The sequence below is a fragment of the Pseudomonas sp. PSE14 genome, assembly GCF_029203285.1.
In the GTDB taxonomy this organism is placed as follows: domain Bacteria; phylum Pseudomonadota; class Gammaproteobacteria; order Pseudomonadales; family Pseudomonadaceae; genus Pseudomonas.
In genome coordinates this window covers 5885595-5977163 of sequence record NZ_CP115669.1, presented here as the reverse complement: position 1 = coordinate 5977163, position 91569 = coordinate 5885595, and the positions used below count along the sequence as shown (strand labels likewise).

Here is a 91569-nt window from a genome sequence, read left to right as displayed (position 1 = left end):
GGATATCCCCCAAAAGAAGTCGCAAAGCGAAACAGGCCGCTATTGTAGCCCCGCCGGACCAACTTATCCACATGAGAAACACGCTTGGACACAAGCAAAATCAAGGTGTTAATGATTTCGCCAGTGGTCGGATAATAACGCCATGAGCCTTGTGGATAACAACTGAATGAGGCAGGGGATGGCTCTGGTGATCGTCCTGTGGAAAAAATCCCTGTGGAAAAATCAGCCATCCATACCCAGCTTTCCAACCGTTGCCGCACAGGCCACCCACCCATTCCGGACAGGGTTATCATTCGGCCAATCCGTGCAGTACCACTGCCTCCATGAAGTTATGCACAGGGCAGGGCATCCCTAAACATAATCATCGCTTCAATCTTTAAAAAAGAGATTTCCTCCCTTTCTATTCATATTTGTATCCGCCGCTGGTTGGAAATTGACCTGACCGCGCGATTTGACTAGAATCGCCGGTCTCTTTAAACGGGGTCACTGCGACCTCAAGTCGTCAACCCAGGTACCGAATCATGAAACGTACTTTCCAACCCAGCACCCTCAAGCGCGCTCGCGTCCACGGTTTCCGCGCTCGCATGGCCACCAAGAACGGTCGTCAGGTTCTGTCGCGTCGTCGCGCCAAGGGCCGTAAGCGTCTGACCGTCTGATTTGTCCGACACAGGTGGTGAGTCAAGGCTTCGACCGGGATAAACGTCTACTGACAGCCCGGCAATTCACAGCGGTCTTCGACTCCCCCACCTCCAAGGTTCCCGGCAAGCACATCCTGCTGCTGGCGCGCGAAAACGGTCTCGATCACCCCCGCCTCGGCCTGGTGATCGGCAAGAAGAACGTCAAGCTCGCCGTCGAGCGTAACCGCCTCAAACGCCTTCTCCGCGAATCCTTCCGCCACAACCAGCAAAGGCTGGCCGGCCTGGATATCGTGGTCATCGCGCGCAAGGGCCTCGGCGATCTGGAGAATGAAGAGCTGCACCAGCAGTTCGGCAAGCTCTGGAAGCGCCTGTTGCGCAATCGGCCCAGCCCGGAACCTACGACAGAATCTCCGGGAGTGGCCGACAGTTCCCATGCGTAGACTGGCGCTTCTACTGATCCAGTTTTACCGCTACGCCATCAGTCCCATGATGGGCAGGCACTGTCGTTTCTATCCCAGCTGTTCCTGCTACGCGCAGGAAGCCATCGAAACCCATGGCTTCCTGCGTGGTGGCTGGCTGGCCGCTCGTCGCCTCGGCCACTGCCACCCCTGGCACCCCGGTGGCTATGATCCGGTACCGCCAGCCCCATCCAAGACCGCCCCTTCCTCGACGGCCGAGTAATCATGGACATCAAACGTTCAATCCTATTCGTCGCCCTGGCAATCGTGTCCTACGCGCTGGTCCTCCAGTGGAACAAGGACTACGGCCAGCCCGAACTGCCAGCGCAGACCGCGACCTTCAACCAGAACGAAGGCCTGCCGGATACCTCCGTGCCTGCCGGCAGCGCGGCCAGCAACGCCGACGTACCGACCGCCCAGAATGCCCAGGCAAGCCTGCCCACCGAGCAGAAGCCGGCGGCCGTCAGCGACCAGCTGATCCGCGTGAAGACCGACGTTCTGGACCTGGCCATCGATCCGCGCGGTGGCGATGTGGTGAAACTGGGCCTGACCCAGTACCCGCTGCGCCAGGATCGCCCGGATGTACCCTTCCCGCTGTTCGAGCGTGACCAGCAGCGCACCTACCTGGCCCAGAGCGGCCTGACCGGTGCCAATGGTCCGGATGCCGCTGCCAGTGGCCGCCCGCTCTATGCTTCGGCCAAGCCGGTGTACGAACTGGCTGACGGTCAGGACCAGATGGTCGTCGACCTGACTTATGCACAGGATGGCGTCAACTACATCAAGCGCTTCACCTTCCACCGCGGCCTGAAAGGCGACTGCACCGAGAAGGAAAAGGCCCAGAAGAAGCTCGAGTGCATCAACCCCAATGCCTATCAGGTCGGCGTGAGCTACCTGATCGACAACCAGAGCGGCAAGCCCTGGAGCGCTTCCCTGTTCGCCCAGCTCAAGCGTGACGCCAGCGCCGATCCGTCCTCCACCACCGCCACCGGCGTGTCGACCTACCTCGGCGCCGCGGTCTGGACCCCTGAAAAGCCCTACGTGAAAGTGTCCATGAAGGACATGGACAAGGAGCAGTTCAAGGAATCCGTCCAGGGTGGCTGGGTCGCCTGGCTGCAACACTACTTCGTCACCGCCTGGGTACCCGCCAAGGGCGACACCCACAATGTGATGACCCGCAAGGACGCCCAGGGCAACTACATCGTCGGCTTCACCGGCCCGAACATCACCGTCGCGCCGGGCGCCAAGGGCGAAACCAGCATGACCCTGTATGCCGGTCCCAAGCTGCAAGCCTACCTGGGCGATCTGTCCAAGGGCCTGGAACTGACCGTCGACTACGGTCCGCTGTGGTTCATCGCCCAGCCGATCTTCTGGCTGCTGCAACATATCCACAACCTGGTGGGTAACTGGGGCTGGTCGATCATCCTGCTGACCATCGTCATCAAGATGGCCTTCTTCCCGCTGTCCGCCGCCAGCTACCGTTCCATGGCGCGCATGCGTGCCGTATCGCCGAAGATGCAGGCTCTCAAGGAGCAGCACGGTGACGATCGCCAGAAGATGTCCCAGGCGATGATGGAGCTGTACAAGAAGGAGAAGATCAATCCGCTGGGCGGCTGCCTGCCGATCCTGGTGCAGATGCCGGTCTTCCTGTCCCTCTACTGGGTACTGCTGGAAAGCGTCGAGATGCGCCAGGCCCCGTGGCTGGGCTGGATCGTCGACCTGTCGGTGAAGGATCCGTTCTTCATCCTGCCGATCATCATGGGCGCCACCATGCTGGTTCAGCAGATGCTCAACCCGACGCCGCCGGACCCCATGCAGGCCAAGGTCATGAAGCTGATGCCGATCATCTTCACCTTCTTCTTCCTGTGGTTCCCGGCCGGTCTGGTGCTGTACTGGGTTGTGAACAACTGCCTGTCCATCGCACAGCAGTGGTACATTACCCGTCAGATCGAGGGTGCGGCGAAAAAGGCCTCCGCCTGATCGCCCCTCCCGACGATTGCCAAAACGCCCCCTCGTGGGGCGTTTTGCTATGTGGATAGTTTTGCCCAGCGTCCTCTTTGTCCTGAGAAAGCCACGAGACCGCCGACATGAATGCAGCCCGTGAAACCATCGCCGCCGTCGCCACCGCTCAGGGCCGTGGCGGGGTCGGCATCGTCCGCGTCTCCGGCCCCCGTGCCCGCGCCATGGCCATCACCCTCAGCGGTCGCGAGCCACAGCCTCGCTACGCTCACTACGGGCCATTCCACGCCGACGACGGCGACGTCATCGACGAGGGCTTGCTGCTGTTCTTCCCCGGGCCGAACTCCTTCACCGGCGAAGACGTACTGGAACTGCAGGGCCACGGCGGCCCGGTGGTGATGGACATGCTGCTGCAGCGCTGCCTGGAACTGGGCGCTCGCCAGGCGCGCCCGGGCGAGTTCAGCGAACGCGCCTTCCTCAACGACAAGCTCGACCTGGCCCAGGCCGAAGCCATCGCCGACCTGATCGAGGCCAGCTCGGCCCAGGCTGCGCGCAACGCCGTGCGCTCGCTGCAAGGCGAATTCTCCCGTCGTGTGCACCATCTCACCGACCAGTTGATCCAGCTGCGCATGTATGTCGAGGCAGCCATCGACTTCCCGGAAGAAGAGATCGACTTCCTCGCCGATGGCCACGTCCTCTCCCAACTGGATGCGGTACGCGCCGAACTGGCCGCCGTGTTGCGCGAAGCCGGCCAGGGCGCGCTGCTGCGCGACGGGATGACCGTGGTCATCGCCGGGCGTCCCAATGCCGGCAAATCGAGCCTGCTGAACGCCCTGGCGGGCCGCGAAGCGGCCATCGTCACCGATATCGCCGGTACCACTCGCGACGTCCTGCGCGAACATATCCACATCGATGGCATGCCGCTGCACATCATCGATACCGCGGGCCTGCGCAGCACCGATGACCATGTGGAAAAGATCGGTGTGGAACGCGCCCTGAAGGCCATCAACGAGGCCGATCGCGTGCTCCTGGTGGTGGATTCCACAGCCCCGGAGGCCAGCGATCCCTTCGCCCTCTGGCCGGAGTTCCTCGACAGCCGGCCCGATCCGGCCCATGTCACCCTGATCCGCAACAAGGCGGATTTATCCACAGAGACGATCGGACTGGAAGAAAGCACCGACGGTCACGTCACCCTCACCCTCTCCGCGCGCTCCGGCAATGGCCTGGATCTGCTGCGCGAGCACCTGAAGGCCTGCATGGGCTTCGAACAGACCGCCGAAAGCAGCTTCAGCGCCCGCCGACGCCATCTGGAAGCCCTGCGCCAGGCTGGTGACAGCCTCGAGCACGGCCGCGCCCAGCTCACCCTGAGCGGCGCCGGCGAACTCCTGGCCGAGGATCTGCGTCAGGCCCAGCAAGCCCTGGGCGAAATCACTGGCGCCTTCACACCGGATGATCTGCTGGGTCGCATCTTCTCCAGCTTCTGCATCGGCAAGTAATCCACAGAACCGCTTTTCTTCAACGGTGACGGAGCCATTCCGTCACCGCGCCCGCTCCTGCGCGCTGATTTATCAGATGAACCTCTATCCACAACCGAATTAACGACAGAACCAGCGCCGTTACTAGCTTCCAGGCCTAAAAAAACGTATTTCACAGGCCTCCGTGAACCCTGTGGAAAACTCACGTACAGCCACGTTGACAACACCTGTCGCAAGCCGTGGATAAATCCACCTGTTGATAACAGATCACTTAATCCACAGGCTGAAAACCGGAGATCCCCTGCCACCTGACAGCATCGACACAGGGTTGTTATGCCGTGAAACACAAACGGCACAAGGGCTCAAGGTGGTTATCCACAGAAATCGGCTTCACCATACATAAACACAAGCTCTAAAAAGATTTAAAAAAGTTCCTCTCTTTTATTTTCTATAGAAGCCCACAGCACCGATTGGCTATTTTTTGTTCAGGTGCCTTCAATCGAGAGCCCTTAACCCCTATACTGTCCGGCTCTCTTATTTCTCCTTGATCAACAGGCACGAGGTGCGTGGTGGATTTCCCTTCCCGTTTTGACGTGATCGTGATCGGCGGCGGCCATGCCGGCACTGAGGCCGCACTCGCGGCTGCACGCATGGGCGTGAAGACGCTGCTGCTCACCCACAATGTGGAAACCCTTGGCCAGATGAGCTGCAACCCCGCCATCGGTGGGATCGGCAAGAGCCATCTGGTGAAGGAGATCGATGCGCTGGGCGGTGCCATGGCACTGGCCACCGATAAAGGCGGCATCCAGTTCCGCGTTCTGAACAGCCGCAAAGGCCCAGCAGTGCGCGCCACCCGTGCACAAGCCGACCGCATCCTCTACAAGGCCGCGGTACGCGAAATCCTGGAGAACCAACCCAACCTGTGGATATTCCAGCAGTCCTGCGACGACCTGATCGTCGAGCAGGACCAGGTGCGCGGCGTGGTGACCCAGATGGGTCTGAAATTCCATGCGGATAACGTCGTACTCACCGCCGGTACTTTCCTCGGCGGACTTATCCACATCGGTCTGCAGAATTACTCCGGCGGTCGCGCCGGCGATCCGCCGTCGATCGCTCTGGCCAAGCGCCTGCGCGAACTGCCGCTGCGCGTCGGTCGCCTGAAAACCGGTACTCCGCCGCGCATCGACGGCCGCAGTGTCGATTTCAGCGTGATGACCGAGCAGCCGGGCGATACGCCCATCCCGGTGATGTCCTTCCTCGGTTCCAAGGAAATGCACCCGCGCCAGGTCAGCTGCTGGATCACCCACACCAACGCGCGGACCCATGAGATCATCGCGTCCAACCTCGATCGCTCGCCCATGTATTCCGGCGTGATCGAAGGTGTCGGCCCGCGCTACTGCCCGTCGATCGAAGACAAGATCCACCGCTTCGCCGACAAGGACAGCCATCAGGTCTTCCTCGAACCGGAAGGCCTGACCACCCATGAGCTGTACCCGAACGGCATCTCCACCTCGCTGCCCTTCGACGTGCAGCTGGATATCGTTCGCTCGATCCGTGGGATGGAGAATGCGCACATCGTGCGTCCCGGCTACGCCATCGAGTACGACTACTTCGATCCGCGCGACCTGAAATACAGCCTGGAAACCAAGGTCATCGGCGGTCTGTTCTTCGCCGGCCAGATCAACGGCACCACCGGCTACGAAGAAGCCGGCGCCCAGGGCCTGCTCGCCGGCACCAACGCCGCGCTGCGTTCGCAGGGCCGTGACAGCTGGTGCCCGCGTCGCGACGAGGCCTACATCGGCGTACTGGTCGACGACCTGATCACCCTCGGCACCCAGGAGCCGTACCGCATGTTCACTTCGCGCGCCGAGTACCGGCTGATCCTGCGCGAAGACAACGCCGACCTGCGCCTCACCGAGAAGGGCCGCGAGCTGGGCCTGATCGACGACGAGCGCTGGGCGGTCTTCGAAGCCAAGCGCGAAGGCATCGAGCAGGAAGAACAGCGGCTGAAGAGCACCTGGGTTCGTCCGAACACTCCTCAGGGCGATGCCATCGCCGAGCGTTTCGGCACGCCGCTGGCGCACGAGTACAACCTGCTCAACCTGCTGGCCCGTCCGGAAATCGACTACGTCAGCCTGGCCGAAGTGACCGGCGCCGGTGCGGAAGACCCGCAAGTCGCCGAACAGGTGGAGATCCGCACCAAGTACGCGGGCTACATCGACCGTCAGCAGGAAGAGATCGCTCGCCTGCGCGCCAGTGAAGACACCCAGCTGCCTGTGGATATCGATTACCAGACCATTTCCGGTCTCTCCAAGGAGATCCAGCTCAAGCTGGGTAACGCCCGTCCGGAAACCCTCGGTCAAGCCGGCCGCATCCCGGGTGTGACCCCGGCGGCCATCTCCCTGTTGCTGATCCACCTGAAGAAGCGCTCGTCCGGCCGTCAGCTGGAGCAGAGCGCCTGATGTCCCTGGTCACTGCCCGCCACGCCGACGAACTCGCGCGTGGCATTGAAACACTCGGCCTGAACATCGACGCCGCCACCCAACAGCGCCTTCTCGACTACCTGGCCCTGCTGGCCAAGTGGAACAAGGCCTACAACCTCACCGCCGTGCGCGATGTGGATGAAATGGTCTCGCGCCACCTGCTCGACAGCCTGAGCATCGTCGCTCGGTTCGAAGCTGCCGGTGGCGAACGCTGGCTGGACGTCGGCAGTGGCGGCGGCATGCCCGGTATTCCGCTGGCCATCCTGTTCCCCGGCAAGTCGCTGACACTGCTGGACAGCAACGGCAAGAAGACCCGCTTCCTCACCCAGGTGAAGCTGGAACTGAAACTGGACAACCTCCAGGTTATCCACAGCCGGGTGGAAGCCTTCCAACCCGAACTGCCGTTCAACGGCATCGTCTCCCGGGCGTTCAGCAGCCTCGAAGACTTCACCAACTGGACGCGCCACCTCGGCGACGCCCACACCAATTGGCTGGCCATGAAAGGCGTCCACCCCAGCGAAGAGCTTGCGGCACTCCCGGAAGATTTCCGGGTCGAAGCCGAACACGCTCTGGCGGTGCCGGGTTGCCAAGGCCAGCGCCATCTGCTGATACTGCGCCGCATTGCATGACGGGGAGTGGGGGAAACCATGGCTAAGGTATTCGCGATCGCCAACCAGAAAGGCGGCGTCGGCAAGACCACGACCTGTATCAATCTCGCCGCATCGCTGGTTGCCACCAAGCGACGCGTGCTGATGATCGACCTCGATCCACAGGGCAATGCCACCACCGGCAGCGGTGTGGATAAGTTGTCCCTGGATCATTCCATCTACGACGTGCTGACCGGCGAGTGCGACCTGGCCCAGGCCATGCAGTTCTCCGAGCACGGCGGCTACCAGCTGCTGCCCGCCAACCGCGACCTCACTGCCGCGGAAGTGGTGCTGCTGGAGATGGACATGAAAGAGCACCGCCTGCGCCAGGCGTTGGCTCCCATTCGCGAGAACTACGATTTCATCCTCATCGACTGCCCGCCGTCGCTGTCGATGCTGACCGTCAACGCCCTGTCCGCCTCGGACGGCGTGATCATTCCGATGCAGTGTGAGTACTACGCGCTGGAAGGCCTGACCGACCTGATGAACAGCATCCAGCGCATTGCCGAGCGGCTGAACCCGGCGCTGAAGATCGAGGGCCTGCTGCGTACCATGTACGACCCGCGCATCAGCCTGACCAACGACGTCAGCGCGCAGCTGCAGGAACACTTCGGCGACAAGCTCTACACCACCGTGATCCCGCGCAACGTGCGACTGGCCGAGGCACCCAGCTTCGGCATGCCGGCGCTGGTCTACGACAAGCAATCCCGCGGTGCCCTCGCCTACCTGGCGCTGGCCGGCGAGCTGGTGCGCCGCCAGCGCTCCGCCCGCACCACCGCCACCGCCTAAAGATTAAGGAACCCGCATGGCCGCCAAGAAACGAGGTCTCGGACGCGGGCTGGATGCCCTGCTCAGTGGCTCCAGCGCCGCTACCCTGCAGGAAGAAGCCGTTCAGGTCGACAACAAGGAACTCCAGCACCTGCCGCTGGACCTGATCCAGCGCGGCAAATACCAGCCGCGCCGCGATATGGACCCGCAGGCCCTGGAAGAACTCGCCCAGTCCATCAAGGCCCAGGGCGTGATGCAGCCCATCGTGGTGCGCCCCATCGACAAGGGCCGCTACGAGATCATCGCCGGCGAGCGTCGCTGGCGTGCCAGCCAGCAGGCCGGCCTGGACAAGATCCCGGCCATGGTCCGCGAAGTGCCGGACGAAGCCGCCATCGCCATGGCGCTGATCGAGAACATCCAGCGCGAGGACCTCAACCCCATCGAGGAAGCCGCCGCGCTGCAACGCCTGCAGCAGGAATTCCAGCTGACCCAGCAGCAGGTCGCCGACGCCGTCGGCAAATCCCGCGTGACCGTGGCCAACCTCCTGCGCCTGATCGCCCTGCCGGACGAGATCAAGACCCTGCTGTCCCATGGCGACCTGGAAATGGGCCATGCCCGTGCCCTGCTCGGATTGCCCGAGAATCGGCAGGTCGAAGGTGCGCGACATGTTGTCGCACGCGGCCTCACCGTGCGCCAGACCGAAGCCCTGGTGCGCCAGTGGCTCAATGCCCCCGCGGAACCTGTCAAACCGGTCAAGAGCGATCCGGACATCAGCCGCCTGGAACAGCGCCTGGCTGAGCGCCTGGGCGCTCCGGTGCAGATTCGTCACGGGCAGAAGGGCAAGGGACAGTTGGTGATTCGCTACAACTCCCTCGACGAATTGCAGGGCGTCCTCGCCCACATCCGCTGACGCCAGCGACTATGTAGGGGTCGTCGGAAATCACTACCTGACGGTTGAACGGGTATGCGGCGCCCCCTATACTCTGCGCGCAATTTTGTCGGCACAAAGTATGCCAAGTTGTTGATTTGCGAAGCCGACGCCAGAGGACTGTGAGACAGATGGAACCCCGCAAGCCCAATCGCCTGCCCTTCCATCGCCAACCGGCTTTTCGCCTGTTGCTCGTCCAACTGGTGGTGCTGCTTATCGGTGCAGCGGCCCTGTGGTTTGCCCAGGGATCGGTCGCAGGCTATTCCGGCCTGCTGGGTGGCCTGATTGCGTGGTTGCCGAATCTGTACTTTGCTCGCAAGGCGTTCCGCTACAGCGGCGCCCGTTCAGCCCAGCTGATAGTCCGGTCCTTTTATGCCGGCGAGGCGGGAAAACTGATTCTGACGGCAGTGCTCTTCGCACTGACGTTCGCAGGTGTGAAGCCTTTGGCGCCACTGGCGCTGTTCGGCATCTACCTGCTGACCCTGGTGGTCAGCTGGTTTGCACCCCTGCTGATGCGAAACACATTTACAAGACCTTAGAGCGATTGAGGCAAACATGGCAGCAGAAAGCGCTTCGGGTTACATCCAGCACCACTTGCAGAACCTGACCTTCGGTCGTCTGCAGGACGGTTCCTGGGGGTTCGCCCACACCGCCGAACAAGCCAAGGAAATGGGCTTCTGGGCATTCCACGTTGATACCCTGGGTTGGTCCGTATTCCTCGGCCTGGTATTCATCTTCCTTTTCCGCATGGCGGCCAAGAAGGCTACCAGCGGTCAACCTGGCGGCCTGCAGAACTTCGTCGAAGTTCTGGTCGAGTTCGTCGACGGCAGCGTGAAGGACACCTTCCACGGCCGTAACCCGCTGATCGCACCCCTGGCGCTCACCGTGTTCGTCTGGATCTTCCTGATGAACCTGATCGACCTGGTGCCCGTGGACTTCCTGCCGCTGGCGGCTCAGGCGGTCACCGGCAACGAACACCTGTTCTTCCGCGCCGTATCCACCACCGACCCGAATGCCACCTTCGGCATGTCGATCGCGGTGTTCGCGCTGATCATCTTCTACAGCATCAAGGTCAAGGGCATCGGCGGCTTCCTCGGCGAACTGACCCTGCACCCGTTCCACAGCAGCAACATCGTGGTTCAGATCATCCTGATCCCGGTGAACTTCCTGCTCGAGTTCGTGACCCTGATCGCCAAGCCGGTATCCCTGGCACTGCGTCTGTTCGGCAACATGTACGCCGGCGAGCTGATCTTCATCCTGATCGCCGTGATGTTCGGTACCGGCATCCTCTGGCTGGGCGGCATGGGTGTCGTGCTGAACTGGGCGTGGGCCGTGTTCCACATCCTGATCATCACCCTGCAGGCGTTCATCTTCATGATGCTGACCATCGTCTACCTGTCGATGGCCCACGAAGACAGCCACTGATCAAAAGATTCTGTACGCCCTCTCCCCTTGCGGGAGGGGGTGAAAGAAGAGTTTCACCACCTTAACTTGCTTCACCTTTAACCAACACGACAAAAAGTCGGGAGGAAAAATGGAAACTGTAGTTGGACTCACTGCTATCGCCGTTGCTCTGCTGATCGGTCTGGGCGCTCTGGGTACCGCCATCGGCTTCGGCCTGCTGGGCGGCAAGTTCCTGGAAGGCGCTGCTCGCCAGCCGGAAATGGTTCCGATGCTGCAGGTGAAAATGTTCATCGTCGCCGGTCTGCTCGACGCCGTGACCATGATCGGTGTTGGTATCGCTCTGTTCTTCACCTTCGCTAACCCGTTCATCGCTCAGGTTGCCCAGTAATTTCCGCAGTGCGGAAATCTGTGACTGAACAACGAACGAGCGAGGTATTGGCGTGAACATTAATGCAACTCTGATCGGCCAGGCCATCGCGTTCGCCATCTTCGTCATCTTCTGCATGAAGTTCGTATGGCCGCCGGTCATCGCGGCTCTGCACGAGCGTCAGAAGAAGATCGCCGACGGCCTGGACGCTGCCAACCGCGCGGCTCGTGACCTGGAACTGGCCCACGAGAAAGCGGGTCAGCAACTGCGCGAAGCCAAGGCTCAGGCAGCCGAAATCATCGAGCAGGCGAAGAAGAGCGCTAACCAGATCGTTGACGAAGCCCGTGATCAGGCCCGTGCCGAAGGTGATCGCATGATTGCCCAGGCCAAGGCCCAGATCGAGCAGGAACTCAACAGCGTCAAGGACGCCCTGCGTGCCCAAGTGGGTGCCCTGGCCGTCTCCGGCGCCGAGAAGATCCTGGGTGCTTCGATCGATGCCAACGCGCAAAAGCAGCTGGTTGATCAACTGGCCGCCGAGATCTAAGCAGAGGGCGATATGGCAGAACTGACCACATTGGCTCGTCCTTACGCGAAGGCGGCTTTCGAGTACGCCCAGGCTCATCAGCAATTGGCCGATTGGTCTGCTGCTCTGGGTGTGCTGGCTGCAGTGTCGCAGGACGACACCGTGCGCCAGCTGCTCAAAGAGCCTCAGCTGACCGCCGCAGCCAAGGCTGACGCGCTGATCGACGTGTGTGGCGACAAGCTCAATGCTCCGGCCCAGAACTTCGTCCGGACTGTGGCTGAAAACAAGCGGCTCGACCTGCTGCCGACCATCTTCGAGATGTTCGAGCAACTCAAGGCCGAGCAGGAAAAGCTGGTCGAGGTCGAGGTCACCAGTGCCTTCGCCCTGGACCAGGAACAGCAGGACAAACTCGCCAAGGCTCTCAGCGCCCGGCTCAGTCGCGAAGTGCGACTTCATGCGTCGGAAGACGCGAGCCTGATCGGCGGCGTGGTGATCCGCGCCGGTGACTTGGTAATCGATGGCTCGGTGCGCGGCAAGCTCGCGAAACTGGCCGAAGCGTTGAAATCTTGAGTTTGAAGGGGCAGCGGCATGCAGCAACTCAATCCTTCCGAAATTAGTGAAATCATCAAGGGGCGCATCGAGAAACTCGACGTCGCCTCGCAAGCGCGCAACGAAGGCACCATCGTCAGTGTTTCCGATGGCATCGTGCGCATCTTCGGTCTGGCCGACGTCATGTACGGCGAAATGATCGAATTCCCGGGCGGCGTCTACGGTATGGCGCTGAACCTGGAGCAAGACTCCGTTGGTGCTGTGGTACTGGGTGAATACCAGGACCTCAAAGAAGGCATGAATGCCAAGTGCACCGGCCGCATCCTGGAAGTACCGGTTGGTCCGGAACTGCTGGGTCGCGTTGTCGACGCACTGGGCAACCCGATCGATGGCAAAGGCCCGATCGATGCCAAGCTGACCGACGCCGTCGAGAAAGTGGCACCGGGCGTGATCTGGCGTAAGTCGGTAGACCAGCCGGTTCAGACCGGTTACAAGTCGGTCGACGCCATGATCCCGGTAGGCCGTGGCCAGCGCGAGCTGATCATCGGTGACCGTCAGATCGGTAAGACCGCCCTGGCCGTCGACGCCATCATCAACCAGAAAGACAGCGGCATCCGCTGCGTATACGTTGCCATCGGTCAGAAGCAATCGACCATCGCCAACGTCGTTCGCAAGCTGGAAGAAAACGGTGCCCTGGCCAACACCATCGTGGTCGTTGCCAGCGCCTCCGAATCCGCTGCTCTGCAGTACCTGGCGCCGTACTCCGGCTGCACCATGGGCGAATACTTCCGCGACCGCGGTGAAGACGCCCTGATCGTGTACGATGACCTGTCCAAGCAGGCCGTTGCCTACCGCCAGATCTCCCTGCTGCTGCGCCGTCCGCCGGGCCGTGAAGCCTACCCGGGCGACGTGTTCTATCTCCACAGCCGTCTGCTGGAGCGCGCTTCCCGCGTTTCCGAAGAGTACGTCGAGAAGTTCACCAACGGCGAAGTGAAAGGCAAGACCGGTTCCCTGACCGCCCTGCCGATCATCGAAACCCAGGCTGGTGACGTTTCCGCGTTCGTTCCGACCAACGTGATCTCCATCACCGACGGTCAGATCTTCCTGGAAACCTCCATGTTCAACTCGGGTATCCGTCCGGCCGTCAACGCCGGTATCTCGGTATCCCGTGTGGGTGGCGCGGCTCAGACCAAGATCATCAAGAAGCTGTCCGGCGGTATCCGTACCGCGCTGGCCCAGTACCGTGAACTGGCGGCCTTCGCCCAGTTCGCTTCGGACCTGGACGACGCGACCCGCAAGCAGCTTGAGCATGGTCAGCGCGTTACCGAGCTGATGAAGCAGAAGCAGTACGCGCCGATGTCCATCGCCGAGATGTCGCTGTCCCTGTACGCCGCCGAACGTGGCTTCCTGCAGGACGTCGAGATCGCCAAAGTAGGCGCCTTCGAACAGGCGTTGATCGCTTACTTCCAGCGCGAGCACGCCGCTCTGCTGGCGAAGATCAACGAGAAGGGTGACTTCAACGACGAAATCGACGCAGGCATTAAAGCCGGCATCGAGAAGTTCAAGGCCACCCAAACCTGGTAAGCCGCAGCGGGGGTCGGTAACGGCCCCCGCCTGCTAACCCGATAGGTGTGAAATGGCAGGCGCAAAAGAGATTCGCAGCAAGATTGCGAGCATCAAAAGCACGCAAAAAATCACCAATGCCATGGAAAAGGTGGCGGTGAGCAAAATGCGCAAGGCACAACTGCGCATGGCGGCCGGCCGTCCCTACGCGGAGCGCATTCGCCAGGTGATCGGCCATCTGGCCAACGCCAACCCCGAGTACCGTCATCCGTTCATGGTCGAGCGTGAAGTCAAGCGCGTCGGCTACATCGTGGTGAGCTCCGACCGTGGTCTGGCCGGCGGCCTGAACATCAACCTGTTCAAGGCGCTCGTCAAGGACATGGCAGCCCAGCGCGATCGTGGCGCGGAGATCGACCTCTGCGTGATCGGTGCCAAGGGTGCATCCTTCTTCAAGAACTATGGCGGCAACGTGGTTGCAGCCATCAGTCACCTGGGCGAAGAGCCGTCGATCAACGATCTGATCGGCAGCGTCAAGGTCATGCTGGATGCCTACCTGGAAGGGCGTATCGATCGCCTGTACGTGGTTTCCAACAAGTTCGTCAACACCATGACCCAGAAGCCGACCGTGGAGCAGATGATTCCGCTGGTGGCCGAGGACAATGCAGACCTGAAACACCACTGGGACTACCTCTACGAGCCCGACGCCAAGGCCCTCCTCGATGGCCTGCTGGTGCGCTACGTGGAATCCCAGGTGTATCAGGCGGTGGTTGAGAACAACGCCTGTGAGCAGGCGGCCCGGATGATTGCAATGAAGAACGCTACCGACAACGCCGGTGATCTGATCAGCGAACTCCAGCTGGTCTACAACAAGGCGCGTCAGGCGGCGATCACCCAGGAAATCTCGGAAATCGTCGGCGGCGCTGCCGCGGTGTAAGAACAGGTTCAAAATTCAGAGGAACCAGACATGAGTAGCGGACGTATCGTTCAAATCATCGGCGCCGTGATCGACGTGGAATTCCCGCGCGATGCCGTGCCGAGCATCTACGAGGCCCTGAAGGTTCAGGGCGTCGAAACCACCCTCGAAGTTCAGCAGCAGCTGGGCGACGGCGTGGTTCGTTCCATTGCAATGGGTTCCACCGAAGGCCTCAAGCGTGGCCTGAACGTGGAAAGCACCGGCGCAGCCATCTCCGTACCGGTCGGTAAAGCGACCCTGGGCCGGATCATGGACGTACTGGGCAACCCGATCGACGAAGCCGGTCCCATCGGCGAAGAAGAGCGTTGGGGTATCCACCGCGAAGCTCCCTCCTATGCCGATCAGGCTGGCGGCAACGAGCTGCTGGAAACCGGCATCAAGGTAATCGACCTGGTCTGCCCGTTCGCCAAGGGTGGTAAGGTCGGTCTGTTCGGTGGCGCCGGTGTAGGCAAGACCGTAAACATGATGGAGCTGATCCGTAACATCGCCATCGAGCACAGCGGTTATTCCGTGTTCGCTGGTGTGGGCGAGCGTACCCGTGAGGGCAACGACTTCTACCACGAGATGAAGGACTCCAACGTTCTGGACAAAGTGGCCCTGGTATACGGCCAGATGAACGAGCCGCCGGGTAACCGTCTGCGCGTTGCACTGACCGGCCTGACCATGGCCGAGAAGTTCCGTGACGAAGGTCGTGACGTACTGCTGTTCATCGACAACATCTACCGTTACACCCTCGCCGGTACCGAAGTGTCCGCACTGCTGGGCCGTATGCCGTCCGCAGTAGGTTATCAGCCGACCCTGGCCGAAGAGATGGGCGTTCTGCAGGAGCGCATCACCTCCACCAAGCAAGGCTCGATCACCTCGATCCAGGCCGTATACGTTCCCGCGGACGACCTGACCGACCCGAGCCCGGCGACCACCTTCGCCCACCTTGACGCTACCGTGGTACTGTCCCGTGACATCGCCTCGCTGGGTATCTACCCGGCCGTGGACCCGCTGGACTCCACCTCCCGTCAGCTGGACCCGCTGGTCATCGGCCAGGATCACTACGACACCGCTCGTGGCGTGCAGTACATCCTGCAGCGCTACAAGGAGCTGAAGGACATCATCGCGATCCTCGGCATGGACGAACTGTCCGAGTCCGACAAGCTGCTGGTGGCTCGTGCTCGTAAGATCCAGCGCTTCCTGTCCCAGCCGTTCTTCGTGGCAGAAGTCTTCACCGGTTCCCCGGGCAAGTACGTCTCCCTGAAGGACACCATCGCTGGCTTCAAAGGCATCCTCAACGGTGACTACGACCACCTGCCCGAGCAGGCGTTCTACATGGTCGGCGGCATCGAAGAAGCCATCGAGAAAGCGAAGAAGCTGTAATCCGTGCGCCCGGAAACGGGCGCTTACGTGAGGCAAGGGTATGGCTATTACAGTCCACTGCGACATCGTCAGCGCCGAAGCGGAGATCTTCTCCGGTCTGGTCGAGCTGGTCGTTGCGCACGGCTCCCTGGGTGATCTGGGTATCGCTCCGGGCCACGCGCCGCTGATCACCGAGCTCAAGCCGGGTCCGATCCGCCTGGTGAAGCAGGGTGGCGAGCAGGAGGTGTACTACATCTCCGGCGGCTTCCTCGAAGTACAGCCGAACATGGTCAAGGTTCTCGCCGACACCGTGATTCGCGCAGGCGACCTCGACGAAGCGGCTGCCCAGACCGCACTGAAGGAAGCTGAGAAGGCTCTGCACAGCAAAGGTGCCGAGTTCGACTACAGCTCCGCCGCAGCCCGCCTGGCCGAAGCCGCAGCGCAACTGCGCACGGTCCAGCAGGTTCGCAAGAAGTTCGGCGGCTGAGCCGCGCGAAGCTCCTCGGGGCTTCAGCGACAAATTGGAAAAGGGTAGCCTTGGCTACCCTTTTTCTTTTTCTACACCCGGGGTTTCCCCGCTCACCAGGACGGTCTGTCATTCATGTCCCTCGAAATCGTCATTCTCGCCGCTGGCCAGGGCACGCGCATGCGTTCGGCCCTGCCGAAAGTCCTCCACCCGGTCGCTGGCAAGCCGATGCTCGGCCATGTGATCGATACCGCGCGCACGCTCAATCCTTCCCGCATCCACGTGGTGATCGGGCACGGTGCGGAGCTGGTGCGTGAACGCCTGCAGGCGGACGACCTGAATTTCGTGATCCAGGAGCAGCAGCTCGGCACCGGCCATGCGGTGGCCCAGGCCGCGCCGTTCCTGAGTGCGGACAAGGTGCTGATCCTCTACGGCGACGTGCCGCTGATCGAGCAGCCGACCCTGGAGCGCCTGATGGCCCAGGCCAATGCCGAACAGCTGGCACTGCTGACCGTCGAACTGGATGACCCGACCGGCTACGGCCGCATCATCCGTGACGCTGCTGGCGAGGTTCAGGCCATCGTCGAGCAGAAGGACGCGTCCCCCGAGCAGCGCGCCATCCGCGAAGGCAACACCGGCATCCTCGCCGTGCCGCGCGAGCGCCTGGCCGGCTGGCTGTCGCGCCTGTCCAATTCCAACGCCCAGGGCGAGTACTACCTGACTGACGTGATCGCCATGGCCGTGGCCGATGGCCTGCGCGTCGCCACTGCGCAGCCCCAGGCGGCCATGGAAGTCCAGGGCGCCAACGATCGCCTGCAGCTCTCCGAGTTGGAACGCTTCTTCCAGCAGCGCGTGGCGCGTCGACTGATGGCCCAGGGCGTGACCCTGATCGATCCGGCACGCTTCGACGTGCGTGGCGAGGTCAGCGTCGGCCGCGACGTGCAGATCGACATCAACGTGATCCTCGAAGGCTTGGTGGAAATCGAGGACAACGTACAGATCGGTCCGAACTGCTACATCAAGGACAGCACCCTGCGCCGTGGCGCCATCATCAAGGCCAACTCGCACCTGGAAGGCGCCCACGTCGGTCCGGACAGCGATGTCGGCCCGTTCGCCCGCCTGCGTCCGGGCAGCGTGCTGGAGCGCCAGGTGCATGTGGGTAACTTTGTCGAGCTGAAGAACGCCCACCTGCAGGACGGCGTGAAGGTCGGCCACCTGACCTACCTGGGCGACAGTGAAGTCGGTGCGCGCACCAACATCGGCGCCGGCACCATCACCTGCAACTACGACGGCGCCAACAAATGGCGCACTACCATCGGCGAAGACGTCTTCATCGGCTCCAACAACTCCCTGGTCGCGCCTGTGGATATCGGCTCCGGCGCCACGACTGGCGCGGGTTCTACCGTTACCGCAGAGGTTCCGGCCGGCACCCTGGCGGTCGGTCGCGCCAAGCAGCGCGTGATCGATGGCTGGAAGCGTCCGGAAAAGATCAAGAAGCCCTGACGTCACCTCATTCCGCCTGTGGGTAAGTCTTTATTCACAGGTGGGGCTACGCTATTTCGTTATCCACAGACGTTTTCCTCACCCGTGCTGCCGCTCGGGTAGGGGCGTCTTTCCTGCCGGAGTTTCTCGATCATGCTCGGCGTCGCCGTCCTGATCTTTCTGATCACCGACCCGTTCGGCAACATCGCGGTGTTCCTTGCCGCACTGAAATCCGTCCCGGCCGAACGCCGGCTCAAGGTCGCCCTGCGCGAACTGCTGCTCGCGCTTGGCCTGCTGCTGATCTTCCTGACCCTTGGCGAGCACATCCTCACCGGCCTGGGGCTGTCGAAGGAGGCCACCGGGATCGCTGGCGGCATCATTCTCTTCGTGGTCGCCATGCGCCTGATCTTCCCGACCCCGCAGGGTGTGCTGGGCGACATGCCCGACAGCGAACCGCTGCTGGTGCCGCTGGCCACCCCCGCCGTGGCCGGCCCGTCAGCGCTGGCCATGCTGATCACCCTGCGCACCACCTACACCGGCCCGTTGTGGGAGTTGTACCTGGCGGTGATTCTCGCCTGGGCGGCGACGGCGCTGATCCTACTGCAGGCCTCGTTCCTGCAGCGCTTCCTCGGCCCTCGCGGGCTGACCGCCGTGGAGCGCCTGGCCGGCATGTTGCTGATCATGCTCAGCGTGAACATGCTCCTGCAGAACCTGCGCAGCGTCCTGCACATTGCAGCGTGAGTGAGCCCATGACCCTTCGCATCCCCTGTCTCGCCCTGTCCGCCTTGCTGCTAGCCGGCTGCGCCGAGCAGGGGCTGCAGATCGATCGCTCGCATGTCTCGCGCAACCAGGACAGCCGCGTCCAGTACATCATCATCCACTACACGTCGGAGAACCTGTCGCGTTCGCTGAAGGTCCTGACGCAGGGTGAGGTCAGCGCGCATTACCTGATCGGCGACCAGCCGCCGACCATCTACGAGCTGGTGGACGAGAACCGCCGTGCCTGGCACGCCGGGCAGAGCGAATGGCAGGGCCGCACCTGGCTGAACTCCACGTCGATCGGCATCGAACTGGTCAATCCCGGCTATCGTGAAACCCCCAATGGCAAGATCTGGTATCCCTACCCGGACGGGCAGATCGATGCACTGATCGCCCTGCTCAAGGACATCAGCAAGCGCCAGGGCATCACCCCGGAACACATCCTCGGCCACAGCGACATCGCCCCGCAGCGCAAGGTCGATCCGGGCCCGCTGTTCCCCTGGAAGAAGCTCGCCGATGCCGGCCTGATCCCCTGGCCGAAGCCGGGCGAGATTGCCCGCCGCCTGGGTGAGCTGAACGGCCAGTTGCCCGCCCCGGGGTGGTTCCAGCAACAGTTGGCGCGCCATGGCTACGCGGTGCCGCTCGACGGGGTGCTGGATGAGGAAACTCGCAACGTGATTGCCGCCTTCCAGATGCGCTTCCGCCCGGACCGTTTCGACGGCGAGCCGGACCTGGAAACCGCAGCGCTGTTGCTGGCCGTGCCGACCAGTTAAACCGGCAGCAGCAGGTAGAAGCGCGAGCCTTTGCCCGGCTGCGAGTGCAGCAGGATGCGCCCGCCGTGCAGTTGGACGATCTCCTTGCACAGGGCCAGGCCGAGGCCGGCGCCGCCTTTCTTGCGCCCAACCTGGACGAAGGGCTCGAAGATGCGGCTCTGCTGGCTGAAGGGAATCCCGTCGCCGTTGTCCTCCACGGCTATTGCCACTCGTTCATCGTGACAGCGGGCCTGCAGCCGGATGACGCCACCCTCGTGGGTGTGACGCAGGGCGTTGCTGATCAGGTTATCGATGACCCGTTCGATCTGCAGGCGGTCGAGGTTGATCGGCGGCAGGTCGGCGGCGGTTTCCAGCTGGATGTCGATGAGCTGATTGTGTGCCTGACCCTCGAAGCGTTGCCTGGCCTGCGCGAGGATGTCGGTGATGTCGCAGGGCTGCAGGTCGAGTTTCTGCGTGCCGCTCTGGTACCGGGAGAAATTCAGCAGATCGCCGATCAGCAGCACCAGCCGCCGCATCTCCTCATCGACCGTGGTGATCAGATCGTGCTCGCGGGAGTCTTTGGGAAAGGCCAGACGCTCGGAAAGCAGGCCGAAGGCCATGTGCATGCCGGTCACCGGCGTGCGCAGCTCATGGGAGGCGCGCAGCACGAAGTCGTTGCGCACCCGCTCGAAGGCGCGTTGCTCGGTGACATCCCGCAGCACCATCACCGCGCCGATATTGCGTCCATCGTCGTGGGTGACCGGTGACATGCCCCAGGTCAGTAGCCGCTGTTCCCCATTGACCTCCACCACCAGGTCCCGGGGCGTTTCCTCCAGCAGGTTGCCTGCCAGAACTCGCTGGGTGGCCTGGGACAGCTCCGGGCTATCCAGCAGCGTGCCCAGGTCCTGTCCATGGGGATCGCTCCGGGAGAACAACTGGCGGCTGGCGACCGGGTTGGCGTGCTCGATGCGGCCGTCTCGATCGAGGATCACCAGGCCGTCGTCGATGCTGTCGAGCACGGCTTGCAGGCGCCGGCGCCCGTAGCCGATGGCTTCGGTGTTGGTCTCCCGGTACAGGCGCAGGGCCTCCGCCATCAGACCGAAGCGGCGGCTCAGGGCGGCCAGCTCATCCACCGGGGAAATCGGCAGGGTCAGGTCGAAGTCACCCTGTCCGATCTTGTCCGCCGCCTTGGCCAGTGCGCCGATGGGGGCGCCGAAGCGGCGGGCGATGCTGTGGGCGGTAATGAAGCCGATCAGCAGTATGGCCACGCCCACCAGCCCGAGCAGCCCACTGATCAGTAGCGTCCGCGTGCGCGCATCGCTTTCCTGGGTGTCGATGTTGCGCATGGCGAACTCATGCAGCGCGAGCAACTGCTGACGAAGTCCGTCCAGGTTGCGGCTGAGGTCGCTGTCGGCCAGCAGTTCGGGGCGTCCGGGCCCCGGGTTGTCCGTGGCTGCGACGAATTGCCGGTGGGCGCCGGCTATCTGCTGCAACAGCTGCCGTTCCGTGTCGCTGGAAGCCTGCTGCTGGCCTCGCGCCAGGGCATTGCGGAAGGACTGGCGGGCGGTCTCCAGGCGCTGGGTGTCGGGTTCCGTGTTGAGAACCTGGACCAGCTCGTCGCCCAGGGCCTGGCGCAACTGCTGGCTGACCTCGATGGTGTCGAAATTGCGCTGGATGAGTTCCGCCTGCTCGCGACCGGTGAGCACCACGCTGAACAGCCCCAGCAGCAGTCCCAGCAGGGCCACCGTCATGAGCGCCGAGATGCTCAGGAAGAGCTGGGTGCGCAACGTCAGCGACAGGGGCAGTTTCACAGGCTGTATTGCTTGCGCTTGCGGTAAAGCGTGGAGGCGTCGATGCCCAGGGTCTTGGCGGCCTGATCGAGGGTTGCGCTGGAGGCCATCACCGCGGCGATGTGGGCTTTTTCCAGCTCCTCCAGGCTGAGCGATTCGCCGATGCGTGGTGTGGCGTTTGTCGAATGCTCGCTGGGTGCCAGGTGTTCGATACCGATCAGCTCCTGATTGCAGATAATGCTCGCACGTTCGATAACGTTTCTCAGCTCACGGACATTGCCGGGCCAGCCGTAGCGGCGTAGCAGGTCACGGGCCTCATCGGTGAAGCCGCGGGCCGGGCGGCCGTAATCCTTGACGAAGCGGGCGAGGAAGCGCTCGGCAAGGTTCAGGATATCTTCGGCGCGTTCGCGCAAGGGTGGCAGGTTCAGCACGATGACGTTCAGCCGGTACAGCAGGTCTTCGCGGAAGCTGCCCTGGGCGACCATGCCGGCCAGATCGCGGTTGGTCGCTGCAAGGATGCGTACGTCGGCGGTGCGCGTCACCGGGTCGCCCACCCGCTCGTACTCCTTGTCCTGGATGAAGCGCAGCAGCTTGGGTTGCAGGTTCAGGGGGAAGTCGCCGATCTCGTCGAGGAACAGGGTGCCGCCGTCGGCTTGGCTGATGCGTCCAAGGGTGTTCTCGGTGGCGCCGGTGAATGCGCCGCGGCTGTGTCCGAACAGTTCGCTTTCGGTCAGCTCGGCGCTCAGCGATGGGCAGTTGATGGTCACGCAGGGTTTTTTCGCCCGCTTGCTCCAGCCATGGATGGCCCGCGCCAGTTCGCCCTTGCCGGAGCCGGACTCGCCAAGGATGAGGATGTTGGCGTCGGTGGCGGCCACCTGGCGGGCGGTTTCCAGGACCGCAGCCATGGCCGGGCTCTGCGATTCGAGCACGTCGCCCTGCTTGCGCATCTCGCCTTCCAGCGCCTCGATACGTGCCGTGAGCTGGTGGACCTCCAACTGCTTGGCGGCGGCCAGGCGCAACTGATCGGGACTGCAGGGTTTCACCAGGTAGTCGGCGGCGCCGCCCTGCATGGCGTTTACCGCGCTGTCCACGGCGGAATGGGCGGTGATGATGACGACGCGCATCCAGGGGGCTTGCACGCGCATCTGGGCGAGCACGTCCAGGCCGTTGTCCTCGCCCAGGCGCAGATCGAGGAAGCACAGGTCGAAAACCTGTCGTTGCAGCAGCGTGTCGGCCTGGGCGGCGCTGCTGGCGGTCGCCACGCTATAGCCTTCATCTTCCAGGCAATAGCGGAACGAGCGCAGGATGGAAGGCTCGTCATCGACCAGAAGGATGCGGCCTTGTTGCTCAGGCGGAGCGTCCATTCAGGGTGATCCTCATTATTTGTCTTAGGTTATTTCTTAGTCCCGGAAATTTCGTGCAAGTTGCAAAGGCTCTTTCCAGAGCATCGGGCAGGGTGCAAGGACAGAGTTATCCACACGGTAGGTAATGCGTTGAAATAAAAGGACTTATCAACAGGATGGCACTGGCATGGGCATTTTGCTGTCTCTACTGGCAGTACAGAAAAACGCCAAGGAGCGCACCATGCCCACCCCGAAGCTGCTTGTCCTGGCCCTCGGCAGCGTGCTGCTGGCCACTCAGCCGTTGGTCGGCCAGGCCGAGGAATCCACCCTTACCGAACAGTTGGCCGAGGCGCGCCAGGAGGGATCGATCTGGACCGCCATCAACCTCAACCGCGACCTGAAGCCCTTCAAGCTCAGCGTGGATGTGGAAAAGGGCCGTGCCGTGCTGGGCGGCAAGGTTGCCAGCGATGAACAGCGCGAACTGGCGGCGCAGGTCGCCATGAGCGTCGAAGGCATCACCTCTGTGGATAACCGCATTACCGTCGATCCGGCGCTCGCCAGCGGCGAGGCGCCGCGCAGCGATGCGGTACAGCGCTGGGACGATGCGGCGCTGGCCGCCCGGGTCAAAGCCAAGCTGCTGTTGGACAAGCCTGCTGAAGGTCTGGATATCAAGGTCTCCAGCAAGGCCGGTGCGGTCACCCTGGAGGGTACGGTGCCCAGCGAGGAAGCCAGTCAGCAGGCTTCCCACCTTGCCGCACAGACCGAAGGCGTCGCCTCTGTGGATAACCGCTTGAAGGTGGTGCCGGAAGGTTCGTCGACCAAGAAGCTGGAAGACTCTGTGAACGATGCCCAGGCCGCGGTCAGCGATGCCTGGATCACCAGCCAGATCAAGGCTGACGTGCTGGCGCGCCATGCGTTGAGCGGGCTTTCCATTGGCGTGTCGACCCGTGATGGTGTGGTCAGCCTCAGTGGCGTGGTGCCCAGCAATGCCGAGCGCCAGCAACTGATCGACACCGCGCGCAAGACCCGCGGCGTTCATGAAGTGGACGCCAGTGCCTTGAAGGTGGCCGGCCAGACCACCGGTCTGTATCGACCGCCCCTGGACGACATTCACGCGTGAGCCGTACCCGATGAGTGATCGCAGCCAGGCCTTCACCGGGCGGTTGCAAAATGCATGGTGAAAGCCTGGCAATCGTGCAGGATGCGGGCGGAAAAGTCCTGCTTAAGTGACCCAACGCATTGTTTTAAAAGGATAAAAAAGACAGCAACAGCCTGGCATGTGGCGTGCAGACTCCCAAGGAAATCAGATCATGCGGCCGGCAATGGCAAGGAGGCTCGCAACGGCCAGGAGAGTCGGGATGAATAGCCACGAAACACGTGTCGATGTCTGGAGCCGGGTCCTGCTGGCCATCGCCCTGCTGCTTTTGCTGATCCACCAGACGCAACTGATGTCGCCACTCTCGGGCTATCCCCGCGTATTTATCCCCAGCGCTTATAGCGTGCTACCGGCTGCCCCGCGTTATCCACAGCCCCTTCCGGCCAGGGATAACTTCGACCGGCAGTGGAGCGCGAAACCCCAGGAGTCGCAGGCGGCATCCCCGCGTCGCGGGGGGTGGGTGTTCTGAATCCACGGCCGGCTGGCCTGAACCTCGGGAGCGGGGTCATCCACGCGGCTACTCCGGCAGCGGCGCCGAATCGACCACGAGATAGAGGAGAAATCCCATGCTCAGTTGGGCTCTGACATTCCTGATCATCGCCATCATCGCCGGCGTGCTTGGTTTCGGCGGAATTGCGGGCGCTGCGACCAGCATTGCCAAGATCCTGTTCGTACTGTTCCTGGTGCTGTTCGTCGCGTCGTTCATCGTCGGGCGCTGGCGAGGCTGACGCCATTTCTATACTGATGACGAGCACGGTGATGGATTTCATCCACAAGCTGCTGATCGGTCTCCTGCTGCTGGCCGGCGTCGGGGCCCAGGCCCTGGCGTTGGGGCCGGACAGGATCACCGGGCAGCGGGTCGACCAACTGATGGCTTCCGATCAACAGTACCGGCAGACCTGGCACTCCGTGGTGCGCAACGAAGATCAGTTGCCCGGCTGGGTAACGAATCTCACCGGCACCTCGATGCCGATGCACTCGGTCGACCAGCCGGGCGGCAAGTACCTGGTAGGCGAACTGTGCGAGGCCTACGACTGCACCAGGCACCGGCTCTATGTCGCCTTCACCTGGGATAAACAGAAGGCCTATGCCCTCTACGTGACCGTGCCCGAAGGGTTGCCGCCGGACCAGGCGCCGAGCCGGCACGCCCGCCTGCGCTGGCTGGGCAAACCCGATGACGCGGTGAAAAGCATTCTGGATGAGGAGCTCAGGAGTGATCCGAGCTGGTTCTGATTGCGCGTGGCCGACGGCCTGCGCATGACCAGGGGGCCGGGATGTTCGGGGTGATTCAGGCCCTGAGCGACTCTGGGGTACAGGGGGTACCTCCGCAACGGCGGACCAGGTCAGGGTAAAAGGCTGCGGCGGAGCCGGAGTGGGGAGGAGACATCGTCCTCACCTCGGTTCCGCGGAGCCGGACCGGTTACGGCTTGAAGTTGGCGGCGTCGCGCGCCCAGCCGTCGAGCACGGGTTTCAGGTCGTTGAGCGTCAGCTGCGTGCTGGAGTTCTCCAGCGCCTCGCCAGCGCCTTTGCGCACCACCTTGGCCACCGGCTTGCTGGTGGCGCCGTCCAGCGCTTCCATCTCCACATAGACCTCGGTTGCCTGGTCCCGCGTGCCGATGGCGGTGGTGGTGGCCGCGACCACCAGGGCGATCGGGATCACTTCGTAGGCGTGCAGCCCTTCGGTGGAAACGTTCACGCCGGTGATCGCGGTCTTCAGCACCAGGGTGTCGCGGTCGGCCTGCTGCACCACTCGGTAACGGCTGCTCAGCTGCCGCTCGATCTGCTGCTTCAGGTAGTCGGGAATGGCGTTCAGAGTCGTCTGGTCGACGTTCTCAGTTGGCTTGGGCTGCGGGAAGTACACCGGCCGCTCCACCAGCACCGAGCTGTAGTTGCTCAGTTTCAGATTCGGGTCCACCCAGCGCAGCACTGGTTGTCCGCTGGGCGAGGTCGCGGGTTTGAGCTGGGAGTAGTCGTCGAGGAAGCCGGAATACTGCGAGGCATCCGGCTTCTGGCTGGAACAACCGGCCAGTGCCAGGGCGCCGGCCAACAGCAGGGTGGGTACTACCGAGAGTCGCGTCATAGAGAGTCCTGTATCTGAAGGTTCACCGCGTCGTTCACAGACTTGGCTGGCATGCTTGCGGCGGCGAAGAGTAGCCGCGCTCCGCTTCGAACCAGCACGAACTTACTGATACCGATCAATCCGATGTGACCGGGAAGCGTCCTACAATGCCTCGCCGATTCCCGTCGGCTGATTCAGCTCTATAAACCAGCACCGCAGCAACGAAGAGCGGATTCCGGCGACTTATCCACAGCGCCCGCGATCCTGCCAGCCCTGCGGTCCAATGGCCTCATTCCTTGGCCATGGCCTTCCGTGACGGTCCTTCGATGTGACCGTACATCCGGTAACTGGAACACCGGGTGTCTCGATTCCGGACGGCTCATCCGTTCAACTCGCGCCATTGACGGCATGAATGCAAACAAGCCTAGCCGGCTTTGCAGACCGCTGCGTGACAGGCGTTGAGGAACCTGGTTCATGCAATAAATCAAGGGCCGAAAGACCTGGAACCAAGGTTTCAAGTGCTTTTTCCTATGCCGATTGTGCATAGGGTAGGCGCCTCCGGCATTAGACGAGGGCGTGGGGCATAGGAATCATGCGCCCCTTTTTCGCTTGCCGTCGGCACCCCGATGGCCAAGCGGAACCCCGACTTCCACAAGAATCAAGGGTGACTCACTATGGGCAAAGCCAAGCTCAGCCTCGCCTGGCAGATCCTCATCGGCCTGGTACTCGGAATTGCACTGGGCGCCGCGCTCAACCACTTCAGCGCGGACAAGGCCTGGTGGATCAGCAACATCCTCCAGCCGGCGGGCGACATCTTCATCCGCCTGATCAAGATGATCGTCGTACCAATCGTGATCTCCTCGCTCATCGTCGGCATTGCCGGCATGGGGGACGCGAAGAAACTCGGTCGGATCGGCCTGAAGACCATCATCTACTTCGAAATCATCACCACGGTCGCCATCGTGGTCGGCCTGCTGCTGGCGAATGTGTTCCAGCCGGGCGCCGGCATCGACATGAGCACCCTGGGCACTGTGGATATCTCCCAGTACGCGCAGACCGCCAAGGAAGTCGAGCACCACCATGCGTTCATCGAGACCATCCTCAACCTGATCCCGTCCAACATCTTCGCGGCCATGGCCCGTGGCGAGATGCTGCCGATCATCTTCTTCTCGGTGATGTTCGGCCTGGGCCTGTCCTCGCTGCCGGCGCCGACCCGCGAGCCGCTGGTGAAGATGTTCCAGGGTGTGGCCGAGGCGATGTTCCGCGTCACCCACATGATCATGCGCTACGCCCCTATTGGCGTGTTCGCGCTGATCGCCGTGACCGTGGCCAACTTCGGTTTTGCCTCGCTGCTGCCGCTGGCCAAGCTGGTAGTGCTGGTGTACTTCGCCATCGCCTTCTTCGCCTTCATGGTGCTAGGCCTGGCCGCGCGCCTGTTCGGCTTCTCCATCATCAAGCTGATGCGCATCTTCAAGGATGAGCTGATCCTGGCGTACTCCACCGCCAGCTCCGAGACCGTGCTGCCGCGCATCATCGAAAAGATGGAAGCCTACGGCGCGCCCAAGGCGGTGAGCAGCTTCGTGGTGCCCACCGGCTACTCCTTCAACCTCGATGGCTCGACCCTGTACCAGAGCATCGCGGCTATCTTCATCGCCCAGCTCTACGGCATCGACCTGTCCATCGGCCAGCAGCTGATGCTGGTGCTGACCCTGATGGTCACCTCCAAGGGCATCGCCGGCGTGCCGGGCGTTTCCTTCGTGGTGCTGCTGGCGACCCTGGGCAGCGTGGGCATTCCGCTGGAAGGCCTGGCCTTCATCGCCGGTGTCGACCGCATCATGGACATGGCGCGCACCGCGCTGAACGTGATCGGCAACGCCCTGGCCGTACTGGTGATCTCCAAGTGGGAAGGCGTGTACGACGCGCAGAAGGGCGCCCGTTACTGGGAAGCCATGCAGAACGGCCGCGTGGAGCAACTGCTGGACGGCAAGGAAACTGCCGCCACCCGTTGAAGGCGATGGCCTACGTAGGGCGTACAACCCTTCGTGGTTGTACGCCGATACTCCCAAGGCCCCGGCATTGTCCGGGGCCTTGTCATTTCTGGCGCCGGGTGTGCCCGTGCCGCTATCATCCGGGCCATTCCAAGGGGGACTCTCCATGCTCAACGGCCTGTGGCTGGGCTTTTTCATCGTCGCGGCGGTTACCGCGCTTTCCCGCTGGCTGCTCGGAGGCGAGGCGACCGTCTTTGCCGCCATGGTGGAAAGCCTGTTCGCCATGGCCAAGCTGTCGGTGGACGTGATGGTGTTGCTGTTCGGCACCCTGACCCTCTGGCTCGGCTTCCTGCGCATCGCCGAGAAGGCCGGCCTGGTGGAGAAACTGGCAGTCCTGCTTGGCCCGCTGTTCCGGCGTCTGATGCCGGAAGTGCCCGCCGGCCACCCGGCCATCGGCCTGATCACCCTGAACTTCGCCGCCAACGGCCTGGGCCTGGACAACGCCGCCACGCCCATCGGCTTGAAGGCCATGAAAGCGCTGCAGGAACTGAACCCGAGCAGCACCACCGCGAGCAATGCGCAGATCCTCTTCCTGGTGCTCAACGCATCCTCGCTGACCCTGCTGCCAGTGACCATCTTCATGTACCGCGCCCAGCAGGGCGCCGCCGACCCGACCCTGGTGTTCCTGCCGATCCTCCTGGCCACCAGCGCCTCCACGCTGGTAGGCCTGCTGAGCGTGTCGCTGATGCAGCGCCTGCGCCTGTGGGACCCGGTGGTGTTGGCCTACCTGATCCCGGGCGCGCTGGCGCTGGGCGCCTTCATGGCCTTGCTCGCCGGCCTGTCCGCCACCGCGCTGGCGCAGCTGTCCTCATTGCTGGGCAACGTGACCCTGTTCGGCATCATCATGCTGTTCCTCGTCGTCGGCTGGCTGAAGAAGGTGCCGGTGTACGAAGCCTTCGTCGAAGGCGCGAAGGAAGGCTTCGACGTCGCCAAGAGCCTGCTGCCCTACCTGGTGGCGATGCTTTGCGCAGTCGGCGTGCTGCGGGCGTCCGGCGCGCTGGAAATGGCCCTGGACGGCATCCGTTGGGCAGTCGAAGGCCTTGGGTGGGACACCCGCTTCGTCGACGCGCTGCCCACTGCGCTGGTCAAGCCGTTCTCCGGCAGCGCGGCACGGGCCATGCTGCTGGAAACCATGCAGTCTCACGGCGTGGATAGCTTCCCCGCGCTGGTGGCCGCCACCGTGCAGGGCAGTACCGAAACCACCTTCTACGTGCTGGCCGTCTACTTCGGCGCCGTAGGTATCCAGCGTGCCCGTCATGCCGTGGGCTGCGCGCTGGCGGCGGACCTCGCCGGGGTGCTGGCGTCCATTGGTGTGTGCTACTGGTTCTTCGCCTGATGCGACTTCCGGACGCAGCCATGCTGCCAGGAAATATGACGCCTGCTTTTTGTCATTGATGGCACATTGCCGTATCATCGCCGCGTGACTCTGGTATCACAGCGTTTTCGACCAGGGCCGCTGGAAGACCGAAGGGATGCGGTGCACGTGGCAACAGGATGCCAGGCTGTCTTCATTTCCCCTGTGTGATCGTTCGTTCCCCGAATCGTCCCGCCGCTGCGCGGAGACGCCAGGCGGGGACCGCCCCTGATCGATTCCCTGGTCATACCCGCCGGTTCTGGCACGGATTCAATTCGTCCAATTGACCGAACAGGGGAATCCCTCATGAACAAACTGCTTCAGGCATCCATGCTGGGCCTGGCGATTTCCGGCGCCCTGCTGTCCGGCGGGTGCGCCACGGAAAGCTCCCGCGCCATGCCGGTGGAACAGGTGGAAAGCGTCAGCCGTCCCTATTCCGGCCCGCGCGCGCCGATCGCCGTCGGCAAGTTCGACAACCGCTCCAGCTACATGCGCGGTGTGTTCTCCGATGGCGTCGATCGCCTTGGCGGCCAGGCCAAGACCATCCTCATCACTCACCTGCAGCAGACCAACCGCTTCAACGTGCTGGACCGCGACAACATGAGCGAGATCCAGCAGGAAGCCGCCATCAAGGGCCAGGCCCAACGCCTGAAGGGCGCCGATTACGTGGTCACGGGTGACGTCACTGAATTCGGCCGCAAGGAAGTCGGCGATCGCCAGCTGTTCGGCATCCTCGGCCGCGGAAAGACCCAGGTGGCGTACGCCAAGGTCGCGCTGAACATCGTCGATATCTCGACTTCCGAGGTGGTGTATTCCAGCCAGGGCGCCGGCGAGTACGCGCTCTCCAACCGCGAAATCATCGGTTTCGGTGGCACCGCGAGTTACGACTCCACCCTCAACGGCAAGGTACTCGACCTGGCCATGCGCGAGGCGGTCAACCGCCTGGTCAGCGCGGTGGAAAGCGGAGCCTGGACGCCCAGCAAACACTGAATCCTGAACTGCAAGGAGCAATGCAAAGATGACGGAAGTGATGAGCACATCGCGTGTGCTGCGTGGCCTGGGCCTGTTCGCGGCGCTGCTGCTGGCCGGCTGCCAGACGCAAAAGCCGCTGTACCAGTGGGAAAGCTACCAGCCGCAGGTCCACGAATACCTCACCGGCGAGTCGAAGGAGGCGCAGCTGGAGGCGCTGGAGCGCGACCTGCAGAAGATCAAGGCTGACAACGGCGCCGTTCCGCCGGGCTATCACGCCCAGCTCGGCCTGCTCTACCTCAGCCTGGGCAAGGACGATCAGATGATGCAGCAGTTCCAGACGGAGAAGGCGCTGTTCCCCGAGTCGGCGACCTACATGGATTTCCTGATGAAGAACGCCCGGGGAGGCAAGTGAGATGAAGCATGCGATCAAGGTTCTCGCCGGTCTGTTCGCCCTGGCCCTGCTCGCGGGTTGTGCACCGCAGAAGACCGTGGACTACTCCGCCTTCAAGCAGAGCCGCCCGAAGTCGATCCTGGTGCTGCCGCCGCTCAACGAGTCGCCGGACGTGAAGGCTTCCTATGGCATGCTTTCGCAGATCACCTACCCGCTGGCCGAGGCGGGTTACTACGTGCTGCCGGTGGCCCTTGTGGATGAAACCTTCCGCCAGAACGGCGTGAGCACTCCCGCTGACATCCACCAGTTGCCCGCCGGCAAGCTGCGCGAAATCTTCGGCGCCGATGCCGCGCTCTACGTCACCGTCACCGAGTACGGCACCAGCTACATGGTGCTGAGCAGCGCAAGCATCGTCACCGCGAGCGCCCGCCTGGTCGACCTGCGTTCCGGAACCACCCTCTGGACCGGTACCGCCACCGCTTCCAGCGAGGAGGGCAGCCAGAACAGCGGCGGCCTGGTCGGCATGCTGATCAGCGCCGCGGTGAAGCAGATCATCTCCAGCGCCCAGGACGACGCCAGCTACCCGGTAGCCGGCATCACCGGTGCCCGCCTGTTGTCCGCCGGACGCAACGGGGGGCTGCTGTACGGTCCACGCTCGCCCAAGTACGGTACCGACTGACTGGAGGTGGCCGGCCACACCGGTGGTCGGCCACCTGCTAAAAGTTTTCTCTCGAAATCCTGTCAAGCAATTGCGCGATATCCAGAAGATTTCCGACGAGATGTCGCGAAGCTTTCACAAAGCTTTCAAGGCCAGTAAATTCGGGCCTTTCAGCCATTTTTAGATTGTCTTCTGGCTGGTTATACACATAGGGTTACAAATAAGTCATCGGATCGCTGCCTGCCTGGCGCCCGGACGATGACCGTCGATTTCCTTTGTGGAGATCCCCCGTGTGTCAGCCTGAGTGATGCCCTTATGGCCTCGAACAATGCCAAAGCCAAAGCCGTCTTCCGTGTAGTAAGCGGCAACTTTCTCGAGATGTACGACTTCATGGTGTATGGCTTCTATGCCACCGCCATCGCCAAGACCTTCTTCCCCGGCGACGACCCCTTCGCCTCCCTGATGCTTTCGCTGGCGACCTTTGGTGCCGGCTTCCTGATGCGGCCGCTGGGCGCCATCTTCCTCGGCGCCTACATCGATCGTCACGGCCGCCGCCAGGGCCTGATCATCACCCTCGGCCTGATGGCCATGGGTACGCTGCTGATCGCCTTCGTGCCCGGCTATGCAACCCTGGGGGCCGCGGCGCCGTTGCTAGTGCTGCTGGGCCGCCTGCTGCAGGGCTTTTCCGCCGGCGTCGAACTGGGCGGGGTCTCGGTGTATCTGGCGGAAATCGCCACGCCGGGCAAACGCGGCTTCTTTGTCAGTTGGCAGTCGGCCAGCCAGCAGGTCGCCGTGGTGTTCGCAGGCCTGCTCGGGGTACTGCTCAACCACTGGCTGAGCCCGCAGGACATGGGCGAATGGGGCTGGCGCGTACCGTTCTTCGTTGGCTGCCTGATCGTCCCGGCGTTGTTCATCATCCGCCGCTCCCTGGAGGAGACCCCCGAGTTCCAGAAGCGCAAGCACCATCCGAGCCTCTCCGAAGTACTGCGCTCCATCGGCCAGAACTTCGGCCTGGTGCTGGCCGGCACCGCCATGGTGGTGATGACCACCGTGTCTTTCTACCTGATCACCGCCTACACCCCGACCTTCGGCAAGAACGAGCTGCATCTGTCGGACTTCGACAGTCTGCTGGTGACCATGTGCGTAGGCCTGTCCAACTTCATCTGGCTGCCGGTGATGGGCGCGCTGTCCGACCGCATCGGCCGCAAGCCCTTGCTGCTGGCGGCCAGTGTGCTGGCGCTGGTCACGGCTTATCCGATGCTGTCCTGGCTGGTGGCCAATCCGAGTTTCTCGCGCCTGCTGGAGGTGGAGCTGTGGCTGTCCTTCCTCTACGGCAGCTACAACGGCGCCATGGTGGTGGCGCTCACCGAGGTGATGCCGGCGGACGTGCGCACCACCGGTTTCTCCCTGGCCTACAGCCTGGCCACCGCCACCTTCGGCGGCTTCACCCCGGCCATCTGCACCTGGCTTATCCACACCCTGGACAACCAGGCGGCGCCGGGTCTCTGGCTCAGCGGTGCGGCGACGCTCGGCCTGCTCGCCACCCTGGTGCTGTTCCGCAAGGGCGCCCGCGTGCGGGAAGGCTCACTGGCGGCCGTCGGCAACTGACGCCGCTGCGGCGTTCTGCCTCACGGCTGATCCGGACGGGCTTGATTCAAGTCAGGCTCGTCCGGGCGCGGAGGGAGAAGGATAGGGTCATCCCAATCCCTCTTCGCCAGCGGAGACCGCGTCATGATGACCCACAGCAACCCTGCGGAGCTTGCAGCCCTCGCGGCTGTAGGTACCGATCACTGGATAGAAACCCTCGACGACGGCAGCCATGTGCTGATCCGCCCGCTGCGTTCGGAAGACCGTGAGCGCGAGCGCCTGTTCCTCGAGCGCCTGTCTCCCATGACCCGCAAATTCCGCTTCCACGGCGAAGTGAAGATCGACGACAAGCTGCTCGATCAACTGATGGACGTGGACTACCAGACGACCATGGCTTTCATTGCCTTGACCCATGTGGATGGTGAACTGCGTGAAGTCGGCATCAGCCGGTACGCGGCTGTGGATAACCAACAGTGTGAATGCGCGGTGACCGTTGCCGACGACTTCAAGCAACTGGGCCTTGGCCTCGCATTGATGCGCCACCTGATCGATGTGGCCAAGCGCAACGGCTTCCACCAGATGTATTCGATCGACTCATCGATGGATCGCGACATGCGCGACATGGCCCGCGAGCTGGGCTTCCGCGCCCAACCCGATCCGGACGACGCCTGCCAGGTGATTCGCCGCCTGGCCCTGTAACGCCTCTACTCCGGCGGGGCATCAGCCTCGCCGGCGCCACAGCAGCAGTCCCAGCAGCACCGCGACCAGCAGCGCGGCCCCGGCGGCCAGCGGATAGACCGCATCGTCGTCCAGCAGCGGCTTCTCGATGCGCAGGTAGCCGTCATCCTTGAACAGCTGCTGTGCCAGCTCGTTCATCTGTTGCAGGCTGACCTTCGCCAGGCGCTTGTCCTCGTCGGGGAAGTGACCGTCGTCGAAGTCCGCCAGCGCACCCCAGTAATAGTCCGCCAGCGTCGCGTTACCCGGCGTACTCCAGGCCAGCTGAGCCCGTGCCACGCGCTGGATGCGGCTGAAACGCGCCGGGTCCAGGCCGTCGTGGCGAATCTTCTCCACCACCTCGTGCAACGCCTTGAGCGTGGCGTCCTGATCGTCACGCTCGATGTCGGCGTTCAGGCTGAGGAATCCCTGGTTGGCCCAGGCACTGCGTTCGCTCCAGGGGCCATATGACAGCTCGCGGCGTACCCGTAGCTCGGTATAGAGCACGTCGTTCAGGTATGCCTGCAGAAGGTCCAGGGAGGCGCCTTCGACATCGCCCGGCTCGGGGAATATCCAGTGCAGCACCGCGCTCTCGCCAAACAGGCTGGTGGTCAGCGTGCGCTGGCGTTCGGCTGTCCCTTTCATCACCGGCAGCTCGCGACGTTCCGGCGTGTCGTGATCGACCAACGCGCCATAGCTGTGGCCCAGGTACACCGGCAGGCGCGGATCGAGGTCACCGACGATGATCAGTGTCATGTTGCTCGGCACGTACCAGTCCTTGCGCAACTGGTCCAGCTGGCCCTGGCTCAGGTGCCCGACCGGTGCTCGCTCGGCGCAGGCCAGCCCCAGTTCCACGGCGAGCTGTTCCTGGCCGGCGCGGCTGACGTTCTGGTGGTCGAGCCAGCGCTGCAGGTGCGAATAGTGGCCGCCGTCCTCGCGCACCAGCACCTGCTTGGCGGAGGCGACCTTCTGCGCGTCCAGTTGGGTACGGGTGATGGCTTCCAGCAGCAGGTCGAGCACCTGGCGCTGGGTGGCGGCCGGCGACTCGACCACGAAGGCGGTATCGCCTTCACTGGTATAGGCGTTCCACTGGCCGCCCAGGGCCTGCATGCGGGCTTCCAGGTCGGCTTCGTCACCGCCGTCCAGGCCGCTGAAGAACAGGTGCTCCATCAGGTGCGGCAACTGGCGGTCCTGGCAGGAGAAGTCGCTGAAGCCGACGCCGACGATCAGCCGGATGGAGACGTGGCCCTTCTCGCGGGTGGGCTTGAACAGCACGCCCATGCCGTTTGCCAACTGGTACGCCTCCACCGTCTGGCGCTGATCGGCATGCGACCAGCCAGCAAGCAGCAGGGATAGCAGGGGGAAAAACAACCAGCGCATGAGCACAAAGCCTGGGGGAGCCAGAACGCAAAGCGACGAGGATAGCGGATTGGCCGGCGTGAACCTACCCGTAGTCCGCTCTACGGTCGGCGCCTTGCATCATCGCCCATGGCTTCTATCGTCACTGTGGGGGCACGACGCGGATTCACCCTCCGGCGACGGCGGACATGCCTTCGCCGTGGATGTAGAGATTCGGAGGCTTCATGCGTGTCCTGATTACCGGTGCGGCCGGGTTCCTTGGCCAGAGCCTGCTCAGCGACCTGGCGGTGCAGCATCTTGACTGGACCCTGATCGCCGCCGATGTTCGCTGCCTGAGTCTGCAGGGGCTGCGCCCGAACATCGAGCCGCTTCAGCTGGACATCAGCGTGCCTTCCAAGGTGCGGCACTGCATGGAAAAGTGGCGCCCCGAGGCCATCGTGCACCTCGCCGCGGTGATCAATCCCCCACGCGAAATGACCCAGTCGCAGCTCCACGCCATCGAGGTCGGCGGCACCAAGACACTGATCGAAGCCGCCTGCGAGGCCGGCGTGCAGCAACTGATCGTCACCAGTTCCGGGGCTGCATATGGCTATCACCCCGACAATGCCGAACTGATCGACGAAAGCCAGCCATTGCGGATCCATCCGCGTTTCCTTCATGTCCGCCACAAGCAGGAAATAGAGCGGTTTCTGGAGGACATGCGGCAGCGTTATCCACAGCTCAAGCAACTCATCCTGAGGCCCGGCACCATCCTCGGCCGACGTGTGCATAACCCGCTCATCGAACTGTTCGGCCAGCGCAAGCTCCTGGGCGTCACCGGCCATCCCAGCCGTTTCGTGTTCGTCTGGGACCAGGATGTGGTGAACGTCATCCGCCAGGGGCTGGAGCAGGGCAGCGAGGGTATCTACAACCTGGCGGGCGACGGTGCGCTGTCCCTGCGCGAGATCGCCGAACTGCTCGGCAAGCCTTACCGGGCCTGGCCGGCTCCGCTGCTGCGCGCCGGACTGGGCCTGCTCAAGCCGCTGGGGCTGTCGACCTATGGCCCGGAACAGGTGGACTTCCTGCGTTACCGTCCGGTGCTGGACAACCGGCGGCTCAAGGAGGAGTTCGGCTACCAGCCGCGCTACTCCAGCCGGGAGGCGTTCCTGGCGTTCCTCGAGGCCCGCGGGATGAACGGCTGACAGCTCAGCCTGTTGATAACCTGTAGAAAAACCTGTGGAAAGCCAGCTTCGACAAGGTTCCGGGGTTGCCAGGCTTCAGCTGCCCGAGTGGCGGCGGCGCTGACGGTATTCCCCCGGTGTCAGGCCCGTCCAATGGCGGAAGGCGCGGAAGAACACGCTGGGTTCGGAATAGCCGAGCAGCGCGGCGATATCGGTGGCCGGCAGGTTGTCTTCGCTGAGATAGCGCTCCGCCAGTTGCCGCCGGGTGTCGGCCAGCAGCTGTTGATAACTGCTGCCTTCCTCTGCCAGGCGTCGTTGCAGGGTGCGCTCGCTCAGGCCCAGAACGTTGGCCAGGGCCGCGCGGCCGGGTTCGCCGCGGGTGAGCTGTTCGCCGAGCAGCGCGACTACCCGGCCGCTGACACTGGCGCTGGGCAGGCGCGCCAGCAGTCCTTCGGCATGCTGGCGCAGCAGGTCGCGCAGTGGCGCATTGGCCTGCGGCAGGGCGACACCAACCATCGCCTTGGGCAAGCCCAGGGCATAGTCCTGGGCCTCGAAGTGCAGCGGGCAGGCAAAGGCCTTCGCATAGTCGTCGAGGTGCTCCGGCTGGCGGTGCATGAAGCGGCAGCCGGCGAGCTGCAGGCCTGGCAGCAGCGCCTTGAGCTGGCGCGCCCAGAAGCTCAACAGGGCCAGTGCGCGTGGACGGGTGGCGGACTGCTCGGGATTGAGCGGACGGTAGGCGACCCAGATGCTCTCGGGCTGTACCTCGATCGTCACCTGGCCGCCTTCTCCGACCAGACGCTGGTAGCGCAGCGCCGACTCCAGGGCTTCGCCCAGCGTCGTGCTGCTTTGCAACAGATAACCCAGGGCGCTGAAGGAGGCCGGCGACAGCGCACGGCCCACGGCCAGACCGGGCTCGGGGTTGGGCAGACGGGTCTGGATCGCGTCCCAGAGCCGTTCCTGATGTGGGAAGTCGATGCGCGCGTCGGGATCGCCGAGCTGAGCCTCCTGCAGGCCGCTTGCGGTGAGCAGCGCATCGCGGTCGAGGCCCAGGCGGGCCGCGGCCAACAGCACGGCCTGGGTCAGGCTTGCGCTGACCGAGGGTGTGCGGAGTGTTTGAGAGCTTTCGTCCATGGCGGGGGATTCTGCCCTAACCCTGGGCCCTGGGTAACCTGTGTTGTGCGCGGTTTCGCGCGGCGCTGCCGAGCGCCCCGCGAAACGGTCCGGCCGTCGTCCGATTCAACTTGCCGCGCGCGAGCCGGGTGCCGGGGGTTGCTGCGCCTGCTCGACCTCATGCTCGACGAAGTCCTCGGCTGCTCTGGCGTCGCCGACGCTGGCGTCCGGGTTGTCCAGCACAGCATAGGCGATGGCGCAGAACAGCGAGTTCAGGCGCTTCATGTCGCTGATCAGGTCCAGGTGCAGCGAACTGGTCTCGATGCTCTGCACCACCTGCTGGCGCAGGCGGTCGACGTGCGCGTGGGCGTAATGGCGCTCCTGCAGGCGGAAGCGCTGCTTGGCGCGGCGCAGGCGCCGGGCGCCTTCCTGGTCGCCATTGAGGAACACCGACAGGGACAGGCGCAGGTTGCTGAGCAATTGCCCGTGCAGCACGGTGATCTCCTCCAGGCCGTTGTCGGAGAACGAGCGGCTGCGCGAAGTCTTCTTGTCCTGCACGGCGCCGAGCATGTGCTCGATGATGTCGCCGGCCTGTTCCAGGTTGATCGCCAGTTCGATGATCTCCGCCCAGCGGCGGCTGTCGCGCTCGCCCAGATCCTCGCGGGGCATGCGCGCCAGGTACAGCTTGATCGCGGTGTAGAGCGCGTCGACGTCGTCATCCTGCTTGCGGATTTGCTTGGCGAGCAGCGGATCGCCGCTGTGGATAACCTGCATCAGGTGATTCAGCATCTGCTCGACGATATCGCCCATGCGCAGGGTCTCGCGCACCGCGTTGACCAGCGCCAGGCTCGGTGTGTCCAGCGCCGCCGGGTCGAGGTGGCGGGGGCGCACGGTGTCTTCGGGGGACTGCCGGTCCGGCATCAGGCGCGTGCACAGCTGCGCCATCTGCTCGGTGAGCGGCAGGCACGCCAGGCAGCGGGTGGCGTTGTAGAGCACATGGAAGGCGATCACCAGTTCCTGGGTGCGGAACGGCCAATCGTCCATCCACACCGCCACCGGCCCGACCAGGGGCAGCACCAGCAGGCAGCCGGCGAACTTGAATAACAGGCTGCCCAGGGCCACGCGCCGACCGGCGGCATTCTGCGAGGCCGAACTGATCAGGGCGAGGATGCCGCTGCCGAGGTTGGCGCCGACCACCAGGCACAGCGCCACTTTCAGCGAGATCACCTTGGAGGTGGCCAGCGTCGCGGCGAGCAGCACGGCGGCCAGGCTGGAATAGGAAATCATGGCGAACAGCGCGCCGGTCAGGGCGTCGAGCATCACATCGCCGGTCAGGCTGGAGAACAACACCTTCACGCCCTTGGCCTGGGTCATCGGCTCGGCGGCGGCGACGATCAGCTGCAGCGCCAGGATGATCAGCCCCAGGCCGATGAACACCCGGCCGAGCTGGCCGGCGCGGGTCTGCTTGCGGCTGAGGAAGAGGATCACCCCGAAGAAGATCAACAGTGGCGAGAGCCATGACAGGTCCAGCGTCAGCACCCGCGCCATCAGTGCCGTGCCGACGTCGGCGCCGAGCATGATGGCCAGGGCGGGCGCCAGCGCCATCAGGCCAGTGGCGACGAAGGAAGTGGCCAGCAGCGCGGTGGCGTTGCTGCTTTGCACCAGGGCCGTCACGCCGATGCCGGCGGCGAAGGCCAGCGGCCGCTTCTGTACGCTGTTGCTCAGCACGCGCCGCAGATGGGTGCCGTAAACCCTGAGAATGCCGGTGCGGACGATATGGGTACCCCACACCAACAGGGCGACGGCGGAGAGTAGATCGAGCAGTTTGAGCATGTCGGGCCCCCTCACGCTTTCCGGGGCCGCTGACCTCAACAGCCCCTGACGACCTCGCCCGCAATCCGATAGCGCGGAAGGCCGATAAGGACACGGCAGCGTTCAGGCGTTGTCATCCAATTGTCTTGGGTAGACCCGTGTTTTTCCCTGAGGGTTCGCCAAATGCCTGATTCGCTGGGGTTCCTGTGCTTGAGTAAAGCTGATCCGGCGCCATCGTGCGGGCGGATATTGCAGCGAAATGCGGCGCCGGGCCTGACCTGGAACAGTCGGCCCGCCGGCCCTGTGGATAAAATCCCCGGGCACACGAATGCGTCGGGTATTGGGTCGGCGGCTGAACCATCCACCAGCAAGGAGTATGCATGCGAGGTATTCGAGAGATCGCCCGGCGGGGTGGCCTGATCGCAATGATGCTGGCGCTGGGCGCCTGCAGTAGCCTGTTCGGCCTGCGCGATCCGCTGCGGGTCGACCTGGTCGGACTGGAACCCGTTGCCGGGCAGGGCATGGAGGCGCGTTTCATGGTGAAGCTGCGGGTGCAGAACCCCAACGACGACGCCATCGACTACAACGGTATCGCCCTGGACCTGGCGGTGAACGGCCAGCCGCTGGCCAGCGGGGTGAGCGACGCCAGCGGCCAGGTGCCGCGCTTTGGCGAAAAGGTGATCAGCGTGCCGGTGAGCTTTTCGGCGTTTTCTGCCATCCGTCAGGCCTGGGGCCTGTCCGGCGGGCCGCCGCGCGAGGGTATGCCCTACGAGATCAACGGCAAGCTGGCCGGCGGGCTGTTCGGTACGGTGCGCTTCAACGACAAGGGCGTGCTGAATTGGCCGGTGCCCAAGGTACAACGCTGAGGCGGTTGTGGATAACCCTGCCTACAGGCTGTTCCAGCGTTGCGCCAGGCCAAGCAGGTGGACCAGGCCGAAACCCAGGCAGACCAGCGAGCTCCAGATCAGGAACGGGGTGGAACGGGAGCGGGCGACCGTCAGCAGGGGCAGGATCGCCAGGCCCCGCAGCAGGTAGATGCCGGTGATCAGGCAGAGCCCGCTGCGCAGCAGGGGCAGCGGGGCGATGAGTCCGGCGCCGGACAGCGCGTAGAGAGACCAGAGCGCGAGTATCGAAGCGATGCCGATGGTAATCAGGGTGGGGCGCAGATGGCCGGCTTCCGCCGCCCGCGCCATTCGTTCACCGGCGCCGAAGAAGCGGTACCACGGGGCACCGCCGAAGATGATCGCCACATGCAGCAGCGCCGCCAGGGCGCTCAGGGTGGCGCCGACCAGTAATGCCTTGTTGATACCCTCTTCCATGAACCCATTCTCCCAGTGCGGCGTGCTTGCCGCACCGGGAGCATAGTCCGGTGCCGACTGCTTCCAGTCGTGACCGGTTGTCGCAGTGGAATTACTGGCCCGGAATATCCTTGCGCAGCTTCACCGGCTCCCGGTCCTTCTTCCCGCGCGCGGTGCGCATGCGGATGTTCAGGGCTTCCACCGCCAGCGAGAAGGCCATGGCGAAGTAGACGTAACCCTTCGGCACGTGGACTTCGAAGGCCTCGGCGATCAGCACGGTGCCGACCACGATGAGGAAGGACAGCGCCAGCATCTTCAGCGACGGGTGCTTGTCGATGAAGTCGCTGATGGCGCCGGCCGCCAGCATCATCACCAGCACGGCCACGACGATCGCGGCGATCATCACCGGCACGTTGGACACCATGCCCACCGCGGTGATCACCGAGTCCAGCGAGAACACGATGTCGATGATGGCGATCTGGATGATGGTGCCGATGAAGCCGCCCATCATGCTCTTGGGCTCGCCTTCGGTTTCGTCCTCGCCTTCCAGGCCGTGGTAGATCTCGGAGCTGCTTTTCCACAGGAGGAACAGGCCGCCGAAGAACAGGATCAGGTCGCGCCCGGAAATGCCCTGGCCGAACACCTGGAACAGGTCGGCGGTCAGGCGCATCACCCAGGTGATCGACAACAGCAGCAGGATGCGCGTGACCATCGCCAGCGCCAGCCCGAAGAAGCGCGTGCGCGGCTGCATGTGCTTGGGCATGCGGCCGACCAGGATGGAAATCATGATGATGTTGTCGATGCCCAGGACGATCTCCAGGGCAGTCAGGGTGAAGAACGCAATCCAGATTTCAGGGCTGGTCAGCCATTCCATTTATGGTCACTCGAAGTCAGTCATTGAACTGTTCATTGATTGAACAGAGGGAACAAGCCCAGCAGCAGGGCGGCGGCAAGGATCGCCAGGCACACCAGCACGGCCCATTTCAGGGTGAAGCGCTGATGGTCGCCGAAGTCCACCTTGGCCAGGCCCACCAGCAGGTACGTCGACGGCACCAGTGGGCTGAGCAGGTGTACCGGCTGGCCGACGATGGAGGCGCGGGCCATTTCCACCGGGGTGATGCCGTACTGCGCGGCGGCCTGGGAGAGTACCGGGAGCACGCCGTAGTAGAAAGCGTCATTCGACATGAAGAAGGTGAACGGCATGCTCACCAGCGCCGTGATGGTCGCCAGATACGGCCCAAGTGACGGAGGGATCACCGCCAGCAGGCTCTTCGACATGGCTTCGACCATGCCTGTTCCGGAAAGGATCCCGGTGAAGACCCCGGCGGCGAAGATCAGCGAAACCACCGCCAGGACGTTCTCGGCGTGGGCGCCGATACGCTTCTTCTGCTCAAGGATGCAGGGATAGTTCACGATCATCGCGATACCGAAGGCGATCATGAACAGCACCGGCATCGGCAGCAGCCCGGCGATCAGGGTGCCCATCAGCGCCACCGTGAGTGCGCCGTTGAACCACAGCAGCTTCGGCCGGCGCGCTTCGGGGTACTGCGAGACGCTGACCTCGGCCAGTGCCTCATGGTCGGTCGGCAGGTGCAGCTCGCCCAGGCGCTCGCGCTCGCGTTTGCCGTAGACCCAGGCGAGGCCGAAGATCGCCGCGATGCCGGCGAGCATGGCCGGGATCATCGGCACGAAGATGTCCGCCGGGTCCACGTGCAGCGCACTGGCCGCGCGGGCGGTGGGACCGCCCCAGGGCGTCATGTTCAGCACGCCGCTGGAGAGCATGATCAGGCAGGCCATCAGCAGCGGGCTCATGCCCAGGCGGCTGTACAGGGGCAGCACGGCGGCCACGCAGATCATGTAGGTGGTCGAGCCGTCACCATCGAGCGAGACGATCATCGCCAGCGCGGCGGTGCCCATCGAGACCTTCAGCGGGTCGCCTTTCACCAGCTTGAGGATCTTGCGCACCGCCGGGTCGAACAGGCCCGAGTCGATCATGATGGCGAAGTAGAGGATGGCGAACATCAGCATCACCCCGGTCGGCGCCAGGGTGCGGATGCCGTCCAGCATCATCGGGCCGAGCCCCGCGGCGAAGCCGCCGAGCACAGCGAAGGAGATCGGGACCAGGATCAGCGCGATCAGCGCCGACAGCCGCTTGGTCATGATCAGGAACATGAAGGTCGCCACCATGGCGAAGGCGAGGAAAGTCAGCATGGGGATAACTCCGTGTCGGCGCGGGATCAGCGGTGGCTGTGGGGGAACGGGCGCGGCGTGGACGGAGCGGGGGAGGACAGGGCATGGAACATGGCGATCACCGATTGTTGTTTTTGTGCGGCCGGAAGGGCCGAGGGCGGCGATGCTAGGAGGCCAAGCTTTCAGCAGGCTTTCGCGGGAGGGTGCCGTTGATCGGAGCGGTTCTTGTTGGAGCGAGCTTGCTCGCGAACCGAAGCCAGACCCTGTGGGTAAGTCGCAGGTCGAACGGCGGAGTTCATTGTAGGAGCGGACCTTGTCCGCGAAGCCTTGGCCTTGCACCGGCCTGCCGGCCGGATCGCGGATAAGATCCGCTCCTACGGAAGCGGTGTGCCATGTGGATAAGTTTCCGGCCTTTTCAGGAGCGGGTCAGCCGAGCGCCTGGATCGCCCCCATCACCACCAGCAGGCTGGCGCCGGCCAGCAGCGTCTGCAGGGTGATGATCCCGGCCATCAGATGGCTCTCGCCGCCCAGCTGCCGCGTGAGCACATAGGCCGTCGGCGCAGTGGGCAGGGCGAAGAACAGCACCAGCAGCGCGCTTTCCAGCGCCGGCAGGGCCAGCAGGCGGGCGACGGCGAAGGCCAGCAATGGCATTGCCAGCAGGCGGATCGCGCAGTTCCAGCCCAGCGCCGCGACTTCCGCGCGCAGCTCCTGAGGCTGCAACGCCGCGCCCACGCACAGCAGGCCCAGTGGCAGGCTGGCCACCGCCAGCAGGTTGAGCAGCCGGTCGCTGCCGCCCGGCAGGCCGATGCCACTCAGGTTGAGCAGCGCGCCGACCAGGCAGGCGAGGATCAGCGGGTTCTTCACGATCGGCAGCAACAACCCGCGCAGGCTGATGTCGCGCTCGGCGGTCAGCGCCCACACCGACATCACGTTCACCGTTGGCACCATCAGCGCCAGCATCAGCGCGGCCAGGGTCAACCCCGGCTTGCCGTACAGGCTGCCGACGGCAGCCAGCCCCAGGTAGGTGTTGAAACGCAGCACGCCCTGGGCAATGGCGCCGAAGCGCGCCGCGCTCCAGCCGCGCAGGCGCTTGACGATCAGCAGGGCGAACCAGGCAATGCCCAGGCCGAGGATCACCGCCAGCGCCTGACGGGCCAGGCCGGGATCGTTCAGCGGCGCGTTGGCCAGGCTGCTGGCCAGCAGAGCGGGGAACAGGAGGAAGTAGTTGAGCCGCTCGGCGGCGGGCCAGAACGCTTCGCCGGGGAATCCCTTGCGACGCAGCACGTAGCCGCCGACGATCAGCGCGAACAACGGCCAGAGGGCCTGGAACAGAGCGGTCACGGCGACCCCGCAAGATGGCTGGAAGCGGGCATCTTGCCGAGCCGGCGAGGGGGAGGGCAAGGCGTGTGGATAAGTTTCTCAGCCTTGCCTGCGCGGTTTTCCACAGTCTTTCAGGGTGTGGAAAATCTTGTCCACAGGGTCAGCGGCGGAACCCGCCAAAGTGCCCGCCACCGAAATGGGCGCCGCCGAATCCGCCACCGCCCCACTGGCGCTGGGTCTGGCCGAAGCGCTGCTGGCCCAGCTGGCGCGACTGCCATTGCTGGTCGAGCTGGTTGCGCACGGTGCCCTGGTTCGGCTGCACGGGCTGCCAGCCATTGTCGGTGTGTTGCTGCCAGCCGCCGTCCTGGGTGTGCTGGTAGACGTTGCCATCGTGGCCGGCATAGACGTCGCCGTTCTTCCAGGCCACGGCGTTGCCGGTCCGGCGGTTGTAGCTGATGCCCTGGTTCTGGCGGTCGTAGCTGCCGCGGCCGTCGTCCACGTCCCCGGAGATGCCGCGTTCGGCGATGGTGGTCCGGCCGGTCTGGGCGTTGTGCTTGATCCCCTGCTGGCCCGCCTCGAAGTCGCCCGAGTCGCGGTCGTAGGCGACGCCGCTGCGGCCCGCGGCGGAGATGCCGGTGGAAGCGTTGGCGTAGGCGCCCCGGCGTCCGGCGGCGCCCTGGTCGGTATAGGGGTTGAAGGCCGAGCCCTGGCTGCCGGCGAAGCGGGTGCCGGTGCGCGGGTTGTAGCCGACCGCCGAGCTGCCCTGCCATTGGGTGCCGGTCCAGCCGTTGTAGCCGTAGGCATGGGTGACGGAGCCCTGGCCCCAGCGGCCGTAGAAGTTCGCCTGGTTGATGTTGGTGTAGCTCCAGCCGCCGGCCGGGTAGGGCCCCCAGTACGGGCCCCAGTAGGGCTCGGGCGCGCCCCACCAGGCACCGGCGGCGAAGCCGAAGGCGAATCCGGTCAGCGCGCCCACGGCGAAGCCGGCGCCGTAACCATAGGTCGGTGGGTAGCCGTAGTACACGGTGTTGCTGACGTACGCCGGGTAGGTGTAGCCGGTGCCGTAGACCACCGTGCCGTCGCTGTTCACCACCACGCCCAGGTAGCCGGGCGTGTAGCCCACCACCACGGTCTGCGGGGTGACCGAGTAGATGTGCACGTAGGTCACGTAGTACAGCGGCGAGCTGGGCGGGATGCCATAGATCACCGCCGGCACTTCGGTTGCCACCTGCCAGGCGCCGGTGGCGCTGGGGGCGACGAACCAGACGCCGTTGTTCACCGCGTAGAACTGGTTGGGCGCTACCTCGATCACCGGTGTCGGGGTGTTCACCGCATAGCTCAGGCTGGTGCCGGCGATCGGCTGGAAGTTCGGCGCGCCATCGTAGTTCACCGTCAGCGTCGTCTTGCTGCGCGAGACGGTGGCGGTCTGCGGGATGCTCGCGGCGATGGCCGCTTCCTTGGCCTGCGGCGTGCCGGGTACCGAGACCAGCACGTTGGCCTTCGGGTCCTTGGGCGAGATCTTCGCGAAGTCAGCGGGCAGGTCCTTGCCCTGCACATACTGCCACGGGCCCTTTTCACCGGGGCCGCTGAACCAGCGACCGGAGACCAGCACGTACCAGGTGTTGTGGGTGGGATCGACGAACACCGCGTGGTCGGCGTTCTGCAGAGTCAGCAGACTGACGCCATCCACCGGCGCCATCTGCGCGGTGCCGTCGCTGACGATCAGCTCGGTGGGCCGGGTGACGACCAGCACCGCCGGCGCCTTCGCCGGTTGCTTGCCGTTCTTGGGCAGCAGCGCGTCCACCGGGCCGTTCTTGCTGGCGATCTGCTCGGCGCCGAGCAGCGCCTTGGGCGGTTGGCTCAGCACCAGCCAATTGCCATTCAGCGACTGGGAGGTGTACCAGCTGCCCGCCGCGTGCAGATAGTTGTTGCCCTGGGCGTCGCGCAGGATCAGCACGCGGCTGTTGATCACGCGCTCGAAGTCGCTGCCCGGCAGCGACTGCCAGTTCGGCTGGCCGTCGATCATCACCAGCACGGTCGGGGTGTCAGCGAAGACGATCTGCGGCGCGTCGTTCTTCACCTCGACGTGACGCAGCTTGTCCAACTGCTGGTTCACCGCGTAGCTGGCCTGCAGTTCGTCGAGGGAGACGGTCAGGCCGTCCTTGGGCAGGTGCGCCACCAGGGCGTCGCGGACCTTGCCGGCGCTGTCCGGCTCGGTGGGGACTTCCACCTTGTCGATGCGGATATCGCTGAGCTGCACCAGGCCGCTGGCCTTGTCGATGGCGGCGGCGGCGGAGAACAGCGCCACGCCGTAGGTGGGCGCGGCATTGGCGGCGCCCACGGCGATCGCCGCGCGGCCGCTCATGCGGGTGCCGTCCCAGGCTTCCACCTGGGGCTGGAAGATCTGCACGTGCTGCTCGCCCAGGGCGAAGTCGCGCGGCCACTTCAGCTCGGTGGCGGCGCTCGACTGCGCGGCGGGTGACGGGGCGTCGGCCGCCAGTGCGACGGGAAGGCCGTGCGCCAGGCCAATGGCCAGGGCGAGCGACGACAGGAGCGGGCGTAGAAGCATGGTGGAAACCTTCCTTGAGAAACCTGCGCTCAACGATAGTGCAGCGCCGGCGATCTGCGCGGACCTGCGTTTCATGTTGCGCCATGCTCGCTCAAATTCACGGGCGGGCGAACAGCTTGCCGCCGGAATAGACGCTGTACGAGTCCCCTGTCGTTCCCGTTCCGGCCGTTACAGCCCCAGGTCGCTGAGCGACGGGTGATCGTCCGGCCGACGCCCCTGCGGCCAGCGGAACAGGCGCTCGTCCTCGCGAATCGGCAGGTCGTTGATGCTGGCGTGGCGCTCGAACATCAGGCCGTTCTCGTCGAATGCCCAGTTCTCGTTGCCGTAGGAACGGAACCAGTTGCCCGAGTCGTCATGCCATTCGTAGGCGAAGCGCACGGCGATGCGGTTGTCGGTGAAGGCCCAGAGTTCCTTGATCAACCGGTATTCCTGCTCGCGCACCCACTTGGCGGTGAGGAAGGTGACGATCTGCTCGCGGCCCTGGACGAAGGTCGCGCGGTTGCGCCAGCGGCTGTCCACGCTGTAGGCCAGCGAGACGCGCCGGGGATCGCGGCTGTTCCAGCCGTCTTCGGCGAGGCGGACTTTCTGGATCGCGGTTTCACGGGTGAAGGGCGGGAGAGGGGGGCGGGCTTCGCTCATGGTGGTCTCCAAGGCAGTGAGGGGGAACCTGGTGTCCATACTCCGCCTGGCCCCGGATGGGGTAAATGACGGTGATCCCACAGATATTGCCAAACACGCTACGGCGTACTGGGTGGGAGCAGCTGTCGTTCACGCACTTGTAGGATGGCGTAGAGCGTAGCGAAACCCATCGATCCCATGCACCGACAGCATGGGTATCGCTTCGCTCCACCCATCCTACGCGCTGCTAATCGCTGCGCAGCGTTGTTGCTCTTCGTAGGAGCGAGCTTGCTCGCGAACTCGCCCAACTCGGTGCCGCCGGTTGCTCCGGTTCGCGAGCAAGCTCGCTCCTATAGAGTATTCATGCCTGCGGAATAACGGCCTTGGCGACGACCTTGCGCAATCCCACCCGGTCCTGGCTCGGGCACACCCCGAACTTCGCCCGGTAGCTGCGTGACAGGTAGGAGGGCGACTCGAACCCGCAGGCCACGCCGACCTCCAGCACGCTCATGTCGGTCTGGCGCAATAGCTGGCGCGCCTTGTCCAGGCGCAGGCCGAGGTAGAAGTTCGAGGGCGTGTCGTTCAGGTGCAGGCGGAACAGCCGCTCCAGCTGGCGCCGGGTGACCCGAATGTGCTCGGCCAGCTCCAGGGTGGAAAGCGGCGGCTCGGTGTGCCGCTCCATCTCGCCGATCACCTGCACCAGCTTGCGGTTGCTCACCCCATAGCGGCTGGCCACCTGCAGGCGCTGGTGATCCTGGCGGGTGCGGATACGGCTGACCACGAACTGTTCGGAAACCTGCACCGCCAGCTCCGCGCCGTGGTCCTGGGCGATCAGGTCGAGCATCAGGTCGATGGACGCCGTGCCGCCGGCGGAGGTGATGCGCGGGCCATCGATCTCGAACAGCTCCTGGGTCGCCTGCACCTGTGGATAAGTTTCCTGGAAGGCCTCCAGCGCCTCCCAGTGCACCGTGCAGCGGTGGCGCGTCAGCAGCCCCGCCTCGGCCAGCACGAAGCTGCCGGTGTCGATGCCGCCCAGGGTCACGCCGTCGCGGTCGAGCCGTTTCAGCCAGTGCAGCAGCGCCGGGGTACAGGCGCGCAGCGGCTCGAAGCCTGCCACCACCAGCAACGTGTCGCCTTTCTTGAGGGCTTCCAGGCCGCTGTCGGCATTCATCGACATGCCGTTGCTGGCCAGCACCGGCCCGCCGTCCAGGCTCATCAGGTGCCAGCGGTAGAGCTCGCCGCGGAAGCGGTTGGCCACGCGCAGTGGCTCCACGGCGGAGACGAAACCCATCACGGAAAAGCCGGGCAACAGCAGGAACCAGAAGTCTTGGGACATGGTGGGTACCGTGCGATTCAAGGCGGCGGCCGGGAGGCATTCGACTGGCATAGTGCAATTCGCCGGCGCTGGCAATCGGGGTGGTCGCTGCTGTGCAAGAGCTGGTCGCCCCAGTGCGATTCGCGGGGTCTTCGGCTGCGTAACGTGAACACCAGTCCCGCCGTGAGGGACCGCATGACAAACAACAACGATAACCAACGCCGCAAAGGCCTTGTGGGAGATGTCATGAAGTCAACGATCAAAGCGGTCGGCTGCGCCGCGCTGTTAGTCGCCGCCAACACCACCTGGGCCGCCGAGCCCGCGCAATGCCAGAACGTGCGCATGGGGTCGGTGAACTGGACCGACGTGGTGGCCAGCAGTGCAATCGCCGAAGCCGTGCTCGACGGCCTGGGCTACAAGGTCAAGCAGACCAGCGCCTCGCAGCAGATCATCCTCGCCGGCATGGCCGACAAGCAGCTCGACCTCTTCCTCGGCTACTGGCAGCCGACCATGCAACCGGTAGCCAAGCCTTACCTCGACAAGCAGCAGATCGAAGTCATCACCCCGGCGACCCTGGCCGATGCGCAGTCCACCTACGCCGTGCCGACCTACGTCTACGACGGCGGCCTGAAGACCTTCGCCGACATCGCCAAGTTCAGGGACAAGCTCGACAACAAGATCTACCTGATCGAGCCGGGCAGCGGGTCCAACCGCATCACCGCGAAGATGATCGCCGACGACAAGTTCGGCCTGAAGGGCTTCCAGATCGTCGAGTCCAGCGAGGCCGGCATGCTCACCGCGGTCAAGCGTGCCATCAAGCGCCAGCAGTGGGTGGTGTTCTTCGGCTGGAAACCGCACCCGATGAACCTGCAGATCGACATGAAATACCTCACCGGCAGCGACGACGCTTTCGGTCCCAACGAAGGCGCCGCCACCGTCTCCATCATGACCGCCGGCGGCTACCAGCAGCAGTGCACCAACGTCGCCAAGCTGCTGCACAACCTGAACTTCACCAGCGAACAGGTCAGTCAGGTGATGGAGCCGATCCTCGACCGCACCCAGCCGGTGGATGCCGCCAAGGCCTGGCTCAAGGCGCACCCCGAGTCGCTGCAGAAGTGGCTCGCCGGCGTCACCACCTTCGATGGCAAGGATGGCCTCGGCGCCGTCCAGGTCTCGCTCAAGTAACTCCCCCTACAGGACTCCCTGCGCACCGCCGCGCAGGGGTTCCGCTCGCCCACAAGAAGGAGTTCCACCGTGAACTACGAAGTCATCGTTACCTGCGCGGTGACCGGCGCCGGCGACACCGTCGGCAAGCACCCGGCCATCCCCGTCACTCCCAAGGAAATCGCTGCCGCCGCCATTGAGGCCGCCAAAGCCGGCGCCACCGTCGCCCACTGCCACGTGCGTGACCCGCAGACCGGCAAGCCCAGCCGTGATGTGAACCTCTATCGCGAAGTGGTGGAGCGCATCCGCGAGAGCGACACCGACGTCATCATCAACCTCACCGCCGGCATGGGCGGGGACCTGGAGATCGGCAAGGGCGAGCGGCCGCTGGAATTCGGCGCCGGCACCGACCTGGTCGGCCCGCTCGAGCGTCTGGCCCACGTCGAAGAACTGCTGCCGGAAATCTGCACCCTGGACTGCGGCACCCTGAACTTCGGCGACGGCGACTTCATCTACGTCTCCACCCCGGCCCAGCTGCGCGCCGGCGCCAAGCGCATCACCGAGCTGGGCGTGAAGGCCGAGCTGGAAATCTTCGACACCGGCCACCTCTGGTTCGCCAAGCAGATGCTCAAGGAAGGCCTGCTGGAAGACCCGTTGATCCAGATCTGCCTCGGCATCCCGTGGGGCGCGCCGGCCGACACCACCACCATGAAGGCCATGGCCGACAACATCCCGGACGGCCTGACCTGGGCCGGCTTCGGCATCGGCCGCTCGCAGATGCCCATGGTCGCCCAGGCCATGCTGCTGGGCGGCAACGTGCGCGTCGGCCTGGAGGACAACATCTGGCTCGACCGCGGCGTGCATGCCAGCAACGGCCAACTGGTCGAACGCGCCATCGAGATCATCGAACGCCTCGGCGGCCGCGCCCTGACCCCGGCCGAGGGGCGCAAGAAGATGAACCTCAAGCCGCGCTGATCCCGAACCTCAACACCGTAGGGCGAATAACCCGGAACGGGTTATCCGCCGCCATACCAGCACGGCGGATAACGCTGCGCGTTATGCGCCCTACGAAGAGCCTGACGACTTTCCGGAGCCTTCCATGTCCTTCATCACTGACATCAAAACCTTCGCCGCCCTCGGCAGCGGCGTCATCGGCAGCGGCTGGGTCGCCCGTGCCCTGGCCCACGGCCTCGACGTCATCGCCTGGGACCCGGCCCCCGGCGCCGAAGCCGCCCTGCGCGCACGCATCGCCAATGCCTGGCCGGCGCTGGAAAAGGCGGGCCTGGCCCCCGGTGCCTCGCAGGATCGCCTGCGCTTCGTTGCCACCATCGAAGAATGCGTGCGTGACGCCGACTTCATCCAGGAAAGCGCCCCCGAACGCCTCGACCTCAAGTGTGAGCTGCACGCAAAGATCAGCGCTGCGGCCCGCCCCAATGCCCTGATCGGCTCCAGCACCTCGGGCCTGCTGCCCAGCGAGTTCTACGCCGACGCCACGCATCCCGAGCGCTGTGTGGTTGGCCACCCGTTCAACCCGGTCTACCTGCTGCCGCTGGTGGAAGTGGTGGGCGGCGAGAAGACCGCGCCCGAAGCGGTGCAGGCCGCCATCAAGGTCTACGAATCCCTCGGCATGCGCCCGCTGCACGTGCGCAAGGAAGTCCCCGGCTTCATCGCCGACCGCCTGCTCGAAGCGCTCTGGCGCGAGGCGCTGCACCTGGTCAATGACGGCGTCGCCAGCACCGGCGAGATCGACGATGCGATCCGCTTCGGCGCCGGCCTGCGCTGGTCCTTCATGGGCACCTTCCTCACCTACACCCTGGCCGGCGGCAACGCCGGGATGCGCCACTTCATGGCCCAGTTCGGCCCGGCACTGCAATTGCCCTGGACCTACCTGCCGGCTCCGGAGCTGACCGACACCCTGATCGACCGCGTGGTGGAAGGCACCTCCGAACAGCAGGGCTCGCGCAGCATCGCCGAGCTGGAACGCTACCGTGACGACTGCCTGCTGGCGGTGCTGGGCGCCATCAAGGACACCAAGGCCAAACACGGCTTCGCCTTCGCCGACTAACCTCACGGTTCATCATTCGCTCCAAACCACCCCCTCTCCCTTCAGGGAGAGGGCCGGGGAGAGGGGCTCTTCGGACGCGAACATGACCCACGCCCTGAAAACCTACGAAACGCCCATCCTCGCCGAGTGGACCGACTACAACGGCCACCTGCGCGACGCCTTCTACCTGCTGCTGTTCAGCTACGCCACCGATGCCCTGATGGATCACCTGGGCCTGGACGCGGACAACCGCGCGGCGACCCACAACTCGCTGTTCACCCTCGAAGTCCACCTCAACTACCTGCACGAAGTGAAGGAAGGTGAAAAGGTGGAAGTGCGCACCCAGTTGATCGCCCATGACCGCAAGCGCCTGCATATCTTCCACAGCCTGCACCGCGCCGGCGAAGACCTCGCCCTGGCCGCCAGCGAACAGATGCTGCTGCACGTGAACCTCGACGGCGGCGCGCGCTCGGCGCCCTTCGACGGCGTGGTGCTCGAACGGGTGCTGGCGCTGGCCGAGGCGCATCGCCCGCTGCCACGCCCGGACTATGTCGGGCGCACCATCGGCCTGCCGGGCTGATTGCCAATGGCGCGGCGCTATCCGCTGTCCGATGCCCTGCAGGCTTTCGTCGCGAGGACCCAGTCCTACGCCGAAAGCGATCCCTCCATCACTGCCCAGCGCGCGGCCTACGAGCGCATGGCGGCTGCCTTGACGCCGCCGCGTCCGCCGGGCTTGCGTATCAGCGAGCTGTGCCTGGACCGCCTGCCCACCGTACGCCTGTACCGCCCGACCGATCTTCCACCGGCTACCGGCTGGCCCACCGTGCTCTACCTGCACGGCGGCGGCTGGATGCTGGGTGGCCTGGGATCCCATGAGTTCATCACCGCCGAGTTGGCGCTCGAACTGGGCGCGCTGGTGGTCGCGGTGGACTATCGGCTGGCGCCGGAGCACCCCTACCCCGCCGCGCTGGATGACTGCCTCGCCGTCTGGCGGCGCCTGCGCAACGGCAGCCTGGGTGAGCCGGTCGATACGTCGCGGTTGCTGGTGATGGGCGATAGCGCCGGTGGGAATCTTGCCGCCGCCCTGTGCCTGGCCCTGCGTGAGGCCGGCGAGCCGCTACCCTGTGGACAAGTGCTGGTCTACCCCGCGCTGGGCGATGCCCAGACACCCTCGCGGAACGCCTGTGCCGATGCGCCACTGCTGTCGCGGACGGACCTCGACGCCTGCCTGGCGGCCTACCTGCCCCACGCCGGCGACCGGCGCGATCCGCTGGCGCTGCCATTGCGGGCCCGCGACTTCCGAGACCTGCCGCCGGCATTCGTCGCCGTCGCCGAGTTCGACCCGCTGCGCGACGACGGCGAGCGATACTGCGAGGCGTTGCGCGAGGCCAATGTCGACGTCGAGTTCTTTCCCGGCGTCGGCCTGGTGCATGGCGCCTTGCGCGCTCGCGGCGTGGAGGAGGTGGAAGCCCTGTACCGGACGCTCTACCAGGCGCTGCGGGGCTTCTTCAGGAGTTAGGGCGTTGGCTGGCCGAGGATGAATTCGGCGAGCGTCTTCACTTGCACGTCGTCCAGCGCGGGGAAGGGTGGCATCGGAATCTGCCCCCAGCGTCCGACGCCGCCCTGGCGAATGTGCTCGGTCACGCTCCGTAGCGCCTGCGGATCGCCCCGGTAGCGCTCGGCCACCGCCTGGTAGGCCGGCCCGACCACCGTGCGGTCGAGGGCGTGGCAGCCCAGGCAGCCGTTGGCGTCGAGCAGGCTGCGGGCATCCTGCTTCGCCGGGCTGGCTGGCGCCGATGCCGGTGCTGTGGCGACGGCCTGGGCGCGGGGCTTGCCGGAATAGGCATCGGCCAGGTAAGCGGCGATCGCATCGGCCTGGCGATCGTCGACCGGTGCGCCGTAGGCGTGCTGCATCTTCGCGACTTCTCCGCGCCATTGGCTTTCGTTCATGCCGGGAGGCTGCAACTGGATGTAGTCCGCCGAATGGCAAATGGTGCATTTCTGGTTGGCGATGGTGTAGCCGGGCAGTTCCGATGGCGTCAGGCGTGCGGTTTCCATGGGCAACTCGATGCTCACGGGCTCGGCCCGGACAGCGGCCGCCAGCAGGCCGGAGCAGGCGAGTGCGAGCAGGAATCTGATTGCAGGCATGGCGGGCGCTCCTGTTCTAGATGATGTGCAGCGGCAGGGTTTCGATCGAGTGACGGGCATAACCGCCGGGGTTCCAGGTTGGCTCCGCAGGCTGCGTTTCGCCCCGTGCGTTATGGGCCCGCACCAGCAAATGAATGACCCCGCGCTGACGCGGCCGCCAATCGGTGCGCCATTCGCGGAACGAGTAGTTGCCCAGGTCCTCGCCGAGTTGCGTGGGTTGCCAGTTGCGCCCGCCGTCGTCGGAGATCTCCACGCTGCGGATGCCGCTACCACCGTCGAAGGCGATCCCGCGCAGGGCCTGGTTCTGTCCCAGCGGCAGGGTCTGCCCCTCGCGCAGGCTGGTCACGAAGGAGCGCACCGGAAGGCGACCGATGGGGCGGCTGGCGCCCAGCGCACTGCCGGCGGGCAGGCACTGGCAATCGTTGTCGGGGACGCGGTAGGCCTTCTGCATGAAGAAGCCGTCGAACTCATGGTCGATGACCTCGATCTCGCTCAGGTGCTTGATCCAATAGGTGCCGAAGTAGCCCGGCAACACCAGGCGCAACGGGTAGCCATTGAGGAAGGGCAGGTCCTCGCCGTTCATGCTCCAGGCGATCAGCGGCTCGGCACTGAGGGCGTGCTCGACATCGATGGCCTTGGTCATGCTCGGCGTGGCCGGCAACACCGGTTGGTCGAGGCCCCGGAAGGTGACCTGGCGGGCGCTATCCAGCACGCCGGCGTGGTTCAGCAAGGTGCGTAGCGGCAGGCCGACCCAGCGGGCATTGCCCATCGATCCATGGCCCAGCTGCGCGCCGAAGACACGTGGCTCGAAATAGCCCCGGCTATTGCCGGAACACTGGTTCACCGCGATCACCTCCACGGGCTCGCCCAGGGCCTTCAGCGCCGCCAGGTCGAGGTCCAGCGCCTGGCGCACCTGGCCATGTACGCGCAGGCGATAGGTGGCCGGGTCGATGCGGGTGGGCAGGTTGGCCAGGTGATAGCGCACGAAGAACGCATCGTTAGGCGTCAGCAGGCTCTCGTTGAACACCTCGAAGGGCGTTTCCAGGTGCGGGGGGCGCGTGGTGATCAGCATCAGCGGGCGCTTCTGCGGGTAGCTGACCAGATCCCGGTCGCCATTGGCGAAGGGCTGGCGGGCGACGTTCGCGGCCAGTGCCTGAAGCGGCTGGGTGGCCAGACCCGCGCCTGCGAGCAGGGCAACCTGGAGGAAATGGCGGCGATCGAGGCCGCCGCGCTGCTGGGAATCGCTCATGCGGTCGGCTCCTTCACGCCAGGATCAGTCGGATCGGCACGCACATGCCGTTGTAATGCGGCCAATGCGTACATCCCAGGAGAAGCGACGCGCTGGCCAGAGCGGTGCCCAGGAACAGGCCGGGCAAGAGTTTCCGGGCCAGTGGCCGGGTAGCGTTCATGACAGGGAGGGTGTGCATCCTTTGTTCCTCTGGTGAGGTCACGAGGTGCACGGTAAGAGCCGGGTATTAATTTGTTAAACGAATAGTTCCTGTATTAAATACCTGGAAAACAGGTAGATACTCCCATGGCCCTCAGCTTTCGCCAGCTCCAGATCTTCTGCGCGGTGGCCCGTACCGGCAGCACCACGGCGGCGGCGGAATCCATTTCGCTGTCGCAATCGGCCACCAGCGCGGCCCTTAACGAACTGGAATCCCAACTGTCCACGCGCCTGTTCGACCGTGTCGGCAAGCGCCTGCAATTGAGCGAGGTCGGGCGCCGTTTCCTGCCCCAGGCGCAACGCCTGCTGGACGGCATGGCGCAACTGGAACAGCAATTCATGGCCTCGGACTCGCCCCAGGCGAGCCTGACGGTGACGGCCAGCAGCACCATTGGCAACTACGTGCTGCCGCGCCTGCTGGCGTCCTTCGAGCAGGTGCAGCCGGGCGTCAGGGTGAACGCGAACATCGGCAATACCGGCTCAGCGGTGGGCGAGGTAGCGGCCTTCGCCGCGGACATCGGCCTGATCGAAGGCCCCTGCCACGAACCGGGGCTGCTGGTGGAGCCCTGGCTCGAAGACAGCCTGATCGTGGTGGCGGCGCCGGACCATCCGCTGGCCGCGCTGCCGCAGGTCTCCCGCGAGGCGCTGCGGCGCGCCCGCTGGTTGTTGCGCGAACCGGGCTCGGGTACACGCGAGCAGGTCGGTCATGCGCTGTTGCGCCATCTGCATTATCTGGAAGATAGCCGGGACCTGGGCAGCTCCGAGGCGATCAAGCACAGCGTCGCCGCCGGGCTGGGAATCAGTTGCCTGTCGCGCTGGGTAGTCGAGGAACAACTGGCCTGCGGGGCGCTGGTGGAACTGCGCAGCAGCCTGCCACCCTTGCGGCGGCGCTTCTACATGCTGCGCCAGCGCGACAAGTTCCTCTCTCCGGGCCTGGAGTGTTTCTGGCAGCACTGCCGCGCGGGTGTCTAGCGAAAACGTGAGGGCAAAAAAAATCCCCTGGGACGCCCGACGCGTGACAGGGGACAAAGCGAGCCGGGATTGGGCTCTCAGTGTGTTCAAAGCCCGGGCCGGCAAGGCGCGCGAGTTCTGCATGGATTTCAGTCTGCCTGTCGGGTTGCCGGTTCGATTAGCCGAAAACGACCTGCGCGTGCCCGTTGAGGACATTCCATCGGCCGAGTGCTTGCCGCCCCTCGCCGGGCTTACCAGAATCGGGGAAAACCCAAGCCGCTCCAGGAGAACTGCCATGATGCACGCCGACCTGATCGACCAGGACGATTTCCGTGAACGCCTGCAGGCACTGGGCTTCGCCGTGCCGCCGGATGTCACCGCCGAGCAGGCCTGCGAATACGCCGTGCGCGCCCTGACCCCGGAACGCTCCATGGCCCTGCGCCGCCTGGTGGAGGAACTGCTGGTCGGCAACGCCACCCTGCTGCCCGCCGTGCGCGAGGCGATCTCCCGTCAGTTGTTGCCGGCGCTGGTGCCCAGGCCCTGAGGATTGGGCGCACGGAAGGCTGCTTCTGTGCGCCAATTCCTTAAGCGTAGGAAATGGCTTACATCCACTATCGATGACCGGAAAAGGGACCGGAAAAGGGGACAGATTTATTTTCTACTCTAAAACGGGCTGGTGAGTCAGGATTAGAGTACAGAAAATAAATCTGTCCCCTTTTTTTCACAGTTAAATATTTTCACCATGGAGAGATGAGGGTGTCAGTTGATATAACTGTGGAGGAAATCCACTCGATAGTCTCTCGGCTGTATGAAAAGGCAATATCTCAGATCAACCTGAGACCAGAGCAAGCCTTTGCATATGTCCAAGATGAAACGGATTCTCTATGCTCATCTGGTGATATAGGGGCTTTTGCGGTATTGCAAACTGCAATATTTATGGAAGGGATGAGGTACGGGTTGGAACTCTCTAGGGAAAGTCCGTACGCAGAAGATATGCTAGAGGGGTTGGCTAGTGCTTATGATAAATGCAGTGTCGGTGATTTAGCAGCGGTTGGACTTGAGGGAGAGCAACTGGCCGATATGATTGATTCTATGAGGCAGGTTCGAGAAAAATATCTTTTTTCTAAGTAGTTTATCCCAACCAAGTGTCCAAACCAATTTCCCGGTCGCGCTGCAAAAGCGAAAAAGAAGCGAAAAAGAGGAGAACGAAAAGAGAACGAAAAGGGGACAGATTTATTTTGCTACTCTAAAACGGTCTGGCGGGTCAGGATTAGAGTAAAGAAAATAGATCTGTCCCCTTTTTCTGCTAATGCCTCAACATCCTGCGCAACGCAGCTAGACGCAATCGAGGCCGGCTCGAAGGCGCTGGACCGCTTGGTGGGATCGCCTGCCTTGCTGCCTGAAAAAATGGAGTGCTACGGTGAGTCTTACCATCTTGGATTTTGCAAAGTCGTTTGTTGCGGGAAGGTTGACCGCCGATGTTTTTTCTGAAGCGTATATTGAGCTTTGGAAGATCGAGCGTGATAGAGATATTCTTCAACTAGATGGCCCTTCATTGAGCGAGTGCCTGTCCAGTATATTTTGTGCTGCCGACATGTACGAGCCAGACGAATCAAGAGAGGAATACGAGCTTGATGGTGAGATGCTCAAGTCAGAGGTTTCGGCTTTATTACAGAGACTAAACTCTGATTAGATTCCTGAAAAGGTAATCCCTGGGAAATTTGCAGGCCAAGGAAATGGCGGTACTAGAGGTGACGTCTTCTTCAGTGCGAAAAGGGGACAGATATATTTTTCTACTCTAAATCTGGTTGGTGGGTCAGGATTAGAGTAAAGAAAATAAATCTGTCCCCTTTTTTCCCAATGGCGGCTCAATACGCTGAAGGCTTGGGCGTTAAATTGAAAGTGACGGTAATCGAATGATGAATAATGTAGTAAAAATGCAGTGGGCTGGCGTGGTTCTGAATAAAGAGCTCCTTTGCATTAAGACCTACTCTGGATATAGAAGTTGTCGGGCCGACCATAGAGGAGCTATGCATCTACTGACTCCAGATGCGTCTGATGAAGTCATTGGTGAGGCACTGTTGGATGCGTTGTCAAAAAGCCGTTTTGTGCTGCCGGAGCCAAGAAATGATGTTTGGATTCATCCAGAGGCGACGTTTGATAGTGAGTTGTATGATTTCGATGCGGCTGCGCAGCGCTATAAGGATTGGATTTCTCAGTTGATGAGTCAGTATGGCTATAAAACGAAGGGGGCGCTATTTAAAGATATGAAGAATTGTAGTGTCGAGAATAGAGAGGGTCAGATAACTATTCGTCCTAGTCGTCATGAAAAACTCGAAGGATGGGGTGATACAGGAAAAGGGGGAAGTGATCATGTGGTTATTTCCACAAATAGCACTCCCGCTGAAGTCGGATTTGCCCTTCGCTTAGCCTTTAGTCGTTGCATTTAAAAGTTCCCGGTGTTTGTCTGGGAAGAAAAAGGGGAAGAAAAAGGGGGCAAATTTATTTTTCTACTCTAAAACGATCTGGTGGGTCAGGATTAGAGTAAAGAAAATAAATCTGTCCCTCCTTTTTCCCCCTTTTTCTATGCCCCATCCAAGCGTCCCAATCAATTTCTCTGCCGGAGGTGGGGAAGTGTCCACGGGCGAGCCGCTGAAACGCCCCTCCCCACCGTCCACCTGCCAGCTAACTCCCGCTACTCACCCTGCCATTTCCTGAACAGAACGCTAGCGTTTACACCGCCGAAACCAAACCCATTCGACAGCGCGTATTCGGTCGCCAGCGCTGTGCTGGTGCGGGCGATGTTCAAGCCCTCGGAGGAGGGATCGGCGTTCTCCAGATTCAGTGTCGGTGGTGCTACCTGGTCCCGCAGTGCCAGCACCGTGAAGATGGCCTCGATCCCTCCCGCCGCGCCGAGCAGGTGGCCCGTCGAGGATTTGGTGGCGCTGATGACGGGCGACGTCTCTCCGAAGACGGCCTTGATCGCCGCCAGTTCGGCGTTATCGCCAACGGGCGTCGACGTGGCATGTGCGTTCAGGTGGCCGACCTGGTCCGGTGCGACGCCGCCTTGCTGCAATGCCTGGCGCATGGCCCGTTGGGCGCCGTCTCCATCTTCCGGCCCCGAGGTGATGTGGTAGGCGTCGGCGCTGGTTCCATAGCCGATCAGTTCTGCGATGGGCTTGGCTCCGCGTGCCAGGGCGTGCTCGAGTTCTTCGATCACCAGAAGGCCCGCGCCCTCGCTCATGACGAAGCCGTCCCGCGCGCTATCGAAGGGGCGAGAGGCTTTTTCGGGGGCATCATTGAAAGCGCTCGCCAAGGTTCGCGCGGCGGCAAAACCCGCGAGGCTGACTCTGTGAATGGCGGCTTCTGCGCCCCCGCACAGCGCGATGTCCACTTCTCCGGACCTGATCATGCGAGCCGCGTCACCAATGGCCTGTACGCCGGCGGCACAGGCCGTGACCGGCGCCCCGAGGGGACCTTTCAGGTGGTGGCGGATGGAGACCTGGCCGGCGGCGAGGTTGCAGAGGAAGGACGGTATGGTGAAGGGCGAGAGACGGCGTGGGCCCTTGCTGTCGGTGGTACGCACCGCGTCCGCAATGGCCGGGAAGCCACCGATGCCCGAGGCGATGATCGTGGCAGTGCGCTCCTGCTCGATGGCGGAGGTCGGCGCCCATTGGGCTTGTATCAGGGCGTCTTCCGCTGCGGCCAAGGCGAACAGGATGAAGCGATCGACCTTGCGCTGCTCCTTCTGGGATAGAACGCTGTCAGGGTCAAACCCGCCCAGAGGATCAGTCTCCAGCCCGGGTACCTGACCGCCGATGCGCACGGCCAGATCGCCAATCAGCTCCTCTGGCAGCGCACGAATGCCCGAGGCACCCGCCAGCAGCCGCTGCCATACGAGCTCAACACCCCGACCGAGCGGTGTAACCGCCCCCATTCCGGTAACGACGACACGCTTTCTCATGAAGGCTTCGCTCCTTTGCGGTTAAATACCTGGGTAAAGGAAGTTACTATCATAATGAAAGTCACATCCGGAGCGGATTTTTTCCGGACAACCATGAGCGATGCCTATGCAGCGTAAGACCCTCTCTGACTCCCTATGCCCGATCGCCCTCAGCCTGGAGCAGGTTGGCGAATGGTGGAGCCTGCTGATCATGCGCGACGCGCTGCAGGGGGTATCCCGGTTCGACGAGTTCTCCAAAAGCCTGAACATCGCTCCCAACATGCTGACCCGCAGGCTCAACGCACTCGTGGAGGCAGGACTGCTGGAGCGCCGCGCCTACTGCGTCAAACCGCTTCGACACGAGTACATCCCGACCGGGAAAGGGAGGGATCTGCAGGTCGTGCTTTATGCATTGATCGCCTGGGGCAATCAGCACTTCGTCGCGGATGAGGTCGCCGTACAGGTTGTGGACAGGACTTCAGGAAGGCCGCTGCGTCCCATGATGGTCGATGAGGTGGACGGCAGGGTGGTGCCTTGGGATGAATGCGACCTGGCACCTGGACCTGGCGCCAGTCAGGGGATTGTCGAGAGACTGCAGCTCATGAAGGCGTCTCTGAAGTAGTGGACCGATGGCAAACGCATCGTCTCGGAAACGGCCTACCGGGTACCCATCCTGGCTGTTTCCACCCCCGCTCATCACGTCTTTCTGCGCCAATCGCGGGTGACCTAGACTGCCCTCTTCAACCGAAGGAGAGCCGTCATGACCCAAGCCACCCCCTTCCTCATGTTCCAGGGCGGTGCCGCGCAGCCGGCGCTGGATTTGTACCTCGCCACCTTCCCCGATTCCCGCGTGCTGCACGTGGAGCGTTACGCCGCCGGTGATCCGGGGCCGGAGGGGACGATCAAGGTGGCGCGCTTCGTGGTCTGCGGGCAGGAATTCATGTGTTCGGACAGCCCGGTGAAGCATGACTTCGATTTCACGCCGTCCAGTTCGATCTTCGTGGAGTTCGATTCGCAGGATGTGCTGGATCGGATCTTTGACGTGCTGGCGGAAGGTGGGCGGGTCTATATGCCGTTGGAGGACTACGGCTTCAGTCGGCGCTTTGGCTGGGTGAGCGACAGGTTCGGGGTGTCGTGGCAGCTCAGTCTGCCGCTGGATGCCTGAGACGGGGTTCTCCTGCCGCGGTAAATCTTTCCCGCTCTCGGTTCGTTGCCTTGGATGATCCGGGAAACGCCCTACACTGCCCCGGCGTTGCGATCTTACAAACCCTCTGCGTAGCGTTCCTGGCACCACGTTTCGGCGTGGTCAGGTGTGGAAACCTGCATATACCGAGAAGCGCCATAGCAGAGATCGACCGGCCCATAGGGCAGGTCGCCTCTGGCTATCTATGGCGGACCGTGTGAGGCGGACTTAGGTCCGGCCGGTTCTCACGGTTGTTCTCGGTTGCCGGTTTTCCACCCTTGCACGGTCCGCCTCCCTTTCGGATGTTTCGGGCGGCGGCTTCCTGTCATGAGCAAGGAGCTACAGCATGCATACTTCGACGTACTTCCCGACCGGTGATGGCCTGAGACCTCACTACTTCCATCGTCACAGTCGACGCCTGCGCGGCCTGCTGCTCGATCAGCAGGCGTGGTTCGTCCTGCGCGATCTGGCGAAGCTCACGGCCAGCCACCTGGGCCCACGCGTGGCGCAGAAGCTGGACCCGGACCAGTCGCGCTGGGAGCGTCTGGCGGGCACGGAGGAGGATGAGCTGCTGGTGAGCGAGAGCGGTGTGTATGCGCTGCTGATGCTGCACTTCTACCACCCGGAGAACCGCAGCTTGCGGCAGTGGTTGAGCAACGAGGTGGTGCCGGTGTTGCGCGAGTTGGAGCAGCACAATGCGTTGTTGCCGCGCCATCAGTTCCGGCAGATGCATGGGCAGCAGGTGGCGGTGCTGGATTGGCAGGGGCGGCTGTGGATGCGGGTTGTCGATGCGGCGCGGTTGATGGAGCTGGAGAGGCGGTAGCCGCCTTTCGCAGGAGCGGGTTTATCCGCGATCAGCGGCCGGTGTGCGGCTGAGGTGATCTCGGACGGAGTCCGCTCCTACGAAGGGGTAATTCCGCGCCGGGCGGCCCTCTCCCCAGCCCTCTCCCTGAAGGGAGAGGGGGCGTTCGGCTCAGGGGGTTGGGCCTTGGGGGCAGCCGGCTGTCAGAGCACGCGCACGCTGGCGAAGGTGGATTCGCCCTGGGCCTGGCTGAGCGCCGAAATCGCCGAGGAGTTGGGCATGAGGGCCAGGTCCTGGGGGATGGGCATGACCATGACCGGTTGGCCGATGGGCTGGCCCTGGCGTTCGTCGCGCGGGGGAATGCCGAAGTATTCGCGATAGCACTTGGAGAAGTGCGGGGTGGAGACGAAGCCGCAGACCGAGGCGACTTCGATGATCGACATGGAAGTCTGCTTGAGCAGCTGGCGCGCGCGGATCAGGCGCAGCTTCAGGTAGTAGCGCGACGGCGAGCAGTGCAGGTACTTCTGGAACAGGCGCTCGAGCTGGCGGCGCGAGACGTTGACGTAGACGGCCAGTTCGTCGAGGTCGATGGGCTCTTCGAGGTTGGCTTCCATCAGCGCGACGATTTCCTGCAGCTTCGGCTGGTTGGTGCCGAGCATGTGCTTGAGCGGCACGCGCTGGTGGTCCTGTTCGTTGCGGATGCGTTCGTAGATGAACATCTCGGAGATGGCGGCGGAGAGTTCGCGGCCATGCTCGCGGCCAATCAGGTGCAGCACCATGTCCATCGGCGCGGTGCCGCCGGAGGAGGTGAAGCGGTTGCGGTCGATGGAGAACAGGCGGGTGCTCATGGCCACGCGGGGGAAGGCTTCCTGCATGGCGGCCAGGCATTCCCAGTGCACGCTGCAGTCGTAGCCGTCGAGCAGGCCGGCGCGGGCCAGGGCCCAGCTGCCGGTGCACACGGCGCCCAGCTTGCGGCCGTGGCGCGCCTGGGCCTGGAGGAAGGTGACATGTTCGCGGGTGACGCTGCGCTGGATGCCGACGCCGCCGACCACGATCAGGGTGTCCATCTGCGGGGCGCTGTCGCAGGAGGCGTCGGGGGTGATCTGCAAGCCATCGCTGGCCCAGACCTGGCGGCCGTCGAGGCTCAGGGTGTGCCAGCGGTAGAGTTCGCGACCGGAGAGCTGGTTGGCCATGCGTAGCGGTTCCACCGCCGAGGCCAGGGAGATCAGGGTGAAGTTGTCCAACAGCAGGAAGCCGATGGACTGCGGAGCTCGGTTTTGCGGGGGAACTCCGGGGTTGAACGCGTTCATTCAGTCACCTCACGCTAGTCACAGTCGCCTCTTGGGAGGCGTTTCTTATGCTTGTTTTCTGCTCGGGAAATCGGCCCTTCGGCGGTCCCGTGGCTGTTCCTCTGTGTATAGCAAGGCAAATGCCATGCCTACATTGATTGAGCGTTCAATAAAAAAAGAAAACGGCATGGATATGCCGTTTTTGACGGGTCGGATTGCGACGCGCTGCAGGTCGCAAATACGCATGGGGCGGGGGCTGGGGATTTCGGTAGCACTCGCCGGTCACGCTGCCGGCGGTGCGTTGCGCCAAACGGTAACGCTCGTGGGTGGGTCGGGACGAGCGTACCGGTGCGCCAGAATGTGGCGTTTTTACGACCGGGTGGTCGATTTTGGGGTCAGCACTCGATGCTGCTGACGGCCAGGCCGCCGCGGGAGGTTTCCTTGTACTTGTCGTGCATGTCCGCGCCGGTGTCGCGCATGGTGCGGATCACCTGGTCGAGGCTGATGAAGTGTTGGCCATCACCGCGCAGGGCCATTTGCGCGGCGTTGATGGCCTTCACTGCTGCGATGGCGTTGCGCTCGATGCAGGGCACCTGGACCAGGCCGCCGACCGGGTCGCAGGTCAGGCCGAGGTTGTGTTCCAGGCCGATCTCGGCGGCGTTCTCGACCTGCTCGGGGCTGGCGCCGAGGACTTCGGCGAGGCCCGCCGCGGCCATGGCGCAGGCCGAGCCCACTTCACCCTGGCAGCCGACCTCGGCGCCGGAGATGGAGGCGTTCTTCTTGCACAGGATGCCGACGGCGGCGGCGGCCAGGAAGTAGTCGGTGATGTCGTTTTCGCTGGCGTCGGGGTTGAAGCGCATATAGTAGTGCAGCACCGCCGGGATGATCCCCGCCGCGCCGTTGGTGGGCGCGGTGACCATGCGTCCGCCGGCGGCGTTTTCCTCGTTCACCGCCAGGGCGAAGAGGTTGACCCATTCCATGGCGCTCAAGGTCGAGCCGATGACGTTGGGCTTGCCGATTTCCAGCAGGTTGCGGTGCAGGCGCTTGGCGCGGCGCTGTACGTTGAGCCCGCCGGGGAGGATGCCTTCGTGGTTGAGGCCGTTGTGCACGCAGTCGCGCATGGCCTGCCAGATCACTTTCAGGCCTTCGCGGATGTCGGTTTCGCTGCGCCACATGCGCTCGTTGGCCATCATCAGCTCGGACACGCGCAGGTTGTGCCGGCGGCACAGGGTGAGCAGTTCGGCGGCGCTGGAGAAGTCGTAGGGCAGGACGGTGTTGTCGGTGTCGAGGCTGCCGGAGGCGGCCTGCTCTTCGTCGACGACGAAGCCGCCGCCGATGGAGTAATAGGTATCGCTGTGCAGCTCGCCGTCGTTGTCGAACGCGGTCAGGCGCATGGCGTTGGGGTGGTAGGGCAGGTTCTCGTCGAGCAGGCGCATGTCGCGCACCCAGTCGAAGGGCACGGCATGGGTGCCGGCCAGCAGCAGTTCGCCGCTCTCCCGAAGCGCGGCCATGCGCGGCTCGATCTGCTGTGGGTCGATGCGGTCGGGCCATTCGCCCATCAGGCCCATGATCGTCGCACGGTCGGTGCCGTGGCCGACGCCGGTGGCCGACAGCGAGCCGTACAGGCGGACTTCCACGCGGCGGGTGCGTTCGAGCAGCTGGTGTTCGCCCAGGGCGCCGACGAACAGCGCGGCGGCGCGCATGGGGCCGACGGTATGCGAGCTGGAAGGGCCGATACCGATCTTGAACAGGTCGAACACACTGATTGCCATGCCGAACTCCGAGCGGGCTGCGCATCCTGCGAGGGTGGGGGCGGGGGCACGTCCTTGTGCCCGCGTTGCGCCGCCATCATCGACCCAAGCGCTGGCGCAGCCCCTTCCGGCACCGACCCGGCCATATCCAAAAGCGCCGTGAGCGCTCCGCCGCAAGGCGCGGCGACGGTAACGCCGGCGCTGGTGTTCCGCCGACGACGAGGTCATGCCTGGACGCGACATCCTGGGGCCGGACGTCGATTGGTCGATAGGCGCGGGAATCCACCTTGCCCCATGATCCGATCCCGACGAACGGTATCGGACCGTGCGCGCCCCCTTCTCCGCAGTCAGAGGCTGGTCTCATGAAGAGTCTTGTGTCGTCGCTGTTGGCGTTATCCGTGGTACTGCCGGGCGTTGCCCGCTCTGCCGAGCCGGAATCCTGTGCCGTCGTGCGTTTCGCCGACGTGGGCTGGACCGATATCACCGTCACCACGGCGGTTACCCGCCTGGTGCTCGCCCACCAGGGCTACCGCACCCAGGTGGTGCGCCTGTCGGTGCCCGAGACCTACAAGGCGCTGGCGGAGAAGAAGATCGACGTGTTCCTCGGCAACTGGATGCCGAGCATGGCGGGCGACATCAAGCCTTACGCCGACAAGGGCACGGTGGAAACCGTGCGGGCCAACCTCGAAGGTGCCAAGTACACCCTGGCGGTGCCGCAGTACGCCTATGAGGCGGGGCTGAAGAGCTTCGCCGACATCGCGAAGTTCAAGGAGCAGCTGGGCGGGCGCATCTACGGCATCGAGCCGGGCAACGACGGCAACCAGCTGATCCAGAAGATGATCAACGAGAAGGCCTTCGGCCTGGGCGACTTCAAGCTGGTGGAGTCCAGCGAGGCGGACATGCTGGCCTACGTGAAGCGCGCCGGGGCGCTGAAACAGCCGATCGTGTTCCTCGGCTGGGAACCTCACCCGATGAATACGCGTCTTCAAATGAAGTACCTGGACGGCGGCGATGCCTACTTCGGACCGAATTATGGCGGCGCCACGGTCTTCACCAACGTCAGGGCAGGCTATCTTCAGGAGTGCCCGAATGTCGCGCGGCTGCTGAAGAACCTGAAATTCGACCTGGCGATGGAGAACCAGCTGATGGATGCGGTGCTCAACGAGCGGCGCAATCCGCGGCAGGCCGCCAAGAGCTGGCTGAAGGCCAATCCGCAGGTGCAGGACATGTGGCTGCAGGGTGTCGCACCGAGTGCTTCGGGCAGTACGGCAGAGGGTTCGAAGTCCCTCGCGAAGGACTGATCACGACCCTCGCAGGTCGCCTGGACCGGGCCTTTGAATTGGATGCGACATGCCTGGTGCTGAATGCGACTTCGCCTGCACTGGTTGCGACGCACCCGGTATGCGGCGAATTTTTCCTGTTCCATGATCGATTACGAAATGACAAGAAAAGGGCCTGAATCGCTGGCCCTACCAATAAAACAAGAGTCCGCCGCGCCCACTGCGGGAAGCGCCGGCGCCCCACCCCGCAGAGGAGTACGTCCATGAAAGGTTGCAAGTCTTTGCTGCTGGCTGTGTCCATTTGCGCGCCGCTGGCGGTTCAGGCCGCTGAACCTGAGTCGTGCGGCACGGTTCGCTTCTCCGACGTCGGCTGGACCGACATCACCGTGACCACGGCTACCACCCGCCAGGTGCTCGAATCGCTTGGCTACACCACCAAGGTGACCATGCTGTCCGTGCCGGTGACCTACAAGTCGCTGGCGAACAAGGACATGGACGTGTTCCTCGGCAACTGGATGCCGAGCATGGCCAACGACATCAAGCCCTACGCCGACAACGGCAGCGTGGAAACCGTGCGGGCCAACCTCGAGGGTGCCAAGTACACCCTGGCGGTCACCCAGGCGGCCTATGACGGCGGACTGAAGTCCTTCGCCGACATTTCCAAGTTCGCCGACAAGCTGGACAGCAAGATCTACGGTATCGAGCCGGGCAACGACGGCAACCGTCTGGTCCAGGGCATGCTGGACAAGAACCAGTTCAACCTGGGCAAATTCAAGCTGGTGGAGTCCAGCGAGGCCGGCATGCTCTCGCAGGTCGGACGCGCCGACCGTCGTAACCAGTGGATCGTGTTCCTGGGCTGGGAACCGCACCCGATGAACACCCGCTTCAAGATGAAGTACCTCGAAGGCGGCGATGACGTGTTCGGCCCCAACTACGGCGGCGCGACCATCTACACCAACGTCCGCAAGGGTTACGTCCAGGAGTGCCCGAACGTCGGCAAGCTGCTGACCAACCTGACCTTCACCCTGGAGATGGAAAACAAACTCATGGACGCCGTGCTCAACGGAGGCAAGAAGCCCGAAGAGGCGGCAAAAGCCTGGTTGAAGGACCATCCGGAACTGCTCGACGCCTGGCTCGCCGGCGTGACCACCCGTGACGGCAAACCGGCCTTGGCGGCAGCCAAGGTGGCATTCGCGAAGTAAGTGCCGAAGTAATTGCCGTTGGCCGATTCCTCAAGCTTCTGATGGGCCCGCATTATGTTTCTGACTGACCACAAGCTCCCGCTGGGCGAACACATCGCCGCCTTCGTCGATTGGCTCACCCAGCATGGCGCCGCGTTTTTCGACAAGATTTCCGACACCCTTGAGTTCCTGATTCACGCTGTCACCAACAGCCTGCTCTGGTTCAACCCGCTGGCCCTGATCGCGCTAATGGTCATCCTGGTGTTCTACATCCAGCGCAGCTGGGGGCTGGCGGCGTTCGCGCTGGCCTCGCTGCTGCTGATCCTCAATCTGGGGTACTGGCAGGAGACCATGGAGACCCTGGCGCAGGTGATCTTCGCCACGGTCGTGTGTATCGCCATCGGGGTGCCGCTGGGCATCCTGGCGGCGCACAAGCCCTGGTTCTACACCGCCCTGCGGCCCTTGCTGGACCTGATGCAGACGGTACCCACGTTCGTGTACCTGATCCCGACCCTGACCCTATTCGGCCTGGGTGTGGTGCCGGGCCTGATTTCCACGGTGATCTTCGCCATCGCTGCGCCCATCCGCCTGACCTGCCTGGGTATCCAGGACGTGCCGGCGGAACTGATGGACGCCGGCAAGGCCTTCGGTTGCTCGCGCTGGCAACTGCTGACCCGTATCGAACTGCCCCACGCCATGCCCAGCATCGGCGCAGGGATCACGCAATGCATCATGTTGTCGCTGTCGATGGTGGTTATCGCCGCGCTGGTGGGTGCCGACGGCCTGGGTAAACCCGTGGTCAACGCGCTCAACACGGCGGACATTTCCCTCGGCTTCGAGGCCGGTCTGGCCATCGTCCTGCTCGCCATCCTGCTCGACCGGGTGTGCAAGCAACGTTCGCTGCGGGGGAGGTAAGCACTATGTCGGCGATTCGATTCGAACATGTGGATGTGATTTTCGGCACCCACACCAAGGAAGCCATCAAGCTGCTCGACCAGGGCATGGGCCGCGAGGAAATCCTCAAGCGCACCGGCCAGGTACTGGGGGTGGAGGACGCCAACCTCGACGTCAACCGCGGCGAAATCTGCGTGATGATGGGCCTCTCCGGCTCAGGCAAGTCCAGCCTGCTGCGCTGCATCAACGGCCTCAACCGGGTCAGCCGCGGCAAGCTGCTGATCGAGCACGAAGGCCAGCAGGTGGATATTGCCAACTGCTCGCCGGCAACGCTGAAGACCATGCGCACCAAGCGCATCGCCATGGTGTTCCAGAAGTTCGCGCTGATGCCCTGGCTGACCGTGGCCGAGAACATCGGCTTCGGCCTGGAGATGCAGGGCCGCCCGGCCAACGAGCGGAAGAAGGTGATCGACGAGAAGCTGGAACTGGTCGGCCTGTCGCAATGGCGCGACAAGCGTCCGGACTCGCTCTCCGGCGGCATGCAGCAGCGCGTGGGCCTGGCCCGTGCGCTGGCGATGGATGGCGACATCCTGCTGATGGACGAACCCTTCTCCGCGCTGGACCCGCTGATCCGCCAGCAGCTGCAGGATGAACTGCTGGTGCTGCAACGCCAGCTGCACAAGACCATCGTCTTCGTCAGCCACGACCTGGACGAGGCGCTGAAGATCGGCACGCGTATCGCGATCATGAAGGACGGCCGCATCATCCAGCACGGCAAGCCCGAGGAAATCGTGCTCAGCCCGGCGGACGACTACGTGCGCACCTTCGTCGCTCACACCAACCCGCTCAACGTGCTGTGCGGCTCCAGCCTGATGCGTGGCCTGGACCAGTGCCGCCGCCAGGCCGACGAGGTGTGCTTCGATCAGGGCCGCGACTGCTGGATCGGCCTGACCGAGACCAACCAGGTCAAGGCCGCTCGCCAGGGCAGCAACATCATCGACCTGCAGCGCTGGCAGCCGGGCGATGCGGTGGAGAAGCTCAAGCACGAGCCCACCCTGGTGGACGTCAACATCCGCATGCGCGACGCACTGCAGATCCGCTACCAGACCGGCCACAAGCTGGTGCTGCAGGAACAGAACCGCGTAGTGGGCGTGCTCGGCGACAGCGAGCTGTACCACGCGCTGCTGGGCAAGAACCTGGGCTGACGGGGCTCGGGGCACTCGACGCCGGCTCGCCGCGAGGGGAGCCGGCGTTTTTATTGGTGGTGTGCGCTTGTGCCGGAGCCCAATGTCGCGGGCTTTTGTAGGAGCAACTGTCTTCTTCTGTGACTCGGTACCGGGGATTTCCCTCTCCCTAACCCTCTCCCTGAAGGGAGAGGGGACTGGTTCAGTGCCAGCTGAAACCGACGCGTCAGCCGGCAGGGATAGCTCCCTCTCCCTTTGGAGCGGGGCGCGCAGCCAGGGCTGGGCTGAGGGGAAACCCTCAGCGCCGATGTTTCCAGGAACCGCGAGCTGCCCTCGTGCGGCGAACGGCCGGCCTCAATGCTTGAGGTCGGCCAGCCCCTTGAGCAGCGCTTCGTGGAAGCGCTTCGGGTCCTGGATCTGCGGCGCATGGCCGAGGTCGTCGAACTCCACCAGCGTGGCGTTGGGGATCGCCTTGGCGGTCTGCTTGCCCAGCTCGGCGTAGTTGCCCAGCCTGGCTTTCAGCTCGGCCGGCGCGAGGTCCTTGCCGATGGCGGTGTTGTCCCGGGTGCCGATCAGCAGCAGGGTCGGCATCTTCAACTGGCCGAACTCGTAGACCACCGGCTGGGTGAAGATCATGTCGTAGAGCAGCGCCGAGTTCCACGCCACGCGTTCGTGCCCGGCGCCGTTGAACAGCCCGGCGAGCATGTTCACCCACTTGTCGTACTCCGGCTTCCACTGGCCGGCGTAGTAGGTCGCCTGCTCGTACTGGCGGATGCCCTCGGCGCTGGTCTTCAGCTCGCGCTCGTACCACTGGTCCGGGGTGCGGTAGGGCACGCCGAGGGCCTTCCAGTCTTCCAGGCCGATGGGGTTGACCATCGCCAGTTGCTCCACCTGCTGCGGGTACATCAGCGCGTAGCGGGTGGCGAGCATGCCGCCGGTGGAGTGGCCCAGCAGGGTGACCTTGCCGATCTTCAGGTGCTCCAGCAGGGCGTGGGTATTGGTCGCCAACTGCTGGAAGCTGTACTGGTAGCGCTCGGGCTTGGTGGATTTGCAGAAGCCGATCTGGTCCGGCGCCACCACCCGGTAGCCGGCGTCGCTCAGCGCGGCGATGGTGGATTCCCAGGTGCCGGCGCAGAAGTTCTTGCCGTGCAGCAGCACCACGGTGCGGCCGTTGGGCTGCTTCTTGGGCTTCACGTCGATGTAGGCCATGTGCATGTGATGGCCCTGGGAGGCAAAGCTGTAGTGACCGACCGGGAAGGCGTACTGGAAGCGCTCCAGCTCCGGGCCGTAGGTGGGCTTGGTTTCGGCGGCGTGCAACGGCAGGGTGGTGGCCAGTAGCAGGGCGGGTAGCCAGCGGCGCATCGGGAGCTCTCCGGGTGGTTTGGGCACGGATCAGACAGCGGGAAAGACAATAGGTTGGCAGATTTTGGAGCCGGACGCCGCATCGGCTGAGTTCGATGTGTTCTCGATATCCACGCCGCCAACCCTGGTGTAGGGCGTATGACGCTCCGCGTTATACGCCGTTTGGCCTTGGTATCCGACCACTCCGCGTTCGAACCCGAAGTGCGGTTCCAGGGCGCTTCGAGCATGACCGTGAAGTGGATGATGGCCCGGTGAAACGGCGTACAACCGCGAACGGTTGTACGCCCTACGCCAGCCGCTGCCTCAGGCCGCGCTCGCGCCGCCGGTGAGCCAGTCGATGAACAGCGAGAACAGCTCCGCCTGGGAGTTGATCTCAAGCTTTGTGTAGAGGTGCTTGCGGTGCATGCGCACCGTTTCCGGGGAGATGTCGAGCACCCGCGCGCTGGACTTCACCGAATGGCCGCGCAGCAGCAGGTGGGCGATTTCCCGTTCGCGCTCGGTCAGGAGGTCCGCGCCGAAGTTCATGAAGGCGGTGCGGATGTGCCGGTTCAGCGGTGCCTGCGCCGCTTGTGTACTGCCTGCACCGTGCCCGGCGAGCAGCAGGTCGAGGCCGCCGTTGCGCTCGAACTGGCGGATCAGCTCGCGCACCAGTGGCAGGGCGCCGGCCAGCAGGTCCAGTTGGGTTTCGGTGAAGCGCGCGCCGCTGTTGCCCTGGTACAGGCACAGGGAAACCTTGCGTGCCTCGCCCAGGTCGACGATGAAGTGGCAGTCCTCGGTGCAGCCGCAGCGCAGGTAGTAGGTCTTGTAGTACTCGCTGGCGAAGAAGTCGTCCGGGGCGATGTCCGCCAGTGGGTAGAAGCCTTCGGTGAGGCCGTCTTCCATGGCCAGGCAGAAGGGATCGAGCAGGTAGCCGCGCGCGTAGTAGCGATCGATCAGCGCCTCGTGGTGCGCCGGGGCGATGCCGCGCTGGTACAGCGGCTGCGGCGGCTGGCCGCGCTGCTCCAGGCCGAGCATCATCGACTCCACCGGCACCAGGCAGTCCAGCGCCTCGGCCAGTCGCTCGACGAAGGCCACGTCGCCCACGCTGCCCATGGCGCGCGCCAGCCCCGCATGCCAGGCATGCAGGGCCGGTGCATCGGACGATTCGCTCAGTGCCTGGGATTTGCTCATACCCGGCAGTCTAAAGGGCTGCCTGGATGTAGGCAAAATCATCAGTGCCCCGCGTAATCACCGCTGCGCTTGAGGTCTTCAGCCGCTTCGAGGATCGCTTCGCGCAGGGTGTCGACGATCTCGTCGACCTGCTCGCGGGTGATGGTCAGCGGTGGCGACATCACGTTCAGGTGCACGATCGGCCGTACCAGCAGGCCGCGGGCCTGGGCGCGCAGGTGGATCTTCTCGCCGATGTTCAGCTCCTCGGGGAACAGCGTCTTGCTGCGCTTGTCGGCGACGAACTCGACGCAGGCCATCAGCTTCTGGCAGCGCACGCTGCCCACCAGCGGCAGCCCGGCCAGTTCCTGCAGACGCTGCTCCAGGTAGGCGCCGACGTCCTTCACGTGCTCCAGCAGGTTCTCGCGCTCGATGATTTCGATGTTCTTCAGCGCCGACACGCAGCTCACCGGGTGTCCGCTGTAGGTGAAACCGTGGGCGAAGCAGCGGCCCTGGTCGGCCTCGGCGATCACCTTCCAGATGCGGTCGGAGAAGATACACGCGCCCAGCGGCAGGTAGCCGGAGGTCAGGCCCTTGGCGGTGGTGATGATGTCCGGCTGCATGCCGAACACGTCCTCGGAGGCGAAGAAGGCGCCGAGGCGGCCGAAGGAGGTCACCACTTCGTCGGCGACGTAGAGCACGTCGTACTGCTGGCACACCTCCCACATGCGCTTGTGGTAGCCCTTGGGCGGGATGATCACGCCACCCGAGCCCATGATTGGCTCGGCGAAGAAGGCCGCCACCTTGTCCGCGCCCAGTTCGAGGATCTTGTCTTCGAATTCCTTCACCAGGAATTCGAGGAAGTCGCCTTCGGTCATCCCTTCCGGCGCGCGGTAGGGGTTCGGGCAGGAAATGTGGTGGATGACGTCCTTGAGGAAGTCGAACTCGGCCGGGTGGTCGGCGACCTTGCCGCCCAGGGACATGGTGAGGAAGGTCGAGCCGTGGTAGGCGTTGACCCGGCTGATGATGTGCTTCTTCTCACGCTTGCCACGGCAGTTCTGGTAGTACTGGATCAGCCGGTAGGCGGTGTCCACGGCGGTGGAGCCGCCAGTGGTGAGGAACACATGGTCGAGGTCGCCCGGCGCCAGTTGAGCGAGCTTCTCGCAGAGCTGGATGGCGGTGACGTTGGCCATGTCGCAGAAGGGGTTGGAGTAGGCCAGCTGGCGCACCTGCTCGGCGATGGCGTCGGCCATTTCCGTGCGGCCCAGGCCGATGTTGGTGCACCACATGCCGCCCACGGCATCCAGGTAGCGATTGCCCTTGGTGTCGTAGATATAGGCGCCCGAGCCTGCGGCGATGTTCAGCGCACCGTTGACGCGGTGATCGTCGAACACGTGGTAGCCGTGCACGTAGTGGGCTTTGTCGGCGGCGACCAGCTGCTCGTCGTTGAACTGGGCGAAGAAGGCTGGGGTTGGGGGGGTCATCGTCTGTACCTCGAAATTACGGTTCGTCGTGCGAGTCCTTGCCCTCTCCCTGACCCTCTCCCTGAAGGGAGAGGGGACCGTTCGGAGTACTCGGTGACTACGAAGGTCATTGCGGGCCCGCTGCCAGCGGGGCATCAGGAAGATGACTTCCATGAACCCTGCTGCGGGCTGCCCCCTCTCCCTTCAGGGAGAGGGCTGGGGAGAGGGGGCTTTGGGACTGACTGATCAGGTTCCGGTTTTCACCGCAGCCCAGGTGCGGGTGATCAGGCGAGTGGCCTTGGGGTTCTGCACCTTCTGGGTGAACAGCCGGGCGCGGGTCTCGGCGTCGGGATAGATCGCCGGGTCGTTGCGCACTTCGGCGGTGAGCATCGGTTTGGCGGCGGCGTTGCTCGAGGCGTAGCGGATGTAGTCGCTGACGTCGGCGGCCACCTTGGGCTGGAGCATGTACTCGATGAACTTGTGGGCGTTGGCCACATGCGGCGCATCGGCCGGGATGTAGAAGTCATCGAACCAGATCAGCGAGCCTTCCTTGGGCACGAAGTAGCCCAGCTTCACCTTGGCGCCGGCCTCGTCGGCGCGAGCCTGGGCGGTGGCGTAGTCGCCGGACCAGGTCATGGCCATGCACTGGTCGCCGTTGGCCAGGCCGTTGAGGTAGCTGGTGGAGTCGAACTTGCGGATGTACGGACGGATCGATTGCAGCAGGTCCTGGGCGGCCTTCAGGTCTTCGGGCAGGGCGCTGTTGGGGTCGCGCTTGAGGTAGGCCAGGGCCAGCGGGATCACGTCGGTGGGCGAGTCGATGATGGTCACCCCGCAATCGGCGAATTTCGACACGATCTTCGGATCGAACAGCATCGCCAGCGAGCCGATGGGCGCGTCGGGCATGCGCTGCTTGATCTTGTCGATGTTGTAGGTGATGCCGTTGCTGCCCCAGGTATAGGGCGCCGAGTACTTCACGCCCGGATCGTAGTGATCCAGGTGCTTGAGTACTTCGGGATCGAGATTGTTCCAGCTCGGCAGCTTGGACTTGTCCAGCGGCTGGAACACGCCCGCTTTCAGCAGCGGCGGCACCAGGGCGGCGTTGAGTACCACCAGGTCGTAGCCGGAGCGGCCGGGCAGCAGCTTGCCCTGCACGGTTTCGTAGGAGTCGAAGGTGTCGTAGACCACCTTGATGCCGGTGGCCTTCTCGAAGTCGGCGATGGTGTGTTCGCCGATATAGTCGGACCAGTTGTACAGCCGCAGCGTATTGGCGCTACTGCTTTCTTCCCCGTGGCCCAGCGCCGGCAAGGTCGCCAGCGCCGCGCTCAATACTGCAGCGAGGGTTTTCTGCATGTCAGTCCACCTGTTGTTGTTGTGTTCGCTGATGGGGCCACTCTCGGCCACCCCCGGTTGGCGGACCATTCCCCGAACGGGTAGGTAGGGTCTGTTACTGTTTCAGCACCCGTGTCGAAACGACGGCAGCCCCAGGGCTGGCATCTTGTCGAACAATCGTTCAAATTCTCCCCATACCCCACTCGGAATCACAGGAATGAACCAGGAAGTCCGCTTTTCCCGACTGGAGCCCGAACAGCGCAAGGCGTTGCTGATCGAGGCGACGCTCGCCTGCCTGAAGCGCCACGGCTTCCAGGGCGCGTCGATCCGCAAGATATGCGCCGAGGCCGGGGTCTCGGTGGGGCTGATCAACCACCACTATTCGGGCAAGGACGAACTGGTGGCCGAGGCCTACCTGACCGTCACCGGGCGGGTGATGCAGCTGCTGCGTGAGGCTATTGCCGAGGCGGCGCCTGACGCGCGCGCGCGGCTGTCGGCGTTCTTCCGTGCTTCGTTCTCCGCCGAACTGCTCGATCCGCAGCTGCTGGATGCCTGGCTGGCGTTCTGGGGCGCGGTGAAGACCGCCGAGGAAATCAACAAGGCGCACGACCATTCCTACGGCGAGTACCGCTCGCTGCTGGCGCAGACGTTGAATGAGCTGGCGAAGGAGCAGGGCTGGTCCGACTTCGACGCCGACCTCGCCGCCATCGCCCTGAGCGCCCTGCTCGACGGCCTGTGGCTGGAGTCCGGGCTGAACCCCAACACCTTCACCCCGGAGCAGGGCGCGCAGATCTGCGAAGCCTGGGTGGATGGCCTGCAACACGGCGGCCGGCAGCGCTTCAGCCGTGCGGCGGCGGCCTGTTGATCGATTGTTCAGTGGCCGGTAACCTGCTGCCTCCGCAGGACCGGTCCTGCAGACCTCTCTAGACTAATAACAAGAATTGCCCCGCAAACAGCGGTGGCGTCAGCAGGGTATTGCGATGACTTCCCGTGTACTGATCGTCGACGACGATCCGGTGGTTCGCGAGCTCCTCCAGGCTTACCTCGGCGAGGAAGGCTACGACGTGCTCTGCGCGGGCACTGCCGAACAGGCCGAGGCGAACCTGGCCGAGGCCGAGCAGGCCGAACAGCCCATCGACCTGGTGATGCTCGACATCCGCCTGCCCGGCAAGGACGGCCTGACCCTGACCCGTGAGCTGCGCGTGCGCTCGGAGGTCGGCATCATCCTGATCACCGGTCGCAACGACGACATCGATCGTATCGTCGGCCTGGAATGCGGCGCCGACGACTACGTGATCAAACCGCTCAACCCGCGCGAACTGGTGTCGCGCGCGAAGAACCTGATTCGCCGTGTGCGCCACGCCCGCCAGGGCCCGGCTACCCAGCCGGCGCGGCAGAACCACAAGCGTTTCGCCCACTGGACGCTCGACCCCGACCGTCGTCGCCTGATCGATCGTGACGGCAGCGAAACCCCGCTGACCCACGGCGAGTTCCAGCTGCTCTGCGTGTTCCTGCGCAACACCGGCCACACCCTGAGCCGCGATCAGTTGATGGATCAGATCCGCAACCGCGAATGGCTGCCCAACGACCGCTCCATCGACGTGCTGGTCGGCCGCCTGCGCCGCAAGCTGCGCGACGACCCGGCCGAGCCCGAGCTGATCATCACCATCCACGGCGCCGGCTACCTGTTCACCGCCACGCCCGTCGACGCCTGAGCCATGCGCTGGCTGGTCCTGCTGTGCCTGGCCCTGCCGATGTTGGCAGCGGGCGGTATCGTGAGCGCCGCGCAGCCAGTCCGCTACTGCGACTACCCCGTCTACCCGCCCATCTCCTGGAGCGACGGCCATGAGGTGCGCGGCCTGGCGCCGCAAACCGTGCGCAGCGTGCTCGGCGAGCTGGGCTACGAGGTGCAGACCGTGGTGCTGGGCAACTGGAAGCGCTGCCTGCTGGACGCCGCCGAAGGCCGCGTCGATGTGGTGCTGGCCTACCAGACGCCGCAGCGCGACGGCGGCCTGGTGTTCTCCCGCGTGCCGGTGCTGCGCGAGGAAGTGGCGATCTTCTACAACCGTCGCAAGCCGGTGCGCTTCGACCAGCTGGGCGACCTCGCCCATTACCGGGGTGGGCTGCTGTTCGGCGAAAGCTACGGGCCGGCGTTCGACCGCCTCGTTGCCGAGCACGGCAACGTCGAATGGGTCTCCGACAGCCGACAGAACTTCGGCAAGCTGATCCGCCAGCGCATCGACTTCATTGCCCATGAGCGGCGTACCGGCACCCTGTTCGTCGAGCAGTTGGCCGGCGGCGAGGACATCACCGCGCTGCCTCGTCCGCTCACTGTGGATTACCTGCGCATCGCCGTGTCGCGCCATTCGCCGCTGGCCGCGCGGATGGACGAGATCGACGCGGCATTGAAGAAACGCGTGGACGACGGCAGCGTGGCGCGCTGGCTCGACGACAGCGAACGTGGCTACCGGGCCATGCTTGCCGGCGATGGGGTGCCGCGTTGAAGCTGCCCGGCGGCCTGGCGCGGCGCCTGCTGCTGCGGGTGTTGCTGTTCAGCCTGTGCTTCACCGTGCTGGCCAGCGCCGTGCAGTTGTACTTCGAATACCGCCGCGAGATGCGTGACATCGATGCGCGCCTGGAGCTGATCCGCGTCGGCTACCTGGCCAGTTTTGAACGCAGCCTGTGGGACCTCAACCAGGAGCAGCTCAACGTGCAGCTGCACGGCCTGGCGGACTTCCCCGACATCGCCAAGGTGCGCCTGCGCAGCGCCGACTTCAACCTGGCCCAGGACGCCGAGGTGAAGCACGGCCCGTTCCGCGTCGAGCACTATGCCCTGGCCTTCCAGCCGCCGGATGGCGAGCGCCGCGCCCTGGGCGAGCTGGAAATCAGCATCGACCTCGGCGCGGTCTACCGCCGCCTGTTGCACGGCGGCCTGACCAACCTGCTGTGGATGGGCGTGTTCCTCTGCGGCCTGGCAGTAGCGCTGAGCTGGCTGTTCCACAGCCTGGTCACCCGCCACCTGCGCGCCATGGCCGACTTCGTCCGGGGCCTTACCGGCGGCGACCTGCAGACCGAGCTGGCGCTGCACAAACGTCGCCATGAGGACGAGATCGACACCGTCGCCGATGCCCTCGACGACCTGCGCCGCGCCCTGCGCGCGGAGCTGCGGCGCCGCGAGGCCGACCGCGCCGCCCTGCAGAGCAAGCGCGACGAGCTGCAACGCCGGGTCGAGCGGCGCACCGCCAGCCTGCGCCGGGCCAAGGAGGACGCGGAGGAGGCCAACCGCGCCAAGAGCCGCTTCCTCGCCACCATGAGCCACGAAATCCGCACGCCGCTCAACGGTATCCTCGGCATGGCCGAACTGCTGCGCGCCGCGCCCCTGGGCGAGCAGGACCGGCGCCGGCTGCAGGCGCTGTCCACCGCCGGCGAGGGGCTGCTGGCGATCCTCAACGAGGTGCTGCACTTCGCCAAGCTGGAGGACGGCGCCAGCCAGCCGGAGCCGGTGGACTTCTCTCTGCGTCGCCTGCTGGACGACGTGGTGACCCTGCTGGAGCCGCGTGCCGAGGGCAACGGCATCTGCCTTCGCCTGCGCGTCGACCCTCAGGTGCAGGACGCCTGCCGGGGCGCCGAACAGTTCCTGCGCCAGGTGCTGAGCAACCTGCTGGCCAACGCGGTGAAGTTCACCGAGGACGGCGAAGTGCTGCTGGAGGTGACGCTGCTGGAACGCGGCGAGGCCGGGCAGCGCCTGCGTTTTGCGGTGATCGACGATGGCATCGGCATCTCCGCCGAGCAGCAGGAGAAAATCTTCCAGCGCTTCACCCAGGCCAACGACGAAGTGGCGCGGCGCTACGGCGGCACCGGGCTGGGGCTGGCGATCAGCAAGCGCCTGGTGGAGGCCATGGGCGGCGAGATCGGCGTGGAAAGCCTGGAGGGCGAGGGGAGCACCTTCTGGTTCGAGATCGTGCTGGCGCCGGGAGATATCCCGAGCGTTCTTCAGGTGGACGAGCCGAAGCTGGCGCTGGAGGTGCTGCTGGTGGAAGACGTCGCGCTCAACCGCGAGGTCGCCCAGGGGCTGCTGGAGCGCGACGGCCATCATGTCTATCTCGCCGACGACGCGGAGCCGGCGCTCGTGCTCACCGCCCAGCGAGCCTTCGACCTGATCCTGCTGGACATGCACCTGCCGGGCATGACCGGTCTCGACCTGTGCCGGGCGATCCGCAAGCAGCCCAACGGGCTCAACGCCACCACGCCGATCCACGCCTTCACCGCCAGCGTGCAGCCGGGGATGGTCCGCCGTTACTTCGAAGCGGGTATGCAGGGCGTACTGGGCAAGCCGCTGCGCCTGGATGACCTGCGCCGCGCGCTGTCCGGCGTGGCTGCGGCGCCGCTGCCTGCAGCTGTGGATAACGGCCCGTTGGACCGCCAGGTACTGGATACCCACCGCCGCCTGCTTGGCGAGCACAAGCTCAACGAGTTGCTCGCCAGCCTGTGGAAACTCCTCGACGAGCAGTGGCCGCTGCTGCTGGATGCGCTGCGCCAGGAGGATGCCGTGGAGGTGGCCAGCCTGGCGCACCGGCTGGCGGGGAGCTGCCGGTCGATGGGCTTGCGCGGGCTGGGGGATGGCCTGGGGGAATTGGAGCAGGTGGCGTTGGCGGGGGATTCGCTCGGTGACTGGGCTGAGCGGTTGGAGCGGGAGAGGGCTCTGGCGTTTGAGCTTTTGAAGGGTGCCCAGGCTTAATTTCTGCGTTGCCTGCTCTCCCTCACCCCAGCCCTCTGGGAGAGAGCTGGGGTGAGGGGAAAGCCCTTGTGCCGATATCGCCGGAGAACTCCACTCACCTGTAGGACCGAGGGGGACGCCTAGTTCTTGCTCGCGAACCCGCCCAACCTCGTCATCGCCGGCTGAATCTGTTCGCGAGCAAGCTCGCTCCTACGAAAAGCAAAAGCCTGAAACCCCCGCCCCACGCGCCCCGCACAAAATCCTTACAACTTCCTACAACTTCGATCCGCCCGAACAACGGCGTCTTACATCGCCTTCCAATAATCCGGTGGCATCCGTGCCCGAGCCACGGCCTCTGATTGATTGGAGATAACAATAATGATCCAACGTAGAGTTCCGCTCAGCCGCGCCCGCCGTTCCGTGGAGGTGCGCCATGTCTGAGTCGCAAGAGAAGATCCAGCTCACCCGCGCGCTCAAGAGCCGCCACATCTTCATGCTGTCCCTGGGCGGCGTGATCGGCACCGGCCTGTTCATGGGCTCCGGCGTCACCATCGGTTCCGGCGGCCCCATGGGCGCCATCCTCGCCTACCTGGTCGCGGGCCTCTTGATGTACCTGGTGATGGTCTGCCTCGGCGAGCTGTCCGTGCAGATGCCGGTCTCCGGCTCCTTCCAGGCCCACGCCACGCGCTTCATCGGTCCGGCCACCGGCTTCATGATCGGCTGGGTGTACTGGATGAGCTGGGCCTCCACCGTCGGCCTGGAATTCACCGCCGCCGGCATGCTGATGACCCGCTGGTTCCCCGAGGTACCGATCTGGATCTGGTCGGGCTTCTTCGTGGTCGTGCTGTTCTCCCTCAACGCCCTGGCCACCCGCGCCTTCGGTGAGGCCGAGTACTGGTTCTCGGGCATCAAGGTCGCCGCCATCCTGGCCTTCATCGTGGTCGGCCTGCTGGTGATCTTCGGCGCCATCCCGCTGAACAGCGGCGCCGCCGCGCCGGGCCTGTCCAACCTGGTCAGCGACGGCCTGTTCCCCAACGGCCTGTCCGCCGTGTTCGCGGTGATGATGACGGTGGTCTATGCCTTCCAGGGCTGCGAGATCATGGGCGTCGCCGCCGGCGAGACCGACCAGCCGGAAAAGAGCATCCCGCGCGCTGTGCGCAACGTGGTGTTCCGCGTGCTGATCTTCTACGTGCTGGCGATTGTCGTGCTGTCCTGCATCGTGCCGTGGAAGCAGGCCGGCCTGATGGAAAGCCCCTTCGTGCAGGTGTTCGACATGGTCGGCATTCCCTACGCCGCCGACCTGATGAACTTCGTGATCCTCACCGCCATCCTGTCCGTGGGTAACTCCGGCCTCTATGCCTCCACCCGCATCCTCTGGGCCATGTCCAAGACCGGCATGGCGCCGCGCAAGCTGTCCCAGCTCAGCGCCCGTGGCGTGCCGCTCTACGCGCTGCTGATCAGCCTGGCCTTCGCCCTGCTGTCGCTGCTGACCAGCATCGTCGCCGCCGACACCCTGTTCATGGTGCTGATGGCGGTGAGCGGGATGTCCGGCACCGTCACCTGGATCGTCATCGCCTACGCCCAGTACCGCTTCCGTCGCGAGCACATGGCCAAGGGCGGCACCGTGGCCGACCTGAAGTATGCCGCGCCGCTGTTCCCGCTGATCCCGCTGGCGTGCATCGCGATCTGCTGCTCGCTGTTCGTGTTCCTCGCCCTGGACCCGACCCAGCGTCCGTCGCTGTACTGGGGCTTCGGCTTCATGGCGGCCTGCTACCTGGCCTACTACGTGCTCAAGCGCAAGCGCGGCCAGGTGCTGGCCGACGAGGCTGTGCCGAGCATCGGTTGAGTCTGACTGCACCGGAAAAGCCCCGCATTGCGGGGCTTTTTCTTTGGCTCTTGGTCTTGGGCTCTTCGTAGGACCGAGGGGGACGCCTAGTTCTTGCTCGCGAACCTACCCAGCTCCGGAGTCGCCGGGACGTCCGTTCGCGAGCAAGCTCGCTCCTACAGGTACTCCACCCGTCCCATCTCTTGCTGAACAATTGTTCAAAGTTGTAACAAGCCCGCCCGCCAAGTCCCCGTAAAACCCCTCGGCCCCCGCACCACGCGGCCTTCCCGCCGCTGCCGAGGGCGTTACAAGCCCCCCATTCGGGTGGATTGCCGCCTTACTGAACAGTTGTTTAGTATTGGCTCCAACGCCTCAACACAATCGTCTACAAGAATGAGGGCCGCATGACTCAAGCATCCCCGCTCAGCCGGGTCCAGGACGGCATCGCCTGGATCACCCTGAACCGTCCCGAGCAGCGCAACGCGCTGGACATCCCGACGCTCAAGAACCTGCACGCCCTGCTCGACGCCCATGAGGCGGACCCGGCGGTGCGTGTCATCGTGCTCACTGGCCAGGGTCGCAGTTTCTGCGCGGGCGCCGACCTCGCCGAATGGGCCGAGGCCGAGGCGCGCGGCGAGCTGGAAACCTACGGCTGGACCGAAACTGCCCACGCCCTGATGCGCCGCCTGTACAGCCTGGACAAGCCGACCATCGCCGCCGTCAACGGCACCGCCGTCGGCGCCGGGATGGACCTGACCCTGTGCTGCGACTTCCGCGTCGTCGGCGCTTCCGCCCGCTTCAAGGCCGGCTACACCGGCATGGCCTACTGCCCGGACGCCGGCGCCAGCTGGCACCTGCCGCGCCTGATCGGCAGCGAAGCGGCCAAGCGCCTGCTGTTCCTCGACGAACTGTGGAACGCCGAGCGCGCCTTGAACGCCGGCCTGGTCAGCGAAGTGGTCGCCGATGAACAGCTGCTGGAACAGGTCGGCGAATTCGCCGCCCGCCTGGCCGCCGGTCCGACCTTCGCCTTCGCCCAGACCAAGCGCCTGATGCGTGACGGCGCCGCCCGTACCCTGGCGCAGCAACTGGAGGCCGAACAGGCCGCCGGCCTGCTCTGTGGTCGCAGTGAAGATGCCGCCGAGGCGCTGCGCGCCGTGGCCGAAAAACGCTCCCCCCAATTCAAAGGCCGCTAACGGCTGCAGGTGATGTGATGGATTTCCAACTGACCCAGGAACAGGAAATGCTCGTCGAGGCGGTCAAGGCTTTCGTCGAGAAAGAACTGCTGCCGTACGAAGAAGAAGTGGACCGCGCCGACGCGGTGTCCCCGGAGCTGGCCGCGCAGATTCGCGGCAAGGCCCTGGCGGCCGGCTTCTATGCCTTCAACATGCCCGAGGAAGTAGGTGGCGGCGGCCTGGACTACCTGTCCCAGGCGCTGGTCGAGCGCGAGCTGTCCAAGGTCTCCTGGGCGCTGCACGTGTTCGTCGCGCGTCCCTCGAAGATCCTCATGGCCTGCAAGGGCCAGCAGATCCAGGACTACCTGCTGCCGGTGGTGCAGGGCGAGAAGATCGATTGCTTCGCCCTCACCGAGCCGGGCGCCGGTTCCGACGCCAACTCGATCAAGACCCGCGCCGTGCGTGACGGCGAGGACTTCGTGATCAACGGCTCCAAGCACTTCATCAGCCACGCCGGCCACGCCGACTTCGCCATCGTCTTCGCGGTGACCGACACCTTCGAGCGCAACGGCAAGAAGCGCAACGCCGTGACCGCCTTCCTGGTGGACAAGGGCACCCCGGGCATGACCGTGCGCCGCGGTCCGAAATGCGTGAGCAACAAGGGCTACCACACCTACGAAATCTTCTTCGACGACTGCCGCGTGCCGGCCTCCAAGGTCCTCGGCGAAGTCGACAAGGGCTGGGAAGTGGCCAACGCCTGGCTCACCGCCGGCCGCGTGATGGTCGCCGCCAACTGCGTCGGCCAGGCCCAGCGCGCGCTGGACCTGGCGCTGCAGTGGTCGGCCGACCGCAAGCAGTTCGGCCAGGCCATCGGCAGCTACCAGGGCATCTCCTTCAAGCTCGCCGACATGGCCACGCAGATCCGCGCCGCCGAACTGATGACCCTGCACACCGCCTGGAAGATGGACCGCGGCAGCATGACCGACGGCGAGGCCGGCATGGCCAAGCTGTTCGCCAGCGAAGTGCTGGGCAAGGTCGCCGACGAGACCGTGCAGATCTTCGGCGGCATGGGCCTGATGGACGAAGGCCCGGTGGAGCGCATCTGGCGTAACGCGCGCATCGAGCGCATCTGGGAAGGCACCTCGGAAATCCAGCGCCACATCATTTCCCGCGAACTGCTGCGGCCATTGCTGCGCTGACTCTCGGTGCTATTCGGGGAAGACGGGCTTGTGCTGAAACCCCCTCTCCCCAGCCCTCTCCCTGAAGGGAGAGGGGGCAAGAGCGATTCGGCGCGTGGGCTGGCACCAGACGCTGAAGGATGACCCTGAAAGCTCCCCTCTCCCTTCAGGGAGAGGGGTTGGGGGAGAGGGCGCAGGCCCGTACGAGACCCGACATGAAAAGAGAAAACCTCCAGCGCCTGCTGGCGCCCCGGCACCTGGCCTTCATCGGCGGCCGCAGCATGGCGCGTGCGCTCAAGCGCTGCGCCGAAGGTGGCTTCGACGGCCAGATGTGGCTGGTCAACCCGCAATATGACGAACTCGAAGGCGTGCCCTGCGTGCGCAGCATCGCCGAGCTGCCCGAAGGCCCGGATGCGGTGTTCATCGCCACCAACCGCGACCTGACCGTACAGGCCGTGGCCGAACTGGCCGCGAAAGACGCCGGCGGCGCCATCTGCTACGCCTCCGGTTTCGCCGAGACCGGCGCCGACGGCGAAGCGCTGCAGCGCCGCCTGCTCGCCAGCGCCGGCGACATGGCCCTGCTCGGCCCCAACTGCTACGGCCTGCTCGATTACCTGCACGGCGCAGCGCTGTGGCCGGTGGCCCACGGCGGGCACCTGGTGGAGAAGGGCGTGGCCGTGCTCACCCAGAGCGGCAACTTCGCCTACAACCTGTCCATGAGCGACCGCTCGCTGCCCATCGCCTACATGGCCTCGGTGGGCAATCAGGCGCAGCTGGGCGTGGCCGAACTGATGGACGTGCTGCTCGACGAGCCGCGCGTCACCGCCATCGGCCTGCACCTGGAAGGTCTGAAGAACGTCCCCGGCTTCGCCCGCGCCGCCTACAAGGCGCTGCAGAAAGGCATCCCGGTGATTGCCCTGAAGACCGGCGTTTCCGAGATCGGCGCCGAGCTCGCGCTCAGCCACACCAGCTCCCTGGCCGGTTCCGACGCGCTGTACGACGCACTGTTCGACCGCCTCGGGGTGATCCGCGTCAGCGGTCCGGTGAGCTTCATCGAAACCCTCAAGGCTGCCGCCTGCGGCAACCTGCCGGCCGGCCCGAGCCTGGCCGCGCTGGCCTGCTCCGGCGGCGACGCCGGGCTGATCGCCGACTACGCCGAGCGTAACGGCCTGACCCTGCCCAAGCTGGTCGACGCGCAGCGCGCGGAGCTGGCCCAGGTGCTGCCGGACTACGCCAACATCGCCAACCCGCTGGACTTCACCACCGCCATCTGGGGCGACGGCCCGGCACTGGAGCGCATGCTCGACAGCGCGCTGCAGACCGATGCCGATGCCGCCCTGCTGGTGCTGGATTACCCCGGTGAAGAGACCGGCGAGCGCCCGCAGTGCGACCTGCTGCTGGAGCTGTACTGCGCCGCGCTGGAGCGCCACGGCAAGGTGGGCTTCATCGCCTCGGCATTGCCGGAGTTGCTGCCCGAGCATGCCCGCGAACTGCTGCACGCCCACGGCGTCGCCGCACTGCAAGGTGTGGAAGACGGTCTTGCCGCCTGGGGTCGTATCGCCCATTACCGTCAGCGCCGCGAAACACTGCTGGTCCGTGGTGAGGCAGCCCTGGTGCCGCTCTGCCCACAGGCCATCGACGGCGAAGGCCGCCTGCTGGATGAATGGAATTCCAAGCAGGCGCTGAAGCCCTTCGGCCTGCCGCTGCCGCGCGCCGCGCTGAGCACCCCGGCCCAGGCCCGCGAAGCGGCCGCCGACGTGGGTTTCCCGCTGGCGCTGAAAGTGGTCAGCGCGCAGTTGCCGCACAAGACCGAAGCCGGCGGCGTGGCCCTCAACCTGCGCAACGAGGCGGCGCTGGAAGCCGCGCTGTTCGACATGCGCGAAAACATCGCCCGTCATGCGCCGGGCGTGCCCTTCGACCAGGTGCTGCTGGAGAGCATGGCCAACCCGCCGCTGGCCGAGCTGATCGTCGGCATCAAGCGCGAGAACGGCTTCGGCCTGGCGCTGGTGCTGGGCGCCGGCGGGATCCTCGTCGAGCTGCTCAAGGACAGCCGCAGTCTGCTGCTGCCGACCACCGACGCGGCGATCCGCGACGCCCTGCTGAGCCTGCGCAGCGCGCCGCTGCTCACCGGCTTCCGCGGCCGCCCGGCGGTGAACCTGGAGGCGCTGGTGGAAGCCATCCGCGCGGTGGCCGACTACGCCTGCGAGCACGTGGACAACCTGCTTGAACTGGATGTGAACCCACTGCTGGCGGACGCCGAAGGCGCCGTGGCGGTGGATGCGCTGATCCGCACCGCCGGGTGATCGGCAGCAGGACCTGAAGGAAGAACACGAACGCTCCCCTCTCCCGCTTGCGGGAGAGGGGCTGGGGGAGAGGGTGGTGGGCCCGGAACTCGGTGCCACCGACAAGAGCCCCTCTCCCCAGCCCTCTCCCTGAAGGGAGAGGGAGCAAAAGCGGCGCACGCCGGAGACTCGGCGTGAGCCCCAACGAGTAGCGCGAATAACCGCTCGCAGTTATCCGCCGAAGAACCATTCGGGAGATCGTTCATGCAAAACGACAAGACCCTCACCGGCGGCCAGGCCCTGGTCCGCCTGCTGGCCAACTACGGCGTCGACACCGTGTTCGGCATTCCCGGTGTGCACACCCTGGAGCTGTACCGTGGCCTGCCCGGCAGCGGCATCCGCCACGTGCTGACCCGTCACGAACAGGGCGCCGGCTTCATGGCCGACGGCTACGCGCGCGTCAGCGGCAAGCCGGGCGTGGCCTTCATCATCACCGGCCCCGGCGTGACCAACGCCGCCACCGCCATTGGCCAGGCCTACGCCGACTCCATCCCGATGCTGGTGATCTCCAGCGTCAACCACACCGCCAGCCTGGGCAAGGGCTGGGGCTGCCTGCACGAGACCCAGGACCAGCGCGCCATGACCGCGCCGATCACCGCGTTCTCCGCCGTGGCGCTGACCCCGGAAGACCTGCCGGAACTGATCGCCCGCGCCTACGCCGTGTTCGACAGCGAGCGTCCGCGCCCGGTGCACATCTCCGTGCCGCTGGACGTGCTCGCCGCGCCCATCGCCCGCGACTGGACCCACGAAGTCGTACGCCGCGCCGGCCGTGGCCAGCCCAGCGCCGATGCGCTCCAGCAGGCTGTGGATAAACTCAAGGCCGCCCAGCGTCCGATGATCATCGCCGGCGGCGGTGCGCTGCACGCCGCCGACGCCCTGGCCGCGCTGAGCGAGCGCCTGGCCGCGCCGCTGTTCACCAGCGTCGCCGGCAAGGGCCTGCTGGCGCCGGAAGCGCCGCTGTCCGCCGGCGCCACCCTGTGCACCCAGGCCGGTTGGGACATGATCGCCGAGGCCGACGTGGTCCTGGCCATCGGCACCGAGATGGCCGACACCGACTTCTGGCGCGACCGCCTGCCGGTCACCGGCGAGGTGATCCGCGTCGACGTCGACTCGCGCAAGTTCAACGACTTCTACCCGAGCGCCGTGGCGCTGCTGGGCGACTCCAAGGCCACCGCCGAAGCGCTGCTCGCCGCGCTGCCCAGCGCCACCCGTGACGCCGCCAAGGCGCAGTCGCGGATCGCCGAGCTGCGCGCGCAGATCGATGCCGGCCACGCGCCGCTGCAACTGATTCACAAGTCGATCCTGGAGCGCATCGCCAAGGCCCTGCCGGACAACGCCTTCATTGCCAGCGACATGACGCAGCTGGCCTACAGCGGCAACTACCTCTACCCGAGCAAGGCCCCGCGGGGCTGGCTGCATCCCACCGGCTACGGCACCCTCGGCTACGGCGTGCCCGCCGGCATCGGCGCCAAGTTCGGCGCACCGGAGCGTCCGGGCCTGGTGCTGGTGGGCGACGGCGGCTTCCTCTACACCGCCCAGGAACTGGCCACCGCCACCGAGGAGCTGGACAGCCCGCTGGTGGTGCTGCTGTGGAACAACGATGCGCTGGGGCAGATCCGCGACGACATGATCGGCCTGGACATCGAGCCCATCGGCGTCCTGCCGCGCAACCCGGACTTCGCCCTGCTCGGCCGCGCCTACGGCTGCCAGATGCGCCAGCCGCAGAGCCTGGACGAACTGGAGCGCGACCTGCGCGCCGGCTTCGCCCATCCGGGCGTGACCCTGATCGAGCTGAAACACGCCTGCGCCAAGTAGGTCCGTCGTACTCGCCGGGGCCGTGCAGGCTCCGGCGTGGTCACTGAGCATTCGAGCCTGTTGCCACCCGTGCCGGCAGGTTCCAAGGAGATTCCCATGCGCTATTCCAACTTCACCCAACGCATCGCCGGCGACGGCGCCGCCGCCTGGGACATCCACTACCGCGCCCTGGCGCGCATGGAGCAGGGCGACGACATCCTCCTGCTGTCGGTGGGCGACCCGGACTTCGACACTCCGGTGCCCATCGTGCAGTCGGCCATCGACAGCCTGCTGGCCGGCAACACCCACTACGCCGACGTGCGCGGCAAGCGCTCGCTGCGCGAAGCCATCGCCCGCCGCCACACCCAGCGCAGCGGCCAGGCCGTCTCCGCCGACGAGGTCGTGGTGCTGGCCGGCGCGCAGTGCGCGCTCTATGCCGTGGCGCAGTGCGTGCTCAATCCGGGCGATGAAGTCATAGTCGCCGAGCCGATGTACGTCACCTACGAAGCGGTGTTCGGCGCCTGCGGCGCCAACGTCATCCCGGTGTCGGTACGTTCCGAGCACGGCTTCCGCGTGCAGGCCGAGGACGTCGCCGCGCTGATCACCCCGCGCACCCGCGCCCTGGCCATCAACAGCCCGCACAACCCCTCCGGCGCCAGCCTGCCGCGCGCCACCTGGGAGAAGCTGGCCGAGCTGTGCGTAAAAAATGACCTGTGGATGATTTCCGACGAGGTCTACAGCGAACTGCTGTTCGACGGCGAGCACATCAGCCCCGCCAGCCTGCCGGGCATGGCCGAGCGCACCGCGACCCTCAACAGCCTGTCGAAATCCCACGCCATGACCGGCTGGCGCGTGGGCTGGGTCGTGGGCCCGAAGGAACTCTGCGCGCACCTGGAAAACCTCGCCCTGTGCATGCTCTACGGCTCGCCGGACTTCATCCAGGACGCCGCCTGCACCGCGCTGGAAGCCCAGCTGCCGGAACTGGACGCGATGCGTGAGGCCTACCGCCAGCGCCGCGACCTGGTGATCGACTGCCTGGCCGACTGCGTCGGCGTGCGCGCCCTGCGCCCGGACGGCGGCATGTTCGTGATGGTGGATATCCGCGCCACCGGCCTGTCCGCCCAGGAATTCTCCGATCTGCTGCTGGACCGCCACGGCGTTTCCGTGCTGGCCGGCGAAGCCTTCGGTCCCAGCGCCGCCGGGCACATCCGCCTGGGGCTGGTGCTCGGCGCCGAACCGCTGCGCGAAGCCTGCCGCCGCATCGCCCTGTGCGCTGCCGAACTGCTCAAGGAAAAACGCTATGCATGATCGTACCCAGCTCTACATCGATGGCGCCTGGGTGGCGCCGCAAGGGCAGGGCATGGCCGAGGTGCAGAACCCGGCCACCGAGGAATGCGTTGGCCGCGTCCCGCTGGGCGGCGAAGGCGACGTGAACCGCGCGGTGGACGCCGCGCGCCGTGCCTTCCCGGCCTGGTCGCAGACGCCGTCCCACGTGCGTGCCGGCTACATCCGCGCCCTCGCCGAACAACTGAAGAACCGCGCCGACGAAATGGCCGCGCTGATCACCGCCGAGCTGGGCATGCCGGTGCAGTGGTGCCGCATGGTGCAGGTGGACGGGCCGATCGAGGGCCTGGAAAGCTACGCCGACATGGCCGCGCACATGGACGAGGTGCGCGAGGTCGGCAACTCGCTGATCGTCAAGGAAGCGGTGGGCGTCTGCGCCTTCATCAATCCCTGGAACTACCCGCTGCACCAGCTGATCGGCAAGCTCGCCCCGGCACTGGCCGCGGGCTGCACCGTGGTGGTCAAGCCCAGCCAGGACACCCCGCTGCATGCCTTCCTGCTGGCCGACATGGTCCACGCCATCGGCCTGCCGGCCGGCGTATTCAACCTGGTCAGCGGCCCTGGCTCCAAGGTCGGCGAAGCCCTGGCGCGGCATCCGGACGTGGACATGGTCTCCTTCACCGGCTCCACCGGTGCCGGTGTAAAGGTCTCCGAAGCCGCCGCGCCGACGGTCAAGCGCGTGTGCCTGGAGCTGGGCGGCAAGTCGCCGTTCCTGATCACCGCCGATGCCGACCTGGCCGCCGCCGTGCGTCATGGCGTGCAGGACGTGATGATCAACTCCGGGCAGACCTGCACCGCGCTCACCCGCATGCTGCTGCCGGCCCATCGCTATGCCGAGGCCGTCGAGATCGCCCGCGCCGAAACCCTCGCGCTGAAGATGGGTGACCCGCTGGACGCCGACAGCTTCCTCGGCCCGATGTGCTCGGGTGGCCAGCGCCGCACCGTGCTGGATTACATCCGCGTCGGCCAGGAAGAAGGCGCACAGCTGGTGTGCGGCGGTGCTGAGCGGCCGGCCCATCTGGAGCGCGGTCACTACGTGCAGCCGACGATTTTCGCCGGCGTGAACAACCAGATGCGCATCGCCCGCGAGGAAATCTTCGGCCCGGTGCTGTGCCTGATTCCCTACGCCGACGAGGCCGAGGCCATCGCCATCGCCAACGATTCGCCGTTCGGCCTGTCCAGCGCCGTCTGGGCGGGAGACCGCGAAGATGGCCTGCGCCTCGCCCGGCAGATGCGCGCCGGCCAATGCTTCGTCAACGGCGGCGCGTTCAACTACCGGGCGCCGTTCGGTGGCTACAAGCAATCCGGCAACGGCCGCGAATGGGGCGAGCAGGGCCTGCACGAGTTTGTCGAGCTCAAGGCTATCCAACTCTGAGTGGCTGAAGGGCCCCTCTCCCTGAAGGGAGAGGGGGCCGTCCGGAGTTTTCGAATGGATGGGAGTTGGCCGGTGACCGGGGAAACCTTCGCCCCGCCGCCTAGTTGCAGCTCCCTTCGAGGGGCACGAGCGCTTCGGTGCTACCGGCGAGGGCTCGCGCTGAAGAATGAACACGAACACTCCCTCTCCCTTCAGGGAGAGGGCTGGGGAGAGGGTGCCGAGCCAGCGCACCGATCCCACAGGTACCGACTTTCTGGCCAGGAATCCACATGAACGTACTGATCGTCCACGCCCACAACGAACCGCAATCCTTCAGCACCGCGCTGTACAAGCTCGCTGAAGAAACCCTGCGCGGCCAGGGCCATGAAGTGCAGGTCTCCGACCTCTACGCGATGAACTGGAACCCGGTGGCCAGCGCCGCCGACTTCGGCGCGCGCAGCAACCCGGACTATCTCGTCTACGCGCTGGAGCAGCGCGAAGGCGCCAAGAGTCAGACCATTGCGGCCGACATCCAGGCCGAGCTGGACAAGCTGCTCTGGGCGGACCTGGTGATCTTCAACTTCCCGATCTACTGGTTCTCCGCGCCGGCCATCCTCAAGGGCTGGTTCGATCGCGTGCTGGTCTCGGGTATCTGCTACGGCGGCAAGCGTTTCTACGACCAGGGCGGCCTGGCCGGCAAGAAGGCGCTGGTCACCGTGACCCTCGGCGGGCGCGACCACATGTTCGGCGAAGGCGCCATCCACGGCCCGCTGGAAGACATGCTGCGGCCGATCCTGCGCGGCACCCTGGCCTACACCGGCATGACCGTGCTGCCGCCCTTCGTGGCCTGGCACGTGCCCTACATCAGCAACGACGCGCGCGTGGACTTCCTGCGCCAGTACCAGGAGCGCCTGCAGCACCTGG

Annotated in this window: 85 protein-coding genes (1 of these 85 cut by a window edge); 63 read left to right on the top strand and 22 right to left on the bottom strand. The window is 64.6% G+C overall.

Annotation, left to right across the window (positions count from 1 at the left end; translation table 11 throughout):
• Positions 1-521: 521 nt before the first annotated feature.
• The 21 genes from rpmH to O6P39_RS27220 all read left to right on the top strand — a co-directional run bounded on the left by rpmH (position 522) and on the right by O6P39_RS27220 (position 19559).
• Complete coding sequence (gene rpmH, locus O6P39_RS27320; protein ID WP_003100258.1) at positions 522-656, top strand: 50S ribosomal protein L34; 135 nt, start codon at positions 522-524, stop codon at positions 654-656.
• 14 nt (positions 657-670) lie between these two features.
• Positions 671-1078 carry a ribonuclease P protein component gene (gene rnpA, locus O6P39_RS27315; RefSeq protein WP_275609450.1) on the top strand — a complete coding sequence of 136 codons (408 nt, stop codon included), beginning with the start codon at positions 671-673 and terminating at the stop codon, positions 1076-1078.
• Positions 1071-1319, top strand: coding sequence for a membrane protein insertion efficiency factor YidD (gene yidD / locus O6P39_RS27310; RefSeq protein WP_275609449.1), 249 nt, complete (start codon positions 1071-1073; stop codon positions 1317-1319). The genes rnpA and yidD overlap by 8 nt, the downstream gene beginning before the upstream one ends.
• A 2-nt stretch (positions 1320-1321) precedes the next feature.
• Positions 1322-3073, top strand: a complete 1752-nt coding sequence (gene yidC / locus O6P39_RS27305; protein WP_275609448.1) for a membrane protein insertase YidC — start codon at positions 1322-1324, stop codon at positions 3071-3073.
• 107 nt (positions 3074-3180) lie between these two features.
• Complete coding sequence (gene mnmE, locus O6P39_RS27300) at positions 3181-4548, top strand: tRNA uridine-5-carboxymethylaminomethyl(34) synthesis GTPase MnmE (RefSeq protein ID WP_275609447.1); 1368 nt, start codon at positions 3181-3183, stop codon at positions 4546-4548.
• A 548-nt stretch (positions 4549-5096) separates the two neighbouring features.
• Positions 5097-6989: a tRNA uridine-5-carboxymethylaminomethyl(34) synthesis enzyme MnmG gene (mnmG, locus tag O6P39_RS27295; RefSeq protein WP_275609446.1), complete on the top strand. Its 1893-nt coding sequence runs from the start codon at positions 5097-5099 to the stop codon at positions 6987-6989.
• The gene (gene rsmG / locus O6P39_RS27290) at positions 6989-7639 is read left to right on the top strand and encodes a 16S rRNA (guanine(527)-N(7))-methyltransferase RsmG (RefSeq protein ID WP_275609445.1); all 651 of its coding nucleotides are present in this window, start codon (positions 6989-6991) and stop codon (positions 7637-7639) included. The genes mnmG and rsmG overlap by 1 nt, the downstream gene beginning before the upstream one ends.
• A gap of 18 nt (positions 7640-7657) precedes the next feature.
• Complete coding sequence (locus O6P39_RS27285; protein ID WP_275609444.1) at positions 7658-8446, top strand: ParA family protein; 789 nt, start codon at positions 7658-7660, stop codon at positions 8444-8446.
• Positions 8447-8462: 16 nt separating this feature from the next.
• Positions 8463-9335, top strand: coding sequence for a ParB/RepB/Spo0J family partition protein (locus O6P39_RS27280; protein WP_275609443.1), 873 nt, complete (start codon positions 8463-8465; stop codon positions 9333-9335).
• Positions 9336-9484: 149 nt separating this feature from the next.
• Positions 9485-9892 (top strand): F0F1 ATP synthase subunit I, encoded by a 408-nt coding sequence (locus tag O6P39_RS27275; protein ID WP_275609442.1) that lies wholly within the window; start codon positions 9485-9487, stop codon positions 9890-9892.
• 16 nt (positions 9893-9908) lie between these two features.
• On the top strand, positions 9909-10778 hold the full coding sequence (gene atpB / locus O6P39_RS27270) for a F0F1 ATP synthase subunit A (RefSeq protein ID WP_275609441.1): 870 nt from the start codon (positions 9909-9911) through the stop codon (positions 10776-10778).
• Between the two features lie 109 nt (positions 10779-10887).
• Positions 10888-11145, top strand: coding sequence for a F0F1 ATP synthase subunit C (gene atpE / locus O6P39_RS27265; protein WP_003457994.1), 258 nt, complete (start codon positions 10888-10890; stop codon positions 11143-11145).
• 52 nt (positions 11146-11197) lie between these two features.
• Positions 11198-11668 carry a F0F1 ATP synthase subunit B gene (locus O6P39_RS27260; RefSeq protein WP_109935329.1) on the top strand — a complete coding sequence of 157 codons (471 nt, stop codon included), beginning with the start codon at positions 11198-11200 and terminating at the stop codon, positions 11666-11668.
• A gap of 12 nt (positions 11669-11680) precedes the next feature.
• On the top strand, positions 11681-12217 hold the full coding sequence (locus O6P39_RS27255; RefSeq protein ID WP_275609440.1) for a F0F1 ATP synthase subunit delta: 537 nt from the start codon (positions 11681-11683) through the stop codon (positions 12215-12217).
• Positions 12218-12235: 18 nt separating this feature from the next.
• Entirely contained in the window at positions 12236-13780 is a 1545-nt protein-coding gene (gene atpA / locus O6P39_RS27250; protein ID WP_275609439.1) for a F0F1 ATP synthase subunit alpha, read from the top strand.
• Positions 13781-13832: 52 nt separating this feature from the next.
• The gene (gene atpG, locus O6P39_RS27245; RefSeq protein WP_015479767.1) at positions 13833-14693 is read left to right on the top strand and encodes a F0F1 ATP synthase subunit gamma; all 861 of its coding nucleotides are present in this window, start codon (positions 13833-13835) and stop codon (positions 14691-14693) included.
• 30 nt (positions 14694-14723) lie between these two features.
• A complete protein-coding gene (gene atpD / locus O6P39_RS27240) occupies positions 14724-16100 on the top strand; it encodes a F0F1 ATP synthase subunit beta (RefSeq protein WP_109935325.1) in 1377 nt (458 codons plus the stop codon).
• Between the two features lie 40 nt (positions 16101-16140).
• A complete protein-coding gene (locus tag O6P39_RS27235) occupies positions 16141-16566 on the top strand; it encodes a F0F1 ATP synthase subunit epsilon (protein WP_275609438.1) in 426 nt (141 codons plus the stop codon).
• Positions 16567-16680: 114 nt separating this feature from the next.
• A complete protein-coding gene (glmU, locus tag O6P39_RS27230; protein ID WP_275609437.1) occupies positions 16681-18048 on the top strand; it encodes a bifunctional UDP-N-acetylglucosamine diphosphorylase/glucosamine-1-phosphate N-acetyltransferase GlmU in 1368 nt (455 codons plus the stop codon).
• Positions 18049-18180: 132 nt separating this feature from the next.
• The gene (locus O6P39_RS27225; protein WP_015479763.1) at positions 18181-18768 is read left to right on the top strand and encodes a MarC family protein; all 588 of its coding nucleotides are present in this window, start codon (positions 18181-18183) and stop codon (positions 18766-18768) included.
• Positions 18769-18776: 8 nt separating this feature from the next.
• Positions 18777-19559: an N-acetylmuramoyl-L-alanine amidase gene (locus O6P39_RS27220; protein WP_275609436.1), complete on the top strand. Its 783-nt coding sequence runs from the start codon at positions 18777-18779 to the stop codon at positions 19557-19559.
• Here the strand turns inward: O6P39_RS27220 and O6P39_RS27215 are convergent.
• Positions 19556-21349 carry an ATP-binding protein gene (locus O6P39_RS27215; protein ID WP_275609435.1) on the bottom strand — a complete coding sequence of 598 codons (1794 nt, stop codon included), beginning with the start codon at positions 21347-21349 and terminating at the stop codon, positions 19556-19558. The genes O6P39_RS27220 and O6P39_RS27215 overlap by 4 nt on opposite strands.
• Positions 21346-22692: a sigma-54-dependent response regulator transcription factor AlgB gene (gene algB / locus O6P39_RS27210; protein ID WP_275609434.1), complete on the bottom strand. Its 1347-nt coding sequence runs from the start codon at positions 22690-22692 to the stop codon at positions 21346-21348. The genes O6P39_RS27215 and algB overlap by 4 nt, the downstream gene beginning before the upstream one ends.
• A gap of 220 nt (positions 22693-22912) precedes the next feature.
• Between algB and O6P39_RS27205 the strand changes: the two genes are divergently transcribed.
• The 4 genes from O6P39_RS27205 (at position 22913) to O6P39_RS27190 (ending at position 25060) form a co-directional block, all read left to right on the top strand.
• A complete protein-coding gene (locus O6P39_RS27205) occupies positions 22913-23791 on the top strand; it encodes a BON domain-containing protein (RefSeq protein WP_275609433.1) in 879 nt (292 codons plus the stop codon).
• Positions 23792-24029: 238 nt separating this feature from the next.
• A complete protein-coding gene (locus O6P39_RS27200) occupies positions 24030-24296 on the top strand; it encodes a hypothetical protein (protein WP_275609432.1) in 267 nt (88 codons plus the stop codon).
• 97 nt (positions 24297-24393) lie between these two features.
• Positions 24394-24555: a DUF1328 domain-containing protein gene (locus O6P39_RS27195; RefSeq protein ID WP_275609431.1), complete on the top strand. Its 162-nt coding sequence runs from the start codon at positions 24394-24396 to the stop codon at positions 24553-24555.
• A 31-nt stretch (positions 24556-24586) separates the two neighbouring features.
• A complete protein-coding gene (locus O6P39_RS27190; protein WP_275609430.1) occupies positions 24587-25060 on the top strand; it encodes an inhibitor of vertebrate lysozyme family protein in 474 nt (157 codons plus the stop codon).
• Positions 25061-25247: 187 nt separating this feature from the next.
• Here the strand turns inward: O6P39_RS27190 and O6P39_RS27185 are convergent, their stop codons facing one another.
• Positions 25248-25907: a DUF3313 domain-containing protein gene (locus O6P39_RS27185; protein WP_275609429.1), complete on the bottom strand. Its 660-nt coding sequence runs from the start codon at positions 25905-25907 to the stop codon at positions 25248-25250.
• Between the two features lie 653 nt (positions 25908-26560).
• Here O6P39_RS27185 and gltP point away from each other — a divergent pair.
• The 7 genes from gltP to O6P39_RS27150 all read left to right on the top strand — a co-directional run bounded on the left by gltP (position 26561) and on the right by O6P39_RS27150 (position 33595).
• Complete coding sequence (gene gltP / locus O6P39_RS27180) at positions 26561-27895, top strand: glutamate/aspartate:proton symporter GltP (RefSeq protein WP_275609428.1); 1335 nt, start codon at positions 26561-26563, stop codon at positions 27893-27895.
• A 145-nt stretch (positions 27896-28040) separates the two neighbouring features.
• On the top strand, positions 28041-29270 hold the full coding sequence (locus tag O6P39_RS27175) for a spore maturation protein (RefSeq protein WP_275609427.1): 1230 nt from the start codon (positions 28041-28043) through the stop codon (positions 29268-29270).
• 324 nt (positions 29271-29594) lie between these two features.
• Positions 29595-30278 (top strand): CsgG/HfaB family protein, encoded by a 684-nt coding sequence (locus O6P39_RS27170; RefSeq protein ID WP_275609426.1) that lies wholly within the window; start codon positions 29595-29597, stop codon positions 30276-30278.
• Positions 30279-30306: 28 nt separating this feature from the next.
• Complete coding sequence (locus O6P39_RS27165) at positions 30307-30672, top strand: DUF4810 domain-containing protein (protein ID WP_015479750.1); 366 nt, start codon at positions 30307-30309, stop codon at positions 30670-30672.
• 1 nt (position 30673) lies between these two features.
• Positions 30674-31330, top strand: coding sequence for a DUF799 domain-containing protein (locus O6P39_RS27160; RefSeq protein ID WP_275609425.1), 657 nt, complete (start codon positions 30674-30676; stop codon positions 31328-31330).
• A gap of 294 nt (positions 31331-31624) precedes the next feature.
• Complete coding sequence (locus O6P39_RS27155) at positions 31625-32917, top strand: MFS transporter (RefSeq protein ID WP_275609424.1); 1293 nt, start codon at positions 31625-31627, stop codon at positions 32915-32917.
• A 123-nt stretch (positions 32918-33040) separates the two neighbouring features.
• Positions 33041-33595 carry a GNAT family N-acetyltransferase gene (locus O6P39_RS27150; RefSeq protein ID WP_275609423.1) on the top strand — a complete coding sequence of 185 codons (555 nt, stop codon included), beginning with the start codon at positions 33041-33043 and terminating at the stop codon, positions 33593-33595.
• 21 nt (positions 33596-33616) lie between these two features.
• Here O6P39_RS27150 and O6P39_RS27145 read toward each other — a convergent pair whose 3' ends face one another.
• Positions 33617-34990 carry a pitrilysin family protein gene (locus tag O6P39_RS27145; RefSeq protein WP_275609422.1) on the bottom strand — a complete coding sequence of 458 codons (1374 nt, stop codon included), beginning with the start codon at positions 34988-34990 and terminating at the stop codon, positions 33617-33619.
• 203 nt (positions 34991-35193) lie between these two features.
• Between O6P39_RS27145 and O6P39_RS27140 the strand changes: the two genes are divergently transcribed.
• On the top strand, positions 35194-36150 hold the full coding sequence (locus O6P39_RS27140) for an NAD-dependent epimerase/dehydratase family protein (protein ID WP_275609421.1): 957 nt from the start codon (positions 35194-35196) through the stop codon (positions 36148-36150).
• A 75-nt stretch (positions 36151-36225) separates the two neighbouring features.
• Here the strand turns inward: O6P39_RS27140 and O6P39_RS27135 are convergent, their stop codons facing one another.
• Complete coding sequence (locus tag O6P39_RS27135) at positions 36226-37260, bottom strand: AraC family transcriptional regulator (RefSeq protein ID WP_275609420.1); 1035 nt, start codon at positions 37258-37260, stop codon at positions 36226-36228.
• A gap of 105 nt (positions 37261-37365) precedes the next feature.
• Positions 37366-39072, bottom strand: coding sequence for a Na/Pi cotransporter family protein (locus O6P39_RS27130; protein ID WP_275609419.1), 1707 nt, complete (start codon positions 39070-39072; stop codon positions 37366-37368).
• A 404-nt stretch (positions 39073-39476) separates the two neighbouring features.
• Here O6P39_RS27130 and O6P39_RS27125 point away from each other — a divergent pair, with 404 nt between their 5' ends.
• Positions 39477-39917: an LEA type 2 family protein gene (locus tag O6P39_RS27125; protein WP_275612044.1), complete on the top strand. Its 441-nt coding sequence runs from the start codon at positions 39477-39479 to the stop codon at positions 39915-39917.
• A 21-nt stretch (positions 39918-39938) separates the two neighbouring features.
• On the opposite strand, the gene O6P39_RS27120 is transcribed toward O6P39_RS27125, so the two are convergent.
• The 7 genes from O6P39_RS27120 to O6P39_RS27090 all read right to left on the bottom strand — a co-directional run bounded on the left by O6P39_RS27120 (position 39939) and on the right by O6P39_RS27090 (position 48379).
• Positions 39939-40370, bottom strand: coding sequence for a hypothetical protein (locus O6P39_RS27120; RefSeq protein ID WP_275609418.1), 432 nt, complete (start codon positions 40368-40370; stop codon positions 39939-39941).
• A 91-nt stretch (positions 40371-40461) separates the two neighbouring features.
• Positions 40462-41223, bottom strand: a complete 762-nt coding sequence (locus O6P39_RS27115; protein ID WP_275609417.1) for a TerC family protein — start codon at positions 41221-41223, stop codon at positions 40462-40464.
• Between the two features lie 32 nt (positions 41224-41255).
• Positions 41256-42560, bottom strand: a complete 1305-nt coding sequence (locus O6P39_RS27110) for a CitMHS family transporter (protein WP_275609416.1) — start codon at positions 42558-42560, stop codon at positions 41256-41258.
• A gap of 405 nt (positions 42561-42965) precedes the next feature.
• Positions 42966-43940, bottom strand: a complete 975-nt coding sequence (locus tag O6P39_RS27105; protein WP_275609415.1) for an AEC family transporter — start codon at positions 43938-43940, stop codon at positions 42966-42968.
• 79 nt (positions 43941-44019) lie between these two features.
• Positions 44020-46425 (bottom strand): carbohydrate-binding family V/XII, encoded by a 2406-nt coding sequence (locus O6P39_RS27100; protein ID WP_275609414.1) that lies wholly within the window; start codon positions 46423-46425, stop codon positions 44020-44022.
• 168 nt (positions 46426-46593) lie between these two features.
• Entirely contained in the window at positions 46594-47064 is a 471-nt protein-coding gene (locus O6P39_RS27095) for a nuclear transport factor 2 family protein (RefSeq protein WP_275609413.1), read from the bottom strand.
• Between the two features lie 340 nt (positions 47065-47404).
• A complete protein-coding gene (locus O6P39_RS27090; RefSeq protein ID WP_275609412.1) occupies positions 47405-48379 on the bottom strand; it encodes a GlxA family transcriptional regulator in 975 nt (324 codons plus the stop codon).
• A 225-nt stretch (positions 48380-48604) separates the two neighbouring features.
• Between O6P39_RS27090 and choX the strand changes: the two genes are divergently transcribed.
• The 5 genes from choX (at position 48605) to O6P39_RS27065 (ending at position 53085) form a co-directional block, all read left to right on the top strand.
• The gene (choX, locus tag O6P39_RS27085) at positions 48605-49543 is read left to right on the top strand and encodes a choline ABC transporter substrate-binding protein (RefSeq protein ID WP_275609411.1); all 939 of its coding nucleotides are present in this window, start codon (positions 48605-48607) and stop codon (positions 49541-49543) included.
• 69 nt (positions 49544-49612) lie between these two features.
• Entirely contained in the window at positions 49613-50497 is an 885-nt protein-coding gene (locus tag O6P39_RS27080) for a 3-keto-5-aminohexanoate cleavage protein (RefSeq protein ID WP_275609410.1), read from the top strand.
• 124 nt (positions 50498-50621) lie between these two features.
• A complete protein-coding gene (locus tag O6P39_RS27075; RefSeq protein ID WP_275609409.1) occupies positions 50622-51587 on the top strand; it encodes an L-carnitine dehydrogenase in 966 nt (321 codons plus the stop codon).
• An 82-nt stretch (positions 51588-51669) separates the two neighbouring features.
• Positions 51670-52146 (top strand): thioesterase family protein, encoded by a 477-nt coding sequence (locus O6P39_RS27070; protein ID WP_275609408.1) that lies wholly within the window; start codon positions 51670-51672, stop codon positions 52144-52146.
• A 6-nt stretch (positions 52147-52152) separates the two neighbouring features.
• Complete coding sequence (locus O6P39_RS27065; protein WP_275609407.1) at positions 52153-53085, top strand: alpha/beta hydrolase; 933 nt, start codon at positions 52153-52155, stop codon at positions 53083-53085.
• Here O6P39_RS27065 and O6P39_RS27060 read toward each other — a convergent pair.
• Together O6P39_RS27060 and O6P39_RS27055 are read right to left on the bottom strand one after the other, a co-directional pair.
• Positions 53082-53714 (bottom strand): c-type cytochrome, encoded by a 633-nt coding sequence (locus tag O6P39_RS27060; protein WP_275609406.1) that lies wholly within the window; start codon positions 53712-53714, stop codon positions 53082-53084. The genes O6P39_RS27065 and O6P39_RS27060 overlap by 4 nt on opposite strands.
• Before the next feature lie 16 nt (positions 53715-53730).
• A complete protein-coding gene (locus O6P39_RS27055; protein ID WP_275609405.1) occupies positions 53731-54963 on the bottom strand; it encodes a molybdopterin-dependent oxidoreductase in 1233 nt (410 codons plus the stop codon).
• A 285-nt stretch (positions 54964-55248) separates the two neighbouring features.
• Here O6P39_RS27055 and O6P39_RS27050 point away from each other — a divergent pair, with 285 nt between their 5' ends.
• The 5 genes from O6P39_RS27050 (at position 55249) to O6P39_RS27030 (ending at position 58562) form a co-directional block, all read left to right on the top strand.
• Positions 55249-56133, top strand: a complete 885-nt coding sequence (locus O6P39_RS27050) for a LysR family transcriptional regulator (protein ID WP_275609404.1) — start codon at positions 55249-55251, stop codon at positions 56131-56133.
• Positions 56134-56407: 274 nt separating this feature from the next.
• Positions 56408-56656 carry a hypothetical protein gene (locus O6P39_RS27045; RefSeq protein ID WP_207884921.1) on the top strand — a complete coding sequence of 83 codons (249 nt, stop codon included), beginning with the start codon at positions 56408-56410 and terminating at the stop codon, positions 56654-56656.
• Between the two features lie 212 nt (positions 56657-56868).
• Positions 56869-57243 carry a hypothetical protein gene (locus O6P39_RS27040; RefSeq protein ID WP_275609403.1) on the top strand — a complete coding sequence of 125 codons (375 nt, stop codon included), beginning with the start codon at positions 56869-56871 and terminating at the stop codon, positions 57241-57243.
• A gap of 289 nt (positions 57244-57532) precedes the next feature.
• On the top strand, positions 57533-57805 hold the full coding sequence (locus O6P39_RS27035; protein WP_275609402.1) for a colicin immunity domain-containing protein: 273 nt from the start codon (positions 57533-57535) through the stop codon (positions 57803-57805).
• Between the two features lie 223 nt (positions 57806-58028).
• Positions 58029-58562 carry a contact-dependent growth inhibition system immunity protein gene (locus O6P39_RS27030; RefSeq protein ID WP_345774667.1) on the top strand — a complete coding sequence of 178 codons (534 nt, stop codon included), beginning with the start codon at positions 58029-58031 and terminating at the stop codon, positions 58560-58562.
• Positions 58563-58807: 245 nt separating this feature from the next.
• On the opposite strand, the gene fabF is transcribed toward O6P39_RS27030, so the two are convergent.
• Entirely contained in the window at positions 58808-60076 is a 1269-nt protein-coding gene (gene fabF / locus O6P39_RS27025) for a beta-ketoacyl-ACP synthase II (RefSeq protein ID WP_275609401.1), read from the bottom strand.
• A gap of 106 nt (positions 60077-60182) precedes the next feature.
• Here fabF and O6P39_RS27020 point away from each other — a divergent pair, with 106 nt between their 5' ends.
• The 3 genes from O6P39_RS27020 (at position 60183) to O6P39_RS27010 (ending at position 62061) form a co-directional block, all read left to right on the top strand.
• Positions 60183-60677 (top strand): helix-turn-helix domain-containing protein, encoded by a 495-nt coding sequence (locus tag O6P39_RS27020; RefSeq protein ID WP_275609400.1) that lies wholly within the window; start codon positions 60183-60185, stop codon positions 60675-60677.
• Between the two features lie 138 nt (positions 60678-60815).
• Complete coding sequence (locus O6P39_RS27015; protein WP_275609399.1) at positions 60816-61220, top strand: VOC family protein; 405 nt, start codon at positions 60816-60818, stop codon at positions 61218-61220.
• A 364-nt stretch (positions 61221-61584) separates the two neighbouring features.
• The gene (locus O6P39_RS27010) at positions 61585-62061 is read left to right on the top strand and encodes a Bro-N domain-containing protein (RefSeq protein WP_275609398.1); all 477 of its coding nucleotides are present in this window, start codon (positions 61585-61587) and stop codon (positions 62059-62061) included.
• Positions 62062-62243: 182 nt separating this feature from the next.
• On the opposite strand, the gene O6P39_RS27005 is transcribed toward O6P39_RS27010, so the two are convergent.
• Positions 62244-63350: a GlxA family transcriptional regulator gene (locus tag O6P39_RS27005; protein ID WP_152227726.1), complete on the bottom strand. Its 1107-nt coding sequence runs from the start codon at positions 63348-63350 to the stop codon at positions 62244-62246.
• A gap of 374 nt (positions 63351-63724) precedes the next feature.
• Positions 63725-65101 carry an L-serine ammonia-lyase gene (locus O6P39_RS27000; protein WP_275609397.1) on the bottom strand — a complete coding sequence of 459 codons (1377 nt, stop codon included), beginning with the start codon at positions 65099-65101 and terminating at the stop codon, positions 63725-63727.
• Positions 65102-65442: 341 nt separating this feature from the next.
• Between O6P39_RS27000 and O6P39_RS26995 the strand changes: the two genes are divergently transcribed.
• The 4 genes from O6P39_RS26995 (at position 65443) to choV (ending at position 69640) form a co-directional block, all read left to right on the top strand.
• Positions 65443-66381 (top strand): choline ABC transporter substrate-binding protein, encoded by a 939-nt coding sequence (locus O6P39_RS26995; protein WP_275609396.1) that lies wholly within the window; start codon positions 65443-65445, stop codon positions 66379-66381.
• Positions 66382-66623: 242 nt separating this feature from the next.
• The gene (locus O6P39_RS26990) at positions 66624-67562 is read left to right on the top strand and encodes a choline ABC transporter substrate-binding protein (protein WP_275609395.1); all 939 of its coding nucleotides are present in this window, start codon (positions 66624-66626) and stop codon (positions 67560-67562) included.
• Between the two features lie 54 nt (positions 67563-67616).
• On the top strand, positions 67617-68456 hold the full coding sequence (gene choW / locus O6P39_RS26985; protein ID WP_275609394.1) for a choline ABC transporter permease subunit: 840 nt from the start codon (positions 67617-67619) through the stop codon (positions 68454-68456).
• A gap of 5 nt (positions 68457-68461) precedes the next feature.
• Positions 68462-69640 carry a choline ABC transporter ATP-binding protein gene (choV, locus tag O6P39_RS26980; RefSeq protein ID WP_275609393.1) on the top strand — a complete coding sequence of 393 codons (1179 nt, stop codon included), beginning with the start codon at positions 68462-68464 and terminating at the stop codon, positions 69638-69640.
• Between the two features lie 333 nt (positions 69641-69973).
• On the opposite strand, the gene O6P39_RS26975 is transcribed toward choV, so the two are convergent.
• From O6P39_RS26975 to O6P39_RS26960, 4 genes are all read right to left on the bottom strand, one after another.
• A complete protein-coding gene (locus O6P39_RS26975) occupies positions 69974-70981 on the bottom strand; it encodes an alpha/beta hydrolase (RefSeq protein WP_275609392.1) in 1008 nt (335 codons plus the stop codon).
• 303 nt (positions 70982-71284) lie between these two features.
• On the bottom strand, positions 71285-72151 hold the full coding sequence (locus tag O6P39_RS26970) for a LuxR family transcriptional regulator (protein ID WP_275609391.1): 867 nt from the start codon (positions 72149-72151) through the stop codon (positions 71285-71287).
• A 41-nt stretch (positions 72152-72192) separates the two neighbouring features.
• Positions 72193-73611: an aminotransferase gene (locus O6P39_RS26965; RefSeq protein WP_275609390.1), complete on the bottom strand. Its 1419-nt coding sequence runs from the start codon at positions 73609-73611 to the stop codon at positions 72193-72195.
• Positions 73612-73836: 225 nt separating this feature from the next.
• Entirely contained in the window at positions 73837-74940 is a 1104-nt protein-coding gene (locus O6P39_RS26960) for a polyamine ABC transporter substrate-binding protein (RefSeq protein WP_275609389.1), read from the bottom strand.
• Positions 74941-75136: 196 nt separating this feature from the next.
• Here O6P39_RS26960 and O6P39_RS26955 point away from each other — a divergent pair, with 196 nt between their 5' ends.
• The 12 genes from O6P39_RS26955 to O6P39_RS26900 all read left to right on the top strand — a co-directional run.
• Positions 75137-75784 carry a TetR family transcriptional regulator C-terminal domain-containing protein gene (locus O6P39_RS26955; RefSeq protein WP_275609388.1) on the top strand — a complete coding sequence of 216 codons (648 nt, stop codon included), beginning with the start codon at positions 75137-75139 and terminating at the stop codon, positions 75782-75784.
• Positions 75785-75893: 109 nt separating this feature from the next.
• Complete coding sequence (locus O6P39_RS26950) at positions 75894-76634, top strand: response regulator (RefSeq protein WP_275612042.1); 741 nt, start codon at positions 75894-75896, stop codon at positions 76632-76634.
• A gap of 3 nt (positions 76635-76637) precedes the next feature.
• Positions 76638-77423 (top strand): transporter substrate-binding domain-containing protein, encoded by a 786-nt coding sequence (locus tag O6P39_RS26945; RefSeq protein WP_275609387.1) that lies wholly within the window; start codon positions 76638-76640, stop codon positions 77421-77423.
• Entirely contained in the window at positions 77420-79657 is a 2238-nt protein-coding gene (locus O6P39_RS26940) for an ATP-binding protein (RefSeq protein ID WP_275609386.1), read from the top strand. Before O6P39_RS26945 ends, O6P39_RS26940 begins: the two co-directional genes overlap by 4 nt.
• A gap of 412 nt (positions 79658-80069) precedes the next feature.
• Positions 80070-81482: an amino acid permease gene (locus O6P39_RS26935; protein WP_275609385.1), complete on the top strand. Its 1413-nt coding sequence runs from the start codon at positions 80070-80072 to the stop codon at positions 81480-81482.
• A 383-nt stretch (positions 81483-81865) separates the two neighbouring features.
• A complete protein-coding gene (locus O6P39_RS26930; protein ID WP_275609384.1) occupies positions 81866-82654 on the top strand; it encodes an enoyl-CoA hydratase-related protein in 789 nt (262 codons plus the stop codon).
• Between the two features lie 17 nt (positions 82655-82671).
• A complete protein-coding gene (locus O6P39_RS26925; RefSeq protein ID WP_275609383.1) occupies positions 82672-83832 on the top strand; it encodes an acyl-CoA dehydrogenase family protein in 1161 nt (386 codons plus the stop codon).
• 194 nt (positions 83833-84026) lie between these two features.
• The gene (locus O6P39_RS26920) at positions 84027-86114 is read left to right on the top strand and encodes an acetate--CoA ligase family protein (protein ID WP_275609382.1); all 2088 of its coding nucleotides are present in this window, start codon (positions 84027-84029) and stop codon (positions 86112-86114) included.
• A 243-nt stretch (positions 86115-86357) separates the two neighbouring features.
• Positions 86358-87968 (top strand): 5-guanidino-2-oxopentanoate decarboxylase, encoded by a 1611-nt coding sequence (locus tag O6P39_RS26915; protein ID WP_275609381.1) that lies wholly within the window; start codon positions 86358-86360, stop codon positions 87966-87968.
• Positions 87969-88064: 96 nt separating this feature from the next.
• Entirely contained in the window at positions 88065-89255 is a 1191-nt protein-coding gene (locus O6P39_RS26910) for a pyridoxal phosphate-dependent aminotransferase (RefSeq protein ID WP_275609380.1), read from the top strand.
• Positions 89248-90666 carry an aldehyde dehydrogenase family protein gene (locus tag O6P39_RS26905; RefSeq protein WP_275609379.1) on the top strand — a complete coding sequence of 473 codons (1419 nt, stop codon included), beginning with the start codon at positions 89248-89250 and terminating at the stop codon, positions 90664-90666. The genes O6P39_RS26910 and O6P39_RS26905 overlap by 8 nt, the downstream gene beginning before the upstream one ends.
• A gap of 269 nt (positions 90667-90935) precedes the next feature.
• On the top strand, positions 90936-91569 hold the 5' portion of the coding sequence (locus O6P39_RS26900) for an NAD(P)H-dependent oxidoreductase (protein ID WP_275609378.1). 71 nt of this gene lie beyond the right edge of the window; only the first 634 of its 705 coding nucleotides appear in the window; it begins with the start codon at positions 90936-90938; the stop codon falls past the right edge of the window.

Excerpts from the sequence above, each read along its gene's own strand:
- O6P39_RS27145 (WP_275609422.1), bottom strand. The coding sequence starts at position 34,990 with ATGCGCTGGTTGTTTTTCCCCCTGCTATCCCTGCTGCTTGCTGGCTGG.
- choV (WP_275609393.1), top strand. The coding sequence starts at position 68,462 with ATGTCGGCGATTCGATTCGAACATGTGGATGTGATTTTCGGCACCCAC.
- O6P39_RS27170 (WP_275609426.1), top strand. The coding sequence starts at position 29,595 with ATGAACAAACTGCTTCAGGCATCCATGCTGGGCCTGGCGATTTCCGGC.
- O6P39_RS27200 (WP_275609432.1), top strand. The coding sequence starts at position 24,030 with ATGAATAGCCACGAAACACGTGTCGATGTCTGGAGCCGGGTCCTGCTG.
- choW (WP_275609394.1), top strand. The coding sequence starts at position 67,617 with ATGTTTCTGACTGACCACAAGCTCCCGCTGGGCGAACACATCGCCGCC.
- O6P39_RS27120 (WP_275609418.1), bottom strand. The coding sequence starts at position 40,370 with ATGGAAGAGGGTATCAACAAGGCATTACTGGTCGGCGCCACCCTGAGC.
- O6P39_RS27135 (WP_275609420.1), bottom strand. The coding sequence starts at position 37,260 with ATGGACGAAAGCTCTCAAACACTCCGCACACCCTCGGTCAGCGCAAGC.
- O6P39_RS27100 (WP_275609414.1), bottom strand. The coding sequence starts at position 46,425 with ATGCTTCTACGCCCGCTCCTGTCGTCGCTCGCCCTGGCCATTGGCCTG.
- O6P39_RS26910 (WP_275609380.1), top strand. The coding sequence starts at position 88,065 with ATGCGCTATTCCAACTTCACCCAACGCATCGCCGGCGACGGCGCCGCC.
- O6P39_RS27220 (WP_275609436.1), top strand. The coding sequence starts at position 18,777 with ATGACCCTTCGCATCCCCTGTCTCGCCCTGTCCGCCTTGCTGCTAGCC.
- O6P39_RS27175 (WP_275609427.1), top strand. The coding sequence starts at position 28,041 with ATGCTCAACGGCCTGTGGCTGGGCTTTTTCATCGTCGCGGCGGTTACC.
- O6P39_RS27015 (WP_275609399.1), top strand. The coding sequence starts at position 60,816 with ATGACCCAAGCCACCCCCTTCCTCATGTTCCAGGGCGGTGCCGCGCAG.
- O6P39_RS27205 (WP_275609433.1), top strand. The coding sequence starts at position 22,913 with ATGCCCACCCCGAAGCTGCTTGTCCTGGCCCTCGGCAGCGTGCTGCTG.
- O6P39_RS27110 (WP_275609416.1), bottom strand. The coding sequence starts at position 42,560 with ATGCTGACTTTCCTCGCCTTCGCCATGGTGGCGACCTTCATGTTCCTG.
- O6P39_RS27280 (WP_275609443.1), top strand. The coding sequence starts at position 8,463 with ATGGCCGCCAAGAAACGAGGTCTCGGACGCGGGCTGGATGCCCTGCTC.
- O6P39_RS26920 (WP_275609382.1), top strand. The coding sequence starts at position 84,027 with ATGAAAAGAGAAAACCTCCAGCGCCTGCTGGCGCCCCGGCACCTGGCC.
- O6P39_RS27185 (WP_275609429.1), bottom strand. The coding sequence starts at position 25,907 with ATGACGCGACTCTCGGTAGTACCCACCCTGCTGTTGGCCGGCGCCCTG.
- O6P39_RS27150 (WP_275609423.1), top strand. The coding sequence starts at position 33,041 with ATGATGACCCACAGCAACCCTGCGGAGCTTGCAGCCCTCGCGGCTGTA.
- O6P39_RS27255 (WP_275609440.1), top strand. The coding sequence starts at position 11,681 with ATGGCAGAACTGACCACATTGGCTCGTCCTTACGCGAAGGCGGCTTTC.
- O6P39_RS27195 (WP_275609431.1), top strand. The coding sequence starts at position 24,394 with ATGCTCAGTTGGGCTCTGACATTCCTGATCATCGCCATCATCGCCGGC.
- O6P39_RS26935 (WP_275609385.1), top strand. The coding sequence starts at position 80,070 with ATGTCTGAGTCGCAAGAGAAGATCCAGCTCACCCGCGCGCTCAAGAGC.
- O6P39_RS26925 (WP_275609383.1), top strand. The coding sequence starts at position 82,672 with ATGGATTTCCAACTGACCCAGGAACAGGAAATGCTCGTCGAGGCGGTC.
- O6P39_RS27045 (WP_207884921.1), top strand. The coding sequence starts at position 56,408 with ATGATGCACGCCGACCTGATCGACCAGGACGATTTCCGTGAACGCCTG.
- rpmH (WP_003100258.1), top strand. The coding sequence starts at position 522 with ATGAAACGTACTTTCCAACCCAGCACCCTCAAGCGCGCTCGCGTCCAC.
- O6P39_RS27070 (WP_275609408.1), top strand. The coding sequence starts at position 51,670 with ATGACCCACGCCCTGAAAACCTACGAAACGCCCATCCTCGCCGAGTGG.
- O6P39_RS26905 (WP_275609379.1), top strand. The coding sequence starts at position 89,248 with ATGCATGATCGTACCCAGCTCTACATCGATGGCGCCTGGGTGGCGCCG.
- O6P39_RS27155 (WP_275609424.1), top strand. The coding sequence starts at position 31,625 with ATGGCCTCGAACAATGCCAAAGCCAAAGCCGTCTTCCGTGTAGTAAGC.
- choX (WP_275609411.1), top strand. The coding sequence starts at position 48,605 with ATGAAGTCAACGATCAAAGCGGTCGGCTGCGCCGCGCTGTTAGTCGCC.
- O6P39_RS27140 (WP_275609421.1), top strand. The coding sequence starts at position 35,194 with ATGCGTGTCCTGATTACCGGTGCGGCCGGGTTCCTTGGCCAGAGCCTG.
- atpE (WP_003457994.1), top strand. The coding sequence starts at position 10,888 with ATGGAAACTGTAGTTGGACTCACTGCTATCGCCGTTGCTCTGCTGATC.
- O6P39_RS27095 (WP_275609413.1), bottom strand. The coding sequence starts at position 47,064 with ATGAGCGAAGCCCGCCCCCCTCTCCCGCCCTTCACCCGTGAAACCGCG.
- atpD (WP_109935325.1), top strand. The coding sequence starts at position 14,724 with ATGAGTAGCGGACGTATCGTTCAAATCATCGGCGCCGTGATCGACGTG.
- O6P39_RS27225 (WP_015479763.1), top strand. The coding sequence starts at position 18,181 with ATGCTCGGCGTCGCCGTCCTGATCTTTCTGATCACCGACCCGTTCGGC.
- O6P39_RS27160 (WP_275609425.1), top strand. The coding sequence starts at position 30,674 with ATGAAGCATGCGATCAAGGTTCTCGCCGGTCTGTTCGCCCTGGCCCTG.
- O6P39_RS27060 (WP_275609406.1), bottom strand. The coding sequence starts at position 53,714 with ATGCCTGCAATCAGATTCCTGCTCGCACTCGCCTGCTCCGGCCTGCTG.
- O6P39_RS27125 (WP_275612044.1), top strand. The coding sequence starts at position 39,477 with ATGATGCTGGCGCTGGGCGCCTGCAGTAGCCTGTTCGGCCTGCGCGAT.
- fabF (WP_275609401.1), bottom strand. The coding sequence starts at position 60,076 with ATGAGAAAGCGTGTCGTCGTTACCGGAATGGGGGCGGTTACACCGCTC.
- yidD (WP_275609449.1), top strand. The coding sequence starts at position 1,071 with ATGCGTAGACTGGCGCTTCTACTGATCCAGTTTTACCGCTACGCCATC.
- O6P39_RS26995 (WP_275609396.1), top strand. The coding sequence starts at position 65,443 with ATGAAGAGTCTTGTGTCGTCGCTGTTGGCGTTATCCGTGGTACTGCCG.
- O6P39_RS27285 (WP_275609444.1), top strand. The coding sequence starts at position 7,658 with ATGGCTAAGGTATTCGCGATCGCCAACCAGAAAGGCGGCGTCGGCAAG.
- O6P39_RS27050 (WP_275609404.1), top strand. The coding sequence starts at position 55,249 with ATGGCCCTCAGCTTTCGCCAGCTCCAGATCTTCTGCGCGGTGGCCCGT.
- O6P39_RS27190 (WP_275609430.1), top strand. The coding sequence starts at position 24,587 with ATGGATTTCATCCACAAGCTGCTGATCGGTCTCCTGCTGCTGGCCGGC.
- O6P39_RS26930 (WP_275609384.1), top strand. The coding sequence starts at position 81,866 with ATGACTCAAGCATCCCCGCTCAGCCGGGTCCAGGACGGCATCGCCTGG.
- O6P39_RS26960 (WP_275609389.1), bottom strand. The coding sequence starts at position 74,940 with ATGCAGAAAACCCTCGCTGCAGTATTGAGCGCGGCGCTGGCGACCTTG.
- O6P39_RS26970 (WP_275609391.1), bottom strand. The coding sequence starts at position 72,151 with ATGAGCAAATCCCAGGCACTGAGCGAATCGTCCGATGCACCGGCCCTG.
- O6P39_RS27055 (WP_275609405.1), bottom strand. The coding sequence starts at position 54,963 with ATGAGCGATTCCCAGCAGCGCGGCGGCCTCGATCGCCGCCATTTCCTC.
- O6P39_RS26965 (WP_275609390.1), bottom strand. The coding sequence starts at position 73,611 with ATGACCCCCCCAACCCCAGCCTTCTTCGCCCAGTTCAACGACGAGCAG.
- rsmG (WP_275609445.1), top strand. The coding sequence starts at position 6,989 with ATGTCCCTGGTCACTGCCCGCCACGCCGACGAACTCGCGCGTGGCATT.
- O6P39_RS26990 (WP_275609395.1), top strand. The coding sequence starts at position 66,624 with ATGAAAGGTTGCAAGTCTTTGCTGCTGGCTGTGTCCATTTGCGCGCCG.
- O6P39_RS27130 (WP_275609419.1), bottom strand. The coding sequence starts at position 39,072 with ATGCTCAAACTGCTCGATCTACTCTCCGCCGTCGCCCTGTTGGTGTGG.
- O6P39_RS27075 (WP_275609409.1), top strand. The coding sequence starts at position 50,622 with ATGTCCTTCATCACTGACATCAAAACCTTCGCCGCCCTCGGCAGCGGC.
- O6P39_RS27235 (WP_275609438.1), top strand. The coding sequence starts at position 16,141 with ATGGCTATTACAGTCCACTGCGACATCGTCAGCGCCGAAGCGGAGATC.
- atpB (WP_275609441.1), top strand. The coding sequence starts at position 9,909 with ATGGCAGCAGAAAGCGCTTCGGGTTACATCCAGCACCACTTGCAGAAC.
- O6P39_RS27020 (WP_275609400.1), top strand. The coding sequence starts at position 60,183 with ATGCAGCGTAAGACCCTCTCTGACTCCCTATGCCCGATCGCCCTCAGC.
- O6P39_RS27165 (WP_015479750.1), top strand. The coding sequence starts at position 30,307 with ATGACGGAAGTGATGAGCACATCGCGTGTGCTGCGTGGCCTGGGCCTG.
- O6P39_RS26945 (WP_275609387.1), top strand. The coding sequence starts at position 76,638 with ATGCGCTGGCTGGTCCTGCTGTGCCTGGCCCTGCCGATGTTGGCAGCG.
- O6P39_RS27000 (WP_275609397.1), bottom strand. The coding sequence starts at position 65,101 with ATGGCAATCAGTGTGTTCGACCTGTTCAAGATCGGTATCGGCCCTTCC.
- atpA (WP_275609439.1), top strand. The coding sequence starts at position 12,236 with ATGCAGCAACTCAATCCTTCCGAAATTAGTGAAATCATCAAGGGGCGC.
- O6P39_RS27090 (WP_275609412.1), bottom strand. The coding sequence starts at position 48,379 with ATGTCCCAAGACTTCTGGTTCCTGCTGTTGCCCGGCTTTTCCGTGATG.
- O6P39_RS26975 (WP_275609392.1), bottom strand. The coding sequence starts at position 70,981 with ATGCGCCGCTGGCTACCCGCCCTGCTACTGGCCACCACCCTGCCGTTG.
- yidC (WP_275609448.1), top strand. The coding sequence starts at position 1,322 with ATGGACATCAAACGTTCAATCCTATTCGTCGCCCTGGCAATCGTGTCC.
- atpG (WP_015479767.1), top strand. The coding sequence starts at position 13,833 with ATGGCAGGCGCAAAAGAGATTCGCAGCAAGATTGCGAGCATCAAAAGC.
- glmU (WP_275609437.1), top strand. The coding sequence starts at position 16,681 with ATGTCCCTCGAAATCGTCATTCTCGCCGCTGGCCAGGGCACGCGCATG.
- O6P39_RS27065 (WP_275609407.1), top strand. The coding sequence starts at position 52,153 with ATGGCGCGGCGCTATCCGCTGTCCGATGCCCTGCAGGCTTTCGTCGCG.
- O6P39_RS27115 (WP_275609417.1), bottom strand. The coding sequence starts at position 41,223 with ATGGAATGGCTGACCAGCCCTGAAATCTGGATTGCGTTCTTCACCCTG.
- O6P39_RS27010 (WP_275609398.1), top strand. The coding sequence starts at position 61,585 with ATGCATACTTCGACGTACTTCCCGACCGGTGATGGCCTGAGACCTCAC.
- O6P39_RS27275 (WP_275609442.1), top strand. The coding sequence starts at position 9,485 with ATGGAACCCCGCAAGCCCAATCGCCTGCCCTTCCATCGCCAACCGGCT.
- O6P39_RS26955 (WP_275609388.1), top strand. The coding sequence starts at position 75,137 with ATGAACCAGGAAGTCCGCTTTTCCCGACTGGAGCCCGAACAGCGCAAG.
- algB (WP_275609434.1), bottom strand. The coding sequence starts at position 22,692 with ATGGACGCTCCGCCTGAGCAACAAGGCCGCATCCTTCTGGTCGATGAC.
- O6P39_RS27030 (WP_345774667.1), top strand. The coding sequence starts at position 58,029 with ATGATGAATAATGTAGTAAAAATGCAGTGGGCTGGCGTGGTTCTGAAT.
- O6P39_RS26915 (WP_275609381.1), top strand. The coding sequence starts at position 86,358 with ATGCAAAACGACAAGACCCTCACCGGCGGCCAGGCCCTGGTCCGCCTG.
- gltP (WP_275609428.1), top strand. The coding sequence starts at position 26,561 with ATGGGCAAAGCCAAGCTCAGCCTCGCCTGGCAGATCCTCATCGGCCTG.
- O6P39_RS27005 (WP_152227726.1), bottom strand. The coding sequence starts at position 63,350 with ATGAACGCGTTCAACCCCGGAGTTCCCCCGCAAAACCGAGCTCCGCAG.
- mnmE (WP_275609447.1), top strand. The coding sequence starts at position 3,181 with ATGAATGCAGCCCGTGAAACCATCGCCGCCGTCGCCACCGCTCAGGGC.